This is a genomic window from Campylobacter sp. IFREMER_LSEM_CL1085, from assembly GCF_025772235.1.
Lineage (GTDB): Bacteria > Campylobacterota > Campylobacteria > Campylobacterales > Campylobacteraceae > Campylobacter_D > Campylobacter_D lari_D.
In genome coordinates this window covers 1-106,499 of record NZ_JAKMRU010000003.1, presented here as the reverse complement: position 1 = coordinate 106,499, position 106,499 = coordinate 1, and the positions used below count along the sequence as shown (strand labels likewise).

Genomic DNA, 106,499 nt, shown 5'->3' with positions numbered 1-106,499 from the left:
TCTGATTTTGTTTTTTACACTACTAGTTTTAAAGAACTAAATTTAATTAAAAATGATATTATAAATCTTAGGATTATTACTAAAAATATTAACTTTAAAGATTATCTTAGTAAAAATTTTTTTGTACCAAGTTATGATTTTCATAAAACTAATACTCAAAAAGAAAATATCTTAGTGGAGTATTTTTTAAATCAACATCAAAATGAAAAAATCAAAGAATTTTACGGGGCTTTATTTTTTGCAAAAAATGTATCAAGTGAGCTTAGAAATGATGTAAATTTTTACAATATCGCGCATTTAATTGCTATTAGTGGATATCATTTGGGCTTGCTATTTAGCTTTTGCTTTTTGATTTTTGCTCCTTTATATGCCTTTTTTCACAAACGATATTTTCCTTATAGAAGTTTAAAACTTGATATTAGTATTTTTGCTTTCTTGCTTTTAATTTTGTATATATTTTTAATAGACTTTAGCCCTTCTTATATAAGAGCTTTATGTATGAGTATTTTTGCTTTTTATCTATTTAGCAAAAATATTAAAATTTTGAGTTTTAAATTTTTATTCTTAAGTGTAATTTTATGTATAAGCTTATTTCCAAATTTATTATTTAGCGTTGGCTTTTTGTTTTCAAGTTTAGGAGTATTTTATATTTATTTATATTTACATCATTTTAAAGATAATTTTTCAAAAAATTATATTCATATTATTTTTATAAATTTTTGGACTTTTTTAGCAATGATGATTCCTGTATTATATTTTTTTCCACTTATTAGTTTTCAACAATTTTTAGGTATACCTCTAAGCATATTATTTGCTTTATTTTACCCTATAAGTTTATTACTGCATTTATTATCTTATGGAGATGTATTAGATGAAATATTATTAGCATTATTTGATTTTAAATTAAATAGCATATTGTTACATATACCATTAGAAATTTATCTTATTTATATATTTTTATCCTTCATGGCTATTTTTCATCGTTATTTAGCTCTTTTTGTAATTTCTCTTGGTTTTATTCCCTTTATTTTCTTGATTTAAAATCAAATAAACCCTTAAACCCAAAAGATAAATAATCCAAGAAATATAAATCCACAAAAAGAAAAACAATATCACAGAAAAAGAACCATATACATTTAAATAAGTTTTATTATATACAGCATAATATACAAAAATCATCTTAGAAATATACCAAATCACAGAAGCACCAAAAGAACTAATAAGCAAAGTTTTTAAATCACCTTTTTTACTCACTGAACTTGAATAAGATGTAAAAAACAAAGCCCATATAATCACATAAGGTAAAATCTCAAAAAAATTTAAAGCAATATTAAAATCATCTAAGGTTTTTTGTATAAAACCTGAAATGTAAAAACTCACTCCAAGTCCAAGTGGAGTTAATGTTGCCAAAGTCCAATAAGAACTTATACTATGCCAAAGACTTTTAGAGTCTTCTTCTAAAAGCTTATTAATAACATAATCATAACCTGAAAAAAATGCTAAAGAAGTCAAAGCCATAGCTAAAAGACCAATTAAACCAAGATTGACACTATTTTTTAAAAAAGTGTTAATATATTGTGTTATTAATTCTTGTTGAGTTGGGATTAAAAAAGTAAAAATTAAATTTTTAATTCTTTCTTGATACATTTCAAAACTTGGAATTTGAGTAAAAACCCAAAAACATAAAAATAAAAGCGGTATTAAAGATAAAATAGTATAAAAACTCAAAGCTGCAGCATAATTTAAAATTTCTTTATCTCTTATGCTTAAAAGAATTTTTATGAAGTTTTTAAAATTCATCAAAGTCCCATTTTAAAAGGATTAAGTATATTATTTGGATCAAATGCTTTTTTGATATTTCTCATCAAGTCCATTTCAGCTTCACTAAAAGCAAGCTTCATAAAAGGAGCTTTTGAAATGCCTATACCATGCTCCCCACTTAAGGTTCCACCTAAAGAAACTGTAAGCTTAAAAACCTCTTCTACAGCTTCGTAACCTTTTTTAACCAACTCAGGATTATTTTTATCACTTACCATTACATTAGTATGCACATTACCATCGCCAGTATGACCAAAACAAGGGATTTTAAAACCATATTTTTTAGAAATTTCAGCTATGCCTTTTAAAAGATCAGGTAGTTTTGAACGCGGCACTGTAATATCTTCATTAAGCTTTAAATTTCCATACATTGCTATACTTTGAGAGCAGTTTCTTCTAGCAAACCAAATATTGGCTGCTTCTTGCTCATCTTTTGCTATTTTAAACTCTCTTACGCCAGATTCATAAAAACTCTCTTGCAAAATTTTTAAATCTGCTTCAATAGCCTCTTCTACATTGCCATCTACATCAGCGATTAAAATCGCACCCGCATCCATAGGTAAGCCTTTTTGGAATTTTTGTTCTAATGCTTGTATGCTTAATTGATCTAAAAATTCCATAGATACAGGAGTCACACCTTTAGCTAAAGTTTTATAAACTGCATTCATTGCTTCATCAATGCTGTTAAAAATCCCCATAGCTGTCTTTTTAAACTTTGGCAAAGCTACTAGTTTTAAAGTAATCTCACTAAGCACAGCCAAAGATCCCTCACTTGCTATTAAAATTCCAGCTAGATTATAACCCGCTACATCTTTTATAGTTTTTTTACCTGCTCTAATGATTTCTCCATTAGGTAAAACAGCTCTTAAAGCCATTACATAATCTTTAGTTATACCATACTTAGCAGCTCTCATACCCCCTGCATTTTCGCTTACATTCCCCCCTAAAGAAGAATACTCCATACTAGCAGGATCAGGTGGATAAAATAAACCATATTCTTTTGCTTTTTCTTGTAAAGCCATATTTATCACACCAGGCTGCACTACTGCAACTAAATTTTCAAGATCAATTTCTAAAATTTTATTCATATGTTTTTCAAAGCTTAACACTACTCCACCATTAATAGCTAAGCTTCCACCGGTAAATCCACTACCTGAGCCCCTAGGAATAACGATGATTTTATTTTCATTACAATATTTTAAAATTTGACTAATATCATTTTCATCTCTTGGAAAAAGCACTCCATCAGGTAAATAATGCTTTTTAGTAGCATCATAACTATACGCTCTTTTGTGGATAGGATCAAAATGAGCATTTTCAACCCCTAAAAGATCTTGAAAAAATTTTTGATGGATTTCTTGCATTATTTGTCTCTAGTTAAGCTAATTAATTTTTCATAATATACATAATAATTTCCAATTGCTTCATCATTTAAGCTAAAAATATCGCTTTTATAACCTGTAATTCTTGAATAAAATGGAATTTGCAAACTTTGAGCTTGAGGTATGTTAAATTCTTCTATCTTGCCAAAATCTTGACAATCAACTATCTCAGCTTTATTTTCTAAAGCTACCACTAAAAGCCCAACAGCATTTTTTGAACAAAAAGATCTAAAATCTGATCTTCTTGGAGTTTGGCGGTATTCTTGTATCATATGAGCACCAAATAAATCAGGGTGTAAAAAATAAAGTCCATTTAATTTTTGAGCTATAAAATCATACACATTTTTATCAGGAGCTATAATCAAGGCTCTATCATATAAATAATTTAAAACTATTTTATCGCCTACTTGTGGCAATACATTTGGTAAAGGCATAGCATCTTGAGCTAGCATATCAAAAACTTTAAATTGTAATTTAACTAAGCCATTTTCACGCCCTATCACACTAGCTCTTGCAATAATTGATTTTTGTGTATCAATTTCATGCACAACTATACCACTTGAGTGCAATAAAATTCTAGGATCATCTTTTATATAACCATAAATATCATCTACTTTTTCAAGTTTTGTTTGTATTAAATCAAAATTTTTAGCTTGCAAAAATGCTAAAAAACAACAAAGCATTAAAATAATTCTTGACAACTGATACTCCTTAAAAAAGTGTAAAAATTAAATTATATTGTATTTTCCTTACAAAATTGTAAGAAAAATTAAGTAAAATACAAATTTATGTTTAAATTTTAGAAGGCTTTAAAATACCATGAAAAAAATTTTCATATCTTTACTTATATCGATAAAACTTTTTGCTATTTCAAGTGTTGAAGAACTTTCTTGGGAGAATGGCAAAACTTTACTTGATTTTTTACAAGATCACTCCATACCTTTAAATTTATACTATAATCTTGATGCTGAAGATAAAGAACTAAGTGCAGAAATTGCAAGTGGTATTAAATACCAAATGTTAAAAGATGATCAAGGAGAATTAGAACAGGTTTTAATCCCAATCAGTGATGATTTACAAATTCATATTTACAAAAACACTGAAAATAAATTCGTATTAAGTTTTACTCCAATTTCTTATACCAAAGAAAAAAGAACTATTCGCGTAGCTATTAACAATTCAGCTTATCAAGATGTTTATGATGAAAGTGGTAGCGTAACCTTAGCAAGAGCTATGGTAAGAGCTTTTAAAAATAGTGTTAATTTTAAAAATGTTAGAAAAGGCGATAGTGTAGTATTAATTTATGAGCAAAAAAGAAGACTAGGAAGACTTTTTGGCGATATTAATATCCAAGCAGCTTTAGCTAATATTAGAGGTAAAGAATATTCTGTATTTTTATATAAAGATTCTTATTATAATGCTCAAGGAAAAGAGCTTGAAAATTTCTTTTTAACTAAACCTGTCAAATATACAAGGATTTCAGATCGTTTTACTAGAGCAAGATACCATCCTATATTAAAACGCTATAGAGCACACCTAGGTATTGACTATGCAGCTCCAACGGGTACTCCAGTTAAAAGTGCAGGAGATGGAACGATTAGCTTTGTTGGGACAAAAGGTGGTTATGGTAAGGTTGTACAAGTAAAACACATGTCAGGCTATATGACTTTATATGCTCATCTTAGTCGCTTTGCAAAAATCAAACGCGGACAAAAAGTTAAGCAAGGACAAGTGATTGCTTATGTAGGCTCTACTGGTATGAGCACTGGACCACATTTGCATTTTGGACTTTATCTAAATAATAAAGCAATTAATCCTGAAACTATAGTTAAAATTCCAAAATCAAGCTTAAGTGGAAAAAACAAAGAAGAATTTTTAAAAATGGCAAAAGAGTATGAAAACCGCTTGCAAAGCATTGATGAAAATTATAAAAATCCACCAAAAGAACAAAATATAGAAAATTCTATGGAGCTTTGAGATGATGAATGATTTTTTAGAAGCACAAGAACTTTTAAAAAATACTTTCAAAGATCAAAGTACCTATGAAATCAATGAAGCCTTAAAAACTATTAAAAGGCATGATGAAGAGCTTTATTTAAAAACTCTTAAATCTTTTGATACTTACACACTTGCAAATGTAGCTACTATAACGCCTGAACATATCTTAGAAGATATTTTAGAAAACTTAAGCATTATAAAGATTGCAAAAGCAGTAGAAGAGCTTGAAAGTGATGATGCAACAGACTTAATTAAGCGTTTTGAAGAGCTAAATCCACAAAAAACTTTAGCTATTTTAAACCGCTTAAGTTCAGAAGATAAAGAAGAAATTTTACGCCTTAAAAATTATGATGAAAATACCGCTGGTGCTTATATGCAAACAGAAATTTTCACAGCCTCTATTAATGAAAGTATAGAAAAGGCCATTAAAAGATATAGAATTTTAAAGCATTCAGGACAAGTAGATCAAATTTTTCAAGTTTATATCATAGATAAACAAGGAAAACTTTGCAATGCTATCAACCTAAGCGATCTCTTGCTTTGGGATTTTAAACTAAGTTTTGCAGATATTATTAAAAACAACAATGAAAAATATAAATGTTATAGCATTAAAGATCATGAAGATATACAAAAGGCTATTGATATAGTAGAAGATTATGATTTAAGTGTTTTGGCTGTTATAAATGATGATGGAGTGCTTTTGGGTAGAATTACTTATGATGATATTCATGATTTAATCCAAGAAAATGCAACAGAGCAAATTTATAATTTAGCCGGAGTTGATGCAGATGTTGAAGAAGAAAGTGCTTTTAAAGCAGCTAAAGCAAGAGCTTTTTGGCTCATGATTAATCTTACAACTTCATTAATTTCAGCTAATATCATCAGTCTTTTTTCAGGTGAAATAGAACAACTTGTAGCTCTAGCAGTACTTATGCCTATTGTAGCTTCCATGGGAGGTAACACAGGCTCACAAGCCTTAGCGGTAACAGTTAGAAAACTCTCACTCAATGAAGTAGAATTCAAAGATGCTAAAAAAGTTATATTAAGAGAGAGTGGAATTTCTTTATTAAATGGGCTTATATTTGCAAGCGTTATGAGTATTATAGCTTTTATATGGTTTAAAACAGCCCTTTTAGGACTTGTTATAGCTTTGTCAATGCTAATCAATCTAGCCTTAGCCGGTTTTGTAGGCTCTTTTGTGCCATTAACTTTGAAAAAATTTAAAATTGATCCTGCGGTAGGTTCAAGTGTTGTGATTACTGCAATTACTGATGGTTTGGGTTTTTTCAGCTTTTTACTTTTAGCTAAGATGATTTTATTATAAAAAGGAAAATTGTGTCAAGCATTATATATAAAAAACAAAACATAAAACTCATAGGAAATCAACTACAAATTGGCGATAATGCTCCAAAAGTGACTTTAAAAACTAAAAATCTTGCCTCAGTAGAAATAGCACCACCTGGAAAAACTCAAATTTTACTAACTTTTCCTAGCTTAGACACTCAAGTATGCTCCAAACAAGCTAAAGAAACTAACAAAAGATTGGCATCTATAAAAAACATTGAAGTGATTGTTGTTAGCATGGACTTACCTTTTGCTATGGATCGTTTTTGTGCAACTGAAGGAATTGATAATATCATAGTTGCAAGTGATTTTGCCTTTAAAGATTTTGGCACTAATTATGGAGTATTAATACATGATAGTATATTTGCAGGATTATTAGCAAGATCAGCTTTTGTAGTTAAAGATGAAAAAATAATATACAAACAGCTCGTAAAAGAGCTGATGGGAAAAATTGATTTTAAAGATTTAGAGCTTTTTATACAAAACGATTATCGCTATTCTTTAAATTAACCTTCAAAATTGGTAACTATAAAATCTTCTTTTGGAGCTTCAATAAAGCACGATTTTTCTTTTAAGAAAAGCAAATCTACATGCCCTACAGGACCATTTCTATTTTTACCTATAATAAGCTCAGCTTTTTCTTGCACAGGATTTGGCATAAATTTTCTCTCATAAGTTTTGCCTTCATTTTTGGCTTTATTTTCTCTTTCTTTTTCTTCTTGTTCTCTATAAACCTCATCTCTATATACAAATAAAATCGTATCTGCATCTTGTTCTATAGCGCCACTTTCTCTTAAATCACTAAGCATAGGTCGTTTATTTGCTCTACTTTCTAATGAACGATTTAATTGCGAAAGTGCCACTACTGGCATATTTAATTCTCTTGCTAAAAGCTTTAAACCTCTTGAAATTTCACTCACCTGCAAATGCCTATCATTAAAAGCTGAATTACTCATCATAAGGCCGATGTAATCAACTACGCAAAGCTCAATACTCTCATCTTGAGCCTTGATTTTGCGTAAAATTGAACGAATGTCTGCTATGCTAGCATAACCACTATCATAAATATAAAGATTTTTTTGTGCATATTCATTACAAGCATCACCTACCCTACTCCACTCATCATCGTTTAAATCTGCGATTAGAATTTTTTGCAAAGGAATGGAAGTTTTTGCACTGATTAATCTTTGCATGATTTGCGTAGCAGGCATTTCTAGTGAAAACATCACAACACCTTTATTTTGTCTTAGTGTTTTTTCTATAAAATTTAAACAAATTGTAGTTTTTCCCATGCCAGGGCGTGCTGCGATGATTACAAGATCGCCAGGTTTAAAACCTTTTGTCATTTTATTAAGCTCACTAAAACCTGTATCAAGTCCCAAAATATCTTTATTTTCAGCTTCTTTTTGCTTTTTAAACTCATCCATAAGCTCAGACATCACCATAGTCATATCCTTAATACTATTACTATTTACACGGTTTGTAAGATTAAAAATTTCTTTGCCTATTTCATCTGAGATTTGAGAAATGCTTTTATCTTCATTTACCCTTGTAGGTATAGTATAAGCAAAATTTAAAAGTTGGCGTCTAATGGATTTTTCTCTTAATTCATAAGCGTATTTACTCACATCTGCTATGGAAGTAGTAGCTAAAACTTCAGCTAAAATTTGCTCATCTACTTTTTTATGTTTTCTTATAAAACTTGCACTTATAGGCTCGCCTGCATTCACACAAGCTAAAATAGCTTTATAAATATCTTGATGAGCTTTGAGCGAAAAATCATTAATTTCAATATCCGAAGAAACACTAAAAAAAGAATCTTCACTATATATACAAGAACTTAAAATCGCCCTTTCAAGATCTAAATCAAAATGCTCATTATTTTGACTCATACACACCCCTAATTATAAATTTGCAAATAAATCAGTTGACAAATATCGCTCGGCTGTATCATTTAACATAGTCAAGACTTTTTTATCAGGGTTTTCTAAAGCAATTTTTCTAGCCATATATACATTTGCACCACTTGAAATTCCTGCCATTATGCCATTTTTACCAAGCTCTAAGGCTGTATTTATAGCATCTTCATTGCTTACACAAACTATCTCATCTATGATTTTTTGATTTAAAATTTTAGGGATAAAATTTGCACCTATACCTTGAATTTTATGGCTTGCAGCGGTATTTTGACTCAAAAGTGGCGAAGATGCGGGTTCTAAGGCTATGATTTTGACATTAGGATTGTGTTCTTTTAAAATTTCTCCTACCCCGCTAATAGTTCCACCTGTACCAAAACCTGCTAAAAAAATACCAAGATCGGGTAAAGCTTTTAAAATTTCTAAAGCAGTATTTTTTCTATGTGCATTTTTGTTGTTGATATTTTCAAATTGACTTATCATAAACGAATTTGGAATTTCACTCAAAAGCTCATTAGCTCTATCAAGCGCCCCTTGCATACCTTTGCTTGCTTGAGTAAGCTCTAGCTTTGCACCAAAAAAACTCATCATTTTTCTACGCTCAATACTCATAGACTCAGGCATAGCTATGATAAGTTTAAGCTTTAAGCTTGCACAAATCATTGCTAAAGCTATGCCGGTATTTCCACTTGTAGCTTCTATAATGGTTGTTTCTTGATTGATTTTACCTTCATTTAAAGCTTGTTTTATCATCTCCACAGCCGCTCTATCTTTTATAGAATGACTTGGATTAAAATACTCGCATTTAGCATAAAGATTTGGAGCAAATTCTTTTAAAGAAATAATCGGGGTATTACCTATACAATCTAAGATATTATTATAAACTGACATTGTCTTCCTTTAATATTTTTAAAAACAATATCAAAAGAAAATTAATACTTAACTATGAAGAAAAACGCAAAAGTTTTTTAACTTTTGCGCAAAGAATTATTTTTTAGCTTTTTTAGCAGTTTTAGCAGCAGCAACTGCATCTTTAAGGTTTTTACCTACTTTAAATTTAGCAACTTTAGTAGCAGGTACTTTAATAGTAGCACCAGTGCTTGGCACTCTAGCTTCTCTAGCAGCTCTTTCAGCTACAGAAAATGTACCAAAACCGATAAAGCTAATGCTATCACCTTTAGCTAATACATCAGTAATAGTAGCGATTACTGCATCAGTAGCTGCAGTTGCATCTTTTTTAGTTAGCCCAGCAGTTTGAGCAACTTGAGAAATAAAATCTGCTTTAGTCATAAAAAGCTCCTTGATTAAAAATGATTGTTAAGTTTAACACATTTATCAAGCTTTTGCAAGAGGTTTTCATGCAAAAAAAGCTTTTATTTACACTATTTATCTAAAATACCGCTTGCTTTTATTTGCTCAATTAAAGGATTTAAATCATAATTTTTGATTTTTTCTTCCGTAATTTTAAAATACTCATCCATATTTTCAGGCGTTAAAATGTTTGTTTGGTTTTTAATAGCATCAAGTTGCATTGAATTCATGTCTATATTATAGTGATTTAAGTCTTTATAATTTGCAATATCATCTGCATAATCTAAATCATCAAATCCATATATTTTAACATTTTCAAGTGTTTTTGACTTTAAAATAATATATTTTACCAAATCTACCCATTGTTGGTAATATTGAAAATCAACCTGTGCCATCTTGTGATAAACTCTAGAATAAGTTGGTAAGATTAAAGAAAACTGGACATTTGGATACATTTTAGCATAGTTAAATATGTAAATATCAATATGATTTTTTAAAACATTAAGATCTATACTCGAATAATCATGTATGTAATTTCCATTGTATAATTGCACAATTTTTTTAATATCCTTTCGGACACCCTCTTCTATATTTTTAATCCAATTTCCAATCCCTCCAAATTGTTTTTGTGCAATTGGGCTTTTAATCCATTTTGGTAAATTTTCTAACTCAGTATCATCTCCAACACATTTTTTATTACTAGAAAATTTCAATGCGCAGAAAATAAATTTTTTATTAAGATAAATTTTTAAATCATTATAGGTGTTTTGATCATATAAATAGCTAAAATTAGAAAAATTTTGAAATTTTACATCCATAATTGCAAATTCATCTAAAGATATTACTAAATGTTTAATAGTATGTTTTTTCAATATATAGTCTAAAATAATCTTTCTTTGTTCAAAAGTGCTTCCACCTATTGATAAATTGATAAATTGCCCTCCAAGTTTAGAAGTTGCTTCAAAAGATGAAGTATTTTGAAGCATTGAAGTTCCAAAAATTATAGAATCAAATTTATTGTGATCGATTATACCTTTGGAGCTAATAGTTAAATCATTGTAATACGTTTTTTTTCTAAACCAAGGTTCATGATAAAGCTGCAATGGATCGTACACATAAAGCAAAACTCCTAAAAACAATATAAAAGGCAAAGGTATTAATAAAGAACAAATTACAAATTTTTTATATGATTTAAACATTTTTATCCTTAGAAATTAAAATAAATAAATTCAGTATAAGGAACCACTCCTAAAGTTATCAAAGCTATATATAAAAAAAGCATGACTAATAAAGAATTTATATAACTAGCTTTAAACTTTTCAAGTTTTTCAATACTATTTTTAAACCCAATACATAAAATCATACAAACGATGATGTAAATTAAAGTTTCATTACTACCACTAATTTGCGCTAAAGATTCTTTCATTCTATGCCATTTTATTGGCAATTCCATCCAAGTTATACCAAACATAGCTTTTAAAAGATTTATAGCACCTTGAAGATTTTCGCTTCTAAAAAATATCCACGCAAGGTTAATAAAATTAAAAGTTACAAACCATGCAAATATTTTATAAATGATGCTTTCTTTAAATTTTGCATTTGGGGTTATAAATGAATATATTCTATGAAGTACCATAGCTAGTCCATGCAACACTCCCCATATCACAAAACCCCATCCAGCTCCATGCCATACTCCACTTACAAAAGCCACTATAAAAAGATTTCTTAAATTTATAATCTTAGAAACCCTATTACCACCCAAAGGTATATATAAATAATCTTTTAAAAATTTACCTAATGTTATATGCCATCTTCTCCAAAAATCACTTATATTTAATGCTTTATAAGGAGAGTTAAAATTAATAGGAAGTTTTATACTAAAAAACAAAGCTATACCTATAGCCATATCACAATAGCCACTAAAATCAAAATAAAGCTGAAAAGTATAAGATAAAGAAGTTGCCCAAGCTTCAAAAATATTTAAAGTACCTCCATTTTCAACTATCTTAAACCCTGCATTAGCCCAAAGCGCAAAAGAATCAGCAATATATACTTTCTTAAATAAACCCATAGAAAATATAAATAATCCTTTAGCTATATTTTCCCAATTAATAAGAATAGAATTATTCCAAAGCATACTCTTAAATTGAGGCATCATTTCTTTATGATGTACTATTGGACCTGCTATAAGTTGAGGAAAAAATGTTATAAACAAAGCATAATCTAAAATATTTATTTTATATGTATTTTCACTTTTTAAACTTTCTATATTTGTTCTTTTATAACAATCTACTAAAAAAGCAATTTGTTGAAAAGTAAAAAAAGATATAGCTAAAGGTAGTAATATATGCGGCAAAGGAATATTAAAATCTAGTTGGACTATTTGAAAAAATACATTAAAATTTTCTAAAAGAAAATCAGTGTATTTAAAAAAAGCAAGTAAAGCTAAATTAAAAAACACACCACTATAAAATAATAGCTTTACCCCCCCCCTATTAAGTAAAATTAAATTTGCAAGATAAAAATTCACACCCATAGAAAGCAATAAAATCAAAACATATTCAACCTTCCAAAAAGCATAAAAAAATAAACTTGCTAAAACTAAAAATAATTTTGCGCTTTGAATATGATTAAATTTTTTAAGTATATAAAATATAATTAAAACTATAGGTAAAAATATAAATATAAATTCATAAGAACTAAAAACCATTTACACTCCTAAAATATTTTTTGCTAAATTTATTACCACTTCAGGCTTTAAATCTTTCATGCATTTGTGGTGTTTTAAAGGGCAGACCTTTTGCATACAAGGCATACAAGCTAAATTTAAATGTGCTATTTTAGCATTTTCTTGCCAAGGAGAGGTTTGACTAAAATTAGTCGAGCCAAAAATAGCCACCGTTTTCACTCCATAAACTACACCTATATGCATAGGACCACTGTCGTTTGTGATGAGCAAATCAAGCATAGAAATATTTTTACATAAAGTATAAATACTAGTTTTACCACAAAGATTTTTTGATTTGATACCTTCTTTTAAAAGAAAATGCTCAATTTCATCACAAATTTCTCTCTCACTTTCTACTCCAAAGATTAAAATTTGATGCGTGGGACTAAATTCTTTTGCTACCCTTGCAAAATAGTTCGCTTCCCATCTTTTAGCACTTCCAAAATGCGCACCCGGGTTTATACCTAAGATTTTTTGAATTGATTTTGCTTTTATAGGGAGTTTTAAAGAATTTGAAGTAGCTTTAAAATTTAAGGCTTTTTCTATGAAATTTAAGTATTTTAAGACTTGGTGTTCTTCTTTTAGAATATTTTTATCAAAATAAAATCTTTTTTTTGCTTTGATTAGATTTAAAATGATCTTACTTGAAAATGCCGAGCGAAATGAAAAAGCTAGATCAAATTTACCAAGATTTTTTCTAGCTTTTAAAATTTGCTTATATCTTTGCTTTTTATTTTCTACTAAAATTTGAGCATTTTCAAAGCGTTTAAAAAGCTCTGTGCTCACAAAAGAACCATAAAAAGTAAATTTAGCTTGAGGGTATTTTTCTTTTATAGCATAAATAGCCGCACTAGCCATCACTGCATCGCCAAGCCAAGTGGGAAGATTGATAAAAATATTCATAATTTTCCTTAAAAATAAAAGCTATAATTATATCAAAAAATAAAGAGCTAAAATGAGTCAAATTTCCATCATACTACCAACTTATAATGTAGAAAAATATATTGCTAGAGCATTAGAAAGTTGTATTAACCAAACTTTTAAAGATATAGAAATCATTGTAGTAGATGATTGCGGTAATGATAAAAGTGTAGATATAGCTAAAGAATATGCTAGTAAAGATGATAGGATAAAAATCATACACAATGAAGAGAATTTAGGAACTTTTGCTAGTAGAAATATAGGTGTATTAAATTCAAGCTCACCCTATATAATGTTTTTAGATCCTGATGATTATTTAGAGCTTAATGCTTATGAAGTTGGGCTTGAAAAAATTAAAAATGTAGATATGGTAGTGTTTGATGCATATGTACATAGGGTGAAATTTAAGAAATTTTATAGATTTAAACAAGATGAACTTTTTAAAAAAGATGAATTTTTGGAATTTTTACTTAAACAAAAGCATTTTTGTTGGAGTGTTTGGGCGAAAGTATATAGGAAAAATTTGATTTTAAAAAGTTTTGAGCATGTTGATTTTAAAGAAAAACTTTGTTATGGAGAAGATGTGCTTTTTAACTATATAAATTTTATGCTAAGTGAGAGCTTTTTTGTATCGCAAGAATGCATATACCGCTATGAATTTAATGACAATGGTAGATATGAAAACAAAAATAAAGAAATTTTATGGCAAAATTACAAAGATAAAAAAAGAAGTTTTGAGCTTATAAAAAAGCTCTCGTGTGATTATAAAAAATTTAATGAAAAATTACTTGAAATTTTTGAAATCGATTTAATAAATTTAAAAAATAGATTATAAAATATCAAAAATTAACATTTTTTAAAGCTCTTTGATCGATTTTTTCTACTAAATTCAAAAAACCTTTTTCTATAAGCTCATCTTTAGTTGTAACTATACTTCTTTGTAGAACTTCCTTTTGAGAATCTATATGAGCTATGATTAATTTTATCCAATCTAGGTGTTCTTTTATCCAAAGCATTGATTTATTGTAGCTATCTTCTTGTGTTTTTGGATTTAACACATAAATTCTTGCTAAATTTAATTCAAATTGTCTGATTAAAGGTCCATTTAACAAACCACAACGATATATGCTAGTTTTAAGTTCATCAATTTGTTTTAATATTAATTCAAACATATGTATAGAATCTTGAATATCTAAATTATCAATATGTAATAAATTTTTATTTATAGATATATTTCTTTCGCATAATTCTTTTTTTAAATTTTCATATTGTTTAATGTTTTTTATAATTTTGAAATATGCTTTTAATAATAATTCATTTTGTTTATTTAAATTTAAATTTTCAAGTTTTGTAAAAGGCTTGTTCAAATCTTTTTTTAATAATTTTTCACATATATGCTTAAAAGGCTTTTCAATAGTTCCATTTATTCTTGCTCCACCCTCAGTGCAGTTGTAAATTTTCATATTCATCTTATTAAAAGTAAGAATATCATTTTCAAGTACTTTCTTAAAAAAAATCCATATAGATGAACTCTCAATATATTTACCACCACCATAAGCTTCAGTTTTTAAATTTTCTTTGTATAAACCTTCATCATCTAAATCATGTTCTCCGTATATATGTCCAATAGCATGCGAAACTTTACTTTCACCATAAGCTAAATCTTGCCCAATAAATATTATATTACTATGTTTTAAATGAACCGATAAATAACAGGCCATATGAGCAACACTCCATCCCATGTTAAAATACCCAAAATCATTTAAAGAACAATATTTAAAAAAATATTCTGGAGTTGAAACTATCATATATTTTCTTTTATTTTTTTCTAAATACTTAATAGTATTTGGATGAGTAACTGATTTAATAACAAATAATATATCTTTATCAAATTCACCAAAATCATTGTTAAAAAATTCACTAGTAAAATCAGTTCTCTCGAGTGAAAAAACATAATCAGGTTTAATATTTGCTTTTGCAAGTATAGGATAAGCACTATCAGCACAAAATATACTGGCTTTGTTTTGGTATTGTTTTAAAAGTGGAAGTTGTTTAGTTAAGCTAGGTCCTGTTGAGACTATTATAGCTGTATCACTTAAATTTTTTCTTTTATTTAATAATTCTTTATAGCTTGGATTGGCTATCATTTTAGGAATATTTTGTGTAAAATGTTTTATACCTCGCAAGGCATCTAATGGATCATCTCCAATAGAAATTATATTTTCTTTTATAGCATCTTGTATTAAAGAATTTAATTTCAAAATTTCTTCTTGATACTTGCCATCATAATAATCACAATGTATCTCTAAAAAATAAGTCCTTAAAAATTTAAATATCAAATTGCTTAAAAACAAATTTTTCAAATCATTGATATTTTCATTATTTGGATCTAGTAGTAATAATCTATTTTCTTTTAATTCCTTAGAAAAATCTATCATTTTAAACATAGTATAGATTATATTTACATCAGGTTCAAATACTAAAATAATCTTATAATTTGGATTTTGCAAAAGAGCTTTATATAAAATTCCATTTCCAAAACCATAAAAGAATAATATAGGATATAAAAGATATTTATCATTGTATAAATTTAATGTTTTATTTAATTCTTCTAGCGGCTTATCATAAAGCCTATGCCCCCCCCCGTCTATAATATTTATATCTAAATTATCATCACCTTGTACTATTTGATAAGTTTGATTTACTTTTTTTAATTGCTCTTTTAAATTATGATCAAACACTGCATTAATATTATTTTCTAAAATACTCATCAAAGTCCCCATCCATCATCTACTATTATAGTTTGTCCTGTTATAAATTTAGAATAATCTGACATTAAAAATATCAAAGTCCCGCACACATCATTAGCATCTAACATACCTTTAGAAGCACAACACTTTCTATAAGCATCCAAAAACACTTGGGGTTGATTGTCTTTTATACCACCAAAGGCTACGCTATTTACTCTTATATTTGTATTAAAAAGCTCTTTAGCAAGCCAAACACCAAGATGATTAATACCAGCTTTTATAACACTATATTCTAAAGGACTTTGCATAGAAGTTCCTTTATAGTTTTCAAATTTAGGCGCATAAACACCCATAATCGAACTTAAATTAATAATATTTCCAAAGCCTTGTTTTTTAAAAAATTTTACCATTATATTAGCTATAAAAATAAAACTAGCTAGATGCAAATTCAAACTTTCACAAATTTGTTCATAACTTGCTTCATAATAAGCAATTTTCCCCCAATCTTTACTCACAGGATAAGCACAATTAACAAAAGCATCAATTTTTCCAAATTTTAAAACAGCTTCTTTTAAACAATCTTCAATTGCTTTTTGATCATTTATATCAATTTTTTTGCTTAAAATGCGTTCTTTATTATTTAATTTTGATGCTAAGTGAAATAATCCTTCCTCGTTAATATCTGCAATGATAATTTTTCCATTATGCTCTAAACACGCCTTGCTCAAAGCACTTCCTATACGGCCACATGCTCCTATTATAAATACTACTTTATCTTTAATCATTAAAAATCTTCCTGTTTTAAATTAGCCTTTTTGATTAAAAATTCTACTATTTCAAAATCAAACTCACTATCTATATCAAAAGCTGTCTTTTCATCCATTATATACAAGCTCGTATCTTTTCCAAATAAAGTATCATTTTTTAACAATTTTTCCCTAGTAAAAATATAAATACTAGCATTCATATCATAACATTTTGGAGCACTTTGACGCGTAGTGAAATTTCCTTCTTTAGACTTTTTTACCTCATCATTATCTACTTCTATTAGATTAAAATACGGGTTGCGTCTTGCCGGAGTAGCTGTAATTAAATTTGACTTTTTTTCTTGTTTAAAAAGCTCATATGCTTTGCAAATATCTTTACTATTTCGCAAAGGTGCAGAAGCATCAAGATCTATTATGGTGTTAAATTTGGTATTAAAATATTCTTCGCTTTTTAACAAAGCATCTTTTATAACAGGCAATTTAGCACTATCATCTTTTGCCAAATTTTCATCTCTTTTGAAAAAAACTTCTCCGCCATATTTTAAAGCAACTTGTGCTATTTCATCACTATCTGTACTAATTACAATATGTTTAAAAAGTTGAGAATTTTTAGCTTGGATTATGCTATAAGCAATTAATTCCAAATCATTAATTTTTCTAATGTTTTTATTTTTAACCCCTTTACTATCACCTCTTGCACATATTGTGCATAAAATATTATTCACTAGATCTCCTTTTGACTTCATCACATAATTTTAAAACATCAAAAGCTTCATAAAGATTGCACACGCTACAATCCTTTTCTATAATTTTTTCATGAAGACTTATTAAATTTTTTATCGTATCACTTTGGCATTCTTCCACCTGCAACGAGGTAGTTGTTCCAAAAATGTATAATTTGTTATTGACTAAATCTGCCTTATAAGTTTTATCACGAGAATGCAAAACAATCTCTCTTTTTGTAAATTTAGAAAAATAATCAAGTTTGATATGAATTAATTCTTTTTTAGATTTTAAAGATAAAAATGCAAAATCATCACTATTAATTTCAAGTTCAGAAATTTTTAAATTTTGAGCATATAATAATTTTAATTTTTCAAAAAAATAATACGCTAAATCAAGCTCATGGGATAAATCCAATAAAACTCCTCCACCTAATTCTTTTTTTGCACTATAATTTTGAGTATAATCACAAATTCTCCAGTTTGGTAAATATGATGAGCAATTAAATTCAACAAAATAAATATATTGATCTTTTTGTATAATAGTTTTTATTTTTTCCACTAAAGGATGAAAGCGTAGCAAATAAGCCACATAAATATAATTACCATTGATAGAGTTAAACTCTCTATATTTTTCAAATAAAGGCTTTTCAATTAAAATAGTTTTGCCTTTTATTTTTTTATCGATTGATTCTAAAGTTTCATAGTGATTTATCGTTATAGTTGCTATAACAAATAAATCAATTTCTTCTAATTTTACTTCTTGCAAGCTCTTAAAGCATTGCAAATCATTCTTTTTATAACTTCTTGAAACTACGCTAACTTCATAACCTAAGTGTTTTAAAGCTAAGTAGTGTTTTTTTCCTATACTACCAAATCCTATAATCAAAGCTTTCATTGAAAATCCACAATCGCCTTTTCATATTCTTCAAGTCTTCCTATATCAATCCAATAATCTTGTAATATATAAGAATTTATTTTTAATTTTTTATCTAACAATCGCTTAATCAAATTAGGCATATCCAAATACACATCTTTTTTGATATACTTTAAAACTTCTGGTTCTAATACATAAATTCCAGCACTAACTAAAAATTTCTGCATAGGTTTTTCTTCTATATCTTTTATATCATTGTTAGAAATTTTCACAACACCGTAAGGAATTTGTTGCTCAAATTCTCTAAGTACCACACTCATCACTGCTTTACTTTTTTTATGCTCTTGAATAAGTTGATCAAAATCAAGTTTAGTTAAAATATCTCCATTCATAACAATAAATGATTTTTTCATATCTTTCACCAAAGACAAAGCCCCGGCAGTGCCAAGTTTTTGTTTTTCTTTAATATAAGAAATTTCAACACCCCAACTTTTGCCTTCTTGAAAATAATCACAAATAACTTCTTTTTTATAATTTACACAAAATATAAACTTTTTAAAACCTTGTTCTTTGAAATTTAAAACAATATTTTCGAGTATTGGTTTTTTACCTATTTTTAACATAGGTTTTGGAGTATTTTTGGTAAGTTCACCCAATCTACTTCCAAGACCTCCAACCATTAGAACTACTTCATTTTCAAAACTTTTTTCTTTAAGAATTGAAGCAATAGATTTTATAGCTATGACTTCATTTTCACTATTTAAGACAGGAAAATCATAAATATCAGTTTGACTAGCTAATTTTAAAAGCTCTTCTTTACTTGTATTTTCTTTAATAGTTAGCGAATTCTTAGTATAAATTGTTTCTATACTATCTTCAAGCTTTTTGCCATTTAATAAAGCTCTTCTAATGTTAGAATCACTAATTACACCTAAAAATTTATCATTTTCTACCACCAAAGCTATTCTAACACGCTCACTACCTATAATTTTTAAAGCTTCTTGTATGCTTGCATTTTTAGCAAGTTTTAATTTTTCAATACTCATTGCATATCCACAAATTTTTTATATAAAATTTTTTCCAAAGAAATATTTTTTAAAATATCCTTTATCATTAGACTTGTATTTTTACCTTCACACTCAAAAGGATTAATGAAATTTTTTAGCTTATCTTGATATTCTTTGGTATTAACATACAAAAACGCTTGTTTTAAATGATAAATATCACAATTTATAATATTATCAGCAAAAATTCTTCCTTCTTGCCTGTTACCTATATTGATACAAGGAATTCTTAAAAAAGGACTTTCGCAAATTCCACTAGAGCTATTTCCTATAAGCATATTTGCTATTTTCATTAAACTTAAGTATCTTTTAGAGCCCAAATTATCAAATAACTTTGCTTTATGAGATTGTTTTATACAATACTCATTTAAAAGCTCATTAATATATAAACCATTCTCATCAGCATTTGCTTTCGTAAAAATTAAAGTAGAATTTTCCAAATTATCTAAAAATTCAAGCAATAATTTTATTTCTTTTTTAACGCTTGATTTTTGTATCGTTTGAGGATGATAAGTTATTAAATATATATTTTCATCAAATATCAAATTCAATTCTTTTTGCAAATCTTCCTTGTTTAAAAAATTCATATTATTGATATTTTCTCCCCCTAGAGAACCTACATTAAAAACTCTATCTTTACTTTCTCCAAGTTGCAAAATTCTATTTGCATAAGTTTGAGTACTAGCAAAATGCAAATGCGCCATTTTACTAATAGCATGCCTAATGCTATCATCAATAGCTCCCAAAGTAAGCTCACCTCCACAAAGATGCGCTAAGGGAATTTGCATTACCAAACAAGCGCTAGCACAAGAGAGCATTTCATATCTATCGCCTAATATCACCACAATATCAGGTTTTAATTCTTCAAAAGCTTCACAAAGTGAAATTTGTAAAAGCCCCATACTTTTACAAATACCTACACCATCATTGTTATTAAGCAAAATGGGAATTTTTTTATTTACTTTAAATTCTTTTTCAATCTCTTGATAAGTAAAACCAAAATCTTGACTTAAATGAGCTGCTGTAACAATAAGCTGCAAAGTTAATTCATTATCTTGTTCAATGTATTTACATAAATTTCTTAACAAATACCATTCAGCCCTAGTGCCACTAATAACACAAATTTTTCTATTCATCAATTAACTCATCTTCGGCATAATCTCTACTAGCAATTTTACCTAAATATTTATCATATTTCATAGCACAAATTCCATCCCCCGGTCGCTTTGTGGTAAGATTTTCTTCACTAAAACATTCGCCCTTTTTTATAACTTTTTTAGCTACAAGAGATTTTCTAGCAATGGCTTTGTTTTTACTTTCGCTTTTGCTTGGAATTTTAACACCATTTCCAAAAGCTTGTTCTAGCTCTCTTATGGATTTAATCATAGCTTTTAATTCTTCAGGTTCTAAGGAAGCTTGATGATCAGGCCCTTGCATACTTTTATCTAAAGTAAAATGTTTTTCTATCACACAAGCTCCCATAGCTACAGCTGCTATAGGTATAGTTATACCCAAAGTATGATCAGAATATCCTACGGGCAAACAAAAGGCTTTTTTTAAAGTTTGCATAGCCCTTAAATTTACATCTTCAAAAGGTGTAGGGTATTCTGTATTACAATGTAAAATAATGATTTTATCTCTTTGAGTACCATTTTGCACCAAAATATCTAAAGCTTTTTCAATCTCACCTAAAGTGGCCATTCCTGTTGATAAGATGATATTTTTATTGAAACTAGCAATTTTTTTCAAGTAAGGAAGATTAGTTAATTCTCCGCTTGGAATTTTAAAAATTTCTATATCAAATTTTACAAGCAAATCAATACTTTCTAAATCAAAAGCAGTGGAAAGAAATTTAATATTAAATTTTTTACAATGTTCTATTAAAATTTCATGATCTTGTTTAGAAAGTTCTAATTTTTTAACCATATCAAACTGGCTTTGATTTTCATCAGTAGCTTGGAGTTGATACTCTGCTTTTTTGGCATTTTTACTTATACAATTTTCAGCTACAAAAGTTTGAAATTTTACAAAATCAGCCCCAGCTTCGCTGGCTACTTCTATAAGCTTTTTAGCTAAATTTATATCACCATTATGATTAACTCCAGCTTCTGCTATAATTAAGGTTTTTTTCATGATATTTTCACTTTTTTGTATCATGGGACAAATATCTCAGCTACCCCGTCAATTGCTATTTTATTTTTTATTTTACAAAATGTTTTAAAATAAATTCTTTTTTTAGCAATATTAACTTTAATCACTTCAATTTCAGCTTCAACCTCGTCTCCAATATAAACTGGCCTCTTAAAATTAAGATTTTGAGAAACATAAACACACCCTTTACCTGGTAGTTTTGTGCCAAATAAAGAAGAAAAAAATGAAGATACAAAAAATCCATGTGCTATTTTTTTCTTATATCGACTCTTCAAAGCATATTCTTCGTCTATATGAATTGGATTTACATCGCCTGATAATTTTGCAAAATTTTCAACATCCAAATCTGTTATCACTCGAGTACAAGAAGCCTTCATTCCTATATGTATTTTATCAATATTAATCATATTTTATATTCTTTTCTTTAAATTTTCTTTATTTAATTTTATCGCAGGGTTTCCAAAAACTACTTCATTGTCCTTTATATTCTTTGTTACGACAGATCCAGCTGCAATTGTAACATTATTTCCAATCACTAAAGGTTTGTCATTTTTACCTTGATGAATAATAGCTCCTGTTCCAATATATACATTATTACCTATAATAACATTACCATTGCATTTTACAGAAGGCGCAAATGTCACATTATTACCTATAACACAATCATGAGCCACATAACTATAAATATTAGCTTGAAAGTTAACACCAATTTTGCAATTGGAAGTTAAAGTAACGAAAGGACAAATAATAGCTCCTTCTAAAATGATAGACTGATTTGATATGAAAGATTTAGAACTTATAAAACTAAAAACACCGATTTTCATTTTTTTAATTTTATTATAAACAATACCACGAATTTTAGGATTTGATATTGCAATTATTACACTGTCATTTTCCTTGAAATGATAAAAATCCTCACATCCTAAATATGGAGATTGAAAATTATATTTGTTATATGTTTCATTTGTTATATCAAAATAACCATCTACCCCCCCCCCATTGTGTATATTATTTAACTTATTATCATAAGAAATGTACTCTGTAATTTCATAAGCAAAACTGCTAGCTCCAATTATATATTGACTCAAAATATACTCCTTTTTATTATAGAAATTAAATATTATAAATATCACTTTTATATTTTTTTAAATTTAAAGGTTTACTAAACCACTCTATAGTTTGAGCTAAACCTTTTTCTATATCATATTGTGGTGAAAAGTTAGTAAGGCTTTTGATCTTGCTATTGTCACACCATAGCCTAAATACTTCACTATTTTCGGGTCTAACGCGTTCATTTTCTGTGATAAATTCTACATTTGATTTCATAAGTTTTTTAATGAGTTCTAAAGTATCTTTTATGCTTATTTCATAATTTGATCCTATATTTACCACTTCACCTATAGCCTTTTGGCATTTAGCTAACTCTAAAAACCCTAAACAAGTATCTTTCACATAATTAAAATCTCTAGTAGGACTTACATCTCCAAGCTTTATTTGTTTAGCTCCATTTGCAATTTGAGTGATGATAGTTGGGATCACCGCCCTTGCGCTTTGCCTTGGGCCATAGGTATTAAAAGGTCTTGCTATGGTCAGTGGGAGATTGAAAGCATTATAAAAACTCATTGCCATAGCATCAGCACCTATTTTGCTTGCTGAATATGGACTTTGCGCTTGCAAAGGATGTTTTTCATCAATAGGTACATACAAAGCCGTACCATAAACCTCGCTTGTACTTGTATGAATAATACGCTTTACATTATTTTCTAATGCACTTTGGCAGATATTTAAAGTACCCTTTATATTAACATCTACATAACTATCTGGAGCAACATAAGAAAAAGGTATGGCTATTAAAGCTGCTAAATGGAAGATGATTTCTACATCTTTAGTGATATTTTTACAAAAATGTGGATCTCTAATATCTCCACAAACTACTTCAATATCTTTTAAACACTCTATATCTTCAAGCCAACCCCAATAATTAAAAGAATTATACTGGCTTAAAGCTTTAATTTTATAACCATAAAACAAAGAATTCTTGTCTTTAGTTTGTGTATAAAGCATTTCAACTAAATGCGAACCTATAAAACCATCTGCACCTGTGACTAATATATTCTTCATTATAACTTCTCATATATTTTTTGTGCAATAATAACATTTATATAAAAAATAAAGCAATTTTATGGCAAAATTACCAACATAAAAAGCAAAGTTTAAAATGCATTAAAAAATTAGCTAGTGTTTTTTCATATAAGCATTTTAATGGAAAAATATTAGAAGTTTTAGAAAAAGAAATTTTAGGGTTAGAGAGTAGAGTTTGAAAAAAATAAAAGTTTTTATCATCAATCTAGAACACTCAAAAGATAGAAAAATTTTATGCAAGAACAAATTCAAAAACTCTTCGCGTGTAATCCAAATTTAAAAAATCAACTAGAATTTGAATTTTTTAAAGCCATCGATGGTTCTAAAAATGAGCATTTGCAATTTAAAAGTCACTTCCCATGGTGGTGTCAATTTGCACTTGGGCGTGAACTTAGCGATAGTGAAAAATCATGCTTTGCATCTCATTATAGTTTATGGGAAAAATGTCAAGAACTTAATAACCCCATCATCATTTTAGAAGATGATGTCATCTTTAGCGATGAGTTTTTAAACAACTCAAATATCATTGAAAAATTACTAAATAACTATGAATACATAAGATTTTATTACCTTTTTGATAAAAAAATACACCATTTAAATAATAATTTTTATATAAGTTACGAAAATATTGGTGGCACGCAAGGATATTTTATACACCCAAATGCTGCAAAAAAGTTTATTGAAAAAGCGAGATATTGGTTTAAGCCTGTAGATGATTATATGGATATGTATTATTATAATAAAATACAAAACATTATATATAAACCATTTTTGCTTGACTTAAATCATGTAGAAACTACTATAACACAAAGAAAAAAGAAACTTAGCATACCATCTAAAATTATAAGAGAAATTATAAGATTTTATTTTTTGATTTTAAAATTTACATATAATAAAAAACATCTTAAACAATAAAACCTTTGATAATTCTTTCAACTTTATTCAAATCTTTTTCACTATCTATATCCAAACTAGCTTTTTCATCCATTATATAACAACTCGTTTTTTCTTGCAAAAAAGTTGGGTTATTTAAAAATAAATTTGACTTTACTATATAAATTGCACCATTACTCATATAAGTTTTTGGTAATTTTTGCCTAGGCATAAACGGATATTTGTTATTGCAAATTCCTTTTAAGTTGCCATTATCATCTATAAAAGCTTTTAAAATTTTATTATCGCATTCTACAACACTTATTAATGCATTTGAGTTTTCATTTTTAAATTTTAAAAAAGCTTCGTCTATATGTATATTTGTCCTTAAAGGGGAAGTGGGTTGTAATAAAACAATATTTTCATAATCTTTGTAAAAACTCAAGGTATGTAATACAACCTTATCACTAGTTGTATCATCTAACGCTAACTCTTTAGGTCTTTTTAACACATCTACACCTTGAGTTTTTCCATATTCTAATATATCACTACCATCGCTACTTAAAACAATTTTATCTACATACTTTGAATTTTTTGCCGCATTGATAGTATAATACAACAAAGGCTTATTGTGTAAAAGAGCTAAATTTTTATTTTTTATACCTTTTGAACCAGCTCGAGCAGGTATTATAGCTAAAGTCATTTTTTATCCATAAATATTTTTTGCTTGTTTATAGTAAATAAAATATTATTTTTCAATAACCTATAAAATTGCTCAGAACTATTTAAAATTTCTAGTCTTTTGTTTATAATATTAGTGCATTTGCTAGTATTTAAAATAGCTTCTAATATATCCTTTTCCTCTGCATTTACTCTTATTGTTTTATTAATGTCAGTTCTACCATCTTGTCTTGAGCCAACTAAAATTCCATTTACATTAAGATATAAAGCTTCTTTTATTATACAACTTGAATTTCCTATGATAAAATTGGCATTTTTTAACAAACTTATAAAATACTCAAATCTTAAAGAAGGAAAAATTTTAAATCTTTCATTATTTTTAAGCCTTTCATAATTTTGCAAAATCAACTCAAATCCTAAATCATTATTTGGATAAATAACTATATAATTTTTCTCACTTTTTATAAGAGCATTTACAAATTCTTCACTTTGTTTATATAAAGAGTTTATTTCGGTTGTAATTGGATGAAATATAGCTATGGCATAATTTTTAAATTTTATATCATAATATTTTTTTGCTTCATCTAAAGATATAGTATTATTTAGCAATTCTAAATCAGGAGAACCTATAATGAAAATGGATTTCTCATCTTCACCCATTTGTATTAATCTTTTTTTTGCTATTTCATCATTTACTAAATGAATATGTGCTAATTTACTAATAGCGTGTCTTAAGCTCTCATCTATAGTTCCTGAAAGCTCTCCGCCTTCTATATGTGCCACTAAGATATTATTTAAACTTCCTACTATAGCAGCAGCTAAAGGCTCCACTCTATCACCATGCACTACTATTAAATCAGGCTCTATCTCATGTATAAATTTAGAAAAACCATCTATTGTTGATGATAAAGCCTTATCCATCTGATAATACTTATCATGATTTATATATTTATATATATTTTTAAAACCACATTTTTCTATTTCCATATAAGTAGAGCCAAATTTTTTACTCATATGCATACCGGTTACAAATATAAATAATTCAAATTCATTTGAATTTTCAACTTTCATCATTAGAGATTTTATTTTAGAAAAATCAGCTCTAGTTCCACTAACAAAAACTATTTTTTTCATTCAAAATCATCCCATGTTAGTTGTATATTATTTTTTATATCTTTTTTTGCTCTTTTTCCAAGTATGGCTTCAAAATCCTTTGCACTTATACCACCTTTTGAAGGTCTTTTTACCCAAATATTATCCATAGATAAAATTTCACCCTTTTTTATATCTTTAATACTTACTACACTAGCAAATGCAAAATCAATGGTCACTTGCTCTTCTTTTAAAGGATTTTTATTATTATCGCCTCTTAAAAGCACCATTTCTTGTGTTTGATTTATAAGATCTTTTAAAGTGCTTTCATCCATAGAGCAAACTATATCAGGGCCTTTTCTATCCATAGTATCCGTAAAGTGTCTTTCTAGCACACTTGCTCCAAGAGCTATTGCGCCTATACATGCAAGATTGTTTGTGGTGTGATCACTGAGTCCATAAAGACAATTAAATTCTTTATATAGTTCTAACATAGCTTGTAATCTTACTAAGTGTGATGGGGTTGGATATAAATTTGTAGTATGAAGTAAAACAAAAGGTATTTCATAATCTCTAAGTATTTTAACTGTGGGTTTTATACTTTCTATGCTATTCATACCGGTACTTATAATCATAGGTTTTTTAAATTGTGCTATATGTTTTATTAAAGGATAATTATTGCATTCACCCGAGCCTATTTTATAAGCACTTACACCCATATCTTCTAAACGATTTGCAGCAGCTCTGCTAAATGGAGTGCTAAGATATACTAAACCTTGCTTTTCTACATACTCTTTTAAAGCTAGTTCATCTTTATAGCTTAATGCACATTGCTCCATGATCTCATAAATACTAATATTTGCATTACCTGGTATAACATTTTTAGCTTCTTGACTCATTTCATCTTCGACTATATGAGTTTGGTGTTTTATTATCTTAGCTCCTGCTCTTTTGGCTGCATCTACCATAAGTTTTGCTATCTCTAAACTACCATTATGGTTTATGCCTATTTCAGGGATTATCAAAGGATTTTTCTGAGAAATAGTTAATTTTTCTATTTTTATTTGCATATTTTTCCTTTAAGTAGTGTTTTATGTCACTTGGAAGATGGAATAAGTCTTTAAATAGCTTATAATATATATTTTGTTTAAATTTTGAATTTTGATTTTGCATTTTGTATATGGTATTTTTATATTCGGAATTTGGTATCAAAATATCATTTATATAATTACTCGGTTTATTTTTTAATATGAAATTACTATTCTCTATAGGTGCTAAATCTATATATTTACTAATTAGGCTATTTTCATTTAAGGTATAGAAATTAACTTCATATTGCTTCTTCAGCATTTTTAAAGCTTGCAAATCAAATTCTTTAGAATGTCTTTTATTGCTGTCACCAATTTCAAACTCTGGAATTAATTTTAAGATATTGTTATTGTTATTTTTAAATACATATATATTATTTTTATCATCATAAAAATCGATACCTGTCAAATATATATTTTTATATCCTAAAGCAACAGCAGCAGCACACATATAAATTCCAGAAGTTATTCTTTTGTTTTTATAAATTTCATTGTATTTCACAAATGTAAGAAAATCATTTATTTTAGCTAATACTTCATGTCCTAATAATGCATCACAAAAATAACTAGGAAATAATTTTATAAAACTCTCATCATCTATTAATGGCAAATTAAAAGTGGAACATATTATATTTTCTATATTGTATTCTTTATTTTGTATAAGTTGCTTTGTTGTATAGTATTGCTCAAAAAATACAAAAGAATTAAAAAAAGCATATTTTACATTTCTACCTACAAAATATCTATCTTCAAAATAAAATTGATTACATCTAAAAACATCAAATTCTTTTGGTAATCTTTTATAATTTATCTTTTTTAAACTAGGTCCATTGCCACAAATTACAGCATTACCCCCCCCCTGCATTTATATTACCCTTCATTATTGATTCCTTTTTTTATAGTTTTATAATATTAAATGATATTTTGCTATAATTTTTAGAAATAAATAAAAGAGTATATATGAATAATCCTTTAATATCAATTATACTACCAACTTATAATGTAGAAAAATATATTGCTAGGGCATTAGAAAATTGTATTAACCAAACTTTTAAAGATATAGAAATCATTGTAGTAGATGATTGTGGAAGCGATAAAAGTGTAGATATAGCTAAAGAATATGCTGGCAAAGATAATAGAATAAAAATCATACATAATGAAGAAAATTTGAAACTTTTAAGAGCAAGATATGAAGGTGTTAAAGTAGCAGCTTCACCTTATATTATGTTTTTAGATCCTGATGATTATTTAGAGCTTAATGCTTGTGAAGAATGTGTTAAAATTTTGAATAAAAATAATAAGATAGATTTAATATTTTTTGATGCATTTGTGTTAAACAACAATAGTAAAATAGAAAGAAAATTAAATTTTCAAGAAAAAAGCTACATAAAAAAAGATTTTTTAAAAAAGCTACTAAAAACCAAAAATCTATTTTGGACAATGTGGGGAAAAGTCATAAAAAAAGAATTATATCTCAAAGCTTTTAGTCTAATACCACTGGAAAAAAATACCAAAATTAATATGGCTGAAGATGTTTTATTATATTATCCTTTAATAAATATCTCAAATGCTATATTTTATTTGAAGAAAAATTTATATAATTATCAAATAAGCAACTCCTCTATAACCGGAACCTTAACATCACTAAACATAAAAACAAATATACAAGAACAAGATAATGTTACAAATCTTCTAAAGAAGATACAACATAACTATAATTTTAATCTAGCTTTGCTGTTTTTAATTAATTATTTTTTATTGATTGAAAAATATGTATTATCAGGTAAGAAAAATTCTCTCTATTTTAAAATCAATATTTTTTTTAAAAAAAATCAATTTAAATTTTATCGCTTTCTAAAGATGTAAGCTTTTCATATATTTGCTTTAATACTTTATATTTTAACATTTCAAAGTCTATTTGATCTTTTAATTTTTCTTTATAATCCCTAATAAATTCATCTAAACCAATCCAAGCCAATTGATTGTAATCATTTTTTCTGTAACTTTTAATAAATGGAAAATGATAATTATTAAGTTCTGTATAAAAGAAAACTTTTTTTTCAAAAGATAAAACTTCATAAGATTTTGCAAATTTTGATTTAATATCAACTATATTCCAATTAAAACTATCCCCCTTAATTAATACTTCTTTCCAAAATAAATTAGTATTTTGTATCAATAAGCAATCTCCCGGGGCTCTTAAAATCATTCCATCTTTATCCCGATAAACATAAAAATTCCCATCGTTAAATACAAAATCTATTCTAGAATAACTAACCACATGATAATCTTTTTTGGGTATATAAAAACTCTTATATAATTTTTTAGCATCATAGTAATGGTCCACATCTATTTTTATAAGCCATTCTCCTTGAGGAATAAAGCTTGCAACATAATTATAATAGCTATAAAGTTTATTTTCTTCACCTTGCGGATTTTCAATTTGTACTTCGTAAGGATATTTTACTGGTATAAAAGAAGGATATTGCTTGCAAAATTCTAAAATAATCTCCTCGCTTCCATCAGTACAATCATTATATCCTATAACACCTCTTTGCACAGCAGGTAATATGCTTTCTAAAGAAGCTCTTAAGGTGATAGCTTCATTTTTCACTCTTATAAAAGCCCAAGGATTTAAAGGAGATTTTGGATCTTTTGAATTCAAATCAAAATCAAAAAAACCTTGATGTTTTTTCACACCATAAATAGCTCTGTTAATCTCGAGAAAATAATTATTAGAAAACAAGTTCATTTTATTTACTAAATCTTCATTTAATATAGAATTTACTTTTTGTAAAACAATAGTCTTATTGTCTAAAAAAAATCTTATTTTTTTTCTCACATAACTTATAGGTATAAAAAATAAAAATATCTTTATAATCACTTCTCTCGTTTTCATACTCTCTTATTTTTCTTTTTTAGATATAATACAAAAAACAACCAAGTGAAAGTGTATATGAATAATCCTTTAATTTCCATTATTATACCGATATACAATGTAGCACCATACCTAAAAGAATGTCTAGATAGCGTTATCAATCAAAGCTATAAACATTTAGATATTATTTTAATAGATGATGGAAGTGATGATGGAAGCTTAGATATAGCTTTAGAATATCTCAATAAAGATGAAAGAATATTTTTAATCTCTAAGGAAAATGGAGGATTGAGTTCGGCAAGAAATATGGGATTAGAATTTATAAAAGGAACTAAACTTAGAAGCTTTTTTGAAGATGAGAAAAAACAAGATATAATCTCTTTTGCCTCAACTCATACCTTTGACAAAAATACAAAAATAATTAACAAAGAAACTATAAAATCAAATTTTATACCTATTCAAAAAAGATACATAAAAACAAATATAGAAAATATAAATGATTTATTAGTGCAAGAGCTACCAAATTCTATAATTCACTTTTTAGATTCAGATGATTATTTTTTAAATGACTGTATAGAGCTTTGCGTGAAAGAAATGTTTGAAAAAGATTTGGATATTTGTGCACATGGATTTGAAGAATATCATGAAGAAAATTCTTGTTTTTTAAAAAAACCGCCAACAGACCTAATACAAAAAAGTAAAAAAATATTTTTTAATACCGGTATAGAGCTATTGCAAGAAAATAACTTTTTTCAGTTTTATTTTGCTTGGCAAGGAACTTTTAAGGCTAAAATTTTAAATCAATATAATCTTCGTTTCACTCATGGAATTTATCATGAAGATCATGATTTTGGAACTATATTGTTTTGCTTGGCTAAAAAAGTTTTTTATATCAATACAACCTTAATGATATATAGAATTAGAAAAGGCTCCATAACAAATATCCAAAATACCTTAATACCACAAAAATTACCTAAATATCTAGAGCCGCTAAAAGAGCATTTTAGCGATTATAAAGAGCTTAGAGAATATTTTCACCTATACTGCCTACTAGTTATTTTTTTAAAAATACAAAAATTTGACAATCAAACCTCTTTTTTAAAAAAATCATCAAAAAGTTATTTGTACTCTATAGCACAAAAGAAAATTACAAAAGATCCTCTAAAAATCCGTGAGAATCTATATAAGTACTTAAAATTTGTTAAATTATATAAACTATATTACATAATTAGATTATGCATTAGACATCCAAAAAAAATAATCTCATTATTTAATAAAACTCGATAATAATCTAAATATTTTATATTGAATCTTTGATATCTTATAAGATTTTAAATCTTTAAGTTTTCTCTGAACACACAGTGGGTCTTTGCTAAATTTTTTTATCTTAAATGCATTTTTTATATAAAAATATAAAATAGCTTTTTTTAAAAACAAAGAGATGGTTTTATCTTGATAACTATTAATAAAATTAATTAGCTCTAAGGCTATTAACACCCAACTAGAATATCTAAAATATTCCTTTGCTAAAAATGCATCTCCATTAAAAGCATCTAATATATTTCTAAAATGAGGAAGTATGTTATCTTTAATGATTATCTTATCTTGATTTGTTGATGAATTTGTTCGAATTCTGTAATAATAAAATACTTTAGGGTAAACATAAATACTCTTAGCTTGTGAAAAAAGCAAAATTCCAAATAAATGATCTTCGGCAAAAATACCATCTTTAAATTTTATTTTTTTATCTATTATATGATTAAAATTTATCATACCTGAACAAGCAAAAGAAAAATCTTTCATCTTGCTTCTTGCTAAATGTCGCAACCATTCTAATGGAGTAATCTTTTTTTCTTGTTTTATATTAATATCTTTTAATCTACTACTTTGACTTTGATTTTTACAAGATATTTCATAGTATTTTGCTTCATCAAACCACACCACTTCTACCCCATCCATTCTAGGTACACATTCTTCTATGCAGTTTAATTCCCAATAATCATCAGAATCTAAAAAGATAATATAATCTATAATAGGATAAGTAAAGTTAGTTAAATCTTGTTCATCATTAAAAGCTTTATAGCTTTTATATACAGTGTATATTTCATAAGGATTATTACCTTCTATGTTAAATTCTATTAAAGAATTTTCTTTTATAGTTTGAGTTTTGTTTTTGAGTTTATATTCTCCACTAAAATATTCTATACCTACATTTCTAGCACTGCTTTGTCCACCATTTTTTTTATCAAAAAGAGTGATTCTTTTATCTTTTAGAGTATATTCTTTTGCAATATTGAGTGAGTTTTCATCTGTACTACCATCATTTACTAGTATGATTTCTAAGTTAGTATAAGTTTGATTGATTACACTATCTAAACATTCTTTTAGATATTTTTCTACATTGTATATGGGGATTACTACGCCTACGGTTTTCATATATACATAACCTTAATTATTTTTGATATTATATCAGAAAAACTTTTGAGGAATATATATGCAAATACAACAAAACAATTCTTTAATTTATAATACTTTAACAAAAAAACTAAGCTCATTTATACCTATAAAATCAATAAGAAGAAAATTAAGAAATCATATTCAATATAAGTTAGAACACCCCAAAGTGGCTAATTATCTTTCAAACAACTATATAAACCCTTTTTTAGATGGGAAAATTCCTCATTTTAATTTTGAAAAAAAACATCATTTTAAAAATGATAAAATTATTTGGCAATTTTGGTATCAAGGTAAAAATCAAGCTTCGCCTATGATACAACAATGCTTTAACTCTGTACAAGAACAAATGAAAGATGACTACACAATCATCATTCTAGATAAAGATAATATAAAAGATTACCTTGATTTTCCATCATTTGTTATAGAAAAATTAGAAAATAATTTTTTTGGAGAAAAAACTATAACTTTTTTTTCAGATCTTTTAAGAGTATGCTTACTTGCAACTTATGGAGGTATATGGTGTGATGCAAGTATATTTTTAAGCTCTAAAATTCCTAGTGAACTTTGTAATAAAGATTTTTTTATCTTTGAAAGATCAAAAACAAAACCTAGTAAAGAGAAATTGAAAAATTTTATCAAAAGTGGGTATTTTTCTTATGGATATTTTAACTGGAATGATGATTTTAAGGTTAAAATGCTAAGTAGTTTTATGATAGCCAAAGCAAGCAATACTTTTATTCAAACTCTAAAAGATATTTTAATAAATTATTGGAAAAATGAGCAATCAAATGAAAATCACTATTATTTTGTACTGCATATCATATTTGAACTTTTAAAAGAACATGGCTTTGTAAATGATACCTATAAAAATATGAGTGATATAGAATGTCATTTATTACAATTTAGCGCCAAAGAAAAATTTAATCCAACTCTTTGGGAAAAAATTCAAAAGCAAAGTTTTTTACACAAACTCACGCATTTTAAATCTATAAAAAAAGATTCAATGATAGATAAAATCATTTTGCAAAGTTGATTTTATCTAAAAATACCTTTTATTTTTTGCCAAATTTTCCAAAGATCATAAGGAATTTTTGTTTGGATAAAAGGTTTTATTATAGGTAATTTTTCTTTTAAATTTAAAGGATCTTTTTTAAATTTTTTAATCCTCAAAGCCTTTTTTACATAAAAAGGCAGAAAGGTTTCCTTTATAGCTTGAAAATTTTCATTTTTTTGATCTTTAAAAAATTCTATCAACTCTAAAGCTGTTATCATCCTACTTGCTGCTTTTAAATAGTTTTTTGCCTCTTTAGCATTTTCTCCAAAAAATTCATATAAGTCTTTAAAGTACTCTGATACATTTGCCTTTGTGACTTTCTTATCATGATTTGATATACTATTTGCTCTCAAACGGCACAAATACAATCTTTTTGGCAAAATATAAATATTATTAGCACAGCTAAATAAAACCATACCAAAATGAATATCTTCATTGATGATTTTGTTAATAAATTTAAGTTTTAATTGTTTTAAAAATGAAAAATCTATCATACCACCCCAGCTAAACGAGATATCCCTTGAACCTACTTTTATAGCTTGCTTAGCATAGTCTCTTGGAGTGATAGTACATTCTTGAGTGAAATTAAATATATTCATCCTTGTTTTTTGACCCTTATCTTCTATACCATCATCATAAATACAAGTATGGTCAAACCATAATACATCTACATTTTGCATTCTTATAACACACTCTTCTATGCAGTTTAACTCCCAATAATTATCAGAATCTAAAAAGATAATATAATCAATCTTTGGAATTTCTAATTTATCATCTACTAAAGCATTTTTATATTTATAAATTTTATAAATATTTTGTGGGTTATTGCCAACAATCTTAAAAATATTTAATTCATTTTCTTTTTCAATATATTGTATTTCATATTCACCATAAAAAAATTCTATACCTACATTTCTAGCACTACTTAAACCACCATTTTTTTTATCAAAAAGAGTTATTCTTTTATCTTTTAGAGTATATTCTTTTGCAATATTGAGTGAGTTTTCATCTGTACTACCATCATTTGCGAGTATGATTTCTAAGTTAGTATAGGTTTGATTGATTACACTATCTAAACATTCTTTTAGATATTTTTCTACATTGTATATGGGGATTACTACGCCTACGGTTTTCATGCCTTATCTCCAAGTTGTTTTTTCATTTTTTATAGTTTCAAGATAAATTTGATGATTGATTTCAAGCATATTTTTACTATTTTCTTCATGGTAGATATGATAAGCCAGAGCATTAAATTTAAGCCTTTTAAACACTCCCTCATTAAATAAAAATCTAGCTACAAACTCACTATCTTCCCTGCCCCAACCTATAAATTTTTCATTAAAACCTTCAATGGCTTCAAAATCACTTTTATAAAAACTCATATTGCAAGTTTTACTACCTTTAACAAGCTGTGATTTTTTAAAAAATTTCTTAGTTAGTTTTGAAAATTTATATATACATTTAGCTAAAAAAATATTTCTTTGATTTTTAAAACCTTTTTTATTAAATGTCAAACTAAAATCATTTTTGCTTAAAAGTTCTTTGCTTTCATTTTCATTTAAAATAGTTCTTGAGCCTTGCAAAATAGTCTTTAAACTAGCAAATTTTAAATGATCACTAATGAAGTTTTTTTCTAAAATCATATCACCATCGATTAAAACAATATATTCACTATTTGAAGCTCTAATCGCTTTGTTGCGGCTTGCCGCAGCACGAAATCCCTCATCTTCTTGCCAAATATGCTCTAACTTACATGGAAAATCTTTCTGATAAGCTTGTATAAGTTTAGCTGTATCTTCCCTGCTTCCATCATCAGCTATTAAAACCTCATCTGGTAAAGGCTCTAAGTTTTTAACACTATCAAGCACCAAAGCAAGTCTTTCTTTTTGATTATAGGTTGTGATGATTAAAGCACAAGTTTTTGGCTTTTGCTTTTTTAACTCATACAATTTCATATATTTAAAAAAAGCTCCAAGTCCATTACAAGTACTTATAATAAAGCCTTTATAGCCATAAAAAATCCCTTTTTTCAAAACATAATTTCTAAAAAAAGTCCAAATTCCTCTTAGCAAAGCCTTGCAAACACTACTTTCTTTATGTAAATTTTGCAAAGCCCAAAGCTTAGAATATTTTTGAAGCTTATCTAACAAACTATCGATATCATCAAACGCAAAATGCCTCAAACCATTTTGCAACTTAATCTTTTTGCTATCTTCATGTAAAATTAAACTCTCATGCACTAAATTTTTATTAAAACTAGTATGGGTTTTATTAAACACCCGCATTACATGATCAGGCCACCACCCACAAGCTTTAATCCACTCTCCATTGTATAAATTTTCTCTTGGTAAAGCTATGATATCTTCTTTATTAGGCTCAATTTGCCCTAATTCTTGTAAAAATTCTTTCTTAGCAAGCTCATCTGCGTCAATATTAAAAATCCAATCATTACTAGCATAACTTATGGCTAAATTTTTCAAAGGTCCAAAACCTATAAATTTATGCTGATAAATCTTGATATTTTTATAACTTTTACTAAACTCATAAGCAATTTTTAAAGTATCATCATTGCTATCATTTTCTATTAAAACGATCTCGCCAAATTCTTGCAAAGATTCCAAACAAGCTTTTAAAGTTTTTTGAGCATTTTTAACAATCATTATCACACTAATTTGTTTTAAATCCATTTTATATCCTATAAATACAACTCATGGTTATATCTTTTAAATCTCTTATGAAAGAAAAAATACTCATCAGGTTTAAATTTAATCATCTCTTCACAACACTTTGCTTGATACTTAGTAAGCTCTTCTATACTTGCCTTGCTTGCATCTAAAGCCTTAAAAGTTTTTACAAAAAATTTCTCATCTTTTTGATACACAAAACAAGGTAAAATCATAGCATTTGTTTTTTTGGCAAGCACACTCGCACCTGCTATGAAATTTACTTCTTGGTTAAAATATTGTATTTTTACACTTTCACTATCCACTGCATCTTGATCGGTTAAAATTCCAAGCGATCTACCTTCTTTTAAGGCTTTTAGCATTTTTCTAAGCCCGCCCTTTTTTTCTATAAGCTCTATGTTAAATTGCGTGCGATTTTTACTTAAAATTTTATCCATTATCACGCTATCAAGTGCTCTTCCAACTATGGAAATTCCTTGAAATTTAGCCCCAAAAGACAAAGCCAAAAGCTCCCAGTTACCATAATGAGCCGTAGTTACGATCAAGGGTCTTTTACTTTGCATTATATTTAAAATTTGCTCCTCATCATCAAAGCAAATTTTATTGATGATTTCCTCTTTGCTTGTATTTTGATTTTTGATAAAATCAATCCCAAATTTAGCAAAATTTTTATAGATATTAAGACTAGTTTCATCACGCCATTTTTGATCTTTTTCAGGAAAGCAAATTTTTAAGTTTGTATCAATGATTTTGCGGTGTTTGTGATTAAGCCTATAAGTGATTAAAGCAGCCAAATTTGCAAAAGAGTTTAAAAGCTTTGAAGGTAAAATCTTCACAAGAGCTTTTAGTGTATAAAAAAGGCTTAGATATACATAATTTATCATTTTTCTAAAAGCTCACAAGCAAGTTTAAAAATATCTTTTTCATCGATATTTTGTACGCAAAAATCACTCTTATCGATATGCTTTGAATGCAGTATTTTTTTACCTGCATTGATTGTTTTGTTGATATTTGTTTCATAAGCATTTCTTTGACTAGGAGTAGCACCAAAAATCGTTATAGAAGGCTTATTTAGTGCAAAAGCTAAATGAGTAGGCCCGCTATCATTTCCGATAATCAAATCACTTGCTTTAGTTAAAGCACAAAGCTCACTTAAGCTTAATTTTGGCGCAAGTTCTATTTTTAAATGTTTTAAATTTAAAACTATATCTTTAGCAAAATTAAACTCATTAACATTGCCCCAACCAAGCATAATTTTTGCACTAGTAAAATACTCCAAAAGCATTCTACAAAGTAGTATCAAACGCTCTTTTGGGTAAATTTTATTAGGCATAGATGAGCCTACATGTATGAGTATATTTGGCGCACTTTCACTTAAAGAAAGTCTTTGTTCTAGCTCTTCTTTCAACTCATCATCTACGCTAAAACAACTTTGTTTTAACTCTATGTCACTATGATCAAAATGCTCATTTAGCACATAAGCTACCAAAGAAAGATTACGCACGATAATATTTTCTTCATAATTACACGCAAATTTATGCGTATAAAAATTGCTCGCAAAGCCCTCTTTTATGCTTTCTTGATCAAAACCAAAAGTATTAGCACATAAAAATTTACTCACTAAAGCAGATTTAATCAAACCTTGCAAATCAATCACAACATCATATTTATTTTGCCTAGCTTCAAAAAGCATAGCAAAAACTTCTTTGATTTTTCTATCTTTCAAAGGCAGGGCATATACTTCATTGATCATTGGATGATCTTGCAATAATCCTGCAAATCTTGCATCTACAAACCAATCAATACTCGCCTTAGGATAATGCTTTTTAATAAATTGTAAAACAATTACCGCATGGATGATATCTCCAAGTGCGGATAATTTAACCAAACCTATTTTCATATACTACTTTATTTTTAAATTTTCTGTTATGATTTTAACAAAGATTTTTTTAAAAAAAGGTTTATCATGCAAGAATATATTTGCGTTTTTGATTGTGAGAGCATTCCTGATGCAGAATTGATAAAACATCTTTATGATTTTAATGGCGATGATTTAAGCATTAGCAAGCAAGCTTTAGAAAGACAAAAAGAAGAAAGTGGAAGTGAATTTTTACCCCTACCTTTTCATAAAGTTGTAAGCATTTGTGCAGTGATTGCAGATAAATTTGGAAATTTCATCAAAGTCAATAAAATCAAAGGCGAAAATGAAAAACAAATGCTAGAAGAATTTTTTAACTTCATAGACAAACACCAACCCCGCCTTGTAAGTTTTAATGGTAAAAGCTATGACATGCCTTTGCTTGTTATAAGAGCATTAAAATACAATATCAACGCAAGTGCTTATTTGGACGCAAGCGATAAATGGAATAACTACAAAAGCAAATTTGTAGAAAATAAACATTGTGATTTATTAGAATCTTTAGGAAGTTTTGGTCAAAAAGGCTTAAGACTTGACACGCTTTGTGCTATGGCAGGACTTCCTGGAAAATATGATGTGCATGGAAATGAAGTATTAGAACTTTTTTATCAAAACAAATTAGAAAAAATTCACGAATACTGCGAAAGTGATGTGTTAAACACCTATATGCTATTTTTAAAATACGAACTCATTAAAGGTAATTTAACCCAAGAAGATTATCTTAATATTTTAGAAAATTTCAAAGAAGAACTTTTGCAAAAACATAGCGATAAAAGCTATCAAAAGCCATTTTTAGAGGCCATAGAAAAAGAAAAGAGCAAGTTTTAAATTAATTAAGAAAAGTATATTAAAATAACTATTATTAAATATCACAAAAAGGATAAAAATGAAAATTTTAATCACCGGTGGCGCAGGATACATAGGCTCTCATACTTTAAAACAATTTTTAGAAACAAATCATGAAATTTGTGTATTAGATAATCTTTCAAAAGGTAGCAAAAAAAGTTTGGATGAACTTTCTAAAATCAGACCTTTTAAGTTTTTTGAGCAAGATTTAAGCGATTATGCTGGGATTAAAAAACTTTTCAAAGAAGAAAAATTTGATGCAATTGTGCATTTTGCAGCTAGTATTGAAGTTCCTGAAAGTATGGAAAATCCTTTAAAATATTATATGAACAATACCGCAAACACAAGTAATCTAATCCAAACTTGTCTAGAAACAGGTGTGAAAAAATTCATTTTTTCTTCAACCGCAGCTACTTATGGAGAGCCACAAACTCCTATTGTGGATGAGCAAAGTCCATTAGCACCGATTAATCCTTATGGACAAAGCAAACTAATGAGCGAAAAAGTCCTACAAGATGCTAATATGGCAAATCCTGAATTTAAATACTGCATTTTAAGATACTTTAATGTAGCAGGTGCTTGCATGAGTTATCCTATAGGACAACGCTATCCAAAAGCTACTTTACTTATCAAGGTTGCTGCTGAAGTAGCCACAGGAAAAAGAGAAAAACTTTATATTTTTGGCGATGATTATAATACTAAAGATGGCACTTGTATTAGAGATTTTATCCATGTTGATGATATTTCAAGTGCGCATTTAGCTGCTTTAGAATACCTAGAAAACAATGAAAGTAATATTTTCAATGTAGGATATGGTCACGGCTTTAGCGTAAAAGAAGTTATTGAAACCATGAAAAAAGTAAGCGGAGTAGATTTCACAGTAGAACTTGCACCAAAAAGAGCTGGAGATCCTTCTGTGCTTATTTCAAATGCGGATAAAATCAAAACCCTAACCAACTGGAAACCAAAATATGATGATTTAGAATTAATCTGCAAAAGTGCTTATGAGTGGGAAAAACAGTGTTAAAAAAACTTTTTTTTATACTCAATGCTCATGATAAGAAATTTTTATTTGCTTTGCTAATTTTTTCTATTTTTATAGGATTCATAGAAAGCTTTGCTATTTCTTTAATCATGCCTTTTGTATCAGTGGCGAGTAATTTTGAGCTTTTAGAAAAAAGCTCCTATTTTCAACCTATATATGAGTATTTAAATTTACCAAGTTATAAAATTATTGCTTATTTTGGCTGTATATTAATCGCCTTTTATATTTTTAGAGCCTTTTTAAATGCCTTTTATTTTCATTTGCTTGCGCGTTTTTCTAAAGGGCGTTACCACAGCCTTGCTTGTCGTATTTTTGATAAATACCTACACCTTGAATATGAAAATTTTACTAACAAAAATCAATCAGAACTTTTAAAAACTATTACTCAAGAAGTATTTCATTTAAGCACTTTAATTAGTGCTTTTTTACTTATGCTAAGTGAAAGCTTTGTGGTGTTTTTACTTTATACTTTATTGCTAATTATCAACTATAAAATCACCCTAGCTTTAAGTGCTTTTTTACTTTTAAATGCTTTTATTTTGATTAAAATCCTCTCACCCTTGGTAAAAAAAGCTTCCATAGCTAGAGAAGAGGCGATGAAAAATTATTTTGAAATTTTAAATGCAAATTTAAACAACCTTAAAATCATCAAACTCAAAACCAAAGAACAAAGTACACAAAAGCTTTATGAAATTCAAAGCGGGCTTTTTGCCAAAGCAAACATTAGCAATGAAAGCATGTCAAGCATTCCTAGAATTTACCTTGAAGGTATAGGTTTTTGTATGCTTTGTTTTATTGTGGTGTATTTAGTTTTAAGATATGAAAGTGATATTTCATCTATCTTAGCAACTATTACTATTTTTGTGGTGGCTCTTTATAGGCTTATGCCAAGTGCTAATCGTATCATCACAAGTTATAATGAAATTACATATTATAAAAACTCTTTAGATATTATTTATAACATGCTCAATGAAAAAGAAGAAAAGCTAGGCGATGAAAGTATTGAATTTAAAGAAAAAATCTTTTTGAAAAATCTTTTCTTTGCTTATAAGGGTAAGAAAAATTTATTTAAAAATTTAAATTTTGAGCTTAAGAAAAATGAAAAAATCGCTTTTATAGGTAAAAGTGGAAGTGGTAAAAGCACTTTAGTCGATCTTATCATAGGGCTTTTAAAACCAAGCGATGGAGCTATTTTTGTAGATGGAATTAAGCTTGATGAGAGCAATATAAAAAGTTTTAGAAGTAAAATTGGCTACATACCTCAACAAATTTATCTTTTTAATGATTCTATTGCTAAAAATATTAGCTTTGGAGAAGAAGTAGATGAAGCGCTTTTACACAAAGTGATCAAACAAGCTAATCTTGAAAGCTTTGTAAATTCACTTGAAGATGGAGTGCATACTAAGGTAGGTGATTCAGGTTCGTTTTTAAGTGGAGGCCAAAGACAAAGAATAGCCATAGCAAGAGCGCTTTATCAACAACCTGAAATTTTAGTTTTAGATGAAGCAACTAGTGCTCTTGATCAAGAAAGTGAAGCAAAAATCATGGAAGAAATCTATAAAATTTCAAAAGATAAAACTCTCATCATCATAGCCCATAGGCTCTCAACCATACAAGGTTGTGATAGAGTATTTGAAGTAAAACATGGGCATTTAAAGGAACAAGTATGAAAATCACTTTCATCATAGCTACTTTAAATTCAGGCGGTGCTGAAAGAGTATTAGTCACTTTAGCTAATGAACTTTGCAAAAATCATGAAATAAATATTATTAAATTTCACAAAGAAGACTCTTTTTACAAGCTTGAGTCAAAAATCAAACTTTTTACCCTAGAGCAGTTTGACTTTTCCACTCTTTATAATAAAATAGCCTCACGCATTAAAAAATTCAAAGCCTTAAAACAAGCACTTAAAGACCACAAAAGCGATGTTTTTATCTCATTTTTAGATACAACTAATATTGCTTGCATTTGGGCAAACAAAGGTTTAAATACACCTTTAATCATTAGCGAACATAGCTCTTATACTTATTTAAAATCTAAAATTTGGAAGTTTTTACGCCGTATAAGTTTTCCTCATGCAAATGCTTTAACCGTGCTAAGTAATGATGATAAAAATTACTATGAAAACTTTGTTAAAAAAGTTATCAATATGCCAAATCCTTGTCATTTTAACCCTGTTAAAGAAAATTTAGAAAAAGAAAATAATGTCATTTTCGTAGGCAGACTTGATCATAATAAAAATGCTTCTATGTTTTTAAAAGCCATAGCAAGGCTAGATACAAATTTACAAAAACAATACAACTTTTTCATAGCAGGCGATGGAGAATTAAGACAAGATTTAGAACAAGAAGCCAAAAATTTAAATATCAAAGTTAATTTTCTAGGTAAAGTTGAAAATATACAAGAGCTTTATAAAAAAGCAAAAATAATCTGCCTTTGCTCTTTCATAGAAGGCTTGCCAACAGTTTTACTTGAAAGTTTATATTATCAAGTAGCGCGCATTAGCACTAAATACACAAGCGGTCATAAAGATTTAATTGATGATGGAAAAGATGGATTTTTAGTAGATTTAGATGATGAAAAAGCTTTAAGCGAAAAACTCGCACTTTTAATGCAAGATGAAAATTTAAGAAAAACACTAGCGCTTAATGCACAGCAGCGATGTAAAGATTATGAAGTGGCCAATGTAGCACAAAAATGGCTTGATTTAATCAAAGAAGTAAGGGTTTAATATGAAAAAACTAGCAATTTTTATTTATTCTTTAGGAAGTGGTGGTGCTGAAAGGGTTGTATCTACGCTATTACCTGTGTTAAATTTAAAATATGAAGTACATTTGATTTTAATGAATGATAAAATATCCTATGATATTCCTGAAGTTAATATCCACTACCTTGAAAAATCAAGTCCAAGCGAAAGTAACTTAGCTAAATTTTTAAAACTACCCTTGCTAGCTATGAAATACAAAAAACTTTGTGAAGATTTAAAAATCAATTTACAATTTGTATTATTAAATAGACCTAATTATATTGCGTTAATGGCAAAATCCCTAGGACTTAAATCAACCCTTATTATCAATGAATGCACTACTCCAAGTGTAATTTATAAACATAATAATCTAAATTCTTTTATCAATAAATTTCTTATTAAAAAACTTTACAACAAAGCAGATTTAATCTTAGCAAATTCCATAGGAAACAAAGAAGATTTAATACAAAATTTCAATACAGAAGCAAAAAAATGCGATATTTTATACAATGCCATAGATTTAGAAAGCATTATAGAAAAATCTAAAGAAGAAATAGACTTTAAAGATCCTTTTATACTAAGCGTTGGCAGGCTTGATCATGGTAAAAATCATGCTATGCTTATAAGGGCTTATGCAAAAGTTAAAACTGATTTAAAATTAGTCATTTTAGGCGAGGGTATTTTAAAAGATGAGCTTTTAGCTTTAATAGAAACTTTAAATTTAAAAGACAAAGTCTTTTTACTAGGTTTTGATAAAAATCCTTATAAATACATGAGTAAATGCGACTTTTTTGCTTTTGCTTCAAGTTTTGAAGGCTTTTCTAATGTTTTAATCGAGTGCTTAGCTTGTAATACTGCCGTGCTTTGCACTGATCATAAAAGCGGTGCAAGGGAGTTATTTTTAGATGATGAGTTTGGACTTTTAGTAAAAGTAGATGATGAAAAAGCCATGCAAGAAGGCTTGGAAAAAATGTGCAATGATGAAGCATTAAAAGCTTCATATAGACAAAAGGCTTTTATGCGTGCAAAAGAATTTGATAAAATTAGCATAGCGAAGCAATTATTTGAATTTTTTAACAAGGCATAAAATGAAACTGCAACAAAATTTCACTGATAATAATTCTATAAAATATACCTGTATTTTAATCCTTATAGCCTTTGCTTTTAGTATTTTGTGTAGATTATACTGGGTGGCTTGGGCAAGTGAGTTTTATGAGTTTTTCTTTAACGATCAACTCATGATTACTACTAATGATGGCTATGCTTTTGCAGAAGGTGCAAGAGATATGATAGCAGGTTTTCATCAACCTAATGACTTATCTTATTTTGGAAGCTCACTTTCTACTTTGACTTACTGGCTTTATAATATTTTACCTTTTAGTTTTGAAAGTATTATTTTATATATGAGTACTTTTTTTGCTTCTTTGATTGTTGCGCCTATTATATTAATCGCAAGAGAGTATAAACTCACTACATATGGCTTTATAGCAGCCTTGCTTGGAAGCATTGCAAATAGTTATTATAACCGCACTATGAGTGGGTATTATGATACAGATATGCTAGTATTAGTTTTACCAATGCTTATTTTACTTACTTTTATACGCTTAACTATCAATAAAGACATTTTTACCCTACTTTTAAGTCCGGTTTTCATCATGATTTATTTGTGGTGGTATCCATCAAGTTATTCTTTAAATTTTGCTATGATAGGACTTTTTGGACTTTATACTTTAGTATTTCATAGAAAAGAAAAGATTTTTTATCTAGCTATTGCTTTGATGATCATAGCTTTAAGTATGCTAGCATGGCAATATAAACTTGCTTTGATTGTATTATTATTTGCTATTTTTGCCTTTAAAGAAGAAAAAATTAATTTTTATATGGTTTGGGCTTTGATTTTTATTAGCATTTTGATATTACATTTAAGTGGTGGTTTAGATCCTGTTTTATATCAACTTAAATTTTATGTTTTCAAAGCTTCTGATGTGCAAAATTTAAAAGATGCTGCCTTTATGTATTTTAATGTTAATGAAACTATTATGGAAGTAAATACTATCGATCCTGAAGTATTTATGCAAAGAATTAGCTCTAGTGTTTTAGTATTTATCCTTTCTTTTATAGGTTTTATCTTACTTTGCAAAGATCACAAAAGTATGCTTTTGGCTCTACCTATGCTTGCACTAGGTTTTATGGCTTTAAGAGCTGGACTTAGATTTACCATTTATGCAGTTCCTGTGATGGCTTTGGGTTTTGGGTATTTTTTATATGCTTTTTTTAATTTTTTAGAAAAAAAACAAATCAAACTTAGTCTAAGAAATAAAAATATCCTACTCATGCTCATTACATTTTTTAGCATAAGCCCTGCCCTAATGCATATTTATTATTATAAATCCTCTACTGTTTTTACTTCTTATGAAGCTAGTATTTTAAATGATTTAAAAAATAAAGCTCAAAGAGAAGATTATGTCGTTGCTTGGTGGGATTATGGTTATCCAATACGCTATTATAGCGATGTAAAAACCTTAATTGATGGTGGAAAACACCTAGGAAAAGATAATTTTTTCTCATCTTTTGTCTTAAGTAAAGAACAAATTCCAGCAGCCAATATGGCAAGACTTAGCGTAGAATACACTGAAAAATCTTTCAAAGAAAATTATCCTGATGTTTTAAAAGCTATGGTAAAAGATTATAACCAAACAAGTGCTAAAGATTTTTTAGAAAGTTTAAATGATAAAAATTTTAAATTTGATACCAATAAAACAAGAGATGTATATATTTACATGCCTTATAGAATGTTGCGTATCATGCCTGTGGTAGCACAATTTGCAAATACAAATCCTGACAATGGAGAACAAGAAAAAAGTTTATTTTTCTCTCAAGCTAATGCCATAGCTCAAGATAAAACAACAGGTTCTGTTATGCTTGATAATGGAGTAGAAATTATTAATGATTTTAGAGCTTTAAAACTAGAAGGTACAACTATACCTTTAAAAGCTTTTGTAGATATAGAATCCATCACTAATGGCAAATTTTATTACAATGAAATTGATTCAAAAGCTCAAATTTATTTACTCTTTTTAAGAGAATATAAAAGCTTTGTGATTTTAGATGAAAATCTTTATAATAGTGCCTACATACAAATGTTTTTATTAAATCAATACGATCAAGATTTATTTGAGCAAGTCACTAATGATGCAAGAGCAAAAATTTATAGGCTAAAAAGATGAAAATAGGAATTTTAACCCATAGTGCAATGAGTGTGTATTATTTTCGTCTTGCACTCATTAGAGCTTTAGAAAAAAATAATCATGAAGTTATAATCATCACTCCAAAAGATGATTTTGCTATTAAGTTACAAGAGCTAGGCTATAAGGTTTGCTTTTATGATTTAGCTAGATCAAGTGTCAATCCTTTAATTGTTTTTAAAAATCTACTTAGTTTAAAAAATACACTCAAAAGTTTAAATTTAGATCTTTTACAAACAAGCGCTCACAAAAGCAATACAACAGGTATTATAGCAGCTAAAATGGCGGGCATTAAATACACTTTTGGTTTGGTTGAAGGCTTAGGAAGTTTTTACATAGATGATGATTTTAAAAGCAAATTAGTAAGAATAAGCATTAATTTACTTTATAAAATTTCTTTTAAACTTGCAAATGGTTTTATTTTTGTCAATGAAAGCAATGCTTTATTTATGAAAAATTTAGGCTTAAAAGAAGAAAAAATCAAAATCATAAAATCCGTAGGGCTAAATTTAAAACAATTTTTACCTTTAAAAATTAGCACAGAAGAAAAACAAGCTTTTTTAAAAGAACACAATATGCCTGATAAACCTATCGTTTTAATGATTTCAAGAGCACTTTGGCATAAAGGAATTAAAGAATTTTATGAAGTAAGCCAAATTTTAAAAGATAAGGCAAATTTTGTTTTAGTGGGTGGAAGAGATGATAATAAATCTTGTGCACCATTAGAATTTTTAAACTCAAATGATGTTTTTTATCTTGGCGCAAGAAGTGATATTGCACATTTATTAAATTTATGCGATATTTTTGTTTTACCAAGCTATAAAGAAGGCTATCCAAGAACGGTTTTAGAAGCACAAGCTTGTAAAAAAGCATGCGTGGTAAGTAATGCTGAAGGTTGCATTGAAGCAGTGAATAATGCCATAGACGGTTTAATTTGTAAAAGCAAAGATAGCAAGGATTTAGCTGAAAAAATCGCAGTTTTACTAGAAGATGAAAAACTAAAAAATACTTTAGCACAAAATGCTTTTCTTAGAGCGCAAAATTATGATGAAAATATCATAGCTTTGAAATATCTTGACTTTTATAGGGGTTTTATAAATGTATAAAAATGGTTTAAAGCGTGTTTTTGACTTTTTTTTGGCTTTGATTTTATTGATTATTTTTTTACCCTTTATAGTGCTTATAGGTATTGTTTTAAAAATCGTTCAAGGAAGTGTGCTTTTTAAACAAGCAAGACCAGGATTAAATGAAAAAATTTTTTATATTTATAAATTTAAAACTATGAGTGATGAAACCGATGAAAATGGAGAATTACTTCCTGATGAATTACGCTTAAAGCCTTTTGGTAAGCTAGTTAGAAGCTTGAGTTTAGATGAATTACCGCAGCTTTTTAATATATTAAAAGGCGATATGAGCTTCATAGGCCCAAGACCTTTACTTGTAGAATACTTGCCCTTATACAATCAAGAGCAAAAAAAACGCCACGATGTAAGACCAGGCATTACAGGTTGGGCACAGATTAATGGACGCAATGCTATTTCTTGGGAGCAAAAATTTAAATATGATGTAGAATATGTGCAAAATTGCTCTTTTTTATTTGATCTTAAAATCTTTTTTATGACCATTATTAAAGTTTTAAAAAGAAGCGGGGTTAATAAAGAAGGAGTAGCTACAACGGATAAATTCAATGGACACAACTAAAAGTATTTATATATATGGTTCTAGTGGGCATGGTTTAGTCTGTGCTGATGTAGCTAGAAATTTAGGATATGAAAAAATCATCTTTTTGGATGATAATAAAGGCTTAAAATATCACTCCAATTTAGAAAAACACGATATGTTTATTGCTATTGGCGCAAACTCTATTAGAGAAAAACTTTTCAAAAAAGCAAAAGATGATGGGTTTAGATTAGTTAATTTGATACACAAAAGTGCTATTATTAGCCCAAGTGCTTTTTTAGATGATGAGGGTATTTTAATCATGCCAAATGTCGTAGTTAATGCTAAAGCTAGTATTGCAAAAGGTGTGATTTTAAATACTGCTTGTGTGATTGAGCATGAGTGTTTTGTAGATGAGTTTAGCCATATTAGCGTTGGGGCTAAACTAACAGGAAATGTAAAAATAGGAAAGCGTTGTTTTTTGGGAGTTAATTCAAGTGTTATTCCTTGTATAAGTTTAAATGATGATATAACTTTAGGCGCAGGAGCAGTTGTAGTTAAAAACTTAACTTCTAAAGGCATTTATGCTGGAGTTCCTGCCAAGAAAATAAAGGAGGTAAAATGAGATTTTTTCTATCAGCACCACATATGAGTGGAAAAGAATTAGAATACATACACAAAGCTTTTGAAAGTAATTATATAGCACCTTTGGGTGAATTTGTTAATGCCCTAGAACAAAGTATTAAAGATTATACAAAAAGTTCTAACGCACTTGCTCTAAATGCAGCCACTGCAGCTATTCATTTAGCTTTAAGAGTTTTGGACATCAAAGAATGCGATATAGTTCTAGCTTCAAGTTTTACCTTTATTGCTTCAGTAGCACCTATTTCTTACATGAATGCTACGCCTGTATTTATTGATTGTGATGAAACTTATAATTTAGATGTAAATTTATTAAAAAAAGCTATCAAAGAAAGTCCTAAAAAGCCAAAAGCTCTTATTTTAACACACCTTTATGGTAATGCTTCTAAAATGGATGAGATCGTCCAAATTTGTAAAGAAAATGAGATTTTTTTAATTGAAGATGCTGCTGAAGCTTTGGGAAGTTTTTACAAAAATAAAGCCTTAGGTACTTTTGGGGATTTTGGAGTATATTCTTTTAATGGTAATAAAATCATCACAACAGGTGGTGGTGGCATGCTTGTGAGTGAAAATCATGCTAATCTTGAAAAAGCAAGATTTTACAGTACCCAAGCTAGAGAAAATTGCCTTCATTATGAGCATAAAGAATATGGCTATAATTATAGAATGAGCAATATCTTAGGTGCAATCGGTACTGCTCAAATGGAAGTTTTAGAAGAAAGAGTGAGTAAAAAGCGTGAAATTTATAGCTGGTATAAAGAATTTTTAAGTGGAACTTTTACTTTTTTAGATGAGCTTGAAAATACCAAGTCAAATCGCTGGTTAAGCACTGCTTTACTTGATTTTGATTTAAATAAACTTAATACTTATGAAAAACATTGTATATGTGAAAATAAAAATGTTCAAATTCAAGATAAAATTTTAAAAATCATACAAGTTTTAAAAGATAATAAAATCGAAAGTCGTCCACTTTGGAAGCCAATGCATTTGCAAGAACTTTACAAAGGCTGTGATACTTACTTAAATGGTAATAGTGAGTTTTTCTTTAGTAATGGAATTTGCCTTCCAAGTGCAACTACTATGAGCAAAGCTGATGTAGAGGAAGTTTCTACTTTAATCTTAAACACCTTAAAGGACTAAGATGGATTATAAAAGCAAACGCTTAGGATTTTTTCTAGGTGCTGATATTTTACTTTTTGTTATAAGTATTTATTTGTCTTTTTCTTTACGCTTTAGTGCAGACATCCCAAGTGAATTTTATGAAGGTATGTTTAAAAGTGCTGTGATTTTGATTTTACTTAAAATCATTTTTCTAGCTTTTTTTAAAATTTATCAAGTTGCTTGGAGATTTTTCTCCCTTAATGAAGCGCGTAAATTAGTCATCGCTTTAGCTTTGGCTGAGCTTGTATTTTTAGCAATTTATTATTTTTATGATGATTTTTTTAATCCTTTTCCAAGAAGCGTTATAGGAATAGACTTTGTTTTATCTTGTATGCTAATTGGAAGTTTGCGTATAAGCAAAAGAATGATAGTTGATTTTAGAAAGCCAAAATACAACGAAGAACATCCTTGTATAGTAGTTGGCGCCACTTCAAAGGCTTTGCATTTATTAAAAGGAGCTAAAGAAGGGAGTTTAGGACTTTTCCCTGTAGCTGTGGTAGATGAGCGTAAAAATTTAATAGGTACTTATTGTGATAAATTTATAGTTGAAGAAAAAGAAGCAATCAGAAAATATACCGCTGAAGGAATTCATACTGCTATCATTGCTTTAAAACTTGAGCAAGAAGAATTAAAAAAGCTTTTTGACGAACTCATTGCTTATGGGATTAACGATATAAAGCTTTTTTCTTTTACGCAAAATGAAGCAAGAGATATAAGTATCGAAGATTTATTAGCGCGTAAGCCAAAAGATTTGGATAATGCTTGCGTGATTGATTTTATCAAAGATAAAGTAGTTTTAGTTAGTGGAGCTGGTGGAACTATAGGAAGTGAGCTTTGCAAACAATGCATTAAATTTGGTGCAAAACACTTAATCATGCTTGATCATAGTGAGTATAATTTATATAAAATAAATGAAGAATTAAGCTTACATAAAGAAAAAATCGAACCTATTATGATGAGTATATTAGACAAAGAAGCGTTAGAAAAACTTTTACAAGAAAAAAACATAGATTTGATTTTACATGCAGCAGCTTACAAACATGTGCCTTTATGTGAGCAAAATCCACATTCAGCTATTTTAAATAACATCATAGGTACTAAAAATTTAATCGATCTTGCAAAAGCTTATAAGGTTGCTAAATTTGTTATGATAAGCACTGATAAGGCTGTAAGACCGACTAACATCATGGGTTGCACAAAAAGAATTTGTGAACTTTATACATTAAGCTCAAGTTGTGAAAATTTTGAAGTAGCTTGTGTGCGTTTTGGTAATGTTTTAGGGTCAAGTGGAAGTGTAATACCTAAATTTAAAGCTCAAATTGCAGCTAATGAGCCACTTACTCTTACTCATCCTGATATAGTGCGTTATTTTATGTTAGTAAATGAGGCTGTGCAACTTGTTTTACAAGCTGCGGCTATTGCCAAAGGTGGAGAATTATTTGTACTTGATATGGGTGAGCCTGTTAAAATCATGGATTTAGCTAAAAAAATGCTTTTACTTTCTAATAAAAAGTTAGAAATCAAAATCACTGGGCTTAGAAAAGGCGAAAAACTTTACGAAGAGCTTTTAATCCATGAAAATGATTTAAAAACTCAATATGAAAGTATATTTGTTACCACTAGTGATCTTAAAGATTTAAAAATTTTAAATCAAGAAATAGAAAAATTACTCCACAGCACAGATCCTGCAAAAGTTTTAAAGGAGATTGTGCCTGAATTTAATCACAATAAAAACGGAGAGTGATTAAATTCTAATTTTATTTTAAAATGATATAATATAAACTTTTAATTGATTAATAAAAATAAAAACGATACAATTACAGTTTTATGTAATTACATCAAGATAAAGGAAAAAAAGTGAAGTTATTAGTAGTTGATGATAGTTCTACCATGAGAAGAATAATCAAAAATACCCTTGTAAGATTAGGCCACAAGGATGTTTTAGAAGCTGAACACGGAGTTGAAGCTTGGGATTTACTTTCACAAAATGATGATATTAAAATTTTAATTACTGACTGGAATATGCCTGAAATGAATGGCTTGGAATTAGTAAAAAAAGTAAGAGCGGAAGAAAAATATGCTGATATGCCAATTATTATGGTAACTACAGAAGGTGGTAAAGCAGAAGTTATTACCGCCTTAAAAGCAGGCGTAAATAACTATATTGTAAAACCTTTTACTCCTCAAGTGTTAAAAGAAAAACTTGAAGATGTTTTAGGAACAAACGAAGGTTAATTATAAGTTTTTATGCAAACACATTATTACGAACTTTTTTTTCAAACAGACAAGGAATATTTAGATTTATTCCTTGATCTTATCTTTTCTCTAGAGATAGACGCTATAGAAGAAAAAAACAATGGTATTTATATAAGATCAGAAGAAGATATAGAACTCATTAAAATAGCCTTGCATGATTTTCATCAAAAATTATGTCAAAAACTAAATACTCATATTAATTTCCACTCTACCTTAGAAAAAAAAGAAAATAAAAATTGGATAGAAGAGTATAAAAAAGGTATACAAGCTTTGACGATCGATAATATCCATATTCACACCACTTGGCAAGAAGCTAAACAAGATAAAATTAATATCATTATAGATCCTGCTCTAGCTTTTGGCTCAGGACATCATGAGAGTACTTATACTTGTATAGAATTTCTACAAAAATATACAGATAATTCCAAATTTTGTTTAGATGTGGGTTGTGGAAGTGGAATTTTAAGCATTATCATGGCAAAACTTGGAGCCAAAGTACAAGCTTGCGATACAGATGAATTAGCTATAGTTGCAAGTAAAGAAAACGCAAAATTAAATCAAGTTAGCTTTGATGATATTTGGGTAGGTTCTATTAATAAAAGCTTACATAAATATGATATAGTTGTGGCAAATATCATTGCCGATATATTGATCATACTAGAAAAAGATCTTAAAGAAAAAACCAAAGAAGGTGGAATTTTGATCTTATCTGGTATATTAAATAAATATGAAGAAAGGATTAAAAATAAATTCAAAGATTTCACTTTGTTAGAATGCAAACACAAAGGAGAATGGTTGAGTTTAGTTTATAAAAAGGAATTGCAATAATGAATAAAAAACCAAATGATTTAAAAGATAATCAAAACAATAATAACTTTTTTAACAAAAATCCCATTTTTATTTTTGCCATTTTTGCCATTGTGATGATTCTTTTATTTAAAGGATTTTCAGATGATGGTAGCATAGGTATTATGGGCGGAGAAAACACTAAAAAAGTTACTTATTCTGAATTAAAAACTTTAATTGAAAATAATCAAATTGCCCAAGTTAATATAGGTCAAACTACTATAAAAGCTGTATCTAAAGCAGGAAATATGGTATATATTACCAAAAAAGTTCCAAATGATGCTACTTTTGTTCCTTTACTTGACTCAAAAGGCGTTTCCTATGGTGCTTTTAATGAAAGCAATTGGTTTATAGATATCTTACTTTCTTGGGTTTTGCCAGTATTTATTTTCTTTGGTATATGGATGTTTTTAGCTTCTCGTATGCAAAAAAATATGGGTGGATCTATACTTGGTATAGGAAGTTCTAAAAAACTTGTAAATTCAGAAAAACCGAAGGTTAAATTTAATGATGTTGCAGGTGTTGAAGAAGCAAAAGAAGAAGTTAAAGAAATTGTTGATTTTCTAAAATATCCTGAAAGATACATTAATCTTGGAGCAAAAATTCCAAAAGGACTTTTGCTTGTTGGCCCTCCAGGTACAGGTAAAACTTTGCTTGCAAAAGCAGTAGCAGGCGAAGCTGATGTGCCATTTTTTAGCGTATCAGGTTCATCTTTTATAGAAATGTTTGTTGGTGTTGGTGCTAGCAGGGTTAGAGATTTGTTTGAAAATGCTAAAAAAGAAGCTCCAGCTATTGTATTTATAGATGAAATCGATGCTATAGGTAAATCACGTGCAGCAAGCGGTATGATGGGCGGAAATGATGAAAGAGAGCAAACTTTAAATCAACTTCTAGCTGAAATGGATGGTTTTGGTACCGAAAGCTCACCAGTAATTGTTCTAGCAGCGACAAATCGCCCTGAAGTACTTGATGCAGCACTACTTAGACCGGGGCGTTTTGATAGGCAAGTTTTGGTAGATAAGCCTGATTTTAAAGGTAGATGTGATATTTTAAAAGTCCATATGAAAGATGTTAAAATTTCACCTGAAGTAAAAGTAGAAGATATTGCAAGATTAACAGCAGGTCTTGCGGGTGCTGATTTGGCAAATATCATTAATGAAGCAGCTTTGCTTGCAGGTAGAGATTCTAAAAAACATGTGGAACAAAAAGACTTGGTAGAGGCAGTAGAAAGAGCCATAGCAGGACTTGAGAAAAAATCACGCAGAATTAATGATAAAGAGAAAAAAATCGTAACTTATCATGAGTGCGGCCATGCTTTAATAGCTGAAACTACAAAAGGTGCTAAAAAAGTAAGTAAAGTTTCTGTTATTCCTCGTGGTTTAGCAGCTTTAGGATATACACTCAATACCCCTGAAGAAAATAAATTTTTAATGCAAAAACATGAACTTTTAGCTGAAGTTGATGTGCTTTTAGGAGGACGTGCGGCTGAAGAAATTTTCATTAAAGAAATTTCAACAGGCGCAAGCAATGACCTTGAGCGTGCAACTGATATTATCAAAGCTATGATTTCTATGTATGGTATGAGTGAAATTGCTGGCTTAATGGTACTTGAAAAGCAAAGAAATACTTTCTTAAGTGGCGGGCAAACTGTAAAAGATTATTCTGATAAAATGGCTCAAGATTTAGATGAGTATGTAAAGAAAACATTGGATGAACGCTATGCGGGTGTAAAAGAAATTTTAAAAACCTATAGCGGTGCTATAGAGGTGATGGTACAAGCACTCTATGAAGAAGAAACTATTGATGGTGCCAAAGTAAGAGAGATTATTAAAAACTATGAAGAAGAAAATAATCTTCCAACACGCCTAGAAGAAAAAGAGCAAGAAGCTACTAAGGAAGACTAATGAAAACAAATTTTATTGCAAAAACTGGTTGGAGTTTGCTTATAGTTCTAGCTATAGTTTTTGCAATATTTCAATTTATATGGGGATTTTCTTGGCTTTTATGGTGTATTTTTATATTTTTTATTTATCTTTTTAGAACTAAAAAAATTGATTATATAGCAGATCCAAACACCATTATAGCTCCCATAGAAGGAAAAATCAAATGTATCAAAACAAGCTCATATAAAGAGCTTGGCGAGTGTATAGAAGTGCAAATTATCAATAATATTTTTTCCCAAGGAAATATCATAGCTCCGCTTGATATGAATATAGAAGAAACTAGAATAAGGCATGGACTTTTTTTATGTCCATTTATGAAAAATACAAATTTAATGGGTGAAAGAATGTTATTTTTAGCTAATTCCAAGAGCAAACAATGGGCATTACGCGTTATTTTTGGAGCATTGAATAGAAAAGCTCATATTGATGATTTTGGTCATCATTTAAACCATGGACAAAATATAGGTTTTATGTTTGATGGTAGTGTGAGTTTATTACTTCCAAAAGACACTAGAATTTGCGTAAATGAAAATGATAAAGTACGCATTGGTACATTAATAGGATATTTAAATCCATGAATTTTAAACTAATTTATATTTTACCTAATCTTTTTACAGCCGCTTCCATATTTTTAGGTATTATTTCAGTGATTGCTTCTATTAATCAAAACTTTGATAAAGCATTAATTTATATTATTTTATCATTAATTTGCGATGGTTTAGATGGACGCGTTGCAAGAGCTACCAACTCTACTTCTAAATTTGGAGTTGAGTTTGACTCACTAGCTGATTTAATAGCCTTTGGTGTAGCACCTGCTATGCTTTTTTATATGAGCATAGGTTATGAATATGGTCGTTTTGGCTCATTAATAGCTGGTTTATTTGTAGTTTTTGGCGCTATACGCTTGGCAAGATTTAATGTCACAACAGGAACTTATGAACCATCGGTTTTTATAGGTCTACCTATACCAACAGCAGCAGTTGTAAGTGCTTTATGGGTAAGTGCTTATTTATATTATGATTTTTTACATGATTTTTCTTTAATAATAATATGTATCCAAATGCTTCTAGCCTTTTTAATGGTAAGCAACATAAGGTATCCAAGTTTTAAGAAAATCGATCTAAAAAGAGCAAATGTTTTGAAGGTGTTAATCCTTTTAGTAATTTTATTTTCTATGCTTTATCTGTATTTTTTAGAAAGTGCATTGATTATTGCTAGTTTATATGTGCTTTATGGGATTGTTCGTAGTTTTTTTACCCTAGCTCGTAAATTTAAAAAATATTAATTTTACTTTCACTTCATTTTCTATCAATATACTTTTCATTATTTTTCAAAAAGGAGTAAAAATGAATAAAAACAAATTATTCAGACAAATTCACATTTACATTAGTTTATTTTTCTTACCACTTGCATTTTTATATGCAATCACAGGTTTTGCTTATATAGCTGGTTTTGATGGAGAAAGTGGAGCTAAAATTCAAAATTACAAAGTTCAAGCTATTATTCAAGAGGGTGCTGAAGCTGAATTTTTAATTGATTTTTTAAAGAAAAACAACTTAAAAATTCCTTCATCTTTGGAACCAAAACTCAACAAAAAAGGCGATGGTATAGAACTTGGGACTATAAATTATATAGCAAGTATTATAAAATTAGATGAGAATGACTATGAAATTACAACAAAAGATAGAAGCTTGCTTGGAAATATGATTTTGCTTCATAAAGATAAAGGTATGTGGTACTTTTCTGTACTTGGGTTAGCTTTTGCACTTGCCATGATAATACTTTATATTTCAGGACTTTTAATCACTATTATAGCTATACGCAAAGATAGAGGTAAACAAATAGCAGTTTTAGGTGCTGGTTTTATTATAACTTTAATCATAGCTTATTTCAGTGTATAAATTTAAGGTATATCTTATAAACAATAAGATATACTTTCCCTTTTAATATGGACAGATGGGTGAGTGGCTGAAACCACACCCCTGCTAAGGGTGCAGATCTTAACGGGGTCTCGAGGGTTCAAATCCCTCTCTGTCCGCCACCTTATAAATTTCATTTTATTTCATCTATTTTAGTAATTTTTATTGTTATAATTAATATCATCAAAACTTAATAAATCTAAAGGCAAGCTTCACATACTATGCAAATTTACGCTTCTATTGACTTGAAATCTTTTTACGCTTCAGCTGAATGTGTTTTAAGAAATTTAGATCCTTTAACAACTAATCTTATTGTAGCAGATAAAACAAGAACGGACAAAACCATCATACTAGCAGTTTCACCTGCATTAAAAACTTACAATATACCTGGTAGATTAAGACTTTTTGAGTTTAAACAAAAAATCCATTTAATCAACCAAGAAAGACTAAAACAAGCTCAAAAACACCACTTTAAAGCTAAAAGTTTTAATATATTGGAACTTGAAAATGATTTAAATTTAGAATTAGACTACATTATTGCTAAGCCCAGAATGGCTACTTATATAGAATTTAGCACAAAAATATACAGCATTTATTTGAAGTATTTTGATGCTAAAGATATTCATATATACTCTATTGATGAAGTTTTTATCGATCTTAGTTCTTATCTTGAAAAATACAAACTATCAGCTTATGAGCTACTTACTAAGGTTTTACTTGATATTTCACACACAAGTAAAATCACCGCAACAGCAGGCATAGGCACAAATTTATACTTAGCTAAAATTGCTATGGATATACTTGCTAAAAGACAAAAAGTAGATGAAAATGGCTTGCTTATAGCCTTTTTAGATGAAAAATTATATAGATATAAATTGTGGCAGCATAAACCTTTAAAAGATTTTTGGCGTATAGGTAAAGGTATTGCCTTAAAACTTGCAGATTTAAACATTTATACTATGGGAGATCTTGCAAGATTTTCTTTAAAACATGAAGACTTGCTTTATAAACACTTTGGTGTTAATGCTGAACTTTTGATCGATCATGCATGGGGCGTTGAAACTTGCACAATGAAAGATATTAAAAATTACAAATCACAAAATCACTCTAAAATCATGGCTAAGGTTTTGCCTTTTGCATATGATAATAATCAAACAATAAAAGTTTTAAAAGAACTTGTAGATCATTTAGTACTTGAACTTATACAAAATAACCTTAAAACAAACCATATCACACTAGATATACAATATGATAAAAGCAATTTAGAAAATTCAAGTTTTTTAGGTTCTTATAAAGGAGCTATCACTAAAGATAATTACGGAAGAGCTATACCTAAAAATGCTCACGGAAGTATGAATTTAGAAAATTTTACCCATTCTTTAAAAATCATCAACAAAAAAACCTTAGAACTTTTTTATAAAATCAGTGATAAAAACTTAAGTATTAGAAAAATCAGCCTAAGTTTAAATAATATCACAGATAAAGCTCAAGAAAATTACCAAGAATTAAATTTATTTAGTGATTTTAATGCAATTTCACAAGAGAAAAATCAACTTGAAAAAGAAGAAAAGCTCCAAAAAGCAAGACTTCAAATCATACAAAAATTTGGTAAAAAAGCTATTTTAAAAGCTTCAAGCTTGGATGATGAGACTAAAGAAATTACTTCTTTAATAGGAGGTCATAATGCATGATGATTATAAAGATATAATAGATATAAAATATCAAAAATCAAAACAATTTCCACCAATGTCAAGAGAAAAAAGAGCGGCACAATTTGCTCCATTTTCAGTACTAAATGGCTTTAGTAAAGCTATTTTAAAAACGCAAAAAGATATGGAAAAAGTATTAGAAAATAGTAAATATCAAGAAGAAAGCTAAGTTCTTCTTGATAAAATTTTATTTTGCATTAGAGTATTTTTCAAACTCTCCACTTTCATCGATTTCATTGCCATAAAGTTTGTGTAATTCATAGTAGTATTTTACAAATTCCTTACACTCTTCATCAAGTGGTAAAAACACCTCATCTTCTAAAACACAAAATTCGTCTAAATAATTTTTAGCATCTTCTTTTAACATATAATGTCTTGCCAGCTTATAATAATTTTGCATAAACACAGCCTTAAAACTCTCGTAAGCTTCCTCATCAAATTTAATGTTTAATTTCTCATTTGCAAAAGATAACACCCCTGATTTAAACAGCAATGACAAATGAATCAAACCTTCAGTATAATAAGGCTTAACCTCCTCTACTCTTTGCCAAGCAATCAATCCTATGGCCCTTTTAATAAGCTCATAAAATACAGGAAGCTTTAAATCATCTTCTTCATGTAAAAAGAAATTCACAAGCCCACCCGCAGTAGCTTTAAACTCTTCTATATTTTTAAACACGCCACTTTCATTCATTTTCTTTTCACTATCATTTGCCACAAAGAAAATATGCCCAAACTCATGACCTATGGTAGAAACTTCATAAATTCTTTTCCATAATTTTTCATTGTAAAATAAAATTTCTCTACCATAATCTAAAAATTCTTTTTCAAATACCATAGAAGAAAGCTTCATAAAAGGCTTGGTTTTAGCATTTTCATAAACATAATTTAAAAAAGCAAAGATCTTTTTACCTGCTATATTGCTTACATACTCATCATTTGGCACTACTTGAGCGGAAAAAAGCCCCTTAAGCTCTGCTCCATAAAAAATCATAGGCATACAAATATAAAGCTGAGTTTTTTCAAGATTAAAATTCACTTCATCAAACAAAGCTTCATCTTCTTCATCTAAATTTGCATACACCATCGCAAAGCTTTCTTTGATTTTATCTTTAAACTCGCTCCCATTAAAATCACTCACATCTTCTAAGCGTATATCCCACTCAAGTGCTACTGCATGTGTATAAGAGTCCTCATAGTATTCTAAAGGATGGCCAACTTGTAATGGACATTTTACTTCCATCCACGCAAGCTCTGCTTCTTGCCATTTTTTAACTACTTCATTATTATCTTTTTCACAAAATGCAAATTTTAATTTTTCTATATAATCAATATAAGCATTTTTTTCATCATCTAGCACACAATTTCTTAGTTTTTCTAAAAGTTTATCAAATTCATATTCAAGCTTTAAAACTTCATTTTCAAAAGCTTTTGCATAAGGTAAAAATCTCCAAAGTGTTCCTATTTTAACTAAAGCTCCATAGCTTCTTTCACAAATTTCACTATCTTGATTTAGCTGATAAAGCTCATTTTGTTTTAAAAACTCCAAAGCATCGCTTAAATTTGGAAATTGTTCTTTTAAGATTTTATTATTTGTATCTAAAATTTGCTTGCTCCAAACAAGCTCAAAAGAATTCATAACTACACCTATATTATGCACACCTTGAACTAGAGCCAAATAAAACTCATCAAGTAAATTTTTACTCTTAATCTCATCGATTAAATCTTGATGCTCTACCTCATAAAAGGCTCTTACTAAAGAAAAAACTTTATATTTTATTTGAGAAATTTCTTCTTCATTTAAACCTTTTTTCTCAAGTTCTTGGACTAAATTTTCCTCTTTTAAATCCACCAAACGACGCAACATTGCTAAAACATTGCTTTTTTCATTTTCAAGATTAGCTAGTTCTAAAGCTCTATCTATCAAAGGATGACTTTGATTAGTTTGAAGTATATTATAAAGACTATTGATATTTTGTTTCCTATTTTTCACAATTTTTGCTATTTGCTTAAAATCATTCATTTTTTACCTTTCTTTATTTTTAAAACTTAATTATAATGTTTTTTTTAAAACACAAGGAGAATGTATGAAAGATATGGGAGAACCTAAACTAAGAGTTATAGCTATGCCAAGCAATACAAACCCCGCTGGTAATATCTTTGGTGGTTGGATCATGTCACAAATTGATCTAGCTGGAGCCATTGCAGCAAGGGAGCTTTCTCCGCAAAGAGTAGTAACTGTAGCAGTGGATAAGATCATTTTTAAAGAACCAATTTTCGTAGGTGATTTGGTATCTTGCTATGCAAAAATCATCAAAGCAGGTAATACTTCTATCACCGTAGAAGTAGAAGTAGTTACCCAAAGAGCCAATGATTATGGCCGTGTATATTGCATGCATGTAACTTCGGCTGTGGTAACTTATGTAAGTGTAGATAAAGACGGAAATAAACTTCCTATTGATGCGGATTTAAAAAGATTGCACGGCTTTTGATATGTTTTATTGTATTTTCAAAAAAAATTTTATATCATCACAGAAAACTTTCTAAGGCTTATATATGCGCGGATATAAAATATTTTCTGGTTCAGCAAATGAGGAATTTGCTAAAAAAATCTCAAAATACCTTTCACTGCCTCTAAGCAATGCGGGTGTGAAGCGTTTTAGTGATGGTGAAATTAGCATTCAAATAGATGAAAGCGTGCGTGGTAAAGATGTATTTATCATTCAAAGTACTTGTGCTCCAACAAATGATAATCTAATGGAACTTTTAATCATGACAGATGCTCTGCGTCGCTCAAGTGCAAGCTCTATCACAGCTATCATCCCTTATTTTGGCTATGCTAGACAAGATAGAAAAGCAAGTCCTAGGGTGCCTATTACTGCAAAATTAGTAGCAAATCTTATAGAATCAGCAGGGGTAGATAGAGTAGCTACCATAGACTTACATGCTGGACAAATTCAAGGCTTTTTTGATATACCTGTGGATAATCTTTATGGAAGTATTATTTTTAATGATTATATTAAAAATAAAAACTATAAAAACCCTATCATCGCAAGTCCTGATATAGGCGGTATAGCAAGAGCTAGGAGCGTAGCAAAAGCTTTAGGACTTGATATAGTTATAGTAGATAAAAGACGCGAAAAGGCTAATGAAAGCGAAGTAATGAATGTCATCGGTGATGTAAAAGATAAAGAAGTAATTTTGGTAGATGATATTATCGATACAGCAGGAACCATAGTAAAAGCTGCTGAAGTATTTAAAAGCAAAGGTGCAAAGTCAGTTATAGCTTGCTGTACCCACCCTGTGCTTAGTGGCGTAGCTTATGAAAGAATAGCCAAAGATGCGCTTGATGAGCTAGTAGTAACTGACACTATACCTTTAAAACAACAAATGGATAAAATCAAAGTCCTAAGCGTAGCACCTATTTTTGGCGAGGTAATACGCAGAGTTTATCACAATGAAAGTGTGAATTCTTTATTTGTATAAATTCTTTGCAAGAATAGCCTTGCAAAGAATTATTCTGTAAAGCTTGGAATATATTTTAAGACTTCTTTTCTAAGCTCTTCATTTTCTCTTAATAATTTTAAAACCGATTTTGCATAAGTATCTTTTGTTTTGCCTACTTTGCTTAAAAATACACCATTTTCAAGAATTCCTTTTTGATTAAATATTTTTAATAATTCATCATAGTCTTTACTTTCATATACAGAATTAAATTTATTTTCAATATCTTTATGTAAGTTTTCAAAACCTATTAGTTGCTCCAAAGAACTAATCTTTTCTTGTATTTGTTTGGGTGTTTTTGATTCTTTAAATATAGATTTTAATTTATGTTTTACTTCTTTTTCTAATTTTTCTGAAATTTGACTTTGTAGAACATTTTTATATTTTATTTCAAAGATATAATCTTTTACTTCTTCAAATTTTTCTCTTGCGTCTGATTGTTCTAAAATAGCTAAAATAATGCATTCTAATAAAAACAAATTTTCTACTTCAGCTACTTCTAAAACTTTCACTTTATTTTTATTTGCACTATCTATTTCCTCTTGTGTTCTAAAATCTCTATCTATAATCCCATAAGCATTGAAACCATGCAAGGCATTTTGTTCGTTGAAAGTTTTTGTATAGTTTAAAACATTTTCGCAACTACTGCATGGAATGATTTGATATTGTGGATATAATATACTATAAATTTTAGTGTCTAAACTTTCACTTTTTCCCTCTACAAATAAAATATCTCTTCTAGCACCTAAAAGTTTTAAAAATAATTCTTGTGACATATCATTTTTTTCTATTTTTTCTATTTCCCATTTTTGCCCATTGTAGGATTTAATCCAAAATTTATCCGCTTCTATATGATTTGCAGCAAAATTTAAATCATGCGTTATGTATATAAATAAACAATCTTGCCTATGCTTTTCTAAAACACTCCAAAGTCTGTTAGTTAAAGATGGATGTAAGTGTAATTCTGGCTCATCGATTAAAATAATTTTTTCTTCGATACACAAAACATACATTATCAAGTATAATACAGCTCTTTCTCCATCACTCATCATTCTTGCTTCATATTTGTTTTGCTCATTCATAATACATAAAAATTCATCTTTTATAAGATCTATTTTTCTATGAGGAAAAATTTCTTTCCAAATATTTTTAGTTTTATCTATGATATTTTCAATTCTAATACCATTTCTATGTTCTTGTCTTAATTGTTCTTGTTCATAAGATAAAACATAGCTTAAAAGCTTATCATAATCGCTATGAAGTTTTATTGTTGCATTTTCAAATCCATTAAATTTTAATTGCCATATATCATTATATGGATTAATATTTCCATAGAATAAATCATTCTTAGCTTCATTATATTTATATCTTATTATACGATCTGATATAGTTATGTCTCTTTGAGCTGGAATTCTATATAAATTTCCGCATTCTTTTTCCATCCAAGCCCCAAGCCTACTTTTACCTGAGCCATTAGCACCTACGATTATGATAGAATTTGCATTTGTTTTAAATTCTTTTTTATCTCCATTTTCATCAGGCAAATAATAAATATATTCTTCCATCTTAATTCCTTAATAATGCTATATATTCACTTTGTTTTTCGTTTAAGACTTTAAAAGTGCTTATCATGTAAGAAAATTCATCATCACTTAAACTATAAAGTTCTTTAACTAATAAATCATTTTTTGCTCTTAAGACATCATAAGCTTTTTTAGTTTTTGGAATTTCATCATCTTTTATGTTAAATTCTTGTTTTAGCTCATCAAAATGATGATTTTTATCATTATAAAGCTGTAAAAGCAAGGCATTTTTAGCTAGGGTTTTATAGATTTCATTGTTTTGAATTTCTTTATCACTTGGTTGAGGCAGAGGAATTCTTTCTAAATAGGTTTTGCTTACATTGATTTGCACCATATTTCTTATGATAAAATCAACCACTAAAGAATTAAACAAAGCCAAAACAAGCAAAATTCTTTCATAAGACACTACATCTATACAAATTTCATCATCTTTTAAAATATATAGTTTTGGTGCATTTGCAAACATACTATGTCCAAAACCACAATTGTTTGGTAATAAAGAAGCTATCAAGGTTCTTTCATTTGTATCGCTTGCAACAGCTCTATAAGCAAGTCTAAAAAATTCTCTATCATATTTTATCAAATCAGGCTTTAGTTCTTTGCCGGTGGCCTTTTTAGCTCTTAAAAGTTCTTTGCTTTTTAAACGCTCATCAAATTTAGCCTTTTCTAAAAAATAAGTAGCTTGGCTAAAATTTGCATTAAATTGATGTATCATTTTACCTTCATATAAGGGCAAAAGTCCTTCCCTAAACTCTTCTATAAACAAATCTTTATCACTAGTCATATTTAATTCTTGTCTAAAATCTATATAATCAAAAGACAAGGTTTGAAAAGTATTGTAGCATTTTCTTAGAATTTCTAAAGCTTGCTTGTCTTTTAGCTCCATTAAGGCTAGGTGAGTTGGGCTTAGCTTTTTGATATCTTCTAAGCTTAGAGTTAAAATTTCATCTTTGTTTTTTAATGAGTTTATATCTGTTTTATAAAACATTGTTTTGATTTTGTGAGTGTGATTTGCTTGCGTGTTTTTTATAAGCATAAGAGCAAATTTATAGCTTCTATGAACATCTATAAAGATAGCTTTATTGTTTTCAAAACTATAAAAATACTCTAAAGTTTTATTTTCTAAAATTTCTTTTCTTAAAGTCAAGCTTCCATCTTCAAACATCAAAGCACTAGGAAGCACATAAGCTAAATTTCCATCTTGTTTTAAAAGAGAAAGATTTTTTTCTACAAAAAGACGAAATAAATTAATATCTTTTGTTAAAGAATTAGACATAAATGTGTTTTTATAATAAACATTAATTACATCTATATATGCTTTTTGTTTTTCATAATTTTGCTTTATATAATCTTTTGCTAGCAAATTGTCTTGAATTTCTTTTTTCTTGCTAGCAATTAAGCTTCTATAATCGCTTTTATATTGTGGAAAGAAATCATTGTCACTAAATTCTGATTTATCCCAAGGTGGATTACCTATGATGATATCAAAGCCTTTAAAGACTTGATTTTCTATGATTTCAGGAAATTCTAACTCATAATTAAAGAAGTTAAATTCTTTTTGATATTTGCTAATGATAGCTTTTGCTTGTTTATTTTGGCTTAAATTTTGTATATCATCTTGACTTAGAGCTTTTAGAATTTGTAATTCTTCTTTGTTAGCAAAATGAAGTGAGTTGATATAGTTTAGATATAAATTTAACTTATCAAGTTTTGGTGTGATTTCATTTTGATAGATTTGCTTGGATTGTTTGATTTGTTCTTCGTTGGTATCTTGTAGATTATCAAGCTTTTCAAATACTTCTTGTAAAATTTCAAATTCTTGAGTAATGGAATTTGTGAAAATATTTTCTTTATTTTGCTTTATTAAATTTTCAAAATCACTTATACTTGAGCCTAGCAAAGCATTGCCACATTTTATGTGATGTTCTATAAAAGAAAGTGGGGTTCCAAAGATAAAACTATCTATCCAAAGACTAAGCTTAGTAAGCTCTATACTAAATGGATTTAAATCCACTCCATAAATAATGCGTTTTAGCAAAAGTCGTTTTAAAACATCACTTTCATCTAACTCATAATCTTGCGTGAAATCTTTTATATGATTTGCGATATTTTCTTTTTCTTGTTCGTGGAGTTGCTTTAAATTTGTAAAATGTTCAAAATCTGATAAAACAATATGCGTGATAGCATTTAAAACCGCAACTAAAAAATGCCCACTACCGCAAGCATTGTCTAGAATTTTAAATTTCAAAATGTTTTCATTGTTTAGTTTGTCTTTTAAAGCACTTTGGATTAAAAAATTAGCTATGGATTGAGGTGTATAAAAGCTTGCACTTGCTTTTCTTGAGTTGCTAGTATTTTTTAGATAAATTTGTCCTTTTTCATAAAAGGTATATTTTTCTAATTTTTTTGATTTTTCTAAAATTTTAAAATCATAATTATCAAAATAACACTCTATTTCTTTTGATTTTTCTTTATAGCTTACATAGTAAATATCTTCATTTGCTACTTCAAAAAAGTAAGAAAGCAAGCCTTCATAAATCGTGCCTAAATGCTCTATGCTTAAGGTTTTATAATCTCTTTTAAAAGTTAAATTTTTATCTTTGTAGTATAATAATTGTTCTAAAATTTTCTTCAAGTCTTTATCGCTGAAAATCTTTGGTGTGTTTAAAAGAGTGGTTTTGCTCTCATCAAACAACCCACCATTGAAAACAGGCATGTCAAAATTGCCTTTACCTTTATTATAAATTTGAAATATCATTTCTAAATCGCCAAAGCCAGCACTTGAGCTTTCATCATCGCTTAAATTTTGCAATAAAGTTTTTATGCTAATTTTGCTTTTGAAGTATTTATGCTTTTCTAAGATATTTTCAAATTTATCTTCAAAATAAGCAATAAATAAAAGCCTAAACACAAAATATAAAGAATTTTCATAGATTAGCTTTAAATCAGCTTTAGTTTTGTTATAAATCTTAGAACCTATAAATTCAAATAAAGATTCATTGCCATTAGTTCCATAGATGATAGATTTTAAATCATCTTCTATTTTTATTTTTGATTCTTTATTAACTTGTAAAGATTTTTCTATGTGTTTTTCTTCCGTATAACTTGCTGAAGCAAAAATACTATAAAAATACGCAAAAGCTTGGTAATTTTTATCTTTTATGATTTGTTCTAAATTTATCTCATAAAATACCTTGTTTGCACTAAGTGTAGAGTTATCATAAAAACGCCAAAATCTACCATTAGTTAAAAAGCCATAATTTTTCTTAAGATTACTAAGATATCTTAAAATTTGAAAATGGGGATTTTCTTTTACTTTTTTATTATCTATTTGCACATCATAGGCTTTTGACTCCATGATAATAGTGAATTCATTGCTTGATTTTTTTGTTTCTTTGTCTAAATTTTCATAATTTGCTTTTATATTTTCATCACTAAAAAGCAAAAAATCGGGCTTTTCTAATTTACCTTGTATGATCTTTTCATCTTGTCTTATAAATTTCCACCCTAAAATGTCTAACACTTTTGATATAAATTCATCTTCAAATTGATGTTCGTTATAATTTTGAAAATTTCTTTGAGTGGCGTTGTATAGACAGATTATATTATCTAAGGTTGTTTTATATGTGTTTTCATTTTTAGTGAAATTATAAATATTTGGAAAATCCACCTCTAGAGCATAGTTGGTAAAAAGATTATTATCAAGATATTTTTTAATTTCTTCATAAAAATTCATAGAACAACCTTAGTATTTTTTAAAATGATAACAAAAAGAACTTTTTAAAATGCTAAGAAATACTATCAAGCTTTATAATGAATTTAAATTTAGAATTAATAAAAACCTTACCATCTATCTTAAAAGAAGCCTTCCTTGAAGTCCTATCAATAATAAGAAACCTTTGATGAAATTAAATTATTAAAATACTAAATTCTAATAAATTGATATATGAAAGATTAAATTTGGTGGAGACGAGGGGAATTGAACCCCTGTCCAAAAATAAAACAACCACGGCATCTACATGCTTAGCAAAGGTGAAAATTTCATCTAGCCAAACTCACCTTCCAAAATTTCAAGCTAGACTAAGACTTTAACTTCAATCAAAACTTGTCAAATTTCAATCTACACTATCAAAAATGACCAAATCCTAAGCTAGATAGTATCGCTTAAAATTCAGGCTCAACTGAACTTACGCAGCTTTAGCGTAAGCAGGAGCAAATTTAACGTTGTTTGCGTTTAATTTTAATTTGAGCTTTATACGCTTTGCTCAAAGCGACATGCCACCAAGGCCACTCTACTCCTGTCGAAGCCAAGTCGTCCCCGTTATTTAGAAATTTTATCAGGAACATTTGCAATTTGAGGGTTAAATACACTTAAAAAAGAAGCATTTTTTTCATAATCACTGCAATATCTATCAAGCTGCTCACCCACTAAAAACATCCAATCCACAAATTCATCGCTAGCAGGCCCATCAAATTTAGCTGCTTCTTGCATAATTTCCTCACAAAATGTACAAAAATTTGCAATCTCATCTAAATTTAATCTTTTAGCAGCCCAAACTACATTGTGGATATTTTGCTCTAAGTCTTTTAAAGCTTCTTTGTATTTTGAGCTATCGCTGCTTAGCTTTACTATCAAAGGCTCTAAAACATCGCAAAGACTTCTAAAAAAATACAAAAAACGCTCGATTTCTTCAAGCTCGTAATCTAACTCTAATTGCTCTAAAATTCCCATAAAAACTTCTATAATCTAAGTTTAAATGTTTATTTTAGCAAATTTTAGATAAAATTAAAATTTCTTAGCAAAATAAAATGGAAAAAATATGGATAGAATCGTAGAGATTGAAAAATTCTCCCCTGATGAAACTTATGAAACAAGTCTTAGACCTTCAAATTTTGATGGCTACATAGGACAAGAAAACATTAAAAAAAATTTAGAAATTTTCATCAAAGCTGCTAAAAAAAGAAATGAATGTCTAGATCATATCCTTTTTAGTGGACCTGCAGGACTTGGTAAGACAACTTTAGCAAATATTATCTCATATGAAATGAATGCAAATATCAAAACTACCGCTGCACCCATGATAGAAAAAAGCGGGGACTTGGCTGCGATTTTAACTAATCTTAGCGAGGGAGATATTTTATTTATCGATGAAATTCATCGCTTAAGTCCCGCCATAGAAGAAGTGCTTTATCCTGCTATGGAGGATTTTCGTCTTGATATTATCATCGGTAGTGGCCCTGCTGCACAAACGATAAAAATCGATTTACCCAAATTTACTTTAATAGGTGCTACTACAAGAGCAGGTATGCTAAGTAATCCTTTACGCGATCGCTTTGGTATGCAATTTCGCTTGGAATTTTATAAAAATGAAGAGCTTGCTATCATTTTAGAAAAAGCAGCTCTAAAGCTTAATAAAACTTGTGAAAAAAAAGCTTCTTTAGAAATAGCCAAACGCAGTCGCTCAACCCCAAGAATAGCATTAAGATTGCTTAAGCGTGTAAGAGACTTTGCTGATGTTAATGATGAAGAAATCATTAGCGAAAAAAGAGCTAAACAAGCACTTGATTCCTTAGGGGTAAATGAGCTTGGTTTTGACGCGATGGATTTGCGGTATTTAGAGCTTTTAACTGAAGCTAAAAGAAAACCTATAGGACTTTCTAGTATAGCTGCAGCATTAAGTGAGGATGAAAATACCATAGAAGATGTGATAGAGCCATATTTACTAGCAAATGGCTATATAGAAAGAACAGCCAAAGGTCGCATTGCAAGCTTAAAAAGCTTTGATGTTTTAAAATTAAAATATAACAAAGGTTTATTTGATGAAAAGTAGTAATTTTTTCTTGATTAGTTTTATTTTGATCATTTTATTTTGGGTACTTTTTTTGTTTAAACCTTTTTTGATGAATATAGCCATAGCAAGTTTAATGGCTGTTTCTACTTCTAATGTTAATGTTAAATTTTTAAGTATTTTCAAAGGTAAAAAAGTCGTTGCTGCAGCAGCTACTACTGCTTTTATGCTAGCTTTATTTTTTATCCCTTTTGTATATGCTATTATAGAACTAGCAAAGGCTGCAAAAGGTTTTGATATAAGCTATTTTCACAATACCATAGAATATTTTAAAAATTATTCCCTACACCTACCCGAATCCTTAAGCTTTATAGAACCCAAAATCAAAGAAGCATTAGCAAGTATTGACTTAAATTCTATCTCTAAAAATGTTTTAACCTATCTTTCAAGCGCAACTAAATTTGGCACTAAATTTCTAACTGATATGGTGTTAATTTGTGTGTTTTATTTCTTTGCTAATCTTTATGGAGCCCAACTCATTGGCTATATAAAAAGCATAGTGCCTATGAAAAAAGAAGAAACTCAAGGCATTTTAAGCGAAGTGAGCAATGTAATGTCTGTTGTGTTTTATTCTATGGTACTAAATGCCATTTTACAAGGAGTGCTTTTTGCTATCATTACTAAATTTTATGGTTATGATGCGATTTTAATGGGAATATTATTTTGCTTTAGCTCTTTAATCCCTGTGGTAGGTGGGGCCTTAGTTTATGTGCCTGTCTCTTTATATGAATTTGCAAATAATAATCTAAGCGGTGCTTTAGTGATTTTCATTTATAGCGTGGTAATGATATCTTTTATCGCAGATACTTTAGTAAAACCCTATATCATTAAATGGATCAATGAAAAACTTGTTCAAATTCCAACACAAATTAACGAACTTTTAATTTTCTTTGCGATGATAGCAGGAATTTCAAGTTTTGGCTTTTGGGGTATTATCCTTGGACCTGCTATTTTAACTTTCTTTATTTCTACTTTAAAATTATATGTGATTTTAAAAGAAAAGCATTTTGTATAAAAGCGATTATTTTTCAATAATCGCTAAAATTTCTTCTTCGCTTGTAAGTTTTTTATTGTATTTAATCACTAAAAATTTAGAGTTTTTATACACATCTAAAACTCCATTTATGCCTTTAATCATATTTAAATCATGTTTTGTTTCTAAAGATAAATAGACATTTTTAAAATCTGCCGGACTTTGTAAAAACAAAAGCAACACAAACCAAATTACAGACAAAGCTATCAAAATAAAAGCAAGAGCAACTAAACTAAAATGGTGTAAAAAATACCCTCCAACGACACCACCTAAAAAGCTTCCAAAATAGCCAAAAGCATTAAACACACCCAAAGCTGCGCCTTTTTCATTTACCTTAGCAAATTTACTCGCACAGCTTTGCATAATAGGCTCATGTAAATTAAATCCTATAAAAAACACTACAACACCCACCATAAACACTAAAGCATTATGCGAAAAAGCAAATATAATATAAGCAATGATAAAAAACGCCACACCTAAAAGCAATATCTCTTTACTTAAGCCTCTTTTTTCTCCCAAAGATCCTGATAAACCCATAGCTAAAAACCCAAGCACCATAGAGCTAACATAAACATGCCATAAATTCTCACTTGGGTAATTAAACTCATGTACCAAAACCAAAGGAATACTTAAAAACGCAATACTCATAAGCATTTTTTGCATACAATTAGTAAGATTCATCAAAGCTAAGTTTTTTTCTTTTAAAAGTTTTTTCAATGGAGTTTTAGTATTTTCATGCACTATTGTATGCTCTTTTGGCACAACGCTAAATAAAAGCACGATACAAATTAGACTTAAAATGGCACTTAAATCAAACAAACTAGAAAGTCCAAATTTAGCACTCATTAAAGGAGAAAGCACTAAAGAAGCTGCAAAGGAAAGTCCTATAAATGAACCCATGATAGCCATAGCCTTACCACGATTTTCTTCATTGATAAAATCACTTATCATAGCAGTAGCTACTGCTCCTATGGCTCCTGCACCTTGTAAAAGCCTTCCAAACATCATCGTATAAATATCATCAGCATATGAACACACCAAAGAACCTATGATAAACACCACAAGTCCTATTAGCATAGTTTTTTTACGCCCTATTTTATCTGAAATAATACCAAAAGGAACTTGCAATGCCATTTGAGTTAGAGCATACACACCTACTAAAAGCCCTACTAAAAACTCATTAGCTCCTTTTAAATTTAAAGCATATAAACTTAAAACCGGCAAAACTATAAACAATCCAAAAAATCTAGTTCCTACAATAAAAGACAAAGGTAAAACAGTTTTTAACATCTTTTCTCCTTATAAAGGATAATTTTACTATGATTTTGATAAACTTTTTTTAAAGTCAAAACAAAAAGAGTAATTTATGAAGAAAAAATTAAAAATCATTCTAGCAACTTCTAATGCACACAAAGTAGAAGAAATCAAAAAATTTTTAACTTCTTATGAAATTTATGCCTTAAATGAAATCATTACCCCTTTTGAAATCATCGAAGATGGCACAAGTTTTAAAGAAAATGCTTTGATAAAATCTAAAGCTATTTTTAATGCTTTAGACAAAAAACAAAATGAATTTATCACCTTAAGTGATGACAGTGGTATAAGCGTAGAGGCTTTAGACAATGCACCAGGGATTTTTTCTGCAAGATACTCTCAAGAAGGCACTGATGAGGCCAATAGAAACAAGCTCATCCAAGCTTTACATGAAAAAAATCTACATCAAAGCAAAGCTTTTTACACTGCAGCCATAGCCATAAGCTCAAAATATGGACATTTTAGCACGCATGGATATATGCATGGCCTTGCTATTGATACTCCAAGGGGTAATAATGGCTTTGGATATGATCCTTTATTTATCCCAAAAGGTTTTGATAAAACCTTAGGTGAATTAGATGAGCAAGTAAAATTAAAAATTTCACACCGCTCACAAGCACTAATGTTTGCTACTTATATCTTAAGGGTATTAGAAAAAATGGAGTATTAATGAAACAATTTATAAAATATATGCTTATTGCTTTTGGTGTTTATGTGATTTGGATTTTACTTTATTTTAATTTTGCTTTAAAATAATGATAAGTTAAAATAAAACTTGGCAATAAAAAAAGCGAGCCAAACAAAAGCAAGCTCATAGCTAAAACCGTAAGCAAACCAAAATAAATCGTCGGGATAAAATTACTGCTAATCATCACTAAAAAACCTAGAATAATCGTAACACTAGTATAATAAATCGCACTTCCTATACCTATATGTGAAGCTTTTATAGCCTCTTCTAAGCTTTTATGTTTTAATTCTTCTTTAAAACGATGAATATAATGAATCATATCATCAACTCCTATTCCTATACAAATAGCAGCTATGGTAATACTCATAATATCAAGTGGTATATTTAAAACACCCATTAAGCCAAATACCAAAGCTAAAGGTATGAGATTGGCCAAAATCGCCACAAAAGCATAAACAAAACTTCTAAAAATCACCACAAACAAAGCAAAAATCACAAGCACCACAAAGACTAAAGTGTCAAATTGTGATGAAAAAAGACTTTGAAGCATATTATTATACAAAGGCATAATACCACTGATTTTAACCTCTACATTATCATTTTGTAAAAGCTCATTTAAGTCTTTTTCAAGCTGTTTTAAAAAAGCATCGCGTCTTAAATTTGGATCACTATCTAGCATACGCACGCTAAATCGCAACTCATTATTTTCTACACTTACAAAAGGGGTTAAAACTTGCTTCTTAAAATTCTCATCTAAATTTTCATATAAAAACGCTAAGGCAAAATCATCTAAAGCCTTACCATCATTAATGCTTTTTCCAAGTTCTAGCAAACTTTGCAAGCTAAGCACAGAGCCTACATATTTTTGCTTACTTAAAAACTCATGAACCTTAGCAGCTATTCTTGTTTTTTCACTACTAAAAAAATACCTATCATCTTTGGCTAAATCATCAAATTCTTGTTCAAACTCATCTAAGCTTTCATTTTGTTTTGGATTTTGCTTAAATTTGACAATCACATCTAAAGGCATAGTTCCACCTAGCTCTTTATCTATAATCAACAAACCTTGTTTAATCCTAGAACTATCTTTAAAATAACTCACAAAACTATTTTCTACTTTAATTTGCAAAATTCCATACAAAGCAAAAGCCACACAAAATAAACTTATACCATAGATAAATTTTCTATGTTGTAAACTTACATTTGCACAAAAACTTAAAAATTTCAACGAATTTTGATTAAGCTCTTTAAAATTTAAACGCGGCATTAATACCAAAATACTTGCAAAATAAATATAAGCTAAAATCAAACTCACACTGATGCCAAGGCTCATCATAATACCGAGTTTGATAATAGGCTCAATATCTGAAAAAACAAAACTTAAAAACCCAACAACCGTGGTTAAAATAGCAAAAAAACTAGGACTTGCTTTATCAAGTAAGGTTGAGAGCAAAAGCTTATAAACGCTAGCTTTTGGGTGTTTGTGTAAATTTTCTATAAAATGCACGATTAAGTGTATCACAACAGAAACAGTGATAATGAGTACCAAAGCTACATAGTTTGAAGACACCACAGTAATATCAAAACCCAAAAGCGCGAAAATCCCGCTTGAAGTAAAAAGCGAAACCACACAAATTCCCAAAGCCAAAAACACTAAACGCAAAGAGCCAAAAAACCACCAAAGTGCTATAAATAAAAGCCCTATTAAACTAAGTCCATAAATTTTTAAATCACTTTTTACATAATTAATCATATCATTAGCGATCATTTCAACACCACCAAGGTGTAAAAAGTCTCCATTTTGACTATATTTAGATACTATTTTAGTAATTTCTTCTAATCTTTTTGCACTAAATTCCCTTGAGCTTTCTTGGTGCTTTTTAATCAAGGCTCTAAAATGCTCTTTTTCATTTTCATTTTGCGTATTATCCCTTGAATTAATCAAGTCATTATAAACAAGATCAGGTGCTAGATAAATCAAAATTCCCGTTGTTTTTCCATCTTTTGAGATGATATTATTTTTATAAAAGGGTTGATTTAAAATTTCTTTTTTAGCTAGATTAATATCCACATCTTGACTAAAAATATTAGGTATATTTTGGATAAGCTCTTTTAACTCTTTACCTTTAGAACTTGCAAGTAAAGGTGCATTAGCGATAGAAAATACCTTTTGCACTCCATTGATTTTTTCTAAATCAAGGGTTAAGTTTTTGATAGTTTCTAAATTTTCTTTAGCAAAAATATCTTTATTTTTAGGAGCAAAAGCAAGCATTAAAAAATTATCATTGCCATAACGTGCTGAAACTTCTCTATATAGTTTCAAACCCTCATCATGCTCTAAAAGCAAGCTTTCAGCACTTGCATCAACACTTAAATTTTTAGCAAAAAAACTAAAAAATATACAAAAGATTAAAGTAATCCCCAAAGTTAGCTTTGGGAAATTAAGAAAGATTTTTAAAATTTTACTTAGCATTATTTAGAAAAATCAACACTAGAAAGCTTTTCAAGCAAGGTTTTAAAATCACCATTTTGTAAGACATCTTTAAATTGTGAGCGATAAGTTTGTATAATACTTATACCAAAAATATCTACATCATAAATTTGCCAATCATTATTTTTATCATAAAATTTAAAGATTACAAAATTTTCTTTACCATCTACTATCATAGAAGTTTTCAAAAAAGCTCTTTTATTTTTTTCTTCTAAATTAATCACTTTTAATTTTTGAGAATCATACAAAGCAAGCTTATCTGTGAAACTTTTTTTAAGGTTTTTTTCAAAAGCTTTGTTAAATTCATTTTTTTCATTTTCACTTAATTTTTCATATCTTGTAGAAAGACTAAGCTTAGCCATAAACTCATAATCAAAAACACCATCAAATAAAGCAAAGATTTTTTCCGCTGCTTTAGCTTTATCGTTTTTATTTTGATCTAGAATTTTTAAGCTCTCATCAATTTTTTCTTGCATGGTTTTAGAAATATCTTGCAAATTTAAAGCAAAAGCAAATACTACGCTAAAAAACAAAGCTATGATTTTTTTCATTTTATCTCCTTATTTGATGAGTTCTTGGCGTCTTTGTTCATACGCATCGCGTATAAAAATGTAATAATCTACACTATTTTGGTAAATATCATCTATTTTTTCATACTCAAAACTTAATTCATTGAGTTTTAATGCAGCATTTACACCCACACCAACCCAAAAATTCTCAATATACCCCTCAGGCACCATAAACCAATTTACAGGCAAAGCTAAAGCATCTCTTACATTATAAGGACCTAAAAGTGGAAGCACTAAGTGTGGTCCACTACCTACTCCCCATTTACCCAAAGTCGTTCCAAAATCAGCTTCATAACTTTTTAAAGGAGTTTTACTCGCACTATCTAACAAACCAAATCCAAAAATCACATTCACACAAAATCTTCCAAATTCCTCACCAGCTTTTCTAAATTCTAAACTTAAAAGATGATTAATAAATCTAAAAGGTGATCTTGTGGTATCAAAAGCATTTTTTACACCTGTTCTTATAAAGCTTGGAGTAATGCTTTTATAAGAAAGCACAACCGGTCTTAAAAAATAAGTATAAAGATCATAATTAAATTTACTCATAGCTTTATTATAGGTATAAAAGCTATCTTTGACTTCTTTTTTTTGATATTCTTGTTCAAAATCTTCAAAGTCATTTGCTAAAATCAAAGTGTTAAAAAATAAACACAAAGTTAGTATGTATTTTAACAAGCTTTTTCCTTTTAAAATTTCATAAATTGAAATCTTATATTATACAAAAATTAAAATAAATTTTTACATTAAAAATATTCTTTAAAAAAAAATTAGTAATTTTTATTTGCTTATGAAATAAGTCTTAGAAAATATGCAAAAAATATAAATTTATTTTTGCTTTTAAAAATAAGCTATAATTTTTTTAAAATTTACTATTAAAAGGATAAAAAATGAAAAAAATTTTTACCCTACTTTTTTTGTGTATTTTTGGCTATAGTGCTGATGTAAATATCGCTGCAGCTGCAAATGTAGCTTACGCTTTTAAAGCCTTACAAAAAGAATTTCAAAAAGAAAACCCTGATATTAGTATCAATGTAAGCTTAGGTGCTAGTGGAAATTTAGTTTCACAAATCAAAAATGGAGCGCCATTTGATATATTTATGGCTGCAAATATGAAATTTGCACAAAGCTTGTATGATGATAATTTTGCTAGTACAAAACCTGTTATTTATGCTCAAGGAGCTTTAGCTTTACTCAGTGTTAGAATGGATTTAAGCAAAGGATTAGACATGCTTAAAGAAGAAAAAGTAAAAATCATCACCATAGCTAATCCCAAAGCTGCTCCTTATGGTCAAGCTAGTATAGAAACTTTACAAAATGCTAAAATTTATGAGCAAACAAAAGCTAAAATCATCGAAGCAAAATCCATAGGAGAAGCACTTACTCAAACATTAAAAGCAGCTGATGTGGGTTTTATAGCAGCAAGTGCTTTATATGAAGATACGCTAAAATCTTATAAACTCCAAGAAGGAAAAAATTATATTTTAATCGATCCAAAACTTTATAAGCCAATCAATCAAGGCATTATCATCACTTCTTATGGTAAAGATAATGCCAAAGCTAAGAAATTTTATGATTTTATTTTAAGCAAAAAGACTAAGGAAATTTTCAAAGCTTATGGCTATAATATCCCATGATTAAAGCTAAAATAAACGCTATAAAAAATCATGAAAATATAAACTGGGTAGAATTTCTTATAAAAAAACATAAATTATTTATGCTTGCTTTAGAACTTGATGAAAAAGCAAGCATTAATCAAGAAGTTTTACTTGCTTTTAAAAGTAGCGAGTGCTTACTTAGTAAAAAAAATTTAGAAAATTCATTTTTAAATACCTTTTATGCAAAAATCATTGATATTTTTCAAGGACAAATCATCACTATCATAAGATTAGAAAATGAAATTTGCACTTTCGAAGCTCAAATTAGCACCCATGAGTTTTTAGAGCAAAATTATCAAAAAAATGATTTTGTATTTGCTTATGTACATCCTAGTGCTTTATTTATCAGAGAGTATTTATGCTAAAACTTGACTTTGAAAAAATCTTTAAAAATAAAGAAAAAGAATTTAAACTTAAGATTAAATTTGAAGTTAAAGAAGGAGAATTTTGTGCTATTTTTGGAAAAAGTGGTAGTGGTAAAACTACGCTTTTGAGAATTTTAGCAGGTTTTGAAAAAGCACAAGGAATTTGCACTTTTAATAATACGATATTTTTTGATGATAAAAACTTTCTAAGCCCACAAAAAAGAAAACTTGGTTTTGTTTTTCAAGATTATGCTTTATTTGAAAATATGAATGTAGAACAAAACTTACTTTTTGCTAAAAAAGATCTAAAATTTGCTAATGAGCTTTTAGAACTTTTAGATTTAAGCAAACACAAAAAAAGTCATATTTTAGAACTAAGCGGGGGACAAAAACAACGCGTAGCTTTAGCAAGAGCCATTATGCAAAAACCCAAACTTTTACTTTTAGATGAGCCATTTAGTGCCTTAGATAATGAGATAAAACTACACTTGCATGATTATCTTTTAAATATACATAAAACTTATAAAATCACTACTATTTTAATCAGCCATGATGTAAGTGAAGTTTATAAACTAGCTAATAAAGTCATCATTTTAGAAAATGGAGCTATCATCAAAGAAGGCTCGCCTAATGAAGTTTTTTTAAAAACACAAGGCTCACAAAAATTTGCTATAAAAGCACGCATTTTAAAACTACAAAAGCAAGATAGCATATTTATAGCCATACTTGCCATAGGTAATCAAATCAGCCAAGTAGCGCTAAGCCCTTTAGAAGCTAAAGATTTTAAAGAAAATGATGAAGTGCTTTTGAGCCAAAAAGCTTTTGCGCTAAATTTAAGCAAAGTATAAAAACTATAATTTACATTAACTTGTATATTAAAAAATTATATAAAATTTTTAATACAAGCTAAAACTTAGTGCTTAAGCCTTTTGGCTTAAAGCACATTCATACTTTGTATCATTACTTTTGCTTTACATTCAGCACAGCAATATAGTGTTTTTATCTTAGCTTCATCACCTATAAATCTTGGTTTCATAATGCTAGCAATTTTTTCAATGGCCTTTTTAGTAGCAAATTCTTTCCCACACTCTACACAAGTAAAAAGTTCATCTTGAGCTAAAACCATAAAAGAAAAATACTCTTTTTCCAAATCTATCCCACTTCTTTGAAGCATTAAAGTATCTTTTTCAGCACAACTTGCCTCACAATACCCACAGGTAGTACATAAGCTTGCATTAAATTTCAAAGAATTATCCTTAGTATCAGCCACTAAAGCTCCTACATTACAAGCTCCCACACAAGAAAGACATAAAGTACAGGTGTCTGCATTAATGGTGATTTTTCCATAGCGTATCCATTCTTTGCTTGGGATATTGCCTAAATTTTCTTCCTTTATAAGCTCTCTTAATCTTATAGCAAAATCTTCTCTTTTTAAAAGCGCAGGATTATAAGAAATAAATTTGAGATTTTCTATAAAATGAGCTTGATTTATAGCCTCTAAAAGTTCTTTTTCATCTTTAGCTAGAAAAATTGCATTTTGTTTAAATTTTCTTTGAAAAATTTCATTCATCAAAGCTATCACTTCTAAAGCACCTTGCGATAAGCCATCACTATAAAAAATCACACTCGCACCACTTGTTTGAAGCATAGCTAAAAAATGTGCTTGATCAAGATAATTCTCGCCTTTAATCATAAAAGGCATTACATCTTCTTTTAAAGTGATATTTAAATTTTCTATAGACATTTTCTCAGGGATTATTAAAATGATTTTATCTTCATAAAATTTTAAAATTTCATAAAAGCTATTGCGTGGCATAGGTGCATAATCAAGCGCTCCACTAGGACAAATCCCTACACAATCACCACAGCTTAAACAATCCACATGAGAAAATTCTAATTTTCTTTGCTCATCATCTTTTAAAATAGCCACACTAGGACAAATTTCAGCACATTTTCCACAATGAATACTTCTTCTTTCATGGTATTGACAAATGCTATCATCATAACTAATATAATTTCTAAATTTATATTTTGGAGAATTAGAATTTAAAAGTTTTATAAGTTCTTCTTGACTTAAGGTGGTTAAATCATAGCAACCACTTTGTTGATCAAAACTTTCTTTTTTTACATCATATAAGAAAAAATCACAATCAATCTCTACTTGCTCATTATCTTTTAAAGCTATCACGCAAAGCTCACCTACACAACCCAAAACACCCAAACATTGCTCATTACTTAGTTTTAAAACCTTGTATTCTTGTTTTTTTAAGCTTTCAATAAGCTCATTTTGATCCTCATTGCTTACAATAATTACATTTTTACCCACTTCTTTGGTATATTCTAAATCAAGCCCTAAATCATAAACTTTAGATCTAATTTTATATAAGGACTCAATAGTTTTGGCTTTTTTAAGCACATCATCTTGTGAGTTTTTAAGGTAAAAATTAATCTCAGGTGCATAAACTTCAGGATTTAAAAGCTTTGAATTTCCTATAAAAACTTCTTCATTACAGGCTTTTTGAACTATGCTAATATCATCACTTAAAGGAATTAAATCTTCATTTTCTAAAAATACAAAATCTTTCATAACACTCTCTTTTAAATTTTTTAATCTTAATTATATAAATTTCATTATAAAAAAGTTATAATTTTACTAATTTATTCTTAAGGTTTAAGATGAACAAATTTAGAAATTTTCCACCTATAAACACACTTATAAACGATGAAAACTTGGCTAATTATCCTTTGTATTTAAGATCTCATTTTGCAAAAATAGTTGTTTCAAATTGTAAAAAAGAACTAAGTAAAAATGAAAATTTAAATTTTAGCTTGCAAGATTTGCTAAGTAAAATTGCCCAAAGTATTGATGAGTTTTTAAACATGCAAAGTCAAAGTTTGATCAATGCTAGTGGAGTTATCATACATACTAATCTTGGTCGTAGCATTATTGATGAGAGTATTTTTGAAAGAACTAAAGAAATCATCTGCTCTTATTCTAATTTAGAGTTTAACATGCAAAGTGGCAAAAGAGGTTCAAGGTATGACGCACTTAGTGCGAATTTAAAAATATTATTTGATTGTGAAGATTGTTTAGTTGTTAATAACAACGCTTCTGCTGTATTTTTGATCTTAAACACCTTAGCAAAAAATGAAGAAGTTATTACTTCAAGAAGTGAGTTAGTTGAGATTGGGGGAAATTTTAGAATTCCTGAAGTTATGCTAGCAGCTGGAGTTAAACTAAAAGAAATAGGCACGACTAATAAAACTCATTTATATGATTATGAAAAAGCTATCAATGAAAATACTAAGATGATTTTAAAAACCCATCGTTCTAATTTTGCTTTTAAAGGATTTTTTGAAGAAGTAAGCTTAAGTGAAATTCACGCTTTGACAAAAAAGAAAAAACTCATATCTTATTATGATTTGGGTGCTGGCTGGTGTGAAAAGATTAATAAACAACTTAGTAAAAACGAGCCGAGTGTGAAAGAGCTTTTAAAACATTGTGATATTTTAAGTTTTAGCGGTGATAAACTTTTTGGTTCTACTCAAGCAGGCATTATACTTGGAAAGAAAAAATACATTCAACAATTAAAGAAAAATCAACTTCTAAGAATGCTAAGGGTTGATAAAATCACTCTAGCTTTTTTAAATGAAACTGCCAAAGCTTACTTAGAAAAAGAATATGAAAAAATCCCCACACTAAAACTTTTAAATGATGATTTAAAAACCATAGAAAAAAAGGCACTCTTTATCAAAGAAAAAATTCCTATAAAATGTGAGTTAAAAGCTTCTAAAAGTTTAGTAGGTGGTGGCTCTATGCCTGATAAAAGCTTAGATACTTTTGTGTTAAGTTTTGATGAGAAAGCTTTGCTTTTACAAGAAAAATTTAGAAAAAAAGGCGTAATCGGCCGTGTTGAAAATGGGCATTTTGTGCTAGATTTTAGAAGTATTTTAGAAAAAGATTTAAATAAAATAATAAGCATTATTAAAGAGGTATTTCATGCATAGTATCATCATAGGCACTGCTGGGCATATTGATCATGGTAAAACTTCGCTTATTAAAGCTTTAAATGGTTTTGAAGGTGATGATTTAAAAGAAGAGCAAGAAAAAGGCATTACGATTAATCTTAGCTTTTCAAATTTAAAAAGTGAAAATTTAAATATTGCTTTTATCGATGTGCCTGGGCATGAAAGTTTAATTAAAACTATGATAAGTGGTGCTTTTGGCTTTAGAGTGTGTATGTTTGTCATAGATATAAACGAGGGTTTAAAGGCTCAAAGTATAGAGCATTTAAGGGTTTTGGAATTTTTAGGCGTAAAAGATGTAGTGCTTATTTTGAGTAAGGTTGATTTATGCAAGGATTTAGTACAAAAGCAAGTAGAGCTTTTAAAAGAATTAAAAGCCTTTAAAATCAATATCTTAAAAGTTTTTCCAACTAGCATTTATGATGAGCAAAGTATATTAAATTTAAAAAACTATCTACTTAGTTTAAAGCCTAAGGAAAATGATGAAAATTTGATTTTTAGATACTACATTGATAGGGTTTTTTCTCTAAAAGGTATAGGAACGGTAGTAACAGGGAGTTTAAATGAAGGAAAAATAAGCAAAAATGAAAAAATATTTTGCATTGAAAATCAAAAAGATATCATTGTAAAAAACATACAAATTCATGAAGAAAATGTTTTAGAAGCAAAAGCTTATAATAGAGTTGCTTTGAGTTTAAATTGTGATTATCATGAGTTAAAAAAAGGCTATATATTAAGTAAAAAAGGTGTTTTTAAAAGCTTTAAAAGTATCGATGGGGTTGTTTTTAGCACAGAGATTAAACACGGGAGTATTTTAGAATTTTGCAGTGGCTCAAAAAAGCTTAATGCAAAAATTAGTGTAATCAAAAAATTTGAAGATAAAACTTATATTAACTTAGAATTTGATAAAAGCTTACCTTTGTGTTTTGATGATAAATTCATCTTGCTTGAAAATGGGCGTATTAAAAGCGGTGGTGTAGTTCTTAATGCGGTAAGTGAGCCTTTAAAAAAAGATATAAAAGCTAAGTATTTAGCACTTTTAGAACAAAAAGATTTTAAAAAAGTATTTGAGTTTTTAAAACAAACTCACAAACTTGGCTTTGGATTACTTTCAAGCTATCAACGCTTTAAACTCACTCATGAGCAAGCCTTAAACTTAGCAAAAAGCTTAGATCATGTTTTTGTCGATGAGCAAGCTTTAAATGTATATGATCTAAATACTATGCAAACTTTGAAAGAATTTATTGATTTTATTTTCTCTAAAAATCCTTATGCTTTAATCTCGTCTCATTCTATCGCCTTAAGGCTTAGCTGGGCAAGTGAGAGCTTTTGCGCTTATACACTCAAGCAAATGCAAGAAAAATTAGATTTTAAAGATGGCATATGGTTTTTAAAAGGACAAGATTTTGAAAAATTACAAGAAAAGGCTCATTGTGAGCTTTATGAAATTTTAAAAAAAGAAGGCATAAAACCTACCGCACCTTACAATCTTTATGAGTATTTAGAGCTTGATAGGAAAAATGGAGATCTTATTTTAAAAAAACTCACTAAAGAAAACAAAGTCAAAAGATTAGCGCATAATCTTTTTATAGAAAAAAATACTCTTGAAAATCTCATGCAAGAGTTTTTAAAGCTTTTGCAAAATCATCATTTAGATGTAGCTTTTGTTAAAAATCATTTTCAAATTTCAAGAAAATACGCCATAGCTTACTTAGAATACCTTGATAAAAATTATCCTCAAGTGGTAAAAATCGAGGAAAAAAGAATATTAAAAATCTAAGTGTTAAAGATTACATTTTATAATGTGCAAAAATTTTAAAACAAAGGAAAATGATGAAAAAATCTTTAGCTCTCTTAACCCTTGCTAGCTCTTTATTTGCTGCAAGTAATGAAGAAATTATTAATTTTTTTAAGAAAAATCCAAATTTATCAAATGCAAACATTAGTGTTTCTAGTAGAGAAAAAATTCCTGATACTAACTTTGAAGCTGTGATAGTTAATTTTGAAATTAGTGGTAAAAATTTCCAAGAAATCGTTTTCACTCAAGATAATATCATCACAACTGAAGTAATTGATGTAAAAAAAGGTGAATTTTACTCTCAAGTTTATCAAGCAAAACTCATGGAAAAACAACAAGCTGAATTTTCAAAAAAAGCTCTAGTTGAACTTAAAAAAGAAAAAATGTTTATTTCTTTAGGCGATAAAAACAAACCTTTACTTTATGTTTTTAGCGATCCTGAATGTCCATATTGTAGAATGCATTTAGATAAAATAGAAGAAACACTAAAAACCCATCAAGTGAAATTTATCTTAACCCCTATCCATGATACTAGTGCTTTTGAAAAATCTGCATTAATTTACAAAGAAAGTAAAAATGCTAAAGATGATGCACAAAAAATCGCTATCATGAAAAAATATTATGATAAAAATTTAAAAGATTATAAAAAACCTAGTGAAGCTGAGGTTAAAGCAGTAAGAGAAACTTTCGCAAAATACTCTAAACTTGGTCTTCGTGCTGTGCCAACTATAATCGATGCTCAAAAATAATTTTTTCTTGCTTGTGTTTGCACTATTTTTAAGTGCTTGCACAGGCCCTATGCAAACTTTTATCCAAACAAATAATGAAGGTATTTTCCTGCATGCTAATAAAAATCAAAGTTTTTCTTTACACATCAATAATCCTTCAAAATTAAACACAAATTTAGAAGCCAAGCTCGCTCAAAAATTACAAAATTTAGGCTTAGTTTTAAATAATGTTCAAAGTGATTATAAAATTTATATCAATATAGTAGATTTTAAGAAATTTTCTTACGCACAAAGATTACGCGCTTCTAATGCGAGATTTTTTTATAATGACTTTGATAAAATAGATGATGTTTTTGAAATGGAAGTAGAAAATTACTATCTTTTGCAAGTTAATTTACAAATTAGCTCCAAAAACTCTACTCAAAGCACCTCGCTTTTAGCAAGAACTGCTTATCTTGGCAATATAGACAGAGCCAAAGAGTCTTTAGAAGAAAAAATCGCTAATCAAATAACAAGCTTTTTTTATATACACTAAAGATGGCATTTAAGCCATCTTTTTAAATATAACCATGATCAATCATCGCATCAGCTACTTTTTTAAAGCCTGCTATATTTGAGCCTACTACTAAATTTCCTTCATGATTATAAGCTTTTGCACACTCGTATGAATTTTCAAAAATATTTTTCATAATCTTATGTAATTTTGCATCAACTTCCTCAAAGCCCCATTGACACATACTTGCATTTTGTTGCATTTCAAGTTGAGAAGTCGCTACACCACCTGCATTAGCAGCCTTAGCTGGCGCAAATAAAAAGTCTTTTTGATTTAACATAAAATCGATCGCTTCAAGTGTGCTTGGCATATTAGCTCCCTCTGCTACCATACGACAACCATTGTGATATAAGGTTTTAATATCTTCTAAATTTAATTCATTTTGCGTAGCACTTGGAAAAGCTATATCACAAGGTATACTCCATACTCCATTACAACCTTGTTTATACGCACTTTTTGGAGTAAAAATAGCACCTTTTTTAAGCATTGCATAATCACTCACTCTAGCTCTTTTTACTTCCTTAATTTCTTTTAATAAATCTAAATCTATCCCATCTTTATCATAAACAAATCCATCGCTATCGCTTATTGTGATTGCTTTTGCACCAAGTTGATGTAATTTTTCTATGGTATAAATTGCCACATTTCCACTACCTGAAACTGCACACTCTTTTCCTTCTAATGCATTGTTATATTTTGCTAGCATTTCTTGAGTAAAATACACACAGCCATACCCTGTTGCTTCTGTTCTTACTAAACTTCCACCCCATGGAATTTTCTTTCCCGTTAAAGTTCCATCAAAATTAGAGCTAATTTTCTTATAAGCTCCAAACATATATCCAATTTCTCTAGCACCAACCCCTATATCGCCTGCTGGCACATCAGTGCTTGCACCTATGATTTTTGAAAGCTCGGCCATAAAAGCTTGACAAAAACGCATAATTTCTGCTTCGCTTTTGCCTTTAGGGTCAAAATTTGCTCCTCCTTTAGCTCCCCCTATCATTAAACCTGTTAGAGAGTTTTTGAAAATTTGTTCAAAACCTAAAAATTTCAAAACATCTAAATCTACACTAGGATGAAATCTGATCCCACCTTTATAAGGTCCTAAACTAGAATTAAACTGTACTCTATAACCAAAATGCGTTTGAGCTTTACCTGCATCATCAATATATACTACTCTAAAAATAGTCGTTTTTTCAGGCATAACAATACGCTCTAATATAGCATGATCTTGATAAGTTTTGTTAGATTCAAGTAAAGGTTCTAAAGAATTTAACACCTCAGTTGCTGCTTGAAAAAAGATAGGTTGTCTTGGGGAAGTTGCTTGAATTTTTTCTAAGGTTTCATTGATATATTGTTTAGCTATACTCATAAATTGTCCTTTTTATAGTATCTTGCTGTTTGCATTGGCTAAAAATTTTTTTAGCGCCTTTTGCTCCTTTGTTCCTATTTTGTAGTAAATTAGCTTTAAATATGCACTAATTTCTTTTTGAGAAAGATTTCTTGACTTAGAATAATCTAGCAAAATATATTGCGGAATGAAAATTTTACTTTTTGTGAAATTTTTCATCATTTTTTTATAAATAGAAAAATTTTTAATACAAGAAAATCGAGCAAAAACAAAAGGTAGTTTTGTCTTTTCATACCATAATTCGCATAAATCAATATAATCTTTTGGATTTTGCAAATAAAGTTTTAAAGCCTTATCACCGATGATAACCTCCCCTTTTTGCTTTAAAACTTTTGCAAGAGCATTAGAAGTTGCAGAGCTTGCATCTTCTTTGCTTTCAGATTGTTTTTTCACTAAAACGCTTTTTACCTTTTTGCTTGCGCAAATCCCCACATTTAAGGTTTTGTATTTTTTTCTACGACTTTCAACACTTGAGATAATCGCTGCATCAATGCGTCTAAAATACAAATGGCGATTTAGCTTACTAGGAACCCCTTTTTTGTATTCTGTAGTTTGCTTAACATAGCTAGGAAAAGCTGATTTTTTAAGATAGATATGTAAAGGGAGTAAATTAAGATAATCTATCTTACCAAAAATCATCTCGACCTTTCTATGATTAAGTAAAAATATCCTATTAAAAAATATCTTAAATATAAATTAATTTTATTAAAAATACTAGTAATATCAAATTTATATAATTTAAAAAGAAAAAAAGTAACATTTAAAACATATTTTTTAAATGATTTTTAAAAAATATGTTTTTATAACTCATATAAACAATAAAAAATAGATAAAATTAAGTTTTATAATAAAAAATTATTTTAAATAAAACTTAATTTATAAAAAATTATTTTAAACTATCAAAATATCTCTGATAATCAAAATTATTTATCAAAGCTACTCCATCTTCAACCGCAGCTTTTGCTACCGCAGCACTAACTACAGCTTTTACTCTGCTATCAAATGGTTTTGGTATCACATAATCTCTACCAAAACTAAGCTCTTCTACTCCATAAGCTTGTTTTACCTCATCAGTTACTTCAAGCTTAGCTAAATCAGCCAAAGCTTTTGCGGCTGCTATTTTCATATTTTCAGTAATTTTAGTTGCCTTTACATCTAAAGCTCCTCTAAAGATAAAAGGAAAACCTAAAACATTATTAATTTGATTTGGATAATCACTTCTACCTGTTCCAACTATAGCATCGTTCCTAACTCTTTTAACATCTTCTGGCATTACTTCAGGTACAGGATTAGCTAATGCAAAAATCACGGGATCTTTTGCCATACTTAAAATCATCTCATCATCTAAAATCTTAGGTGCACTCAAACCCAAAAATACATCAGCACCTTTTAAAGCTTCTCTTAAAGTGCTATCTTTGGTATCGCTTACAAATTCTAGTTTATATTTATTTAAATCATCTCTTTGAGTATTAATCACACCTTTACTATCTACTAAAACAATATTTTTAACCCCTAAATTTCTATACATTCTAGCACTTGCAATACCTGCTGCACCTGCACCACTTACCACTACTTTAATATCTTCAAATTTTTTACCACTAATTTCCATAGCATTCATTAATCCTGCTGTAGAAATGATCGCAGTTCCATGTTGATCATCATGCATTACAGGAATTCCAAGATCTTGCAAGGCAGCTTCTATTTCAAAACATTTTGGTGCTGAAATATCTTCTAAATTAATCCCTCCAAAAGTAGGCGCTATAGCTTTACAAAAAGTAACAATTTCATCTATACTATGAGCATTAATTTCCAAATCATAAGCATTAACATTAGCAAATTTTTTAAACAAACAAGCTTTTCCTTCCATAACAGGTTTGCTTGCACTCGCTCCTATATTGCCAAGCCCTAAAACTGCACTACCATCGCTTACTATAGCAACTAAATTAGCTTTATTAGTGTATTTATAAGCTAAAGTTTCATCTTTTGCTATCTCAATACAAGGTTCAGCAACCCCAGGAGAATACGCCAAAGATAAATCATGTGCACTATCCATAGGCTTTCTAGCAACAATATCTACTTTACCACCTAAGTGATATTCTAAAGCCTCTTCTTTTAAATTCATTATTTTTCCTTCATATAATTTAGTAAATTTTTTATCCTAAGTTTAGCCTTTTGCACTCCTAAAAATTCCAATACTTCAAATATACTAGGACTAACCGAGTTTCCTGTGAGTGCGATGCGTATAGCTTGAGCTAGATCTTTTAACTTAAGATTATTTTCTTCTAAGAATTGATTAGTTAATTCTTCAAATTCACAAGCATTTTTTTGCTCATTTAAAACCATAGCGTATTTTTCCAAATAAGTTAAATTTGTAACATTGAGAAATTTATCTACAGCCTTTTGATCATATTCTTTTGGGTTATTTAGTAACACTTTAGCCCCACTAATAATATCATGTAAGGTTTTAGCTCTCTCTCTTAACATATCTAGCAAAAAGCCTGCTTTTTCATACTGACTTAAATCAAATCCTAAATCTTTTAATTGTCTATTGATTTCTTCAAAAGGTAAAGTTTTAATATAATGAGCATTAAGCCATTCTAATTTTTTAAAATTATAGCAAGAAGCACTTTTGTTAATATGATTTGGATCAAAAAGCTCTTGCATACTTTCTAAAGAAAAAATTTCATCATCGCCATGACTCCAACCAAGACGCACTAAGAAATTAAGCAGGGCTTGAGGTAAAATCCCCATATTTTTATATTCCATCACATCAGTTGCTCCATGACGCTTAGAAAGTTTCTTACCATCTTCACCATGTATCATAGCTACATGATAAAATTTAGGTATTTTAAAGCCTAGTGCTTCATAAAGGACAATTTGTTTTGGAGTATTTGATAAATGATCATCTCCTCTTATAACATCACTCACACCCATTAGTGCATCATCAATTACAACGGTTAAATTATAAATTGGGCTACCATCGCTTCTTGCAATTACAAAATCATCTAAAATATCTTCAGCCTTAAAACTAACCTCGCCTTTAATGCCATCTATAAATTTAATCTCTCCACTTTGTGGTGCTTTTATACGCACCACAGGCTCAATACCACTTGGCGGAATTCCTTTAAAATCTCTATATCTACCATCATATTTTGGACGCTCTTTAGCTGCTTCTTGCTTAGCTCTTAACTCATCAAGCTCTTCTTTGCTCATATAACAATAATAAGCCTTGCCCTCATCTAATAATTTTTGAATGTATTTTTTATAAATATCAAATCTTTGAGATTGATACTCAATCGTCCCATCATAATCAAGCCCACACCATTTAAATGCTTCTATAATAGCTTGCGTAGCTTCTTGTGAATTTCTTTTTAAATCCGTATCTTCAATACGCAATAAAAATTTACCCTTATTTTTTCTTGCATAAAGATAATTATATAAAGCTGTTCTAAGCCCTCCTATGTGCAAATATCCTGTTGGAGAAGGAGCAAAACGCGTTGTGATTTCTTGCATATTTTTACCTTTTTTAAATTTTTATTGTTATAATGCTATATTTACACTTAAATAAAGGTTTTATATGAGAAAATTTTTAATATCTTGTTGTTTTGCTGCAAATATTTTATATGCTCAAACCCTTGGTGGTGTAGCAATGGTAGTAGAAAATCAACCTATTACTCTTTATGATATAGAACAAACTATGAAAGAATTAAAAACTAATGACAAACAAAAAGCTATAGCATTTTTAGTAGATGATAAAGTTCAACAAAGCGAAGCTAAAAAGCTAGGAATTTATGTAAGCACTTTTGAACTTAATGAAAAATTAGCCCAAATAGCAAAAGGCAATAAAACTGACATTAATGGTTTGCAAGCAAAGATAGAAAAAGATGGTTTAAGTTTTGAAGTTTTTAAAAACAAAATTAGAAAAGATCTTGAAAGAGAAAAACTTTATAGAAGCATAATGCAAAATGCAAAAATCAATATTGATGATGAAACACTAAAACATTTTTATGAAAGCAATCTTGATAAATTTAGCACTTTTTCAAATATAGACTTAGTTGTTTATAATTCTACCAATCCTGAACTTTTACAACAGCTTGCACAAAATCCTATGTATAAAAATTCTCAAATTAAATCAAAAGCCATTAGTTTAAACGCAGCTAGTTTAGATCCAAGATTACTTGCTTTGTTAAATAATACAAAAATAGGAGAATTTACTCCAGTGTTAAATGGCGAAAACGCTTATATAGTGTATTTTGTAAAAGAAAAATATGGTAAAAATCATATCGAATTTGATTTAATCAAAGATCAAGTTAGCAATGTCTATACCCTAACTCAAAAAGAACAAGCCTTAAAAAATCATCTTGATAAAATAAGAGCAAATGCTCATATAGAAGAATTAAGATAGGTTAAAACCTATCTTCAATTAATGTCTTGAAAGATAATTTGTATCATAATTATTATTGATAAAATCTGCATTATCCATCATCGCTAAATGAAAATCCTTGGTTGTTTTTATCCCACCTACAATAAGCTCTTGCAAGGCTATTTTCATTTTAGCTATAGCTGTGTTTCTATCTTCTCCCCAAACGACTAATTTTCCAATCATAGAATCATAATATGGAGGCACACTATAATCTTGATAACAATGGCTTTCCATTCTTACATTGCGTCCTGCAGGAGCTACATATTTTGTGATTTTACCTGGGCAAGGTAAGAAAGTTTTAGAATCTTCAGCAGTAATTCTACATTCTATAGAATGACCCTTAAGTTTAATTTCTTCTTGTTTTGGCAAAGGATACCCTTCTGCTACTTTAATCATAAGCTCGATAATATCTACCCCGCTTACCATCTCACTCACACAATGCTCAACCTGCAAACGCGTATTCATCTCGATAAAATAAAAATCTAAATTTTTATCCACTAAAAACTCAAAAGTTCCCGCACCCTCATAATCAATAGCCTTAGCAGCTTTAACTGCTGTTTCATGAAGTCTTGCTCTTGTTTTTTCATCTAGTAAAATTGCAGGAGATTCTTCTATAAGTTTTTGATGGCGTCTTTGCATAGAGCAATCTCTCTCACCCAAATGTATCACATTTCCAAAGCTATCTCCTATGATTTGCACTTCTATATGGCGTGGGTTTTGGATGTATTTTTCCATATACATAGTTCCATCACCAAAAGCACTCATCGCTTCACTTTCTGCTGACCAGTAAGCTTTTTCTAAATCTTTTTCATCTTCAACTACACGCATACCACGGCCGCCACCACCTGCTGCTGCCTTTAAAATCACAGGATAGCCTATTTCTTTAGCAAGTTTTTTTGCTGCTTCAACCCCATTTAAAGCCCCATCGCTTCCTGGGATTACAGGCACACCTGCTCTTTGCATTACTTGTTTTGCTTTACTTTTATCACTCATTAGTGCCATAGCAGCTACTGAAGGGCCTATGAATTTGATATTATGTTTTGCACAAATTTCAACAAAATTTTGATTTTCACTTAAAAATCCATATCCTGGAAAAATCGCATCCGCTTCGCTAATTTCAGCTGCACTAATAATAGCTGGGATATTTAAATAGCTTTCTGAACTTCTAGCATTTCCTATGCAAATACTCGCATCAGCATATTTTAAATACAAAGCATCCTTATCTGCAATAGAATACACACAAATTGCTTTTTTTCCCATTTCTTTTACAGTTCTTAAAGCTCTTAATGCAATTTCTCCACGATTTGCTATTAAAACTTTTTTAATTTCCATTTTATAATTTCTCCACCACAAATAAAGGCATACCAAATTCTACAGGCTGGCCATCTGCAACTAATACTTCTACTATCCTACAATCATATTCAGCTTCGATTTCATTCATAATTTTCATCGCTTCAATAATTGCTATAGTACTTCCTTTTTTAATAGTTTGTCCCGCTTTAGCAAAAGGTGCTGCACCTGGGCTTGGAGCTTGATAAAAAGTACCTACCATAGGGCTATTGATAGTCGGTTTATTAGAAGAGTTTGAGCTTGCTTTGGTTTCATTAACTACATTTACATTAATTGGCTGTGGAGCTGGAGCAACAGGAGCTGGAGCTGGTAATTCACAACACATATCTCTTTCAAGTTCTATTTCAAATCCATCTTGTTCTTTTATTTTAATCTTGCTTATATTTGCTTCTGCAAAAAGTTGCATTAGTTCTTTGATTTCTTCTTTTGTCATATATTCTCCTTAATTTATAAGACTTAATTTATAATTATATATAAAAATACTAAAAATAACTTCAATTATTTATTTTTTACTTTTATTTTAAGATATAATTTAAAAATTCACTTTAATTATAAAGGACAAAAATGGGCTTAAAAGCAGATAATTGGATCAAAAAAATGGCATTAGAGCACAATATGATAGAGCCATTTTGTGAAGCAAACATAGGTAAAGGTATAGTTAGTTATGGGCTTTCAAGCTATGGATATGATATAAGAGTTGGAAGAGAATTTAAAATTTTCACTAATGTAAATTCCACCGTTGTAGATCCTAAAAATTTTGTAGAAGAAAATGTAGTAGATTTTGTAGGCGATGTATGTATAGTACCTGCAAATTCTTTCGCGCTTGCAAGAACAGTTGAGTATTTTAAAATGCCAAATGATGTTTTAGCAATTTGTCTTGGCAAAAGCACTTATGCAAGATGTGGCATTATAGTAAATGTAACCCCTTTTGAGCCAGGTTTTGAAGGACATATCACTATAGAAATTTCAAACACAACCCCACTACCTGCTAAAATTTATGCTAATGAGGGTATAGCTCAAGTTTTATTTTTACAAGGAGATGAGCCTTGTGATGTAACATATGCTGATAAAAAGGGTAAATACCAAGCTCAAACAGGTATAACTTTACCAAGAATTTTAAAATAATTTTATTTTCAACCGATATAAAAACTTAGTCAAGTAATAGGAAAATATATGTTTAATGGAAAAAGCATTTTAATCACCGGTGGCACAGGAAGTTTTGGAAAAACTTATACTAAAACTTTACTTCAAAAATACAAACCTAAAAAAATCATCATTTATTCAAGAGATGAGTTAAAACAATTTGAAATGGCAAGAGAATTTAATGATGATTGTATGCGTTATTTTATAGGCGATGTAAGAGATAAAGAAAGATTGAGCATAGCAATGAAGGATGTTGATTTTGTCATTCATGCAGCTGCTATGAAACATGTGCCAATTGCAGAATATAATCCAATGGAATGTATAAAAACTAATATCCATGGAGCACAAAATGTAATCGATGCGTGTTTGGAAAATAATGTAGAAAAATGTATCGCTCTTTCAACCGATAAAGCATGCAATCCTATTAATTTATACGGAGCTACAAAGCTTGCAAGTGATAAGCTTTTTGTAGCAGCAAACAACATCGCAGGAAATTCTCATACTAAATTTAGCGTTACAAGATATGGTAATGTAGTGGGTTCAAGAGGATCTGTCATACCATTTTTTAAAAAACTAATCAATGAAGGTGCTAAAGAACTTCCTATCACAGATGAGAGAATGACAAGATTTTGGATATCCTTAGAAGATGGGGTTAATTTCGTGCTGAATAATTTTGCCTATATGCATGGAGGGGAAATTTTCGTACCAAAAATTCCTTCTATGAAAATCGTTGATTTAGCTAAAACTATGGCTCCTAATTTAGCTCATAAAATCATAGGTATAAGAGCAGGTGAAAAACTACATGAAATTATGATTTCAAGTGATGATAGTCATTTAACTTATGAATTTGAAAATTATTATGCCATTAGTCCAAGCATTCAATTTAATAACACTAATGTTGATTTTAGTATAAATGCAAAAGGACAAAAGGGTAAAAAAGTTTCTAATGGCTTTTCTTATAGCTCTGATAACAATCCATCATGGATTAGCCAAGAAGAGCTTTTAAATATAATAAATCATACAGAGCTTGAAAAATGATAACTTATTCTCATCAAAATATTGACGAACAAGACATACAAGTAGTTTGTGAGGCTTTAAAAGATGATTTTTTAACCGGTGGAAAAAAGGTTGAAGAATTTGAACAAGCCCTTTGTGAATATGTGGGTGTAAAATATGCTTGCGTGCTAAATTCAGCTACTTCTGCTTTACACCTTGCATATTTATCTTTAAATGTAAAAGATAAAATTGTCTTAACAACCCCTATTACCTTTGCTGCAACTGCAAATGCAGCTTTAATGGCAGGTGCTAGGGTTGAGTTTATAGATGTAAAAAGTGATGGAAATATTGATGAGAAAAAACTTGCTTTAAGATTAAGCCAAGATAGCTCTAATATAGGGGCAATTTGTGTGGTTGATTTTGCGGGAAATAGTGTAGAAATGGATGAAATTTTAGCCTTAGCCAAACGATACAACATCCCACTAATTGATGATGCAAGTCATGCCCTAGGTGCTATTTATAAAGATCAAAAAGTAGGCTCTATGGGAGATTTGAGCATATTTTCTTTTCATCCGGTTAAACCTATTACAACCTTTGAGGGTGGTGCGGTCGTTAGCAATGATGAGGAATTAATCTCAAAAATCAAGCTTTTAAGAAGTCATGGCATAGTCAAAAAAAGACTTTGGGATAGTGATATGATTGAACTAGGCTATAATTATCGTTTAAGTGATGTAGCTTGTGCTTTAGGTATAAATCAACTAAAAAAACTTGATAATATGCTAGAAAAAAGAGAAATCATCACAAGTTTTTACGATAAAGAATTTGAAAAAAATCCTTATTTTAGCACTATAAAAATCAAAGATTACAAAAAAAGCTCAAGACATTTATATCCTATTTTGCTTTTTCCTGAGTTTTATTGCCAAAAAGAGATTATTTTTGAAAAATTATTAAATTTGGGCATAGGTGTACAAGTGCATTATAAGCCTACTTATGAGTTTAGTTATTATAAAAACTTATATGGAAATTTATTCTTAGAAAATGCGGATAATTTTTATAAAGCTGAACTTAGCATACCTGCTCATCAAGAAATGAATTTAAAAGAAGCACAATTTATTAAAGATAATTTATTTAAGATTTTAGAAGAAACTAAAAAGGCTTGTTGTGAGTAAAAGTATGTATGAGCTAGTTTGTGAGCTTTTTCCTATATGCAGAAGTATTACCGGGAAAGGCTTTAGACAAAGCTTAAAAATACTTGATGAAGCTATGGGGGGGGGTATATTAAAAATTCACTCTATAGCAAGCGGGAGCAAAGTGTTTGACTGGGAAGTACCTGCTGAATGGGAGATAAACAATGCTTATATCATCACTCCAAATGGAGAAAAAATTTGTGATTTTAAGCAAAATAATCTTCATGTATTAAACTATAGCACAGGCATAGACACAGAGCTTGATCTAGCAAGCTTACAAGAACACCTTTACTCTATAGAGGGTATGCCTGATGCTATACCTTATGTGACAAGCTATTATAAAAGGCGTTGGGGTTTTTGTATAAAACATGAAGATAGAGTTAAACTAAAAGAAGGAAAATATAAAGTTTTCATAGATGCAAAACACCATGAAAATGGGGTTTTAAACTATGCTGATTTACTCATACCTAGCACGCAAGAAACAAAAGATGAAATTTTAATTTCCACTTACCTTTGTCATCCATCTATGGCAAATAACGAGCTAAGCGGCCCTGTAGTAGCTGCATTTTTAGCTAAATGGCTTTTAGAACTTAAAGAGAGAAAATATAATTATCGTTTTGTTTTTATTCCTGAAACCATAGGGAGTATAGTTTATCTTAGTAAACATTTAAAACATTTACAAAAACACACTAAAGCAGGTTTTGTACTCTCTTGCATAGGTGATGATAATGCTTACTCACTCATTCACACTCCAAGTGAAAATACCCTAGCAGATAAAGTAGCTTTACATACCTTAAAAGAAAAAAATAATTTTAAAGAATTTAACTTTTTAGATAGAGGAAGCGATGAGAGACAATACTGTGCTCCTTTGGTAAATTTACCCGTAGTTTGTGTGTGTAGGACTAGATTTGGTGATTATAAAGAATACCACACTAGCAAAGATGATTTAAATTTCATCAGCGAAGAAGGATTGCAAGGTGGCTTAAAAGCTATGCAAGAAATTATCATGAATTTAGAAGTGAATGAAATTTATCAAAATACTGTATTTTGCGAACCCAATTTAGGTAAAAGAGACTTATATATAGACCATTGCAAAAGAGAAGGAAGAGTTGAAAATATACTTAGTTTCTTAGCATTTTGTGATGATAAAAACGATGTTTTAGATATAGCCTCAAAGCTAAATATACAAGCTTATGAATTAAAAGATTTAATAGAAAGATTAAAATTTCATAAACTAATAAAATGAAATATTTCTTAGAATATAATGATAAAAAATACTCTAATATTGACTTAATAGAAGCTTTCAAAAAACTTGGCATCAAAAAAGGCGATATTTTGTGTGTGCATACTGAACTTTTTAATTTTGGCACACCCTTGCTTCCTAGAAATGAATTTTTACAAACTATATTAGATTGTTTTATTGAAGTTATAGGTAAAGAAGGTACTTTAATCATGCCTACTTTTACTTATAGTTTTTGCAAAAATGAAGTTTATGATAAATTAAATTCTCCTACAAAAATGGGTGCTTTAAATGAATATTTTCGCAAACAAGCAGGAGTAAAACGCACTAGTGATCCTATATTTTCCTTTGCTATAAAAGGAGCCAAAGAAGAATTGTTTTTAAAGGACACTACAAGTTGTTTTGGAGAAAATTGTGTGTATGATGTTTTAATAAAAGAAAATGGGAAATTTCTTACTTTTGGTGGCATTGGACACACCATAACCCACCATATTGAGGAAAAATATCAAGTAGATTACAGATATTTTAAAAAATTTCAGGGTTTTATTCTTGATGAAAATGGAGAAAAAACAAAAAAAGAAATCTTATATTTTGTTAGAGATTTAAACAAGCACTCTCTTCCTAATATTAAAAATATTATTAAAATAGCTTTATCATCTTTTAAAAGCGATATGATAAAATTTGCCAATGATAACATAAGTATTTTTATTGCTCAAGAATATGAAAATGTCATAATAAGAGCCTTAAACATGAATAAAAATGTACTTATTCTAAAGGATAGTTAAAAAATGGAAAATAAATTTTATGAAATTTTAGAAAATATACTAGAAGTAAAAGTTGATGAAAATTCAAATTTAAGCATGCAAAATTGCAAAAATTGGACTTCTTTAAATCATATTGATATAATCATGAGCTTAGAAGAAGAATTTGAAATCAAATTTAGCAAAGATGAATTAAGTCAGCTAAAATCACAAAATGAACTTTTGCAAGCTATCAAATCAAAGGTAAAAAATGAAAAATATTAAAAACTTATTTGAGTTAATAGCTATAAAAAATCCAATTCACGCAAAATATTTAAATAAAATCAGTCTAACAAATGAAGATGAAATAGAATTTGAAAATCTCATTTCATATTATCTTCAAAACAATATTTCTTTACAAGAGCAGTGCGAATGCTATTTAACTATACTTAATGACACTTTAGAAGAAACAAAATATTTCATAGAAAATAACTCATATAGATATAAAAGTTTTGAAGAAGTAAAAGATAAAGTCTATTTTAATGAAACTTATATGAAAAAATACATGATAGGGCTTGCGCTTTCATCTTATATTTGGATTGCTCATATAAAAGTTAGAAAGTATTTTGAAAATTATCTTCAACCAAAAAGCAAACATGATAATTATTTTGAAATAGGCCCAGGACATGGAGAATTTTTTACTAAAGCTGTTAAAAGTTTGAAATTTGATTATTATTTAGGTTTAGATTTATCCCCTACTAGTTGTGAATTGACAAAAAATATGGTGGAAAATCAAGTTAAAAATTTAATTAATAATTGTGAATTTTTATGTAAAGATTTTTTTCAATTTCAATTTCACAAAAAAGCTGATTTAATAGTAATTGGAGAAGTTTTAGAACATGTTGAACGGCCTTTAGAATTTTTAAAAAGAGCAAAAGACTTATTAAGCGATGAAGGTGAAATTTTTGCAACCATACCTATCAACGCACCTGCAATTGATCATATATACTTATTTACACATCCAACTGAAATTTTTGAAATGGCAAAAAAAGCAGATTTAAAAATAAAACAATATGAATGTTTTATGGCAAATGACTATTCTTTAGAAAAAGCTTTAAAATTTAAAAATGCTATAACTATGGCTGTGGTATTTGAAAAATGAATTTAAATTTACCAATCCACCATATAGGTGTAGCATGTAAATCTTTAGAAAAAGAAAGAAAAATATTTGAAAAGCTAGGTTTTATTAAAGAAGCTGAATTTATAGACGAACAACAAGGGGTAAAAGGAGAATTTATCATTCCAAAAAATAACTTATTCCCCCAATATCGCTTTGAACTTTTGTCAAATTTAAATGAAAAAGGCGTTTTAGATAACTATTTGAAAAATAAAACTAAAATGTATCATATAGCTTATGAAAGCAAAAATATAGAGCAAGATTTATCTTTGCTTTTAAATGATGGTTTGTTAGTTGTTGACATAATGAAAGCAAGTTATTTTGCAAAACTTTGCTTTGTGATGATGAGTAATAATTTATTAATAGAATTAGTAGAGCTAAAATGAATCTTTTTTCACCAAATTTAAAAAGAAATGATCTCATAAAACTTAGTAAGGAAAATCATTATAAAAAAATTACTATTAATGTTTTTAGAAATCACTCTTTTGAAGTGATTTCAAGCATACTAAATGCATTTTTAGCCTTTAGTAAATTAAAGGCTGAATTTAACATAAGCTCTTATGATGATAGTTTAAGTTATGATAATTTTCAAAAAGCAGATTTAAATATTATATTTATAGATTTAAACAATTATAAAAAAAATGTAGATGATTTTATCAAAGAAAAAATACAAGAACTATCAAGCATTAGCAACGCTCCTATCATCACACTTTTACTTGGCGATACAAGCTTAAAAGAATATAGTATTTGCAAAATACTAAAGCCCTTTTTAGATGAAAATCTCATCATAGATGATAGTAATTTTGAAATAAATGCAAGCAGACTTAGTAATAAAGCTTGTGTAAAATTAGCCCAAATTCTAGGACTAAAAATCCTACCTAGCTTCTTGCAACCAACTTTAAAAGCAATCATCATAGATCTTGATAATACCTTATACCAAGGAATTTTAGGCGAAGATGGCATTGAAAATCTTACTTTATCTAGCAATCATAAAGCCTTGCAAAGTAAGCTTTTAAATTTAAAAAATCAAGGTTTTTTACTCGCCATCGCTTCAAAAAATGAAGAAGAAGATGTAAAAAAACTTTTTTCACAAAGAAAAGACTTTTTATTACAACTTGATGATTTTAGTATGATCAAGGCTAATTGGAAAAGTAAAGACGAAAATATTAAAGAAATTGTAAATTTTTTTAATATAGCTTTTGATAGTGTGCTATTTATTGATGATAATATAGCCGAAATTGAAAATGTATCACACCTTCATATTAACACCTTACTAGCTGATGAAAATAGTGCTTATAGTTTAAAGCTCTATCCTAGACTTTTAAAAACAAGCTTTAGCAAAGAAGATGAGTTAAGAAGTGCTGATATTAAAGCAAATTTACAAAGACAAGAACTTAGCAAGCTTAGCCCTAAAGAGTATTTTGAAAAATTACAGATTTGTTTGAAATTTCATATCAACCACACGGATGAACTTGAAAGAATTTCACAACTACTTAATAAAACTAATCAATTTATATCAAATTACTCAAGATTAAGCTTAAAAGAGTGTGAAGAATTTATGCAAAAATATGCTATTTTGACTATAAGCATGAGTGATAAATTAAGTGATAGTGGCATTATAGCAATTTTTTTAGCTTATAAAGATGAAACAAATTTAATCATAAAAGATCTTTGCATAAGTTGCAGAGCTTTAGGAAGAAAGCTTGAAAAAATTATGCTATATAAGGCTATAGAGTTATTACATGTGCATTTTAATACAAAAGAATGTATTTTATACTTTCAAAAGGGCGAAAGAAATATGCCATTTTTAGAATTTTTATATAGTTTAAATGCAAATATAAAAGAAAATTTTGCTCTAATCCAAAAAGAAATGATAAATTACGAAGGACTTATAATTGAAAGCTAGTTTTAATAAAGCCAAAATAGCAGGTATAAGCGTTTGCGTGCCTAATAAATGTATAAATATAGATGATTGCTTAGAAGATGTTTTTCAAAATGATGTCAAAATGCTAAAAAGAATGAAAAAAATTTCAGGCATACAAGAAAGATTTATTGCTGATGAAAATATTAGCACAACAGATTTAGCCTATGAAGCAAGTATAAATTTATTTAAAATGCTTGATTTTGATAAAAATAAGCTTGATATGGTGATTTTTGTTACACAAACTCCTGATTTTTTTATGCCATCATGCGCAAACTATCTTCACAAACGATTAAATTTAAAACCTCAAACCATAGCTTTTGATGTAAATCAAGCATGTTCTGGGTATTTATATGGCTTATTTATAGCTTTTTCTTTTTTAGAAAATCAAAATGCAAAAAATATTTTATTAATTTGTGGTGATACTTTAAGCAAAACCATAAACCCTTTAAATCCAAATTTAGCTCCAATCTTTGGCGATGGAGTAAGCGCAACACTCATAAGCTGTGCAAATGAAAAATCGTTTTTTAAGCTTCATTCTAATGGAGAAGGTTTTGACAAACTCATCATACCCAATAGAGCTTTTGCTAAACTTGATGAGAGTAAAAGCTCCAATAAAGAAATATTTCAAACCAATAAGCATAGGAGCTTAGATAATCTTTACATGGATGGGGCTGAAATTTTTAACCAAGCACTTAATCTTGAGAGCCAAAGCATAAAAGAAATGCTTGATTTTTGTGAAAAAAGTAAAGATGAAGTGGATTATTTTTTATTACATCAATCCAATCAATTTTTAGTTGATTCTATTATAAATGACTTGGGTATTGATAGCTCTAAAGCACCAAATTTTTTGATGTCAAAATATGCTAATTTAAGTGCCTGCTCTTTACCTGCTTTACTTTGTACAATGCAAAAAAATGATTTTAATGCCATTTTAAGTGCTTTTGGCGCTGGATATGCCTGGGGGAGTGCTTATATAAATTTTGATAAAAACTTTAAAACTGATACAATTTCAATTTATAAAGGAGAAAAAAATGACTAAAGAAGAATTATTAGAAGCTATTAGCGAAGCTATGCATATGGATGAAACACTAAAAGAAGATATGATTTTAGATGATATTGATGAATGGGATAGCTTAGCTTTTGTATCTATCATGGTATTATTTAAAAACTCACTTGGTAAACAAATTAGCGGTGATGATCTTAAAAAATGTGAAAAAGTAAGCGATCTTTTAGCTTTAGCTGGTGTTTAAACAAATATTTGTTTAAACCCTTTCCACACTTAAAATAATCTGCTCATTTTCCTCTTTAAAAGTATATATTAAATCATCACACTTATATGAGATTTCTTTTTTACAAGTTTTATCTTTTAAAGGTTCTTGTAAAATTTGCGGTAAGTGTTTTTTAATAAGTAATTTCATAGGTATACCCATACCATGAGTTAGATTTTTAATAAACTTACCATCTATTTGTTTTTCATCTTTTATCATACAAAAATAAACATTAAAATTTAGTTCTTTTAGTATTTCAACTAAATCTTCTTTATCTTGCGGTGGAGCTAAATCAATATCAAATTTAGAATGATAAAAAATATATTTTGGCTTTGGATATTTTGCTTGTGTGTTCAGATGATCTTTTACTAATATATCCCTAATCATTCTCCTTGCATTTGAAAAATAATTAAATGATGAAGTATTGGAAGTCCAAATGGTTTTATCAAAACAACATAATTTAATGTTTTTAAAAAAATAAAAAGTGTCAAAAGAAGGATATTTTATATAATCTATTTCTTTTCCAAATCCTATTATTCTCCACAAATCTCCAAGTAAAGCATTAGAAGAATTATCTATTACAACATCAACAAGCCAAGGAGCTAACTTTGCACATAAATTTGCTAAATATCCACCTCTTGAACTTCCAACTAAAATATGCTTTATACCCCCCCCCATAACTTTAAAAGGAGAATTTTTTCTAATATACAAAAGAGCATTTAGTATATCTGTTGCTTGCATGATGCCAAAATTTTGATATTCATTTTTGGTAGGCTGCAAGCTCACACTTAAGTCCAAATAATAATCTTTGTCAAATTCCCAACTATCTTTCTTTTTTTGAATTTCTTTATTAAGATAATCCATAGCAGGATGAAATTCTTCAAAAGTATTAAGTTTTGATATATCATAAGGAATTTCTATGTCAATAGCTTTTAAGCTTGCATCAAAAATAAGCTTATCAATATTATCAAGAAAAAATTTTGCTCCTGTTTGAGGACGATTACCTATACAATGATAATTTACACTTAAAACTGCTACATTATAATTCATAGCAAAATATTTCATATTAAAATTAAGCATAGGTTCACTTATATCACTACCAAGTCCTTGTATAACACAAACAATAGCCTCTATTTCTTTGCTATCATCATAAGTTAATTTAAATTCTAATTTACTTTCTCTTTTTATATTTAATTCTACATCATCGCAAGAGTCTATGAAATAGGTCTCATTCTTTAACATTTTAAAAAGCCTTTGCTAGTTTTAGATATATTCTATCAAATAATATCTAAAACAAATTTATCATTTTCATCTTTAAAAGTAAAAACTTTATTTTTACAAGGATAAGATATGCTATCTTTTTTCATGTTAAATGTTTTATCTTTTAATTTTTCAAGCATAATAGGTAATTCTTTATTAAATAATGCCTTATCAGGAATTCCACAGCCATGAGTTAAATTTTTAATAAATTTACCATCTATATCTTTTTCATCTATTAGATGAAAATCTACTTCATAATTTAAGGCTTTTAAAATTTCTATCATAGAAATTTTATGATCAGCTGGAGTTAAGTCATCTTTAGCACTATGATAACTTGTATAAATAATATTTTTATTCTTTTGAGCTTGCAAAATCAAATGATCTTTATTAAGTAAAGCTCTTATTAAATAATTTTCATCAGCAAAATAATAAGGTGAGTTTGGGTTTTTGCGTGTCCAATAAGTTTCCACATAACAATGAACTTTACTATTTAACTCATCTTCGTTTAAAATAGCATCACCTTTATTTAAATCCCTTCCTATGATATATCTTAATGGAGGCAATGCAGCACCTGAATTATCTATTACTCCATCTACATACCAAGGAGCTATTTTAGCACATATTAATGCCACTAAGCCACCATATGACCCCCCCCCCGTAAATTTTAGGTAAAGATTTAAATTGAGGATAATTTTTCATTATATCTTTTAAGGCATTGATATGATCGATTGCAGGCATAATGGCAAAATTATTATACTCATTGTTAGGTGGGATAAAAGTCACAGATAACTCAACCTTATAGTCTTGATTTAAAATTCCTTGTTCTTTTAATATACTCATTTTTTGATCAAGAATTTGATAATATTTTTCTATATTTTTTGTATTATCTAGCACTTCAAATTCTATTTCAAAATCCCTGAAAGCCTTTTCAAATGTTCTTATATCGTCTAATAAAAAAGTCATTTCAGCGCTATATTTATCCACATCAGAAACTCTTTGGCAAAAACAATGATAAAATACATTTACAGCTACTACATCAAATTTTTTAGCTATAAAATTTCTATAACTTTCTAGAAAATGTATATTTGCATTTGCTCCATATCCACCTATGATAAAAACAATAGCTTTCATTTGCTTACTATCATCATAAGTGATTCTATATTCTAATTTACTTTCTCTTTTTATATTTAATTCTACATCATCACAAGAGTCTATAAAATAAGTTTGATTTATGAGCATATTTTTCTTTCTTGATATTATAATTTATATGCTATTATAACTAATTAAAATACATTCAAAGAAAAAAGTATGAAATATATATTTAAATGCAATGATAAAAAATATTCCAATATAGACTTAATAGAAGCTTTTAAAAAACTTGGTATTAAAAAAGGTGATATTTTGTGTGTACATAGTGAATTGATGAAATTTGGTATTCCTTTACTTCCTAGAAATGAATTTTTACAAACTATATTAGATTGTTTTTTTGAAGTTATAGGTAAAGAAGGTACTTTAATCATGCCTACATTTACTTATAGTTTTTGCAAAAATGAAGTTTATGATAATTTGAATTCAAAAAGCACTGTTGGTGTTTTAACAGAATATTTTCGCAAATGGGGGGGGGTAAAACGCACCAATGATCCTATATTTTCATTTGCCATTAAAGGAGCTAAAGAAGAATTGTTTTTAAAGGACACTACAAGTTGTTTTGGAGAAAATTGTGTGTATGAAATTTTAGCCAAAGAAAATGGAAAATTAGTTTTATTTGGCTCTAAAATAGCCGGGTACACTTTTAGTCATTTCATAGAAGAAAAAGCTCATGTTCCATATAGATATTTTAAAAATTTTAGTGGAAAAATTATTGATGAAGATGGTAAAATACTCCAAAAAAATATTAAATACTATGTTAGAAAATTGGATGAAAATTCAGATTTAGATGTTGATAAACAAGTAGCTATTTTAAAAAATGATGATAATTTTAATATTTTAAATTTTTCCAATGCTCATATAATAAATATCAACATGAAAAACTATTTAGAAAAAACATTAAAAGCTTTAAAGGATAACCCTTATTGTTTGCTAAAGGAATAAAATGACAACTCATATCAATGATTTTTTACAAGAAAGTGTTGCTAAATTTGGAAGCAAAAATGCTTTTGTTGAGTTTAATGGTAGAAGTATAGGCTATAAAGAATTTGATGATTTAAGTAAAAAAATAGCAAGTAAAATTCTTTCTAAACTTCCTACTAAAAGTACACAAGATCCTGTATTAATCATACTTCCTAAAGGAATTGATTGTTTGCTTTCTTTTTTTGGTGTAGCAAAAAGTGGAAATTTTTATACACTTTTAGATGAAAAAAGTCCCAAAGAGCGTGTAGAAAAAGTTATAGAAGTTTTGAAACCAAAGCTTTTAATTACTTCTAAAAAATTAAATTTAGATTTTAATCTTGATACCATTTTCACAGAAGATTTTGAAAGCTTTGTTATAAATGAAAATGCTTTAGAAAAAGCTTTAAACGATCACATAGATACTAATTTACTTTATGTCTTTTTTACAAGCGGAAGCACAGGAACTCCAAAAGGAGTAAGCATAAGCCATAAAAGTGTGATTGATTATACTTTTTGGGTATGTGAAACTTTTAAGCTAAGCCATGAAGATATACTTGCTAATCAAGCGCCATTTTACTTTGATAATAGCATATTAGATATATTTAGCTCTGTTAAAATGGGAGCTACGCTTCATATACTGCCTAATCATCTTTTTGCTTTTCCAAATAAAATTTTGGAGTATCTAGAACAAGAAAAAATAACAACAATTTTTTGGGTACCTTCAGTGCTGATTTATTTTGCTAATACTAATGCGCTTGAAGCCTTTACACTAAGGCATTTAAACAAAATTCTTTTTTGTGGCGAAATCATGCCAAATAAACAACTCAACATTTGGCGTAAGCACCTTCCTAGTGCTTTATTTGCTAATCTTTACGGACCTACTGAAATTACCGATGCATGCTCTTTTTACATAGTTGATAGGCAATTTAGCGATGATGAGCTTTTGCCTATAGGAAAAGCATGTAAAAATACCCAACTTTTAGTCTTTGATGAGAATTTAAATTTAATTACTTCAAGTCAAGTGGGAGTTAAAGGCGAGCTTTATGTAAGAGGAACTTGTCTTTCTTTAGGCTATTACAACGATAAAGAAAAAACAAAGCAAGCTTTTATGCAAAATCCTTTGCATGATAATTACCTAGACTTGCTTTATAAAACAGGTGATGTGGTAGCTTATAATGAATTTGGTGAACTTTTATGTTATGGACGGATAGATCATCAAATCAAATACATGGGTCATCGCATAGAACTTGGAGAGATAGAAAGTATTATCAATTCTCATGAGAATGTAAGAAATTGTGCTTGTATTTTTAAAGAAGAAATTATTTGCTTTTATGAAAGTAAGGAAGAGTTAGATTTTAAAAACTTTTTAAAAGACAAACTCCCTGTTTACATGATACCTAAAAAATTTGTTAAAATAGAACAATTTACTTTAAATGCAAATGGGAAGATTGATAGGAAGGTTTTGAGTAAAAACTCTTA

Annotated in this window: 99 protein-coding genes, 1 tRNA gene, 1 other RNA gene and 2 pseudogenes; 55 read left to right on the top strand and 48 right to left on the bottom strand. The window is 28.6% G+C overall.

Annotated elements, in window-relative coordinates:
• Positions 1-1,041 (top strand): ComEC/Rec2 family competence protein (locus tag L8W56_RS02465; RefSeq protein ID WP_263659314.1); only part of this gene is annotated, 1,041 nt, incomplete at its 5' end.
• Here L8W56_RS02465 and L8W56_RS02460 read toward each other — a convergent pair.
• From L8W56_RS02460 to L8W56_RS02450, 3 genes are read right to left on the bottom strand one after another with little or no spacing between them, the layout of a single operon-like run.
• Positions 988-1,800, bottom strand: coding sequence for a YihY/virulence factor BrkB family protein (locus L8W56_RS02460; RefSeq protein ID WP_133319705.1), 813 nt, complete (start codon positions 1,798-1,800; stop codon positions 988-990). The two genes, L8W56_RS02465 and L8W56_RS02460, sit on opposite strands and share 54 nt — an antisense overlap.
• Positions 1,800-3,182 carry an FAD-linked oxidase C-terminal domain-containing protein gene (locus tag L8W56_RS02455; protein ID WP_133319706.1) on the bottom strand — a complete coding sequence of 461 codons (1,383 nt, stop codon included), beginning with the start codon at positions 3,180-3,182 and terminating at the stop codon, positions 1,800-1,802. The genes L8W56_RS02460 and L8W56_RS02455 overlap by 1 nt, the downstream gene beginning before the upstream one ends.
• Complete coding sequence (locus tag L8W56_RS02450; protein ID WP_412175093.1) at positions 3,182-3,892, bottom strand: plasminogen-binding N-terminal domain-containing protein; 711 nt, start codon at positions 3,890-3,892, stop codon at positions 3,182-3,184. The genes L8W56_RS02455 and L8W56_RS02450 overlap by 1 nt, the downstream gene beginning before the upstream one ends.
• Positions 3,893-4,019: 127 nt before the next feature.
• Between L8W56_RS02450 and L8W56_RS02445 the strand changes: the two genes are divergently transcribed.
• The 3 genes from L8W56_RS02445 to tpx are packed head-to-tail and all read left to right on the top strand — an operon-like array spanning position 4,020 to position 7,052.
• On the top strand, positions 4,020-5,177 hold the full coding sequence (locus L8W56_RS02445) for a M23 family metallopeptidase (RefSeq protein ID WP_133319708.1): 1,158 nt from the start codon (positions 4,020-4,022) through the stop codon (positions 5,175-5,177).
• A gap of 1 nt (position 5,178) precedes the next feature.
• Complete coding sequence (gene mgtE / locus L8W56_RS02440; RefSeq protein ID WP_133319709.1) at positions 5,179-6,522, top strand: magnesium transporter; 1,344 nt, start codon at positions 5,179-5,181, stop codon at positions 6,520-6,522.
• An 11-nt stretch (positions 6,523-6,533) separates the two neighbouring features.
• Complete coding sequence (gene tpx, locus L8W56_RS02435; protein WP_263659313.1) at positions 6,534-7,052, top strand: thiol peroxidase; 519 nt, start codon at positions 6,534-6,536, stop codon at positions 7,050-7,052.
• On the opposite strand, the gene L8W56_RS02430 is transcribed toward tpx, so the two are convergent.
• The 6 genes from L8W56_RS02430 to waaF all read right to left on the bottom strand — a co-directional run bounded on the left by L8W56_RS02430 (position 7,049) and on the right by waaF (position 13,400).
• Entirely contained in the window at positions 7,049-8,434 is a 1,386-nt protein-coding gene (locus L8W56_RS02430) for a replicative DNA helicase (protein ID WP_257938844.1), read from the bottom strand. The genes tpx and L8W56_RS02430 overlap by 4 nt on opposite strands.
• Before the next feature lie 12 nt (positions 8,435-8,446).
• Positions 8,447-9,349, bottom strand: coding sequence for a cysteine synthase A (gene cysK, locus L8W56_RS02425; protein ID WP_263659312.1), 903 nt, complete (start codon positions 9,347-9,349; stop codon positions 8,447-8,449).
• 96 nt (positions 9,350-9,445) lie between these two features.
• Positions 9,446-9,748 (bottom strand): HU family DNA-binding protein, encoded by a 303-nt coding sequence (locus tag L8W56_RS02420; protein ID WP_039619003.1) that lies wholly within the window; start codon positions 9,746-9,748, stop codon positions 9,446-9,448.
• 92 nt (positions 9,749-9,840) lie between these two features.
• Complete coding sequence (locus tag L8W56_RS02415; protein WP_263659311.1) at positions 9,841-10,968, bottom strand: hypothetical protein; 1,128 nt, start codon at positions 10,966-10,968, stop codon at positions 9,841-9,843.
• Positions 10,969-10,976: 8 nt separating this feature from the next.
• Positions 10,977-12,479, bottom strand: coding sequence for an MBOAT family O-acyltransferase (locus L8W56_RS02410; RefSeq protein WP_263659310.1), 1,503 nt, complete (start codon positions 12,477-12,479; stop codon positions 10,977-10,979).
• Complete coding sequence (gene waaF, locus L8W56_RS02405) at positions 12,480-13,400, bottom strand: lipopolysaccharide heptosyltransferase II (RefSeq protein ID WP_263659308.1); 921 nt, start codon at positions 13,398-13,400, stop codon at positions 12,480-12,482. It abuts the gene before it with no gap.
• A 52-nt stretch (positions 13,401-13,452) separates the two neighbouring features.
• On the opposite strand from waaF, the gene L8W56_RS02400 reads away from it, so the two are divergent.
• Positions 13,453-14,253: a glycosyltransferase family 2 protein gene (locus L8W56_RS02400; protein WP_263659307.1), complete on the top strand. Its 801-nt coding sequence runs from the start codon at positions 13,453-13,455 to the stop codon at positions 14,251-14,253.
• A gap of 4 nt (positions 14,254-14,257) precedes the next feature.
• Here the strand turns inward: L8W56_RS02400 and L8W56_RS02395 are convergent, their stop codons facing one another.
• The 10 genes from L8W56_RS02395 to L8W56_RS02350 are packed head-to-tail and all read right to left on the bottom strand — an operon-like array spanning position 14,258 to position 23,870.
• Positions 14,258-16,189 (bottom strand): motility associated factor glycosyltransferase family protein, encoded by a 1,932-nt coding sequence (locus L8W56_RS02395; protein WP_263659306.1) that lies wholly within the window; start codon positions 16,187-16,189, stop codon positions 14,258-14,260.
• Positions 16,189-16,953, bottom strand: coding sequence for an oxidoreductase (locus tag L8W56_RS02390; protein WP_263659305.1), 765 nt, complete (start codon positions 16,951-16,953; stop codon positions 16,189-16,191). Before L8W56_RS02390 ends, L8W56_RS02395 begins: the two co-directional genes overlap by 1 nt.
• Entirely contained in the window at positions 16,953-17,660 is a 708-nt protein-coding gene (locus L8W56_RS02385; RefSeq protein ID WP_263659304.1) for an acylneuraminate cytidylyltransferase family protein, read from the bottom strand. Before L8W56_RS02385 ends, L8W56_RS02390 begins: the two co-directional genes overlap by 1 nt.
• Positions 17,653-18,555 (bottom strand): Gfo/Idh/MocA family protein, encoded by a 903-nt coding sequence (locus tag L8W56_RS02380; RefSeq protein ID WP_263659303.1) that lies wholly within the window; start codon positions 18,553-18,555, stop codon positions 17,653-17,655. The genes L8W56_RS02385 and L8W56_RS02380 overlap by 8 nt, the downstream gene beginning before the upstream one ends.
• Positions 18,552-19,580 (bottom strand): nucleotidyltransferase family protein, encoded by a 1,029-nt coding sequence (locus L8W56_RS02375; protein WP_263659302.1) that lies wholly within the window; start codon positions 19,578-19,580, stop codon positions 18,552-18,554. Before L8W56_RS02375 ends, L8W56_RS02380 begins: the two co-directional genes overlap by 4 nt.
• A complete protein-coding gene (gene neuC / locus L8W56_RS02370) occupies positions 19,577-20,737 on the bottom strand; it encodes a UDP-N-acetylglucosamine 2-epimerase (protein WP_263659301.1) in 1,161 nt (386 codons plus the stop codon). The genes L8W56_RS02375 and neuC (L8W56_RS02370) overlap by 4 nt, the downstream gene beginning before the upstream one ends.
• A complete protein-coding gene (gene neuB, locus L8W56_RS02365) occupies positions 20,727-21,731 on the bottom strand; it encodes an N-acetylneuraminate synthase (protein WP_263659300.1) in 1,005 nt (334 codons plus the stop codon). Before neuB ends, neuC (L8W56_RS02370) begins: the two co-directional genes overlap by 11 nt.
• Positions 21,732-21,751: 20 nt before the next feature.
• Positions 21,752-22,156 carry a MaoC family dehydratase gene (locus L8W56_RS02360; protein WP_258108296.1) on the bottom strand — a complete coding sequence of 135 codons (405 nt, stop codon included), beginning with the start codon at positions 22,154-22,156 and terminating at the stop codon, positions 21,752-21,754.
• A 3-nt stretch (positions 22,157-22,159) separates the two neighbouring features.
• On the bottom strand, positions 22,160-22,837 hold the full coding sequence (locus tag L8W56_RS02355) for an acetyltransferase (protein ID WP_258108297.1): 678 nt from the start codon (positions 22,835-22,837) through the stop codon (positions 22,160-22,162).
• Positions 22,838-22,862: 25 nt separating this feature from the next.
• The gene (locus tag L8W56_RS02350; protein ID WP_263659299.1) at positions 22,863-23,870 is read right to left on the bottom strand and encodes an NAD-dependent 4,6-dehydratase LegB; all 1,008 of its coding nucleotides are present in this window, start codon (positions 23,868-23,870) and stop codon (positions 22,863-22,865) included.
• Positions 23,871-24,075: 205 nt separating this feature from the next.
• Here L8W56_RS02350 and L8W56_RS02345 point away from each other — a divergent pair.
• A pseudogene (locus L8W56_RS02345) lies at positions 24,076-24,806 on the top strand (glycosyltransferase family 25 protein).
• Here the strand turns inward: L8W56_RS02345 and L8W56_RS02340 are convergent.
• The 4 genes from L8W56_RS02340 to L8W56_RS02325 are packed head-to-tail and all read right to left on the bottom strand — an operon-like array spanning position 24,796 to position 28,490.
• Positions 24,796-25,467 (bottom strand): cytidylyltransferase domain-containing protein, encoded by a 672-nt coding sequence (locus L8W56_RS02340; protein WP_263659298.1) that lies wholly within the window; start codon positions 25,465-25,467, stop codon positions 24,796-24,798. The pseudogene L8W56_RS02345 and the gene L8W56_RS02340 sit on opposite strands and share 11 nt — an antisense overlap.
• Positions 25,464-26,579 (bottom strand): UDP-N-acetylglucosamine 2-epimerase, encoded by a 1,116-nt coding sequence (gene neuC / locus L8W56_RS02335; protein ID WP_025399208.1) that lies wholly within the window; start codon positions 26,577-26,579, stop codon positions 25,464-25,466. Before neuC (L8W56_RS02335) ends, L8W56_RS02340 begins: the two co-directional genes overlap by 4 nt.
• On the bottom strand, positions 26,576-27,607 hold the full coding sequence (gene neuB1 / locus L8W56_RS02330) for a sialic acid synthase (RefSeq protein WP_263659297.1): 1,032 nt from the start codon (positions 27,605-27,607) through the stop codon (positions 26,576-26,578). The genes neuC (L8W56_RS02335) and neuB1 overlap by 4 nt, the downstream gene beginning before the upstream one ends.
• Positions 27,549-28,490 carry an alpha-2,3-sialyltransferase gene (locus tag L8W56_RS02325; RefSeq protein WP_263659296.1) on the bottom strand — a complete coding sequence of 314 codons (942 nt, stop codon included), beginning with the start codon at positions 28,488-28,490 and terminating at the stop codon, positions 27,549-27,551. Before L8W56_RS02325 ends, neuB1 begins: the two co-directional genes overlap by 59 nt.
• A gap of 95 nt (positions 28,491-28,585) precedes the next feature.
• Between L8W56_RS02325 and L8W56_RS02320 the strand changes: the two genes are divergently transcribed.
• Positions 28,586-29,491 (top strand): glycosyltransferase family 2 protein, encoded by a 906-nt coding sequence (locus tag L8W56_RS02320; RefSeq protein ID WP_263659295.1) that lies wholly within the window; start codon positions 28,586-28,588, stop codon positions 29,489-29,491.
• Here L8W56_RS02320 and L8W56_RS02315 read toward each other — a convergent pair.
• Entirely contained in the window at positions 29,463-30,524 is a 1,062-nt protein-coding gene (locus L8W56_RS02315; protein WP_263659294.1) for a beta-1,4-N-acetylgalactosaminyltransferase, read from the bottom strand. The genes L8W56_RS02320 and L8W56_RS02315 overlap by 29 nt on opposite strands.
• A 57-nt stretch (positions 30,525-30,581) precedes the next feature.
• On the opposite strand from L8W56_RS02315, the gene L8W56_RS02310 reads away from it, so the two are divergent.
• Positions 30,582-31,790, top strand: a complete 1,209-nt coding sequence (locus tag L8W56_RS02310) for a glycosyltransferase family 2 protein (protein ID WP_263659293.1) — start codon at positions 30,582-30,584, stop codon at positions 31,788-31,790.
• Here L8W56_RS02310 and L8W56_RS02305 read toward each other — a convergent pair.
• Positions 31,770-32,939: a glycosyltransferase family 2 protein gene (locus L8W56_RS02305; protein WP_263659292.1), complete on the bottom strand. Its 1,170-nt coding sequence runs from the start codon at positions 32,937-32,939 to the stop codon at positions 31,770-31,772. The genes L8W56_RS02310 and L8W56_RS02305 overlap by 21 nt on opposite strands.
• A 58-nt stretch (positions 32,940-32,997) precedes the next feature.
• On the opposite strand from L8W56_RS02305, the gene L8W56_RS02300 reads away from it, so the two are divergent.
• A complete protein-coding gene (locus tag L8W56_RS02300; protein ID WP_263659291.1) occupies positions 32,998-33,993 on the top strand; it encodes a capsular polysaccharide synthesis protein in 996 nt (331 codons plus the stop codon).
• On the opposite strand, the pseudogene L8W56_RS02295 reads toward L8W56_RS02300, so the two are convergent.
• The 4 genes and pseudogenes from L8W56_RS02295 to waaC form a co-directional block, all read right to left on the bottom strand.
• Positions 33,977-35,150: pseudogene (locus L8W56_RS02295) on the bottom strand (glycosyltransferase family 2 protein). The gene L8W56_RS02300 and the pseudogene L8W56_RS02295 sit on opposite strands and share 17 nt — an antisense overlap.
• A 3-nt stretch (positions 35,151-35,153) precedes the next feature.
• Positions 35,154-36,701 carry a glycosyltransferase family 2 protein gene (locus tag L8W56_RS02290; RefSeq protein WP_263659290.1) on the bottom strand — a complete coding sequence of 516 codons (1,548 nt, stop codon included), beginning with the start codon at positions 36,699-36,701 and terminating at the stop codon, positions 35,154-35,156.
• 8 nt (positions 36,702-36,709) lie between these two features.
• The gene (locus L8W56_RS02285) at positions 36,710-37,582 is read right to left on the bottom strand and encodes a lipid A biosynthesis lauroyl acyltransferase (RefSeq protein WP_263659289.1); all 873 of its coding nucleotides are present in this window, start codon (positions 37,580-37,582) and stop codon (positions 36,710-36,712) included.
• Positions 37,579-38,598 (bottom strand): lipopolysaccharide heptosyltransferase I, encoded by a 1,020-nt coding sequence (gene waaC, locus L8W56_RS02280; protein WP_263659288.1) that lies wholly within the window; start codon positions 38,596-38,598, stop codon positions 37,579-37,581. The genes L8W56_RS02285 and waaC overlap by 4 nt, the downstream gene beginning before the upstream one ends.
• A 66-nt stretch (positions 38,599-38,664) precedes the next feature.
• Here waaC and L8W56_RS02275 point away from each other — a divergent pair, with 66 nt between their 5' ends.
• The 20 genes from L8W56_RS02275 (at position 38,665) to L8W56_RS02180 (ending at position 58,802) form a co-directional block, all read left to right on the top strand.
• The gene (locus L8W56_RS02275) at positions 38,665-39,444 is read left to right on the top strand and encodes a 3'-5' exonuclease (RefSeq protein WP_263659287.1); all 780 of its coding nucleotides are present in this window, start codon (positions 38,665-38,667) and stop codon (positions 39,442-39,444) included.
• A gap of 58 nt (positions 39,445-39,502) precedes the next feature.
• Positions 39,503-40,489, top strand: coding sequence for a UDP-glucose 4-epimerase GalE (gene galE, locus L8W56_RS02270; protein WP_039626879.1), 987 nt, complete (start codon positions 39,503-39,505; stop codon positions 40,487-40,489).
• Entirely contained in the window at positions 40,483-42,177 is a 1,695-nt protein-coding gene (locus L8W56_RS02265) for an ABC transporter ATP-binding protein (RefSeq protein WP_263659286.1), read from the top strand. The genes galE and L8W56_RS02265 overlap by 7 nt, the downstream gene beginning before the upstream one ends.
• The gene (locus L8W56_RS02260) at positions 42,174-43,238 is read left to right on the top strand and encodes a glycosyltransferase (protein WP_263659285.1); all 1,065 of its coding nucleotides are present in this window, start codon (positions 42,174-42,176) and stop codon (positions 43,236-43,238) included. Before L8W56_RS02265 ends, L8W56_RS02260 begins: the two co-directional genes overlap by 4 nt.
• Before the next feature lies 1 nt (position 43,239).
• Positions 43,240-44,340 (top strand): glycosyltransferase, encoded by a 1,101-nt coding sequence (locus tag L8W56_RS02255; RefSeq protein WP_263659284.1) that lies wholly within the window; start codon positions 43,240-43,242, stop codon positions 44,338-44,340.
• Between the two features lies 1 nt (position 44,341).
• The gene (locus L8W56_RS02250; RefSeq protein ID WP_263659283.1) at positions 44,342-46,480 is read left to right on the top strand and encodes an STT3 domain-containing protein; all 2,139 of its coding nucleotides are present in this window, start codon (positions 44,342-44,344) and stop codon (positions 46,478-46,480) included.
• Entirely contained in the window at positions 46,477-47,604 is a 1,128-nt protein-coding gene (pglA, locus tag L8W56_RS02245; protein WP_263659282.1) for a N,N'-diacetylbacillosaminyl-diphospho-undecaprenol alpha-1,3-N-acetylgalactosaminyltransferase, read from the top strand. The genes L8W56_RS02250 and pglA overlap by 4 nt, the downstream gene beginning before the upstream one ends.
• Entirely contained in the window at positions 47,597-48,199 is a 603-nt protein-coding gene (gene pglC / locus L8W56_RS02240; protein ID WP_263659281.1) for an undecaprenyl phosphate N,N'-diacetylbacillosamine 1-phosphate transferase, read from the top strand. Before pglA ends, pglC begins: the two co-directional genes overlap by 8 nt.
• Positions 48,186-48,782 (top strand): UDP-N-acetylbacillosamine N-acetyltransferase, encoded by a 597-nt coding sequence (gene pglD, locus L8W56_RS02235; RefSeq protein WP_133319737.1) that lies wholly within the window; start codon positions 48,186-48,188, stop codon positions 48,780-48,782. Before pglC ends, pglD begins: the two co-directional genes overlap by 14 nt.
• The gene (gene pglE / locus L8W56_RS02230) at positions 48,779-49,939 is read left to right on the top strand and encodes a UDP-N-acetylbacillosamine transaminase (RefSeq protein WP_263659280.1); all 1,161 of its coding nucleotides are present in this window, start codon (positions 48,779-48,781) and stop codon (positions 49,937-49,939) included. Before pglD ends, pglE begins: the two co-directional genes overlap by 4 nt.
• 1 nt (position 49,940) lies before the next feature.
• Positions 49,941-51,704 carry a UDP-N-acetylglucosamine 4,6-dehydratase (configuration-retaining) gene (pglF, locus tag L8W56_RS02225; RefSeq protein ID WP_263659279.1) on the top strand — a complete coding sequence of 588 codons (1,764 nt, stop codon included), beginning with the start codon at positions 49,941-49,943 and terminating at the stop codon, positions 51,702-51,704.
• Between the two features lie 113 nt (positions 51,705-51,817).
• The gene (locus L8W56_RS02220) at positions 51,818-52,195 is read left to right on the top strand and encodes a chemotaxis response regulator CheY (protein WP_039619063.1); all 378 of its coding nucleotides are present in this window, start codon (positions 51,818-51,820) and stop codon (positions 52,193-52,195) included.
• Between the two features lie 12 nt (positions 52,196-52,207).
• Positions 52,208-53,044, top strand: a complete 837-nt coding sequence (locus L8W56_RS02215; protein WP_133319740.1) for a 50S ribosomal protein L11 methyltransferase — start codon at positions 52,208-52,210, stop codon at positions 53,042-53,044.
• The gene (gene ftsH, locus L8W56_RS02210) at positions 53,044-54,966 is read left to right on the top strand and encodes an ATP-dependent zinc metalloprotease FtsH (RefSeq protein ID WP_263659278.1); all 1,923 of its coding nucleotides are present in this window, start codon (positions 53,044-53,046) and stop codon (positions 54,964-54,966) included. Before L8W56_RS02215 ends, ftsH begins: the two co-directional genes overlap by 1 nt.
• Positions 54,966-55,583 (top strand): phosphatidylserine decarboxylase, encoded by a 618-nt coding sequence (locus L8W56_RS02205; RefSeq protein WP_133319742.1) that lies wholly within the window; start codon positions 54,966-54,968, stop codon positions 55,581-55,583. Before ftsH ends, L8W56_RS02205 begins: the two co-directional genes overlap by 1 nt.
• On the top strand, positions 55,580-56,290 hold the full coding sequence (pssA, locus tag L8W56_RS02200; protein WP_133319743.1) for a CDP-diacylglycerol--serine O-phosphatidyltransferase: 711 nt from the start codon (positions 55,580-55,582) through the stop codon (positions 56,288-56,290). Before L8W56_RS02205 ends, pssA begins: the two co-directional genes overlap by 4 nt.
• Before the next feature lie 61 nt (positions 56,291-56,351).
• On the top strand, positions 56,352-56,906 hold the full coding sequence (locus tag L8W56_RS02195; protein ID WP_133319744.1) for a hypothetical protein: 555 nt from the start codon (positions 56,352-56,354) through the stop codon (positions 56,904-56,906).
• 49 nt (positions 56,907-56,955) lie between these two features.
• Positions 56,956-57,046: transfer RNA gene (locus L8W56_RS02190), tRNA-Ser, on the top strand.
• 99 nt (positions 57,047-57,145) lie between these two features.
• Positions 57,146-58,615: a DNA methylase gene (locus tag L8W56_RS02185; protein ID WP_263659277.1), complete on the top strand. Its 1,470-nt coding sequence runs from the start codon at positions 57,146-57,148 to the stop codon at positions 58,613-58,615.
• Complete coding sequence (locus tag L8W56_RS02180) at positions 58,608-58,802, top strand: hypothetical protein (protein WP_220567232.1); 195 nt, start codon at positions 58,608-58,610, stop codon at positions 58,800-58,802. The genes L8W56_RS02185 and L8W56_RS02180 overlap by 8 nt, the downstream gene beginning before the upstream one ends.
• A gap of 18 nt (positions 58,803-58,820) precedes the next feature.
• Here the strand turns inward: L8W56_RS02180 and ciaB are convergent, their stop codons facing one another.
• Complete coding sequence (ciaB, locus tag L8W56_RS02175) at positions 58,821-60,656, bottom strand: invasion protein CiaB (protein WP_263659276.1); 1,836 nt, start codon at positions 60,654-60,656, stop codon at positions 58,821-58,823.
• Positions 60,657-60,720: 64 nt separating this feature from the next.
• Here ciaB and L8W56_RS02170 point away from each other — a divergent pair, with 64 nt between their 5' ends.
• Complete coding sequence (locus L8W56_RS02170) at positions 60,721-61,125, top strand: acyl-CoA thioesterase (RefSeq protein WP_133319755.1); 405 nt, start codon at positions 60,721-60,723, stop codon at positions 61,123-61,125.
• A 64-nt stretch (positions 61,126-61,189) separates the two neighbouring features.
• Complete coding sequence (locus tag L8W56_RS02165; protein WP_039619082.1) at positions 61,190-62,119, top strand: ribose-phosphate pyrophosphokinase; 930 nt, start codon at positions 61,190-61,192, stop codon at positions 62,117-62,119.
• A 29-nt stretch (positions 62,120-62,148) separates the two neighbouring features.
• On the opposite strand, the gene L8W56_RS02160 is transcribed toward L8W56_RS02165, so the two are convergent.
• The 4 genes from L8W56_RS02160 to L8W56_RS02145 form a co-directional block, all read right to left on the bottom strand.
• Positions 62,149-63,702 carry a DUF4435 domain-containing protein gene (locus L8W56_RS02160; RefSeq protein WP_263659275.1) on the bottom strand — a complete coding sequence of 518 codons (1,554 nt, stop codon included), beginning with the start codon at positions 63,700-63,702 and terminating at the stop codon, positions 62,149-62,151.
• A gap of 1 nt (position 63,703) precedes the next feature.
• Positions 63,704-67,456, bottom strand: a complete 3,753-nt coding sequence (locus L8W56_RS02155; RefSeq protein WP_263659274.1) for a class I SAM-dependent DNA methyltransferase — start codon at positions 67,454-67,456, stop codon at positions 63,704-63,706.
• A 225-nt stretch (positions 67,457-67,681) separates the two neighbouring features.
• Positions 67,682-68,040, bottom strand: a transfer-messenger RNA (tmRNA) gene (gene ssrA / locus L8W56_RS02150).
• Position 68,041: 1 nt separating this feature from the next.
• Positions 68,042-68,452 carry a hypothetical protein gene (locus tag L8W56_RS02145; RefSeq protein WP_039619086.1) on the bottom strand — a complete coding sequence of 137 codons (411 nt, stop codon included), beginning with the start codon at positions 68,450-68,452 and terminating at the stop codon, positions 68,042-68,044.
• Positions 68,453-68,540: 88 nt separating this feature from the next.
• Between L8W56_RS02145 and ruvB the strand changes: the two genes are divergently transcribed.
• Positions 68,541-69,551 (top strand): Holliday junction branch migration DNA helicase RuvB, encoded by a 1,011-nt coding sequence (gene ruvB / locus L8W56_RS02140; RefSeq protein WP_220566281.1) that lies wholly within the window; start codon positions 68,541-68,543, stop codon positions 69,549-69,551.
• Positions 69,541-70,584, top strand: coding sequence for an AI-2E family transporter (locus tag L8W56_RS02135; protein WP_133319757.1), 1,044 nt, complete (start codon positions 69,541-69,543; stop codon positions 70,582-70,584). Before ruvB ends, L8W56_RS02135 begins: the two co-directional genes overlap by 11 nt.
• Before the next feature lie 6 nt (positions 70,585-70,590).
• Here L8W56_RS02135 and L8W56_RS02130 read toward each other — a convergent pair whose 3' ends face one another.
• The gene (locus L8W56_RS02130; RefSeq protein ID WP_263659273.1) at positions 70,591-71,892 is read right to left on the bottom strand and encodes an MFS transporter; all 1,302 of its coding nucleotides are present in this window, start codon (positions 71,890-71,892) and stop codon (positions 70,591-70,593) included.
• Positions 71,893-71,968: 76 nt separating this feature from the next.
• Between L8W56_RS02130 and rdgB the strand changes: the two genes are divergently transcribed.
• Positions 71,969-72,586 (top strand): RdgB/HAM1 family non-canonical purine NTP pyrophosphatase, encoded by a 618-nt coding sequence (gene rdgB / locus L8W56_RS02125; protein WP_263659272.1) that lies wholly within the window; start codon positions 71,969-71,971, stop codon positions 72,584-72,586.
• A 61-nt stretch (positions 72,587-72,647) separates the two neighbouring features.
• Here the strand turns inward: rdgB and L8W56_RS02120 are convergent, their stop codons facing one another.
• The 3 genes from L8W56_RS02120 to L8W56_RS02110 are packed head-to-tail and all read right to left on the bottom strand — an operon-like array spanning position 72,648 to position 76,342.
• On the bottom strand, positions 72,648-75,077 hold the full coding sequence (locus L8W56_RS02120; RefSeq protein WP_263659271.1) for an efflux RND transporter permease subunit: 2,430 nt from the start codon (positions 75,075-75,077) through the stop codon (positions 72,648-72,650).
• A complete protein-coding gene (locus L8W56_RS02115) occupies positions 75,077-75,646 on the bottom strand; it encodes an ABC transporter substrate-binding protein (RefSeq protein WP_263659270.1) in 570 nt (189 codons plus the stop codon). Before L8W56_RS02115 ends, L8W56_RS02120 begins: the two co-directional genes overlap by 1 nt.
• Before the next feature lie 9 nt (positions 75,647-75,655).
• Entirely contained in the window at positions 75,656-76,342 is a 687-nt protein-coding gene (locus L8W56_RS02110; protein ID WP_133319762.1) for a VacJ family lipoprotein, read from the bottom strand.
• 212 nt (positions 76,343-76,554) lie between these two features.
• Here L8W56_RS02110 and modA point away from each other — a divergent pair, with 212 nt between their 5' ends.
• From modA to L8W56_RS02095, 3 genes are read left to right on the top strand one after another with little or no spacing between them, the layout of a single operon-like run.
• Entirely contained in the window at positions 76,555-77,301 is a 747-nt protein-coding gene (gene modA / locus L8W56_RS02105; RefSeq protein ID WP_263659268.1) for a molybdate ABC transporter substrate-binding protein, read from the top strand.
• Positions 77,298-77,687: a hypothetical protein gene (locus tag L8W56_RS02100; protein WP_263659267.1), complete on the top strand. Its 390-nt coding sequence runs from the start codon at positions 77,298-77,300 to the stop codon at positions 77,685-77,687. The genes modA and L8W56_RS02100 overlap by 4 nt, the downstream gene beginning before the upstream one ends.
• Entirely contained in the window at positions 77,681-78,535 is an 855-nt protein-coding gene (locus L8W56_RS02095) for an ABC transporter ATP-binding protein (protein ID WP_263659266.1), read from the top strand. The genes L8W56_RS02100 and L8W56_RS02095 overlap by 7 nt, the downstream gene beginning before the upstream one ends.
• A gap of 86 nt (positions 78,536-78,621) precedes the next feature.
• Here the strand turns inward: L8W56_RS02095 and L8W56_RS02090 are convergent, their stop codons facing one another.
• The gene (locus tag L8W56_RS02090) at positions 78,622-80,274 is read right to left on the bottom strand and encodes a 4Fe-4S dicluster domain-containing protein (RefSeq protein WP_263659265.1); all 1,653 of its coding nucleotides are present in this window, start codon (positions 80,272-80,274) and stop codon (positions 78,622-78,624) included.
• An 89-nt stretch (positions 80,275-80,363) separates the two neighbouring features.
• Here L8W56_RS02090 and selA point away from each other — a divergent pair, with 89 nt between their 5' ends.
• From selA to L8W56_RS02070, 4 genes are read left to right on the top strand one after another with little or no spacing between them, the layout of a single operon-like run.
• Positions 80,364-81,695, top strand: a complete 1,332-nt coding sequence (gene selA / locus L8W56_RS02085) for an L-seryl-tRNA(Sec) selenium transferase (protein WP_263659264.1) — start codon at positions 80,364-80,366, stop codon at positions 81,693-81,695.
• Positions 81,688-83,493: a selenocysteine-specific translation elongation factor gene (selB, locus tag L8W56_RS02080; protein WP_263659263.1), complete on the top strand. Its 1,806-nt coding sequence runs from the start codon at positions 81,688-81,690 to the stop codon at positions 83,491-83,493. Before selA ends, selB begins: the two co-directional genes overlap by 8 nt.
• Before the next feature lie 53 nt (positions 83,494-83,546).
• On the top strand, positions 83,547-84,260 hold the full coding sequence (locus L8W56_RS02075) for a thioredoxin fold domain-containing protein (RefSeq protein WP_220566922.1): 714 nt from the start codon (positions 83,547-83,549) through the stop codon (positions 84,258-84,260).
• On the top strand, positions 84,247-84,774 hold the full coding sequence (locus tag L8W56_RS02070; RefSeq protein WP_133319770.1) for a hypothetical protein: 528 nt from the start codon (positions 84,247-84,249) through the stop codon (positions 84,772-84,774). The genes L8W56_RS02075 and L8W56_RS02070 overlap by 14 nt, the downstream gene beginning before the upstream one ends.
• A gap of 22 nt (positions 84,775-84,796) precedes the next feature.
• Here L8W56_RS02070 and gdhA read toward each other — a convergent pair whose 3' ends face one another.
• From gdhA to gltX, 4 genes are all read right to left on the bottom strand, one after another.
• The gene (gdhA, locus tag L8W56_RS02065; protein ID WP_263659262.1) at positions 84,797-86,164 is read right to left on the bottom strand and encodes an NADP-specific glutamate dehydrogenase; all 1,368 of its coding nucleotides are present in this window, start codon (positions 86,162-86,164) and stop codon (positions 84,797-84,799) included.
• Positions 86,165-86,176: 12 nt separating this feature from the next.
• Positions 86,177-86,842 (bottom strand): MqnA/MqnD/SBP family protein, encoded by a 666-nt coding sequence (locus L8W56_RS02060; RefSeq protein ID WP_133319772.1) that lies wholly within the window; start codon positions 86,840-86,842, stop codon positions 86,177-86,179.
• Between the two features lie 247 nt (positions 86,843-87,089).
• Positions 87,090-88,325 carry a malic enzyme-like NAD(P)-binding protein gene (locus L8W56_RS02055; RefSeq protein ID WP_133319773.1) on the bottom strand — a complete coding sequence of 412 codons (1,236 nt, stop codon included), beginning with the start codon at positions 88,323-88,325 and terminating at the stop codon, positions 87,090-87,092.
• The gene (gene gltX, locus L8W56_RS02050; protein ID WP_263659261.1) at positions 88,325-89,716 is read right to left on the bottom strand and encodes a glutamate--tRNA ligase; all 1,392 of its coding nucleotides are present in this window, start codon (positions 89,714-89,716) and stop codon (positions 88,325-88,327) included. Before gltX ends, L8W56_RS02055 begins: the two co-directional genes overlap by 1 nt.
• Before the next feature lie 64 nt (positions 89,717-89,780).
• On the opposite strand from gltX, the gene L8W56_RS02045 reads away from it, so the two are divergent.
• Complete coding sequence (locus L8W56_RS02045; protein WP_263659260.1) at positions 89,781-90,608, top strand: peptidyl-prolyl cis-trans isomerase; 828 nt, start codon at positions 89,781-89,783, stop codon at positions 90,606-90,608.
• 18 nt (positions 90,609-90,626) lie between these two features.
• On the opposite strand, the gene L8W56_RS02040 is transcribed toward L8W56_RS02045, so the two are convergent.
• Both L8W56_RS02040 and accB read right to left on the bottom strand, forming a co-directional pair.
• Entirely contained in the window at positions 90,627-91,958 is a 1,332-nt protein-coding gene (locus tag L8W56_RS02040; RefSeq protein WP_263659259.1) for an acetyl-CoA carboxylase biotin carboxylase subunit, read from the bottom strand.
• A 1-nt stretch (position 91,959) separates the two neighbouring features.
• Complete coding sequence (accB, locus tag L8W56_RS02035; protein WP_039626958.1) at positions 91,960-92,409, bottom strand: acetyl-CoA carboxylase biotin carboxyl carrier protein; 450 nt, start codon at positions 92,407-92,409, stop codon at positions 91,960-91,962.
• A 131-nt stretch (positions 92,410-92,540) separates the two neighbouring features.
• On the opposite strand from accB, the gene dcd reads away from it, so the two are divergent.
• Genes dcd through L8W56_RS01980 form a run of 11 tightly spaced genes read left to right on the top strand, consistent with a single transcriptional unit; the run spans position 92,541 to position 101,633 of the window.
• Complete coding sequence (gene dcd / locus L8W56_RS02030) at positions 92,541-93,101, top strand: dCTP deaminase (protein WP_012661997.1); 561 nt, start codon at positions 92,541-92,543, stop codon at positions 93,099-93,101.
• A 48-nt stretch (positions 93,102-93,149) separates the two neighbouring features.
• Entirely contained in the window at positions 93,150-94,157 is a 1,008-nt protein-coding gene (gene pseB / locus L8W56_RS02025; protein WP_133319776.1) for a UDP-N-acetylglucosamine 4,6-dehydratase (inverting), read from the top strand.
• On the top strand, positions 94,154-95,284 hold the full coding sequence (pseC, locus tag L8W56_RS02020; RefSeq protein ID WP_263659258.1) for a UDP-4-amino-4,6-dideoxy-N-acetyl-beta-L-altrosamine transaminase: 1,131 nt from the start codon (positions 94,154-94,156) through the stop codon (positions 95,282-95,284). Before pseB ends, pseC begins: the two co-directional genes overlap by 4 nt.
• A gap of 4 nt (positions 95,285-95,288) precedes the next feature.
• On the top strand, positions 95,289-96,548 hold the full coding sequence (locus tag L8W56_RS02015) for a DUF4910 domain-containing protein (protein WP_263659315.1): 1,260 nt from the start codon (positions 95,289-95,291) through the stop codon (positions 96,546-96,548).
• Positions 96,545-97,327: an AAC(3) family N-acetyltransferase gene (locus L8W56_RS02010; RefSeq protein WP_263659257.1), complete on the top strand. Its 783-nt coding sequence runs from the start codon at positions 96,545-96,547 to the stop codon at positions 97,325-97,327. The genes L8W56_RS02015 and L8W56_RS02010 overlap by 4 nt, the downstream gene beginning before the upstream one ends.
• Positions 97,328-97,330: 3 nt before the next feature.
• Complete coding sequence (locus L8W56_RS02005) at positions 97,331-97,567, top strand: acyl carrier protein (RefSeq protein WP_220566911.1); 237 nt, start codon at positions 97,331-97,333, stop codon at positions 97,565-97,567.
• A complete protein-coding gene (locus L8W56_RS02000) occupies positions 97,554-98,444 on the top strand; it encodes a class I SAM-dependent methyltransferase (protein ID WP_263659256.1) in 891 nt (296 codons plus the stop codon). The genes L8W56_RS02005 and L8W56_RS02000 overlap by 14 nt, the downstream gene beginning before the upstream one ends.
• A complete protein-coding gene (locus L8W56_RS01995; protein WP_263659255.1) occupies positions 98,441-98,845 on the top strand; it encodes a VOC family protein in 405 nt (134 codons plus the stop codon). Before L8W56_RS02000 ends, L8W56_RS01995 begins: the two co-directional genes overlap by 4 nt.
• Positions 98,842-100,365 (top strand): HAD-IIIC family phosphatase, encoded by a 1,524-nt coding sequence (locus tag L8W56_RS01990; protein WP_263659254.1) that lies wholly within the window; start codon positions 98,842-98,844, stop codon positions 100,363-100,365. The genes L8W56_RS01995 and L8W56_RS01990 overlap by 4 nt, the downstream gene beginning before the upstream one ends.
• Positions 100,355-101,422: a beta-ketoacyl-ACP synthase III gene (locus L8W56_RS01985; protein WP_263659253.1), complete on the top strand. Its 1,068-nt coding sequence runs from the start codon at positions 100,355-100,357 to the stop codon at positions 101,420-101,422. The genes L8W56_RS01990 and L8W56_RS01985 overlap by 11 nt, the downstream gene beginning before the upstream one ends.
• Positions 101,415-101,633, top strand: a complete 219-nt coding sequence (locus tag L8W56_RS01980; protein WP_214100219.1) for an acyl carrier protein — start codon at positions 101,415-101,417, stop codon at positions 101,631-101,633. The genes L8W56_RS01985 and L8W56_RS01980 overlap by 8 nt, the downstream gene beginning before the upstream one ends.
• Before the next feature lie 12 nt (positions 101,634-101,645).
• Here L8W56_RS01980 and L8W56_RS01975 read toward each other — a convergent pair whose 3' ends face one another.
• Genes L8W56_RS01975 through L8W56_RS08835 form a run of 3 tightly spaced genes read right to left on the bottom strand, consistent with a single transcriptional unit; the run spans position 101,646 to position 104,150 of the window.
• Positions 101,646-102,893: a DUF2920 family protein gene (locus L8W56_RS01975; RefSeq protein WP_263659252.1), complete on the bottom strand. Its 1,248-nt coding sequence runs from the start codon at positions 102,891-102,893 to the stop codon at positions 101,646-101,648.
• A gap of 35 nt (positions 102,894-102,928) precedes the next feature.
• Positions 102,929-103,543 (bottom strand): DUF2920 family protein, encoded by a 615-nt coding sequence (locus L8W56_RS08840; protein WP_412175537.1) that lies wholly within the window; start codon positions 103,541-103,543, stop codon positions 102,929-102,931.
• Positions 103,524-104,150 (bottom strand): DUF2920 family protein, encoded by a 627-nt coding sequence (locus tag L8W56_RS08835; RefSeq protein WP_412175536.1) that lies wholly within the window; start codon positions 104,148-104,150, stop codon positions 103,524-103,526. The genes L8W56_RS08840 and L8W56_RS08835 overlap by 20 nt, the downstream gene beginning before the upstream one ends.
• Before the next feature lie 69 nt (positions 104,151-104,219).
• On the opposite strand from L8W56_RS08835, the gene L8W56_RS01965 reads away from it, so the two are divergent.
• Together L8W56_RS01965 and L8W56_RS01960 are read left to right on the top strand one after the other, a co-directional pair.
• Positions 104,220-105,002, top strand: a complete 783-nt coding sequence (locus L8W56_RS01965; protein ID WP_263659251.1) for an AAC(3) family N-acetyltransferase — start codon at positions 104,220-104,222, stop codon at positions 105,000-105,002.
• Between the two features lies 1 nt (position 105,003).
• On the top strand, positions 105,004-106,499 hold a 1,496-nt coding region (locus L8W56_RS01960), incomplete at its 3' end, for an amino acid adenylation domain-containing protein (RefSeq protein ID WP_263659250.1).

What these genes read in the sequence shown, in the direction of transcription:
- L8W56_RS02460 (WP_133319705.1), bottom strand. Translation starts at nt 1,800, where the DNA reads ATGAATTTTAAAAACTTCATAAAAATTCTTTTAAGCATAAGAGATAAA.
- L8W56_RS02455 (WP_133319706.1), bottom strand. Translation starts at nt 3,182, where the DNA reads ATGCAAGAAATCCATCAAAAATTTTTTCAAGATCTTTTAGGGGTTGAA.
- L8W56_RS02445 (WP_133319708.1), top strand. Translation starts at nt 4,020, where the DNA reads ATGAAAAAAATTTTCATATCTTTACTTATATCGATAAAACTTTTTGCT.
- mgtE (WP_133319709.1), top strand. Translation starts at nt 5,179, where the DNA reads ATGATGAATGATTTTTTAGAAGCACAAGAACTTTTAAAAAATACTTTC.
- L8W56_RS02430 (WP_257938844.1), bottom strand. Translation starts at nt 8,434, where the DNA reads ATGAGTCAAAATAATGAGCATTTTGATTTAGATCTTGAAAGGGCGATT.
- cysK (WP_263659312.1), bottom strand. Translation starts at nt 9,349, where the DNA reads ATGTCAGTTTATAATAATATCTTAGATTGTATAGGTAATACCCCGATT.
- L8W56_RS02420 (WP_039619003.1), bottom strand. Translation starts at nt 9,748, where the DNA reads ATGACTAAAGCAGATTTTATTTCTCAAGTTGCTCAAACTGCTGGGCTA.
- L8W56_RS02415 (WP_263659311.1), bottom strand. Translation starts at nt 10,968, where the DNA reads ATGTTTAAATCATATAAAAAATTTGTAATTTGTTCTTTATTAATACCT.
- L8W56_RS02410 (WP_263659310.1), bottom strand. Translation starts at nt 12,479, where the DNA reads ATGGTTTTTAGTTCTTATGAATTTATATTTATATTTTTACCTATAGTT.
- waaF (WP_263659308.1), bottom strand. Translation starts at nt 13,400, where the DNA reads ATGAATATTTTTATCAATCTTCCCACTTGGCTTGGCGATGCAGTGATG.
- L8W56_RS02400 (WP_263659307.1), top strand. Translation starts at nt 13,453, where the DNA reads ATGAGTCAAATTTCCATCATACTACCAACTTATAATGTAGAAAAATAT.
- L8W56_RS02395 (WP_263659306.1), bottom strand. Translation starts at nt 16,189, where the DNA reads ATGAGTATTTTAGAAAATAATATTAATGCAGTGTTTGATCATAATTTA.
- L8W56_RS02390 (WP_263659305.1), bottom strand. Translation starts at nt 16,953, where the DNA reads ATGATTAAAGATAAAGTAGTATTTATAATAGGAGCATGTGGCCGTATA.
- L8W56_RS02380 (WP_263659303.1), bottom strand. Translation starts at nt 18,555, where the DNA reads ATGAAAGCTTTGATTATAGGATTTGGTAGTATAGGAAAAAAACACTAC.
- L8W56_RS02375 (WP_263659302.1), bottom strand. Translation starts at nt 19,580, where the DNA reads ATGAGTATTGAAAAATTAAAACTTGCTAAAAATGCAAGCATACAAGAA.
- neuB (WP_263659300.1), bottom strand. Translation starts at nt 21,731, where the DNA reads ATGAAAAAAACCTTAATTATAGCAGAAGCTGGAGTTAATCATAATGGT.
- L8W56_RS02360 (WP_258108296.1), bottom strand. Translation starts at nt 22,156, where the DNA reads ATGATTAATATTGATAAAATACATATAGGAATGAAGGCTTCTTGTACT.
- L8W56_RS02350 (WP_263659299.1), bottom strand. Translation starts at nt 23,870, where the DNA reads ATGAAGAATATATTAGTCACAGGTGCAGATGGTTTTATAGGTTCGCAT.
- L8W56_RS02340 (WP_263659298.1), bottom strand. Translation starts at nt 25,467, where the DNA reads ATGACTTTAGCTATAATACCTGCTCGAGCTGGTTCAAAAGGTATAAAA.
- neuC (WP_025399208.1), bottom strand. Translation starts at nt 26,579, where the DNA reads ATGAAAAAAATAGTTTTTGTTAGTGGAACTAGAGCTGATTTTTCTAAA.
- neuB1 (WP_263659297.1), bottom strand. Translation starts at nt 27,607, where the DNA reads ATGCAAATAAAAATAGAAAAATTAACTATTTCTCAGAAAAATCCTTTG.
- L8W56_RS02325 (WP_263659296.1), bottom strand. Translation starts at nt 28,490, where the DNA reads ATGCAGGGGGGGGGTAATGCTGTAATTTGTGGCAATGGACCTAGTTTA.
- L8W56_RS02320 (WP_263659295.1), top strand. Translation starts at nt 28,586, where the DNA reads ATGAATAATCCTTTAATATCAATTATACTACCAACTTATAATGTAGAA.
- L8W56_RS02315 (WP_263659294.1), bottom strand. Translation starts at nt 30,524, where the DNA reads ATGAAAACGAGAGAAGTGATTATAAAGATATTTTTATTTTTTATACCT.
- L8W56_RS02310 (WP_263659293.1), top strand. Translation starts at nt 30,582, where the DNA reads ATGAATAATCCTTTAATTTCCATTATTATACCGATATACAATGTAGCA.
- L8W56_RS02305 (WP_263659292.1), bottom strand. Translation starts at nt 32,939, where the DNA reads ATGAAAACCGTAGGCGTAGTAATCCCCATATACAATGTAGAAAAATAT.
- L8W56_RS02300 (WP_263659291.1), top strand. Translation starts at nt 32,998, where the DNA reads ATGCAAATACAACAAAACAATTCTTTAATTTATAATACTTTAACAAAA.
- L8W56_RS02290 (WP_263659290.1), bottom strand. Translation starts at nt 36,701, where the DNA reads ATGGATTTAAAACAAATTAGTGTGATAATGATTGTTAAAAATGCTCAA.
- L8W56_RS02285 (WP_263659289.1), bottom strand. Translation starts at nt 37,582, where the DNA reads ATGATAAATTATGTATATCTAAGCCTTTTTTATACACTAAAAGCTCTT.
- waaC (WP_263659288.1), bottom strand. Translation starts at nt 38,598, where the DNA reads ATGAAAATAGGTTTGGTTAAATTATCCGCACTTGGAGATATCATCCAT.
- L8W56_RS02275 (WP_263659287.1), top strand. Translation starts at nt 38,665, where the DNA reads ATGCAAGAATATATTTGCGTTTTTGATTGTGAGAGCATTCCTGATGCA.
- galE (WP_039626879.1), top strand. Translation starts at nt 39,503, where the DNA reads ATGAAAATTTTAATCACCGGTGGCGCAGGATACATAGGCTCTCATACT.
- L8W56_RS02260 (WP_263659285.1), top strand. Translation starts at nt 42,174, where the DNA reads ATGAAAATCACTTTCATCATAGCTACTTTAAATTCAGGCGGTGCTGAA.
- L8W56_RS02255 (WP_263659284.1), top strand. Translation starts at nt 43,240, where the DNA reads ATGAAAAAACTAGCAATTTTTATTTATTCTTTAGGAAGTGGTGGTGCT.
- L8W56_RS02250 (WP_263659283.1), top strand. Translation starts at nt 44,342, where the DNA reads ATGAAACTGCAACAAAATTTCACTGATAATAATTCTATAAAATATACC.
- pglA (WP_263659282.1), top strand. Translation starts at nt 46,477, where the DNA reads ATGAAAATAGGAATTTTAACCCATAGTGCAATGAGTGTGTATTATTTT.
- pglC (WP_263659281.1), top strand. Translation starts at nt 47,597, where the DNA reads ATGTATAAAAATGGTTTAAAGCGTGTTTTTGACTTTTTTTTGGCTTTG.
- pglD (WP_133319737.1), top strand. Translation starts at nt 48,186, where the DNA reads ATGGACACAACTAAAAGTATTTATATATATGGTTCTAGTGGGCATGGT.
- pglE (WP_263659280.1), top strand. Translation starts at nt 48,779, where the DNA reads ATGAGATTTTTTCTATCAGCACCACATATGAGTGGAAAAGAATTAGAA.
- pglF (WP_263659279.1), top strand. Translation starts at nt 49,941, where the DNA reads ATGGATTATAAAAGCAAACGCTTAGGATTTTTTCTAGGTGCTGATATT.
- L8W56_RS02215 (WP_133319740.1), top strand. Translation starts at nt 52,208, where the DNA reads ATGCAAACACATTATTACGAACTTTTTTTTCAAACAGACAAGGAATAT.
- ftsH (WP_263659278.1), top strand. Translation starts at nt 53,044, where the DNA reads ATGAATAAAAAACCAAATGATTTAAAAGATAATCAAAACAATAATAAC.
- L8W56_RS02205 (WP_133319742.1), top strand. Translation starts at nt 54,966, where the DNA reads ATGAAAACAAATTTTATTGCAAAAACTGGTTGGAGTTTGCTTATAGTT.
- pssA (WP_133319743.1), top strand. Translation starts at nt 55,580, where the DNA reads ATGAATTTTAAACTAATTTATATTTTACCTAATCTTTTTACAGCCGCT.
- L8W56_RS02195 (WP_133319744.1), top strand. Translation starts at nt 56,352, where the DNA reads ATGAATAAAAACAAATTATTCAGACAAATTCACATTTACATTAGTTTA.
- L8W56_RS02185 (WP_263659277.1), top strand. Translation starts at nt 57,146, where the DNA reads ATGCAAATTTACGCTTCTATTGACTTGAAATCTTTTTACGCTTCAGCT.
- L8W56_RS02180 (WP_220567232.1), top strand. Translation starts at nt 58,608, where the DNA reads ATGCATGATGATTATAAAGATATAATAGATATAAAATATCAAAAATCA.
- ciaB (WP_263659276.1), bottom strand. Translation starts at nt 60,656, where the DNA reads ATGAATGATTTTAAGCAAATAGCAAAAATTGTGAAAAATAGGAAACAA.
- L8W56_RS02170 (WP_133319755.1), top strand. Translation starts at nt 60,721, where the DNA reads ATGAAAGATATGGGAGAACCTAAACTAAGAGTTATAGCTATGCCAAGC.
- L8W56_RS02165 (WP_039619082.1), top strand. Translation starts at nt 61,190, where the DNA reads ATGCGCGGATATAAAATATTTTCTGGTTCAGCAAATGAGGAATTTGCT.
- L8W56_RS02160 (WP_263659275.1), bottom strand. Translation starts at nt 63,702, where the DNA reads ATGGAAGAATATATTTATTATTTGCCTGATGAAAATGGAGATAAAAAA.
- L8W56_RS02155 (WP_263659274.1), bottom strand. Translation starts at nt 67,456, where the DNA reads ATGAATTTTTATGAAGAAATTAAAAAATATCTTGATAATAATCTTTTT.
- L8W56_RS02145 (WP_039619086.1), bottom strand. Translation starts at nt 68,452, where the DNA reads ATGGGAATTTTAGAGCAATTAGAGTTAGATTACGAGCTTGAAGAAATC.
- ruvB (WP_220566281.1), top strand. Translation starts at nt 68,541, where the DNA reads ATGGATAGAATCGTAGAGATTGAAAAATTCTCCCCTGATGAAACTTAT.
- L8W56_RS02135 (WP_133319757.1), top strand. Translation starts at nt 69,541, where the DNA reads ATGAAAAGTAGTAATTTTTTCTTGATTAGTTTTATTTTGATCATTTTA.
- L8W56_RS02130 (WP_263659273.1), bottom strand. Translation starts at nt 71,892, where the DNA reads ATGTTAAAAACTGTTTTACCTTTGTCTTTTATTGTAGGAACTAGATTT.
- rdgB (WP_263659272.1), top strand. Translation starts at nt 71,969, where the DNA reads ATGAAGAAAAAATTAAAAATCATTCTAGCAACTTCTAATGCACACAAA.
- L8W56_RS02120 (WP_263659271.1), bottom strand. Translation starts at nt 75,077, where the DNA reads ATGCTAAGTAAAATTTTAAAAATCTTTCTTAATTTCCCAAAGCTAACT.
- L8W56_RS02115 (WP_263659270.1), bottom strand. Translation starts at nt 75,646, where the DNA reads ATGAAAAAAATCATAGCTTTGTTTTTTAGCGTAGTATTTGCTTTTGCT.
- modA (WP_263659268.1), top strand. Translation starts at nt 76,555, where the DNA reads ATGAAAAAAATTTTTACCCTACTTTTTTTGTGTATTTTTGGCTATAGT.
- L8W56_RS02100 (WP_263659267.1), top strand. Translation starts at nt 77,298, where the DNA reads ATGATTAAAGCTAAAATAAACGCTATAAAAAATCATGAAAATATAAAC.
- L8W56_RS02095 (WP_263659266.1), top strand. Translation starts at nt 77,681, where the DNA reads ATGCTAAAACTTGACTTTGAAAAAATCTTTAAAAATAAAGAAAAAGAA.
- L8W56_RS02090 (WP_263659265.1), bottom strand. Translation starts at nt 80,274, where the DNA reads ATGAAAGATTTTGTATTTTTAGAAAATGAAGATTTAATTCCTTTAAGT.
- selA (WP_263659264.1), top strand. Translation starts at nt 80,364, where the DNA reads ATGAACAAATTTAGAAATTTTCCACCTATAAACACACTTATAAACGAT.
- selB (WP_263659263.1), top strand. Translation starts at nt 81,688, where the DNA reads ATGCATAGTATCATCATAGGCACTGCTGGGCATATTGATCATGGTAAA.
- L8W56_RS02075 (WP_220566922.1), top strand. Translation starts at nt 83,547, where the DNA reads ATGAAAAAATCTTTAGCTCTCTTAACCCTTGCTAGCTCTTTATTTGCT.
- L8W56_RS02070 (WP_133319770.1), top strand. Translation starts at nt 84,247, where the DNA reads ATGCTCAAAAATAATTTTTTCTTGCTTGTGTTTGCACTATTTTTAAGT.
- gdhA (WP_263659262.1), bottom strand. Translation starts at nt 86,164, where the DNA reads ATGAGTATAGCTAAACAATATATCAATGAAACCTTAGAAAAAATTCAA.
- L8W56_RS02060 (WP_133319772.1), bottom strand. Translation starts at nt 86,842, where the DNA reads ATGATTTTTGGTAAGATAGATTATCTTAATTTACTCCCTTTACATATC.
- L8W56_RS02055 (WP_133319773.1), bottom strand. Translation starts at nt 88,325, where the DNA reads ATGAATTTAAAAGAAGAGGCTTTAGAATATCACTTAGGTGGTAAAGTA.
- gltX (WP_263659261.1), bottom strand. Translation starts at nt 89,716, where the DNA reads ATGCAAGAAATCACAACGCGTTTTGCTCCTTCTCCAACAGGATATTTG.
- L8W56_RS02045 (WP_263659260.1), top strand. Translation starts at nt 89,781, where the DNA reads ATGAGAAAATTTTTAATATCTTGTTGTTTTGCTGCAAATATTTTATAT.
- L8W56_RS02040 (WP_263659259.1), bottom strand. Translation starts at nt 91,958, where the DNA reads ATGGAAATTAAAAAAGTTTTAATAGCAAATCGTGGAGAAATTGCATTA.
- accB (WP_039626958.1), bottom strand. Translation starts at nt 92,409, where the DNA reads ATGACAAAAGAAGAAATCAAAGAACTAATGCAACTTTTTGCAGAAGCA.
- dcd (WP_012661997.1), top strand. Translation starts at nt 92,541, where the DNA reads ATGGGCTTAAAAGCAGATAATTGGATCAAAAAAATGGCATTAGAGCAC.
- pseB (WP_133319776.1), top strand. Translation starts at nt 93,150, where the DNA reads ATGTTTAATGGAAAAAGCATTTTAATCACCGGTGGCACAGGAAGTTTT.
- pseC (WP_263659258.1), top strand. Translation starts at nt 94,154, where the DNA reads ATGATAACTTATTCTCATCAAAATATTGACGAACAAGACATACAAGTA.
- L8W56_RS02015 (WP_263659315.1), top strand. Translation starts at nt 95,289, where the DNA reads ATGTATGAGCTAGTTTGTGAGCTTTTTCCTATATGCAGAAGTATTACC.
- L8W56_RS02010 (WP_263659257.1), top strand. Translation starts at nt 96,545, where the DNA reads ATGAAATATTTCTTAGAATATAATGATAAAAAATACTCTAATATTGAC.
- L8W56_RS02005 (WP_220566911.1), top strand. Translation starts at nt 97,331, where the DNA reads ATGGAAAATAAATTTTATGAAATTTTAGAAAATATACTAGAAGTAAAA.
- L8W56_RS02000 (WP_263659256.1), top strand. Translation starts at nt 97,554, where the DNA reads ATGAAAAATATTAAAAACTTATTTGAGTTAATAGCTATAAAAAATCCA.
- L8W56_RS01995 (WP_263659255.1), top strand. Translation starts at nt 98,441, where the DNA reads ATGAATTTAAATTTACCAATCCACCATATAGGTGTAGCATGTAAATCT.
- L8W56_RS01990 (WP_263659254.1), top strand. Translation starts at nt 98,842, where the DNA reads ATGAATCTTTTTTCACCAAATTTAAAAAGAAATGATCTCATAAAACTT.
- L8W56_RS01980 (WP_214100219.1), top strand. Translation starts at nt 101,415, where the DNA reads ATGACTAAAGAAGAATTATTAGAAGCTATTAGCGAAGCTATGCATATG.
- L8W56_RS01975 (WP_263659252.1), bottom strand. Translation starts at nt 102,893, where the DNA reads ATGTTAAAGAATGAGACCTATTTCATAGACTCTTGCGATGATGTAGAA.
- L8W56_RS08835 (WP_412175536.1), bottom strand. Translation starts at nt 104,150, where the DNA reads ATGCTCATAAATCAAACTTATTTTATAGACTCTTGTGATGATGTAGAA.
- L8W56_RS01965 (WP_263659251.1), top strand. Translation starts at nt 104,220, where the DNA reads ATGAAATATATATTTAAATGCAATGATAAAAAATATTCCAATATAGAC.